The sequence below is a fragment of the Moellerella wisconsensis genome (assembly GCF_022592395.1).
In the GTDB taxonomy this organism is placed as follows: Bacteria; Pseudomonadota; Gammaproteobacteria; order Enterobacterales; family Enterobacteriaceae; genus Moellerella; species Moellerella wisconsensis.
The window spans coordinates 634,388-749,730 of the sequence record NZ_CP093242.1; the positions used below are offsets into that span (position 1 = coordinate 634,388).

A 115,343-nucleotide genomic window follows, 5' to 3' on the forward strand; every position below is an offset into this window, starting at 1 on the left:
ATTGCATCCATTAATGGTTGAGCACAATGTTGTCCATGGCGTAATGCGATATTTTGCTCCGCCAGTAAAATGGCTAAATCGCTAGGATGAATATCGGCAAAATTAAATGATAGCAGCGGAGAGTGTGAACAACGATAGCTAATAAAACCGGGCAGATGCTGCAATTGCTGTTCGGCATAATCGATTAATGAATTAGCATGTAATGCAGCATCTGGTCGATGAATAGTTTCAAGCCACGCTAAAGTAGCAGAGAAAGCCAGAACACCCGCAATATTTGGCGTACCAGCTTCAAAACAATGAGGTATTTCTGCTGCAACAAAATTAGAAAAATCAGTTTCAATTAGCATTTTACCGCCCCCATGCCAAGGTGACATTTGAGCGGCTAATTGTGGTTTAATATAACACACTCCTAATCCGGTCGGCCCATACAATTTATGTGCAGAAAAAGCATAAAAATCAATGTCTAGTGCTGTAACATCAATTGAATGGTGAGCTATCCCTTGGGCGCCATCAACCACCATTTTAGCCCCTACTTCTCGAGTTAGTTGACGAATCGCTACTAGATCTGGCTGATGGCCTGTTACATTCGACATTTGGCTCACTGCGACAACCCGAGTACGCTGATTTAATAGGGGCTTTAGGCTATCAAGGCTAATATGATAATTTTGATTAATTGGCCATTTGATTACTGTTGCGCCGGTTTGCTGCGCTAGCATCAGCCAAGGGATCAAATTTGAATGGTGTTCTTGCTCGCTGACAATAATTTCATCGCCGGGTTGTAGTTGTTCTCTAAAATAACTTTGGGCAATAAAATTGATTGACTCAGTCGTTCCTCGTGTCCAAATAATGCTTTTCGCATCAACTGAGTTTATTAATCGGGCAACCTGCTGGCGTGCTAATTCATAATTTTTAGTGGTCTGTAATGCCACTTTTGATTGACCACGATGAACCGAACTACTGGCGTGCCTATAATAGTGATCAGTCGCTTCTATCATGGCAAGAGGCTTCAATGCGGTCGCTGCACTGTCTAGAAAGACGGTTGGGCTGTTTAATGCCGGAAAATGGCTTCTAAAATTAATAGCAGAGAAAGTACTCATTGCGCCTCATTAATAACTAAGATGATTCTTTTTGACTAAATTAGTGGTTTTGTTTCAATTGTAACCTGTTTAGCAGGGAAAGATATTGTTACACTTAGACATATTTATTGGTACTATTAGTAAAATAGAAACAAAAAATTTAGTCATATTTGATCATTTTGCAATAAATTCATCCAATTTCCTATAGTTATAGAATAAGCGGTTTATAGAATATCAAATTGGATTATTTAGGCAGGGATGAATAGATCTCAATTCATAACATTTACCTGAAGATAAGATATTACGTTATTCTATTCATTTATCGTGGTTTTTTAGTTAATTGTTGTAAGTTATTTGAGTTTTATTTAGCTAAAAAAAAACACCGCCGAAGCGGTGTATTAAAAAATCACTATGGACAGACAGGGTAAATGTACAGGAAGTGAAAAAAAACAGTAGCATAGCTACAAAGTCTAGTATTACTAGACAACTTGCAAACACAACATCACAACCACAAAGCCAAAAGTTCCAAAGTAGCAAAACTTTGAAACTTTTCGTTCCGGCTTAGGAAGTGCGCATACTATAGGTATTTACTGGTATATCCTCAATGGACAAATTATAATGCTTCGGATAAAAAAAACTAATGTATCTAATTGGCCGGAATAGAAGCGATTATGTCTAAAAGATTACCTCCCCTTAATGCATTGAGAGTATTTGACGCTGCTGCCCGTCATTTAAGTTTTACTAAAGCGGCAGAGGAGCTGTTTGTTACTCAAGCAGCAGTGAGTCATCAAATGAAAAGTTTAGAGGATTTTTTAGGGCTTAAATTGTTTCGCCGCCGTAATCGCTCATTGTTACTGACGGAAGAAGGGCAAAGTTATTATCTTGATATTAAAGAAATTTTCTCTTCTATAAATGAAGCAACCCGAAAATTACTCGCCCGTAGCGCAAAAGGTGCATTGACAGTAAGTTTGTCGCCTAGCTTTGCTATCCAATGGTTAGTTCCTCGATTATCGGGATTTAACCAAGCTTATCCTGGAATCGATGTGCGCATTCAAGCGGTAGATCGCGAAGAAGATAAACTGTCTGATGATGTTGATGTTGCAATATTTTATGGTCGTGGGAATTGGCCAGGTTTAAGGACAGATCGCCTATATGCTGAGTTTTTAATGCCAGTATGTTCGCCATCATTATTAACTGGAGATCACCCGCTAAAACAGCCGGGAGATCTGGCATTTCATACATTATTGCACGACTCTTCGCGTAGGGATTGGCAAGCCTATACTCGTATGTTGGAGTTGCAGAATATTGTAAATGTACAGCAGGGGCCAATATTTAGTCATAGCGCAATGGTGATACAGGCGGCGGTTCATGGGCAAGGAATCGCGTTGACCAATAATGTGATGGCTAAAAATGAAATAGATTCGGGTCGATTGGTATGTCCTTTCAGTGAAGTACTCGTTAGTAAAAATGCTTTTTATCTTGTTTGTCAGGAAAATCAAGCGGAGCTGGGAAAAATTGCGGCATTTAGGCAATGGATCCTCGCTCAGGCTGCTAGCGAACAAGAAAAATTAGGCTTTATCACCGGCGATCAAGAAACTACACTACCTGGGCAGTAATTAAAGAGAGAAAACAGAAATAAAGGGTATTACTGTGAATAGTCGTTTGATGCTAATTTTTGCAGGGATCAGTGGTTTTTTTTGTGTGGCATTCGGTGCGATAGGTTCGCATTTATTGTCGCCAGTCATGAGCTCCCATCAAATGGAGTGGATTGATACAGGTTTGCGTTATCAGATGATGCATACTGCTGCGCTAATGGTTCTTGGCGCCATTTTAATCCGTAAAGTTGTACTTTGGTTTTACTGGTGCGGGATATTTTTTGCTATAGGTATTCTCCTTTTCAGTGGTAGCCTTTATTGTATGGCCTTATTGCAGGTAAAATACTTCGCGTATTTTACGCCGATTGGTGGCGTTTGCTTTTTGATCGGCTGGCTGTTAGTGGTTATCGGCGCTACGCGTCTAAGGAAATCGGCGTTACGCCATGAATAATAAAATTGCATTATATTGTCGCCAAGGCTTTGAAAAAGAATGTGCGTCAGAAATAACAGATAAAGCAAGCCAGAAAGAAATTTTTGGTTTTGCTCGAGTAAAAGAGAACAGCGGCTATGTCTTGTTTGAGTGCTATGAAGCTGGAAATGCGGATCGTCTTGCGAAAGAGATCCCATTTTCTGAGTTGATTTTTGCTCGTCAGATGATTGTAGTTGGCGATCTGTTAAAAGATTTACCATCAGATGATCGTATTACTCCGGTTGTTGCTGCGCTAAAAACACAGATAGAGCGTGCTGGTGAAGTTCGTGTTGAAGTTCCAGATACCAATGAAAGTAAAGAGTTATTGAATTTTTGTCGTAAGTTTACGGTTCCACTGCGTAATGCATTACGCCAAGAAAAAATATTATTAGCCAAAGAAAACCTGAAACGTCCGGTGATCCATGTATTTTTTATAGCTCCCGGTTGTTGTTATACAGGATATTCTTACAGCACTAATAACTCGACATTCTATATGGGGATACCGCGTCTGAAGTTTCCTTCTGATGCGCCAAGCCGTTCAACGCTAAAACTGGAAGAAGCCTTTCATGTTTTTATTCCTCACGATGAGTGGGAAGAACGTTTAGCCAGCGGGATGAAAGCAGTTGATTTAGGGGCTTGTCCTGGTGGATGGACCTATCAATTAGTTAAGCGCAGTATGATGGTGCATGCGGTAGATAATGGTCCAATGGCTCAGAGCTTAATGGATACTGGCCAAGTTAGGCATCACCGTCTTGATGGTTTCAAATTTCAGCCATTAGTAAATAACATTACTTGGTTAGTCTGTGATATGGTTGAAAAACCAGCAAAAGTAGCGGCGTTGATGACCGAATGGTTAGTTCAAGGTTGGTGCCGTGAAGCTATTTTCAATCTTAAATTACCGATGAAAAAACGCTATGAAGAAGTTTCCCATATCTTAAATAAGATGGAAATTCAGCTGAAAGAAAACGGCATTAATTCCCGTATTCAAGCCAAGCAATTGTATCATGATCGTGAAGAAGTGACTGTACATGTACAGCGTATTTGGGCCGCTGTCCCTAAACGTGATTGATTTATCAACTTATTGAATATCACTTATTGAGAATAAAAATCTGAATATAGTGAGTTTAAATATAAAAAAACGACCTTTGGGTCGTTTTTTTATATTACTATCAATCGATAGTGAGCAATTTTGCACTTTGTTAAGAACGATCTATTCGATAAAAATGATATTCGATAAGAACGATATAAAGATAAACCATGTTATGAACTAGTAGGTGGGTTATATCTTAGATCTTTTAAATTACCATTGAGTTGAAGATCGGTTCTTAGGGTTGATATTTTTCGGCAAATATCTGCGATAGCATATTGATTTTCTAGTTTTTTACGCCATTTATCTGTTACAGACTCTAGATTAGCAAACAGATTATCTAATGTTTCATATTGCTGGAGTAATGCTATTGCGCTTTTGGGACCTATACCTGCTACCCCGGGAATTTTACTGCTACTTACGCCAGTTAATCCCCAATAATCCGGCAATTGATGCGGAGCAACTCCAAATTCTTTGGTGACAAAAGGTAAGTCTAACCATCGTTTTTGAAAATAGTCTCTAATTTGAATTGCGGGTGACAATAATTGGCAATAGCCTTTATCTGTCGAGACAATGGTGACTGTATGACCGGCTGAGGTTACTTTGCAGGCCAGTGTGGCAGCCAGATCATCGGCTTCATCACCTTGAGAATGCCAGCAACAAATACCTTGTTGCTCAAATAACTGTTTAATCGCTATTAATTCGTGCTGTAAATCTTCGGGCATTGCTTGTCTACCCGCTTTGTAATCGGGTAATAATTGGTGGCGCCAACTATTATGCCGATCTTCCTCATCAAATACCGCCACAATATGGCTGGGAGAGGCGTGAGTGATTAATTGTTGAATTGCTGACATGCAGGTAGTCGCACAAGGTGAACCTTGTACGGCATGGATACGACGAATTAAATTTAATGCATCAATAATGAGTAAATGGATCATGGGTATCTTGCCATCCCTGGCGTACGGTTTAATTATTTTACGATTTCGTAGCAAGGCTCATAAGCCGTGCCGCCTGGGAGTTTCATTCGATGTTGATCAACAAATCCGCGCAGCAATATATCCATACGACGCATTATTTCAGCATCGCCATGAATTTTAAATGGCCCATGTTGTTCTATCGCTTTCATTCCAATTTCTTTTACGTTTCCTGCCACAATACCTGAGAAGGCTCTACGTAAATCAGAGGCTAATTTTTCTGGTGATTGGCCGGGATACAAATTCAAAGATGCCATATTTTCATGTGTTGGTTCAAAAGGAATTTGAAGCTGATGATTAATCTTCATTGACCAATTGAAGCTATAAGCATCACCGGTACTGCGGCGATTATCTTTAACTAGAGGCATATTTTTCTTCATTACTTTCGCCACTTCTTGTGGGTCATCAATAATGATTTGATAATGCTTGCGGGCTTCGTCACCCAGCGTATGCTGAATAAAGTCATCTAAAACTTCAAAGTATTCGGCACTCTCTTTTGGCCCAGTGAGGATCAGCGGAAGAACTTGGTGCTTATTTTCTGGATCCATCAAAATACCCAGTAAATACAATAATTCTTCTGCGGTTCCTACACCGCCGGGGAAGATAATTATCCCGTGAGCTAAACGTACAAAGCTTTCTAAGCGTTTTTCAATATCTGGCATAATAATCAATTCATTGACCAGAGGATTAGGTGGTTCAGCGGCAATGATTGAAGGCTCAGTTAAGCCAATGAAACGGCTATTATTATAGCGTTGTTGTGCATGCCCTACGGCCGCGCCTTTCATCGGAGCTTCCATTGCTCCTGGGCCACAACCAGTACAAATATTTAATTCACGAAGACCTAATTCATTACCGACTTTACGGCCGTAAAGATATTCCACTTCGTTAATTGAGTGGCCCCCCCAGCAGACAATCATGCTCGGATCTTCATCAATATGCAGTGCGCGGGCATTACGTAAAATAGAAAATAGCATATTGGTAATATGCGTACCATTGTCCATATTTAAATGATGAACCCGCTCTGCATGGGTGATTTGAGCATGAACAAATAAGATATCGCGCAGAACAGCAAATAGATTGGCTTGAAGGGATCGAATAATTTTACCATCAACAAAGGCATCTTCAGGGGGATTGATCAGTTCAAGTTTAACCCCTCGTTCACGGCGTAATACGTTGATGTCAAAATCAGTGTATTTTGACAGTAATTCCTTACTGTTGTCAGTTTGGCTACCCGAATTTAGAACCGCCAGAGAGCAATTGCGGAATAAATGGTATAAATGGCTGCTAGCAGTGCGCTTGAGCATGTCGACTTCAAGCTGAGACAGCAAATCCATAGATCCTAATGGGCTGATATGAGTAATCAAGTAGGGCTCCTTTATTCTGAACTGCGACGGTTACTTTTTATATTAAAGTAAAATATAAAATAAAATACAGGTACATTAACCGCCTGATATTGTTTATTGTCGAGCTAATCTAGCGAGTGAAGGCTGGAACGATTCATTACTGCGCCATGGATTAATATCTAATCCCCCTCGCCGAGTATATCGTGCATAGACTGTGAGCGATTCTGGGCGGCAAAATTCCATTAAATCATTGAATATACGCTCAACACATTGTTCGTGAAACTCATTATGGTGCCTAAATGAAATCAGATAACGTAACAGCTTTTCACGATCAATTTTGGCACCGCGATAATGAATTTGCACTGATCCCCAATCTGGCTGATTGGTGATGAGACAGTTCGATTTTAATAAGTGACTGACCAGTGTTTCTTCAATAATGGGCTGATGACCATTATTAATATCATTATCCGATATGCTGTGAATTAAGTAGTTACGATTGAATTGATAATCATCAATATTGATATCTTGATTATCAATACATTCCCCTATAAATGTTCCGATCGGCTGTTGAGTAAATTCATCCAGCCCATGCAGTGTAACGCTAACTGAACCTTGAGCACAGTGGGTTAAATCATTTTGCAAAGTGGTTCGTACTTTTTCCCATGAATCAAAATGAGTTTGATTAAAACTGTTTAAATATAATTTAAAACTTTTGGATTCAATTAAATTTTGGCTGGTAGCATCAACACTAACCTGACCGATGGCGACCTGTGGTACACCGCGTGAATTCAGCCATGAAAGTTCATATAGTGTCCAAATATCAGCCCCATGAAAGGGAAGATTATCGGGATAAATATTTAGCGGCTGGCGATTCAAACTACGAGGAACAGCTTGCAATAAGTTGGCTTCATATTGATCGTGATAAGCGGTTTTTTTTCCTAGCGTGAGATTGCTAAGCGCTGGGTTATCCTGATACTGTGACATCATAATCCTTTTATATGGGTTATACGGTCTAATTTTCTTAATCTATCAATAGAATGTATCGGCCAGAATCTAATTTTATAGCTCTGATGCATTGTGATGATAGCATTTTATAGTTAGTGACCATAGTTAGTCGCTGTAGTTAGTAGCCATAGTTAGTAGCCACAATGGGTGACTATAGTTTATGACTTCGGTGGTTGCTGATAATTTTACGTGAATTTATTTAAATAAGCCTCTAATTGATATGAAAACAACAATATCATCAGTACTAGAACAATTTACATCAACCTATATAAATAATTGGAAACAACAGACTGAATTCCCTCCAGCTTCCGCAGAATTATACGGTATTCCATCACCTTGTGTTATCCGTACCGGTGATGAAGTAGTGTATTGGGAGCCTCAACCTTTTCCTATTGCAAATGCCAACTTACAGAGTGTAGCTAATGCTTTAGAGATCACATTGCAAGAGGATATCCATCCGTTTTATACCTCCCAGCTGGCGGGCGATATGGCGGCTGAATTTGAGGGATTGTCGATTAATTTGCTTCAGGTATGGAGTGAAGAAGATTTTACGCGCTTACAACAAAATCTGATTGGCCATTTAGTTACTCAAAAGCGATTGAAGCTGCCACCTACGTTATTTATTGCCACCATGGAGTCTGATTTAGAAATGGTATCGTTATGTAATATGTCAGGTGAAGTTATTGTAGAAAAATTTGGCAGTAAAGAACGTCGAGTTATTGCACCTGATTTAGCGACATTTATCGTGGGATTGATCCCAGTTGTGACAAGCTAATCTTGCGATATCACTCTATAGATATGTGAGATATTACTTACAAATTAATTTATCTATACCTCAACTGGTTATTTGTTTTTTTTACAATGTATTAAATAGCATTTAATTTCAAAAGGTTGTTTTTATTTTAATCCAAACCTGATTTTATTGCGCTTTTAATGTTTTTCTAGGTAGGTTGTTTCGCTAGGTGATTTATAGCATTCTTGTGTGGCTGAAGACGAGAGCGTCCACAGTAAAAAAATTAATAAGGTAGGGTTAAGGATAACCAGAGCAAGTATAAGCTTGGGAAAACTATCTTAACGACAACGGATGTTAAACAGCAGGATGCTGTTATTGCAGGATGCAAATATCTATCTAGATATAATGAGATAAGCCAGTCAAGATTTCTTGGCTGGCTCTTTTTCGTGGATAAATTCAGTCTATTTTTCGCCTATTTTTATAATTATTCATCCTCGTATTGTCCACTCCCCTTTAATTGAGACACGTTAAATTAGAGTTTTCTAACTGTTGACGATAGGCCTCCGGTGGGAGGTGATTTAAACTTTCATGGGTTCGATTTTGGTTATAATCTTGCAGCCAAAACCACGCTAATTCTCGCACTTGGCTTAATGATTCAAATAAATACGCATTTAAAAACTCTCGACGGAACGAACCATTAAAACGTTCGATAAACCCATTTTGCTGCGGTTTTCCCAGTTGAATATGGCACAGTAAAATTTGGTTATCTTCACAATAATTCAATAAGTTAACTGAAATGAGTTCAGGGCCATTATCGACTCGGATCTGTTTCGGTAACCCTCTTTCGGCTTTTAAACGTTCAAGCACCCTGATGACGCGTTCAGCCGGTAATGACGTATCAACCTCAATCGCCAAGCATTCACGCGTTCCTTCATCAATAATGTTGAGAGTTCTGAAGCGCTTACCGCAATATAAACTGTCGTGCATAAAATCCAATGCCCATTGAATATTCGGGACTTTTTCTATCACTAATGGTCTTTTTTCACGCTTCGGAAGCACTTTTTTAACCCGTCGTTTCAGGTTCAATCCTAATCGACAATAAACGCGATAAACTCGTTTATGATTAAAAGGGTAGCCTTGAAATCTCAGTCGGAAATAGCATTTCCAGAATCCCGATTGTGGTGATTTCGCTAACACAGATTGTATGGCATCGATCACTACTTGGTCTTTTTTACGCCAATCTATTTGCTGATGGTAAAACGTGGCTCGTGACAACGATGTTAGCTTACAAGCCTTAATGACTGATAAGCCTGCCTCTTTTAATGATTGAGCACAGGATCTCTTTTCAGCCACTACCAAGCCTTTTTTGCGAAAAGCTCCTTCATCGCGTGGTTTTCAAGGCTAACTTCCGCAAAGAGCTTTTTCAGTTTCGCATTTTCATCTTCAAGCTCTTTTAATCGTTTAACATCATTCGCTTCCATGCCACCATACTTTGATTTCCAATTATAATAAGTGGCGTTGCTGATCCCATTTTGGCGGCAAATATCTTCCACTTTCATACCAGAATCAGCGAGTTTTAAAATATTAACGATTTGAGTTTCAGTAAAACGAGCTTTTTTCATCATGACCTCTGCAAATTTTAGGGCAGAAAATCTAATTATAGCTGTCTTATTTTAAGGGAAGTGGACAGTATTATAATTAATAATTCATAATTTGAGCACACACCACACACCACACACCACACACCACACACCACACACCACACACCACACACCACACACCATAGACATTATGGTGATTAAGTTGCGTTTGGGATCTATTGACTCCATATTGTATTATCTGCTTAAAGTAAGGCGGTGAATTAGAGAAAGATCTTCAAACTCTTATTACATCGTTAGAATTTTTGGATACAAAATCTTGTGTGCTATTCAAAATTTTGTATCAAATCGCATAAGAATAATGGTAAAGCATGAAGACACTGATTATAGAAAAATTGCAGCATCTTGAACAAGAAATGAGAGTTATTGAATTGTGGTCTGAAACACCACCCGCACCAGAAGCTTTTGAAAGTGAGCAGCCTTTTGCGCTTGATACTATGGAACCTGCAGAATGGTTACAGTGGATATTGATCCCTAGAATGTATGCGTTGATTGAGCAGAATGCAACATTACCCAGTTCATTTTCTATCGCGCCATATTTTGAAGAAGCGTATAAACATGAGGATGAAAGTCGTTGTTTGAACTTGCTTACGCATTTGCGTGAACTGGATGCATTCTTCACTAAGGCTAATTAATTAATGCTGGAAATTATATATCAAGACGAATATTTGGTGGCGGTTAATAAACCTGCAGGCTGGCTAGTTCATCGCAGTTGGTTAGATAGCCATGAAACTGTTTTCGTGATGCAAACTCTACGAGATCAAATTGGGCAGCATGTTTTTCCGGTTCATCGTCTTGACCGCCCTACATCTGGGGTGTTATTGATGGCGCTATCAAGCGATGTGGCACGTTTGCTCTCTGAGCAATTTGAGCTGCATCAGCTAGAAAAAACCTATCATGCGATTGTGAGAGGTTATGTCGAACAGGCAGAAAGATTAGATTATCCCTTATTAGAAGAGTTGGATAAAATTGCGGATAAACATGCAACGCGCGCGCCTGTTCTTCAAGAATGTGTTACGCATTATCGTCCGTTAGCTAAAGTGGAGTGCCCGGTGGCGATTGGGCGTTATCCTACGTCCCGTTTTAGTTTGATTGAGTTGAAACCAGAAACAGGGCGTAAACATCAATTGCGGCGTCATATGTCACATTTGCGGCATCCTATTATTGGTGATTCTAAGCATGGTGATTTACGCCAGAATCGCGGCGTTACTCAACATTTTTCGACTTCACGATTAATGTTGCATGCCAGTGAACTTAATTTAACGCATCCAATTACCCATGAGCCTCTGAAATTACAGGCTAAATGGGATCAACAGTGGATGACATTGATCCAGCAATTTGGTTGGCTAGGCATTGAAAAACAACTAGAAACCATAATTGATAATAGCCGAGGCTGATATGTCAAAAATAGGAGTATTTGTTGGTACGGTATATGGCAACTCGCTCGCTGTAGCGGAAGAAGCGCAAACTATCTTCGTGGCACAAGGGCATGAGGTAGTGATCTTTGATGAACCTCAATTAACCGATTGGCAAAATTATAATCAAGGCGATAATGTGGTGTTGATTATTACCTCGACAACGGGACAAGGCGATTTACCTGATTCTATCACACCACTGTTTTATGAAATTCAGGAACAACTAGGTTATCAACCTAATTTACGTTATGGAATTATCGGTTTAGGGGACAGTAGTTATGATAACTATTGCGCTGCGGGTAAGCGTTTTGCTGAGTTATTAAATGAGCAAAGCGCAAAACAGGTCGGTGAATTATTATTGATTGATGCGATTGAACAGCCGGTGCCAGAAGAGTTTGCACAGCCTTGGTTACAGGCATGGGGTAAATTAATTTAGTTGTTATCGACGACGATAATATTCTACACCGTAGAAAAGCCACGGTGTAGAGCCGGTTCTAATTTGTAACCGTGATAATTAGCGACGCGTCAGTTTCTCGAGATCTGCTTCAATTTCTGCAATTTTGTTTGAAACAACATGCTCTAAATGACGTAAATCGTCGAGAATTTTGTGTTTCAAATCGACTTCTATCTTTTCATGCATGCAAATTTTATCTAATTCTTCAATGGCATAACGAAGATTAGAGTTGATTTCATTTATTTCTTTATAATTATTAGATCCGTCAGTTGCGGCAATAGTTTTACGCTGGCGTGGATATTTGAATTTTACACTTTTAGCAAAAAACTCACCTTTATCCTTGCGGAAATAAATTTTCAAAATATCGTTATTGGCTTCCTGACGTAGGGTATAGCGATCGATATCTTGAGGGTTACTGATGCCTAAACTTTTCAGATTATCGTACATAAATTTCCACCTAATAAGGGAATATAAACGATGAACAGAGTGAGAGTTATAATAGCCGATTGCTAATATAACCGGTGTATTATTTTGTTTTTGACGTTCAAAACAAATAAAAGCAGAAGCGGCTCTACTCAGGTAACAATGAACACTCGATATTATGCGTGATTTAACCTAATTGACAAACGTCTGTTGCATAAAAAATGGCGGGGTGGCGATTATATTTTTAAAATCACAGGCAGCTCACTTTAATTAAGACTGAAAACCATCACCCAATAATTAACTAACTATTCTAGCGTATAAAGCGGTATAGAGTGAGCTGCCTGTAATTACTGTCCGTTTAAGCCTCGTATTTATAGCCTATTTGGGCATATCGATAAGCGATGGACTAATCGATAGAACGTAATAATTCATTGATGCCCACTTTAGCTCGGGTTTTTGCATCAACTTTTTTCACGATAACGGCGCAATATAAGCTGTAACTCCCATCTTTGGATGGTAAATTTCCGGAAACGACCACCGAGCCGGCAGGGACGCGGCCATAATGGATTTCGCCGGTTTCACGATCGTAAATTTTGGTACTTTGGCCAATATAGACGCCCATTGAAATAACTGCGCCTTCTTCAATAATTACCCCTTCGACGATTTCTGAGCGCGCGCCAATAAAGCAATTATCTTCGATAATGGTTGGATTAGCTTGTAATGGCTCCAATACGCCGCCAATACCGACACCACCTGATAAATGTACATTTTTACCGATCTGGGCACATGAACCTACGGTGGTCCAAGTATCCACCATTGTGCCTTCATCGACATAAGCCCCGATATTGACATAAGATGGCATTAACACGCTGTTTTTTGCAATGTATGCACCTTGGCGTACTGCCGCTGGTGGAACAACACGAATACTTTCGCGTTCAAAACGGGCTTGATCATAATCAGCAAATTTCATCGGCACTTTATCAAAATAGCGACTTTCAGCGCCTTCGATAACTTGATTGTTATTAATACGAAAAGATAATAAAACCGCTTTTTTCAGCCACTGATGAGTAATCCATTCACCATTAATTTTTTCTGCAACACGCAGTTTTCCGCTATCTAAGAGAGAGATAGCGTCATTAACTGCTTGGCGAAGTTCTGCACTTGCAGTTGCTGGAGTAATTTCAGCTCTGTGTTCGAAAGCTTGTTCAATAATATTTTGTAAGTGTTGCATTAAAGTTACTTCTCCTTTTAAGGATGCTTGGGGGTGAAATTAGCGAAATACGTTATATTTTATCCTTCGAGTTTAGGGTATCTGTCAACCTTTGTGATAATTCTTGTTGTAATTTTTTATTTAATGCTCTGTTTTCTTTATCAGCAAGCACAAAAAAATCCTCTACTTTTTCACCTATAGTGGTGATCCTTGCGCCATGCAGTGAGATTTCCATTTGGGCTAATACATGACCTATACGGGCTAATAATCCGGGTTGATCAAGGGCGAAAAGCTCCATATAGGTACGACGTTCATTAGTAGAACTTAGAAAGTTAACCCGAGTTGGTACCGTAAAATGTTTCAATTTAGAGGCTAATTTTTTACTTTGAGGCAATTGTATTTGCGGCTCATTGATTACCGCTAATAAAGAGTTTTTAACATGCGAATAGCGATCTGTGGATAATGGGCGTCCATCAGGCTCCAGAACAATAAAAGTATCCATGGCCATATTATCTTTATGGGTGAAAATTTGGGCGCTATGTATACTGAGATTACGTCTATCCAGTTCACCCGCTACTGCGGCAAACAGGAACGGTCGGTCAGGGCACCAGATGAAAATTTCGGTACCGCCATGTTTGGATTTAGTGCTTATCAGTACCATGGGAGCAGTTAAATCATGTTTTAGCAGATGTCTCGCATGCCAAGCTAATTGTGATGGCGTATGGCGTAAAAAATAATCTGCATGGCAGCGCGACCAAAATTTTTGTAATTTATGCTCATCTATATCTGTTTGGCGCAGTAATAAAAGTGCCTGATTACGGTGATGGCGGATACGCTCCCTTAAATCTGGCGTGTTATGCATACCTTGCTTAAGCTGATGTTCTGTCGATAAATAGAGTTCGCGGATTAGGCTTTGCTTCCAGCTATTCCATAAGGTGTTATTGGTGGCACAAATATCGGCAACGGTTAAACAGAGCAAGTAATTCAAGCGGTTAACGCTATTAACTTCTAAAGCAAATTGCTTAATTACATCGGGATCTTGGATATCTCGTCGCTGCGCGGTAACGGACATCAATAAATGCACTTTAACTAGCCACGAGGCTAGCTCAGCATCGCGTGGAGGAATACCGTGTTGTTGGGCAAATTCTAAAATGAATTCAGCGCCTAATTCTGAATGATCTCCATTACGTCCTTTGGCAATATCGTGAAATAGAGCAGCTAACCGCAGGATCTCGGGTTGAGGTAATTTAGGATACACATTGACACATAGCGGATGCGAGACTCGGTTTTGCTCATTATTAAAACTATCAATTTTTTGCAATACCCGGATCGTATGCTCATCAACGGTATAAGCATGAAATAAATCAAACTGCATTTGCCCGACAATATTGGCCCATAATGGAGTATAAGCGCTTAGAACACTGTGCAGGTGCATAGGCACAAATGCGCCTTTAATGGCTCGAGGATGGCGCAGTATTTTTATAAACAGATGGCGAGCTTCGGCAAGTTCACACAACGGCTGGGTTAGATTTCTACGTGCGAAGCGCAATTGACGCAGCGTGGTCGAATAAATGCCGTTAATATTGGGATGACGAGCCATGAGATAGAACATACGCATAATAGACGCGGGATGATTTATAAACAGGCTGTCATCAATTACGTCAATAAGGTCGCCGCGTAATTGAAATTGATTATCTAAAGGGCGGGGTTTTTCATCTGGATTTAAGGCGAGAATAGCATCATCAAACAGTTGCAATAACATTTGATTAAGCTCCCGGACACGACGCATAACGCGATAAAAATCTTTCATCATTCGTTCGACCGGCTGATTGCGCTCGCCACGATATCCTAACAACTGAGCCACACTAAATTGTCTATCAAACAGCAGACGGTTATCGTAACGTTTCACGACTAAATGCACTGCAAAGCGGATTTTCCACAGAAAATTCAGACACTCTTTAAGCTCTTGGTATTCTTCTTCAGTTAGGAAATTAAATTCCACCATTTCCCGTACAGTTGGGGCACCAAAGTGACGCCGTCCTACCCACAGTAGGGTATGAATATCTCTAAGCCCTCCAGGACTACTTTTGATATCCGGTTCAAGATTATAGCCGGTGCTATGATAACGTTGATGGCGCTCATTCTGCTCTTCTAACTTCGCCGCAAAAAATTGAGCAGATGGCCAAAATTCATCACTGAAAACATAGGATTGTAGCTGTGAAAATAAGGATGTATTACCACAAATTAAGCGTGATTCTATTAAGTTGGTGGCGATAGTTAGGTCAGAAAGCCCGGCATTTATACACTCTTCTAGCGAGCGAACGCTGTGGCCAACATCAAAATGTAAATCCCACAGGAGAGTGATAAATTGTCCAACTTGAGCTGATTGTACTTCGGCTAGCGGCTGTTGGCTTAAAATTAGCAGATCAATATCAGACAGTGGGTGAAGCTCTTTGCGCCCATAGCCACCTACAGCAATGAGAGACAGTTCCTCAATGCTATCCAGCTGAAATTCATGCCATAAACGTTGAAGTAATTGATCGAGAAAATTGCTACGAGCCAACAGTAATTCGCTGACGGCAATATCAGCAGAAAAAGCCTGTTCTAACCACTGTTGAAAATCAGCAACATGTTGTTTTAACTTGGCGAGCTGTAAATCGTCGGAGTGAAATAACTCTGGAGAAAGTGGTAAAGAAAGTGGTTTATTCATCCTTTTCCTGCTCAGTTTGGCGGCGTATTAATATATTTTAGCTTACTGAGAAAGAGATCAAATGAACAGTGAAAGATAATCCTCACAATACGAGGATTATCTTTATCTAATCGAAAAAATAAAATTTATTCGTTAATCAGTACGGCAGAAATATGAGGTAATTCTTCTGCACGTAGTGTCATGATTTCACAGCCATTATCAGTGACAACCAGAGTATGTTCGTACTGAGCAGACCAGCCGCGATCTTTGGTTTTTACCGTCCAACCATCTTTCATGGTGCGAATACGGTAATCGCCAGTATTGACCATTGGCTCGATAGTAAATGCCATGCCTTTTTGCAGAACCACACCATTATCATCCGCATCATAATGTAGAACTTGTGGTTCTTCGTGGAACCCTTCGCCGATACCGTGGCCGCAATATTCTCTAACTACCGATAAATCATGGCTTTCTACATATTGCTGAATAGCTTTACCCAAGGTACGCAGACGAATTCCTGGTTTTACCATACGTAAGGCTAGATACAGGCTTTCTTGAGTGATTTTACACAGGCGTTCACCTTGGATAGTTGATTTACCCACGATAAACATGGTTGAGGTATCGCCGTGGAAACCGTCTTTAATTACAGTAACATCAATATTAACCACATCACCGTCTTTCAGGATTTTGTCATCGCTCGGAATTCCATGGCAAATAACATCATTGACTGAAATACAGACTGATTTAGGGAAACCGTGGTAATTTAAGCAAGCTGGAATAGCTTGTTGTTTTTCAACAATATGTTGATGGCAAATACGATCTAGTTCGCCTGTGCTAACCCCAGGTTTAACATGGGGAGCGATGATTTCTAATACTTCGGCGGCCAAACGACCCGCAACACGCATTTTCTGAATATCTTCTTCAGTCTTAATGATAATAGCCATGAATTTTGCCTGTGAATGTCGTTAATCGAGAGATATACGACATTGATAAATTAGTAAAAAGAATAATACGACATTGATAAATTAGTAAATTGCAGCGTAATAAACTGCAAATTGCTACTGATAGTAAATATGGTATCAGTCATCGTATTTTCTGCCAACTGGCGTAAACCCGTTGTCGAATAAGCTTATTGCCTAAATAATACGTGAGCCAGTGATGAGCACTTGTTCAATTTGAGCTATTTTTGCTACGTTTTAGGCTTATATAAGCTTAAGTCGCGGCAATACAGAGAAATGTGAATCGCCAGTAGCATATTGAGATCCGAGGCTTAATTCTCTGTTGTCGCCGACTTATTAGCATTCTATATTGATTTATTTATAGCACAAATTGCAAAAATAGCCTGAGAACAAGACTTAGAAATTATTAACAGGCGAAATTAATACGAAAAATATGGTTTGAAAATATTTTTATTTATGTCTGTCGATTGATTATTTAACTGATTTTTAATTGAATTATTGAATTTTTAAGTCGAATTCAACACCATGAGAATTTAACAATAGTTGGCGTATCAGCGTGTTTTATGGTATAAAGCGCGCCGGCATTCCATATATTTCTTTCTCCTTTGAGAACACACAGGGTTAAAGAAAGGTGGAATGACATAAACTAAACTCAATTGTGTATAACACACACGGGTCGGCACGTACACCGGGGTGCTCTTATGCGATTTATCGCAGCTTTGGAGTCGGTAGTATGGGATCCGTGGAGGCATAACCCCAACTTACTAATATAGAGGTATTAAATGGCAACTGTTTCCATGCGCGATATGCTGCAAGCGGGCGTACACTTTGGTCACCAGACTCGTTACTGGAACCCTAAAATGAAACCTTTCATTTTCGGCGCGCGTAACAAAGTACATATCATCAACTTGGAAAAAACTGTTCCAATGTTCAACTCAGCTTTAGCTGAACTGAACAAAATCGCTTCTCGTAAAGGCAAAATTCTGTTTGTCGGTACTAAGCGTGCAGCAAGTGAAGCAATCCAAGAATATGCGAACAGCTGTGATCAGTATTTCGTCAACCATCGCTGGTTAGGCGGTATGCTGACTAACTGGAAAACAGTTCGTCAATCAATCAAACGTCTGAAAGATCTGGAAGCTCAGTCACAAGATGGTACTTTTGACAAACTGACCAAGAAAGAAGCGCTGATGCGTACTCGTGAACTTGGTAAGTTAGAAAACAGCCTGGGCGGTATCAAAGATATGGGCGGCTTACCTGACGCTCTGTTCGTTATCGATGCAGAACACGAACACATTGCTATCAAAGAAGCAAACAACTTGGGTATCCCAGTATTTGCTATCGTTGATACTAACTCTGATCCAGACGGTATCGACTTCATTATCCCAGGCAACGACGATGCAATTCGTGCAATTAAATTGTATCTGGGTGCTGTAGCTACTGCTGTTACTGAAGCCCGTTCTCAGGATCTGGCTGTTCAAGCAGAAGAAGGCTTAGTAGAAGCTGAATAATAAGGCCCGCTCTATTAAGAGCCCTTATTAACCAGGTATTGCTATATATTGGTTAGAAAGGGGCCTTATGGCCCCTTTTACCTATCTGAATCAGAACTATCAACGCGGATTTTCTCCCGCGAGATATATCGAGGAATAAATCACATGTCTGGAATTACCGCTGCATTGGTAAAAGAACTGCGTGAACGTACTGGCGCAGGTATGATGGAATGTAAAAAAGCGCTGGTTGAAGCTAATGGTGATATCGAATTAGCTATTGATAACATGCGTAAATCAGGTCAAGCAAAAGCGGCTAAAAAAGCCGGTCGTGTTGCTGCTGAAGGTGTTATCCTAGCTGAAGTTGCTGCGGATGCTAAATTTGGTGCGATCGTTGAACTGAACTGTGAAACTGATTTCGTCGCTAAAGATGCTGGTTTCCTGGCATTCGGTAAAGAAGTTCTGGCGTCTGTTGTTGCAGACAAAGCTTCTGATATCGAACCATTGAAAGCTAAATTTGAAGAAACTCGTACTACTCTGGTAGCTAAAATCGGCGAGAACATCAATGTTCGTCGTGCAGCTGTTCTGGAAGGCGAAAAAGTAGGTTGCTACCTGCACGGTGCTCGCATCGGTGTGTTAGTAGCTGCTGAAGGCGCTGATGAAGAACTGTTGAAACACATTGCTATGCACATCGCTGCAAGCAAACCAGAATATATTTCTCCAGACCAAGTGCCTGCTGACGTTGTTGCTCATGAGCACCAAATTCAGCTGGACATTGCAATGCAATCTGGCAAGCCACGTGAAATTGCAGAAAAAATGGTTACTGGCCGTATGAATAAATTCACCGGTGAGATTTCTCTGACCGGTCAACCATTCATCATGGAACCAAGCAAATCTGTTGGCGACCTGCTGAAAGAACACAATGCAAAAGTAACTGGCTTCATCCGTTTTGAAGTTGGCGAAGGTATTGAGAAAGTTGAAGCTGACTTCGCAGCAGAAGTTGCTGCAATGAGTAAGTAATCAGCTAATTTAAACAGAGCCGCCAACTTGGCGGCTCTGTTTTATCAAACAAATAATTTATACACTGAGAGAATTTTCTGAGTGTTGTTACCCCAATAAACTATCTGTGTAGGACAGTACACCATGGCAACCAATGCAAAACCCGTTTATCAGCGTATCCTGCTTAAACTCAGTGGCGAGGCCCTGCAAGGCGCAGAAGGTTTTGGTATCGATGCTAGCGTTTTAGATCGTATGGCTCAGGAAATCAAAGAACTCATAGAACTGGGCATACAAGTCGGTGTAGTTATTGGCGGTGGTAACCTGTTTCGTGGCGCGGGCTTGGCAAAAGCAGGAATGAACCGTGTGGTCGGTGACCATATGGGGATGCTAGCTACCGTGATGAATGGTCTGGCAATGCGTGATGCGTTACATCGTGCGTATGTTAATGCGCGATTGATGTCGGCTATCCCTTTAAATGGTGTATGTGATAATTATAGCTGGGCAGAAGCCATTAGCTTGTTACGCCATGGTCGCGTAGTTATTTTCGCGGCAGGAACAGGAAATCCCTTCTTCACCACTGATTCGGCAGCATGTTTACGCGGTATAGAGATTGAGGCTGATGTTGTATTAAAAGCAACTAAAGTTGATGGTGTCTACTCTGCTGATCCAGCGCAACATCCTGATGCCGTGCTTTACGATACATTAAACTATCAAGATGTTCTTGAGCGTGAGTTAAAAGTGATGGATTTAGCGGCCTTTACTTTGGCGCGTGACCACAGCTTACCTATTCGTGTGTTCAACATGAACAAACCGGGCGCACTGCGCCGCGTTGTAATGGGTGAAAATGAAGGGACGTTAATTTCTCACAATTAATACTCAGAGACATGGCATGATTTTGACGCTATCATCGGTGTCAGAATCAATATAATTTTAGAAGGTCACTGGTCACTTTCAGTGGCTTGTAAATAACCAGTTCCCAAGGGTTGATAACGTGATTAATGAAATCCAAAAAGATGCTAAAGACCGCATGGAAAAAAGCGTCGAAGCATTAAAAAATCAAATTAGCAAAATTCGCACAGGCCGTGCTTCTCCAAGTTTGCTGGATGGTATCATGGTTGAATACTATGGTTCTGCTACGCCTCTGCGTCAATTAGCCAACATTACTGTTGAAGATGTGCGTACTTTAGCGATTAGTGTCTTCGATCGCAGCATGACTCCAGCGATTGAAAAAGCCATCATGTCATCTGATTTAGGATTAAATCCTTCTTCTGCTGGCACCGTTTTACGTGTTCCATTACCAGCACTGACGGAAGAACGTCGTAAAGATCTGATCAAAGTTGTGCGTAATGAAGCTGAACAAGGACGTATTGCGGTACGTAATGTTCGTCGTGATGCTAATGATAAAATTAAAGCATTGCTGAAAGATAAAGAAATCAGCGAAGACGAAGAACGCCGTTCTCAGGATGATATCCAGAAGCTGACTGATGGTTTCATTAAAAAAATTGATGAAGCATTAGCACTGAAAGAAGCTGAGCTGATGGATTTCTAATCCAGCTCTGTTTATAAGCCATACTATATTATTTAGATTATTAACTAATTAGTATGGCTTAATTTATTCCATTTCTATGATTAAAGTCCCGTCCCATTATCTAAGCTGATATAATCTCAGTATTAAATAAATACAGAGCATCTGATCACTATGAAATCTCTTACAATTCTGGGTTCTACAGGATCAATCGGTAAAAGTACACTTTCTGTTGTTAGGCAGAACCCCGGAAAATTCAATATTCTTGCTTTAGTTGCTGGCGCCAATGTGACTGAAATGGCAAGCCAATGCTTAGAATTCCAACCTAAATATGTATCAATGACCGATGAAGCCGCGGCTAAATCTTTGCGTCTGCTATTATCACAGCAGGGCTGCAAAACCGAGGTGCTATCGGGAATAGCTGCAGCGAGCGAATTAGCTGGGCTAGATGAAGCTGATCAGGTTATGTCTGCGATTACTGGTGTAGCTGGGCTTACGCCAACTTTAGCCGCTATCCGCAAAGGGAAAAGAATTCTGTTGGCGAACAAAGAGTCACTGATAACCAGTGGACGTTTGTTTTTTGACGCTATTCGTCAATATAAAGCCAGTGTTTTTCCTATTGATAGTGAACATAATGCTATTTTTCAAAGTTTGCCGAGTGAAATTCAAAATAATTTAGGTTTTGCTGATTTAACCGCTCATGGTATTTCAAATATTATTTTGACCGGTTCTGGCGGACCTTTTCGTGAAACACCACTGTCTTATCTAGATAACGTAACACCAGATCAGGCTTGTAATCATCCTAATTGGTCGATGGGACGTAAAATATCTGTCGATTCTGCAACGATGATGAATAAAGGCTTAGAATATATCGAAGCCTGTTATTTTTTTAATGCCAGCAATGAGCAAATGGAAGTAGTATTACATCCACAATCCGTGATCCATTCAATGGTACGTTATAAAGATGGCAGTGTTATTGCACAGTTAGGAACGCCTGATATGTGCACTCCGATATCATACAGTATGGCATATCCTGAGCGTATTCACTCTGGTGCCGCACCATTAGATTTTACTGAGTTAACTTCTCTGACATTTGCTAAACCCGATTATCAACGTTATCCATGTTTAAAATTAGCTATTGAAGCATGCCATGCAGGTCAGGCTGCAACTACTGTATTGAATGCCGCCAATGAAGTTTCTGTTGCTGCATTTTTAGCTGAAAAAATTAAATTTACGGATATTGCTAAAATTAACCAAGATATATTACAAAAAATGGATTTATCTGAACCTGAGTCGATTGATGAGGTCTTAGAAATCGATAGAATCGCCAGAGAGAATACCGTTCAGTTGATGACAGAAACTTATCTATAAATTTATAGTAAGTTTGTTTATGCTTTCTTCGGTAAAATGATGCGCTTATTTAGTGCATGTACTATAAAAATAGTGATTATGATACCAGTATGAGAATTTAAAGACGTGTCTTATCAGTAATACAACAAATTCACGTTATTATAATGCCAAAATCTCATGCTGTTGACCTAAAGGATTGATTTTAGATGAATTCTAGTAGTGATAACCTAACAGGAATGGTTGTACCACAGCATGTCGCTATCATTATGGATGGCAATGGGCGCTGGGCTAAACAACGGGGTAAACTCAGGATCTCTGGCCACCGAGCAGGGGTTGAATCTGTTCGTAATGCAGTACGTTTTTCTGTTAAACATAAAGTTAAGTCACTGACACTTTATGCATTTAGTAGTGAAAATTGGAGACGCCCAGAAAAAGAAGTTAGTTCATTAATGGAGCTGTTTGTATTTGCTTTAGACAATGAAGTAAAAAGTCTTCATAAACACAATGTAAAATTAAACGTGATTGGTGATATTAGCCGCTTTAGTGAGCGTTTACAAAAACGTATAAAAAAATCCGAACAGCTTACGGCGAATAATACGGGTCTGCGATTAAATATTGCAGCAAATTATGGTGGACGCTGGGATATTATTAATAGCTTGTCTTTAATTGCTGAAAAAGTGAAAAATAATCAGCTCTCAATTGAGCAAATTACTGAAGAAACAGTTAATGCTCATATTTGTTTACATGACCAACCTGAAGTTGATTTAGTTATCCGAACTGGCGGCGAACACCGTATAAGCAATTTCTTACTGTGGCAATCTGCATATGCAGAATTTTTCTTTACAGATGTGCTGTGGCCAGATTTTGATGACCAAGTGTTTGAGCAAGCGATAGAGGTGTTTGGGAAGCGTGAACGACGCTTCGGTGGCGCTAAATCTGACGATGAATTCACTGAATAACAGGAGCCTATTTTGCTGAAATATCGCCTGATAACAGCCATTATTTTAATTCCGCTGGTTATTGCAGCATTATTTTTATTACCCCCAGCCATTTTTGGCTATGTTTTAATTGCTATTTCGGCCTTAGCGGCTTGGGAATGGGCACAATTTGCGGGCTGGATGACACAAGGTAAGCGTGTTGGATTAGCTATTATTTTTGCCGTTGGCTTACTCGCAATGCAATCGACCTTTCAAGACAGCACCGTTTTAATTGATGAACCATTAATTATTTACAGTTTATGGGCTGGATTAGTGTGGTGGATAGCGGCGATACTGCTGGTTATTAGTTATCCAGCCTCAGCAGTTTTATGGGGAAAATCAACGCTGATTCGTCTATTATTTGGCGTATTAACCATTGTTCCATTTTATGCCGGTATGATGGCGTTAAGAACCGTTGGTTACCATACCGATACCGCCTTCGGTGCATGGTGGCTACTGTATGTCATGCTCTTAGTTTGGGGCGCAGATTCTGGCGCCTATTTATTTGGCCGAACTCTTGGGCGTCACAAAATGGCTCCGAAGGTTTCTCCCGGTAAAACCTTAGAAGGATTAGTGGGAGGATTAATCACCGCGGGGATTATTTCTTGGTTATTTAGCCTTTATGCGCCTATCCCTATGATGCCTGAATATCTATTATTAACATCGGCAGTGGTGGTCGTGGTTTCGGTATTTGGTGATTTAACTGAGAGTATGTTTAAACGCCAATCTGGGATTAAAGATAGTAGCCATTTAATTCCTGGGCACGGCGGAATAATGGATCGTATTGATAGTTTAACCGCAGCAATTCCTGTATTTGCTGGCATGAACCTGTTAATTTTTAGTGGTTTTGGCTTGTAAGGAATATGATGGGATTTCTTTGGAGTTTAGCCGCATTTATCATCGCTCTTGGGGTGTTAATAACGGTACATGAGTTTGGGCATTTTTGGGTGGCCAGACGTTGTGGTATTTATGTTGAGCGTTTTTCGATTGGTTTTGGTAAGGCGCTATGGCGTAAAGTTGACCGTCATGGAACCGAGTTTGTTATCGCCGCTATTCCTTTAGGCGGCTATATCAAAATGCTGGATGAGCGAGTGGCTCCAGTTGCACCAGAGCTGCGTCATATGGCATTCAATAATAAAACGGTAGGGCAGCGTGCGGCAGTAATTAGTGCTGGCCCACTGGCGAATTTTATTTTAGCGATATTGGCTTATTGGGTTATTTTTATGTTAGGTATCCCATCTGTTAAGCCGATTATTGCCGATATAAAGCCAAATTCTATTGCGGCAGCAGCAAATTTACAGTCCGGAATGGAACTAAAATCAATTGATGGTATCGAAACGCCTGACTGGAATGCAATTCGTTTAGCATTAGTAAGTCGAATCGGTGATAAGCAACTCGTCGCTGATGTACTGCCTCAAGGCTATGCTGATCCGGTGACTAAAACCCTTGATTTGCAGCAGTGGGAGTTTGATCCAGAAACCCAAGATCCTATTTTATCTGTAGGAATTATGCCGGTTTCAGCCCAGATAGATCCCGTGGTTCATAAGGTCTATGAAGGTTCAGCGGCTGAACGTGCGGGTTTACAAACCGGGGATAGGATAGTTAAAGTTAACGGGCAAACTATCGATATTTGGTCTCCGTTTAACGCTTTTATCAGGAATAGTCCGAATATCCCGTTACAATTAACTGTCGATAGACAAGGTCAGATGATTTCTGTCACTCTGACTCCCGATGCGAAAAAAGCGCAGCGTGGACAGCAAATTGGATTTGCGGGAGTGGAACTTTCAGTGATACCGTTAGCGGATGACTATAAAATGGTACAGCAGTACGGACCATTTTCTGCATTCTATCAGGCTAGCGACAAAACTTGGCAGTTAATGAAGTTAACCGTCAATATGATTGGCAAGCTAATTGTTGGCGATGTAAAGCTAAATAATTTGAGTGGCCCAATATCTATCGCCAAAGGCGCGGGTGTTTCGGCTGAATCAGGCTTGGTATATTATTTGATGTTCATTGCGCTAATTAGCGTGAATTTGGGAATTATTAATCTGTTCCCATTGCCCGTATTAGATGGGGGGCACCTACTCTTTTTGATCATTGAAAAGGTCAAGGGTAGTCCGGTGTCTGAGCGAGTACAAGATTTCAGTTATCGTATTGGTGCTATGGCACTGATATTATTAATGGGACTTGCACTTTTCAATGATTTCTCTCGCTTCTAGAACTAGCAAGTGAGGGACCAGTTAGGAATACGCATAACAACGATGGCGATGAAAAAGTTGCTCATAGCGTCGCTGCTCTTTGGCAGCGCCACTGCATACAGTTCAGACGGATTCGTAGTTCAAGACATTCGATTCGAAGGTCTTCAACGCGTCGCCGTTGGTGCAGCATTATTAAATATGCCCGTTAGGGTGGGAGATTCGGTTGATAACGATGATATTGGTCGTTCGATCCGCTCACTTTTTTCGACCGGCAATTTTGAAGATGTTAGGGTCCTGCGTGATGGAAACACGCTGATAGTTCAGGTGAAAGAGCGGCCAACCATCGCAAGTATTACTTTTACAGGCAATAAGTCTGTTAAAGACGACATGCTTAAGCAGAATCTTGAAGCATCCAACGTCCGAGTTGGAGAGGCGCTAGACCGCACAACGCTCTCTAATATCGAAAAAGCTCTGGAAGATTTTTACTACAGTGTGGGTAAATATAACGCCACCGTGCAGGCTGTTGTTACTCCACTACCGCGAAATCGTGTTGATTTAAAACTGGTATTCTCAGAAGGCGTATCAGCTAAAATTCAGCAGATTAACGTTGTTGGTAACAAGGACTTCACGACAGCGGAGTTGGTGAATAAAATCCAACTGCGTGATGATGTTCCTTGGTGGAACGTTGCCGCGGATCAAAAATATCAGAAACAAAAACTCGCGGGAGACTTAGAAACTCTGCGCAGTTTTTATCTTGATCGAGGCTATGCGCGTTTTAATATTGATTCGACGCATGTAAGCCTGACGCCAGATAAAAAAGGCATCTATATCACAATTAACGTGACTGAAGGCGATCAATATAAGATTTCCGATGTCGAAGTTAATGGTGAAACAGCAGGCCATTTAGCTGAAATTAAAGATCTTATTACTATTACTCCGGGTGAACTCTATAATGGTGCACAAGTCACCAAAATGGAAAACCAGATAAAAGATCTGCTCGGTCGATATGGCTACGCTTATCCGCGCGTAATGACCCAGCCTGAAATTGATGATGAAGGTAAAACGGTTAAACTGCATGTCAATATTGATGCTGGCAATCGTTTCTATGTTCGTCAAATTCGTTTCCAAGGCAATGACACCAGTAAAGATTCGGTGCTACGTCGTGAAATGCGCCAGATGGAAGGTGCATGGCTAGGTAATGATCAGGTTGAATTAGGTAAAGAACGTCTGAATCGTACTGGTTTCTTTGAAACCGTTGATGTTGAAACTCAGCGTATTCCTGGTGTGCCTGATCAGGTCGATGTCATTTATAAAGTTAAAGAGCGTAATACCGGTTCAATGAACTTTGGTGTCGGCTTTGGTACTGAAAGTGGCGTGAGCTTCCAGGTTGGTGTACAGCAAGATAACTGGATGGGTACTGGTAACTCGGTCGGCATAAGCGCGAGTAAAAATGATTATTCAACTTATGCTGAATTGTCATTTACTGACCCTTACTTCACCGTCAATGGTGTGAGTCTCGGAGGTCGTGTTTTCTATAATGATTTCCGTGCTAAAGATGCTGATTTGTCTGGATATACTAACAAAACTTATGGTTTAGATAGTTTCTTAAGTTTCCCATTCAATGAAAATAACTCATTCCGCCTTGGTGCGGGTTATGTCCATAACTCGTTATCTGATATGCGTCCTCAAGCGGCAATGTGGGATTATTTGCAGTCAGTAGGACAAAATCCACCGATTAATGCGGATGGAACGAATAAAGAAAGTTATAAAGCGGATGATTTCACGTTGAATCTAGGTTGGACATATAACAACCTAAACCGTGGGTTCTTCCCGACTTCTGGTAATAAAACTAGCTTCTCCGGTAAAATTACCGCTCCGGGATCAGATAATGAGTATTATAAATTACGTTTTGATTCCGCGCAGTATTACCCAATCGACAGCGATGAAACTTGGGTAATATTAGGCCGTGCACAGGCAGGATATGGTGATGGATTTGGCGATAAACAGATGCCTTTCTATGAAAACTTCTATGCCGGTGGGGCGAGCTCTGTCCGTGGTTTCCGTTCAAATAATATCGGCCCGAAAGCGGTGTATTTAGAACGAAAAGATAAAAACAGTAAAGGTGAAGTGATTCCGAAATCAGGCAGCCCATCAGACGATGCGGTCGGTGGTAATGCCATGTATTCGGCGTCACTGGAATTAATTACTCCAACGCCATTCTTGGACGAAAAATATTCTAATACGGTGAGAACCTCAATCTTTGTTGATGCGGGTACAGTATGGGATACCAATTGGAACAGTATTGACGCTAATTGGCGTAAAGATATGCCTGATTACGGAAAAGCCACCAATGTGCGCGTTTCTTCAGGGGTTGCATTGCAATGGATGTCTCCACTCGGTCCTTTGGTCTTCTCATATGCGAAGCCAATTAAAGATTACGAAGGTGACAAATCCGAAGAGTTCCAGTTTAATATCGGTAGAACGTGGTAATTTATTAGAGTCTTCCAGAATATTGCCCTTATGCATCTTGATAATACATTTTGATAAGGGCAATAAAATTTCCAGCCATAAGTATGGGTTAAGGAGTTTAGTGTGAAAAAATTGTTATGTGCGGCAGGTATGAGTTTAGCTTTAGCGATGTCAGCTGGTGCGTATGCGGATAAAGTTGCTGTAGTTAATGTCGGTGAAATTTTCCAAAATATGCCTGCTAGCGACGCAGTTGCTAAACAGCTCGAAAGTGAATTTAAGAGCCGTGGAACCGAACTACAAAATATGGAAAAAGACCTGCAATCACGTGTTGAAAAATTACGTCGTGACGGTGCAACCATGAAACAAAGCGATCGCGAAAAGCAAGAGAAAGAGTTAATTGCTAAACGTGACCAATTTGCTGAAAAAGCACAAAAATTTGAAGAAGACAATCGTCGTCGTCATATGGAAGAGCGCAACAAAATACTTGCTCGTATTCAGGCCTCAATTAAAACTATCGCTGCGAAAGAAGGCTACGATGTTGTTATCGATGCAAATGCAGTTGCTTATGCTAAAGATAGCGTAGACATCACTAAACAGGTTCAGAAACAGGTTAAATAAATAGATGTCTTCAATTCGCTTAGCTGATCTAGCGCAGCAGTTGAATGCAGAGTTACACGGTGATGGCGATATCGTCATCACCGGTATCGCGCCAATGTATTCAGCAAATAACCAGCAGATTACTTTTTTATCTGACAGCCGCTATAGCTCAAAATTAGCCGAATGTCAGGCCGCTGCGGTGGTATTAAAAGCCAGTGATCTGTCAGCGTGTAAAGTCGCGGCTTTAGTCGTTGATAATCCTTATCTAGCCTATGCAAAAATGGCGCAGATTCTGGATACAACGCCAGCACCCGCAGAAAATATTCATGCTTCAGCCGTTATCGCTGAAGATGCTAAGCTGGGTAACAATGTTGCCATTGGAGCCAATGCTGTGATTGAAACCGGCGTTGAGCTTGGCGATAACGTAATTATTGGCGCCGGATGTTTTATTGGTAAAGAGACCAAAATAGGCGCGGGTAGTCGTTTATGGGCGAATGTAACTATTTACCATAAGATCGAAATAGGCGAACATTGTTTAATCCATTCGGGGACAATTATTGGTGCCGATGGCTTTGGTTATGCTAACGATCGTGGTAATTGGATAAAAATCCCTCAGTTAGGCACAGTTATTATTGGTGATCGCGTAGAAATCGGTGCCAGCACCACTATCGATCGCGGCGCTCTCGATAATACAATAATCGGTAATGGTGTCATTATTGATAACCAATGCCAAATAGCGCATAACGTTATTATTGGCGACAATACTGCCGTTGCTGGTGGTGTTATTATGGCCGGTAGCCTGAAAATCGGGCGTTATTGTATGATTGGTGGCGCAAGTGTGATTAATGGACATATGGAAATCTGTGATAAAGTTACGGTTACTGGCATGAGCATGGTGATGCGACCTATTACAGAACCTGGTGTATACTCTTCTGGTATTCCATTACAGACTAATAAAGATTGGCGTAAAACAGCGGCTTTAGTCATGAATATTAACGACATGAGTAAGCGCCTTAAAGCTGTTGAACGTACGTTAGACTGCAAAAATCAAAAAGATCAGTAATAATTAACTATTCAGGTTAAAATGACCTGTTGTGTTATCTATTTTCCGGCCTGCCAATCTAGCCCAAGTTTGGGTTAATAGCAGGCCGATTCATTAATAAATTATATTTATAGACAGGAAGAGTATTTCGATGAGTGATAATCATACTCTGAATATAGAAGAGATTTTAGAGCTGCTGCCACACCGTTACCCATTCCTTTTGGTTGATCGTGTATTGGATTTTGAAGAAGGCAAATCTCTGCGTGCAGTGAAAAATGTCTCTTTTAACGAACCTTTTTTCCAAGGCCATTTCCCTGGCAAGCCCATTTTCCCTGGCGTATTAATCCTTGAAGCAATGGCTCAGGCAACAGGTATTTTGGCGTTTAAAAGCGTGGGTAAATTAGAACCGGGTGAATTGTATTATTTTGCTGCAATTGACCATGCACGTTTTAAACGTCCTGTATTACCTGGGGACCAAATGATCTTGGAAGTTGAGTTTATCAAAGAACGTCGCGGCGTTGCTCGCTTTAAAGGCGTTGCCAAAGTAGATGGAGAAGTAGCTTGCGAAGCTGAGATGATGTGTGCCCGTCGTCGAGAGGTCTAATATGATTGATAAAACTGCCAGCATTCACCCTTCTTCTACTGTAGAAGAGGGGGCGATTATCGGAGCCAATGTTCGTATTGGCCCTTTTTGTTATATTGGTTCACAAGTTGAAATTGGTGAAGGGACTGAATTAAAATCCCACATTGTTATCAATGGGATCACTAAAATTGGTCGTGATAACCAAATTTTCCAATTTTCTACCATTGGTGAAATAAACCAAGATTTAAAATATCAAGGTGAACCAACGCGGGTTGAGATTGGTGATAGAAACCGCATTCGTGAAAGCGTCACTATTCATCGTGGCACAGAACAAGGCGGTGGATTAACAAAAATTGGCAACGATAACTTGCTGATGGTTAATGTCCATATTGCTCACGATTGTATTATTGGTAATCGCTGTATTATTGCTAATAACGGCACGCTCGGCGGTCATGTCACCTTAGGTGATTTCGCGATTATTGGCGGAATGACGGCGGTGCATCAATTTTGTCAAATTGGTGCACATGTTATGGTTGGCGGCTGTTCAGGCGTTGCACAGGATGTTCCTCCGTATGTTGTTGCGCAGGGTAACCACGCCACTCCATTTGGATTGAATATCGAGGGTTTGAAACGTCGCGGATTTGATAAAACTTCGCTGCATGCGATTCGTAATGCTTATAAAGTGTTATATCGTAGTGGTAAATCGTTGGAAGACGCGCGCGTAGAAATCGCTGAAATGGCGAAAACTAACCAACATGTTAACGTGTTTAGTGAGTTTCTTGAAAATTCAGCTGCCTCTAATCGCGGAATTATCCGTTAGTGCTTCATTGATATGGACAGTCAATGCTGTCAGGAACTAAATAAAGGAGATAACTATGGTCAATAGTGGCTCAGCAGTATCACGTCCACTTACCATAGGTATTGTTGCTGGGGAAACTTCTGGCGACATTCTTGGCGCAGGATTAATCCGCGCGTTAAAGCAAAGCGTGCCTGATGCTCGTTTTGTCGGCGTTGCGGGTCCATTGATGGAAGCCGAAGGCTGTGAAGCTTGGTACGAAATGGAAGAGCTTGCAGTGATGGGCGTGGTAGAAGTCGTAGGGCGACTGCCAAGGCTTCTGAGTATTCGAAAAGATCTTACTCGCCGATTTACTGATTTACAACCTGATGTATTTATTGGTATTGATGCCCCTGATTTTAATCTCACATTGGAAGGTCGTTTAAAAGCCAAAGGGATTAAAACCATTCACTATGTTAGCCCTTCTGTTTGGGCTTGGCGGCAAAAAAGAGTGTTCAAAATTGGTAAAGCTACCGATTTAGTGCTGGCATTTTTACCATTTGAAAAAGCATTTTATGACCGTTTTTCCGTACCTTGTCGGTTTATTGGCCATACGATGGCGGATGCTATTCCCTTACAGCCGGACAAACTGGCCGCTCGTCAGCGGTTAAATATTCCAGCAGATGCGATTTGCTTAGCTATGTTGCCCGGCAGTCGTCATTCCGAAGTGGAGATGCTCAGTGCCGATTTTTTAATAACCGCTCAACGTCTCTATCAGCAACTAGGTCAATTGCATATTATTGTTCCGCTAATTAATCATAAAAGACGTGAACAATTTGAAGCCATTAAACGTGAAGTTGCTCCTGATTTGCCGGTTTCTTTGCTGGATGGTCAGGCTAGAGACGCGATGATTGCCGCAGATGCAACATTATTAGCCTCTGGTACTGCGGCGCTCGAATGCATGCTAGCAAAATGCCCTATGGTTGTCGGCTACCGAATGAAACCCTTTACCTTTTGGCTAGCTAAAAAACTGATTAAAACGCCTTATGTCTCGTTGCCTAATTTATTAGCTGGGCGTGAGATAGTTAGCGAATTACTACAAGATGAGTGTCAACCTGAAAAACTAGCCCAAAAATTATTGCCCTTGTTGGCTGGTGGAGAACAGGTTGATGAGTTGAAACATACGTTTTTGCAATTGCATAAAAAAATTCGTTGTAACGCGGATCAACAAGCAGCAGATGCGGTATTAGAATTGGCAAAAAATTAATGGAATTTGTTTACCCTCAAGCAAATTTAATTGCTGGTGTCGATGAAGTAGGCCGCGGGCCTTTAGTTGGCGCGGTGGTTACTGCGGCGGTGATCCTTGACCCTAATAATCCGATTATCGGGCTTATGGACTCTAAAAAATTGAGTGAAAAGCGTCGAGAAAAGTTATTTATCGAGATACAAGAAAAAGCGTTAAGCTGGAGTATTGGCCGTGCTGAACCCGAAGAAATTGATAATATCAATATCTTGCAAGCGACAATGTTAGCGATGCAAAGAGCGGTGGCTGGTTTATCGATTCAACCGGATTTTGTGTTGATCGATGGTAATCGTTGCCCCGCATTATCTATGCCATCCCAATCAGTTATCAAAGGCGACAGCTTAGTGCAGGAAATAAGCGCTGCCTCAATTTTGGCAAAGGTTACTCGTGATAGAGAAATGGTTGCCTTAGATCAACAATATCCTGAGTATGGTTTTGCCAAGCATAAAGGCTATCCAACGGCACTTCATCTTGAAAAACTAGCGCAATATGGTGCTATTGCACTTCATCGTAAGAGTTTTGCTCCGGTCCGTCGTGCATTAAATATCAAAGAACGGATATAATCACCATGTCAGATCCTCGTTTTATACACCTTCGAGTTCATAGCGACTATTCAATGATTGATGGATTAGCCAAAATTAATCCATTAGTTAAAAAAGTCGCCTCCATGGGCATGCCAGCATTTGCGATTACTGATTTTACTAACTTATGTGGTTTAGTGAAATTTTATGGTTCAGCGCATAGCGCCGGTATAAAACCGATTATTGGAGCAGATTTCTTTGTAGAAAGTGAGATGCTCGGCGATGATATTGCCCATTTAACCGTGTTGGCTCGCAATAATGAAGGCTATCAAAACCTCACATTATTGATTTCCGAAGCCTATCAAAAGGGTTATGGCCCTATTGGACCCACAATCAAACGTGAGTGGTTAGCGAAGTATAAAGAGGGACTGATTCTACTCTCTGGTGGACGGATGGGTGATGTTGGTCAATTTTTACTGCGGGGTAATCAAGCTTTAGTTAATGAGTGTCTTGCATTTTATGAAATGCATTTTCCCGATAACTATTACCTCGAACTGATCCGCACAGGTCGCCCAGATGAAGAGAACTATTTACATGCGGCGGTAGAATTAGCTACTTTGCATGGTTTACCTGTTGTCGCGACCAATGATGTACGGTTTATTGCTAGTCATGATTTTGATGCCCATGAAATTCGGGTCGCTATTCATGATGGATTTACTTTATCCGATCCTAAACGTCCGAAAAAATACAGCCCTCAGCAATATTTACGCAGTGAAGCCGAAATGTGCGAACTGTTTGCCGATATTCCCGAAGCTCTGGAAAATAGCGTCGAAATTGCTAAGCGTTGTAACGTGACCATCCGCCTCGGCGAATATTTTTTGCCCCAATTTCCAACAGGGGAAATGAAAACTGAAGATTTTCTGGTCATGCGTTCAAAGCAAGGACTAGAAGAACGATTAGAGTTTTTGTATCCCGATGAGAAAGAGCGAGCAGAAAAACGACCGCCTTATGATGAACGTTTGGATATTGAATTAACCGTTATTAACCAAATGGGTTTCCCTGGTTACTTTCTGATTGTTATGGAATTTATTCAGTGGTCTAAAGATAACGGCGTACCGGTAGGGCCTGGCCGCGGTTCGGGTGCCGGTTCTTTAGTCGCTTATGCGCTAAAAATTACTGATCTTGATCCGTTAGAATTCGATCTGCTTTTTGAACGTTTTCTTAATCCTGAACGTGTTTCCATGCCTGACTTTGACGTTGATTTCTGTATGGAAAAACGCGATTTAGTGATTGATCACGTTGCTCAAATGTACGGTCGCGATGCGGTTTCGCAAATTATCACCTTCGGTACGATGGCAGCAAAAGCCGTCATTCGCGACGTGGGGCGTGTATTAGGCCACCCATACGGTTTTGTTGATCGTATCTCTAAATTAGTGCCGCCAGATCCCGGAATGACCTTAGAAAAGGCTTTCGAAGCTGAACCTCAATTGCCTGAAATTTACGAAGCAGATGAAGAGGTTAAGGCGCTAATTGATATGGCGCGTAAACTAGAGGGTGTCACACGAAATGCGGGTAAACATGCCGGTGGGGTCGTTATTGCGCCGACTAAAATTACCGATTTTGCACCGCTGTATTGCGATGCCGAAGGTAAAAACCCAGTTACTCAGTTTGATAAAAATGACGTCGAATATGCGGGATTAGTCAAATTTGACTTTCTCGGATTACGTACACTGACGATTATCAACTGGGCGCTAGAGATGATCAATGCGCGCCGAGCTAAACAAAACTTAGAACCTATTGATATTGCTGCTATTCCTCTGCAAGATAAAAAAAGTTTTGATATGCTGCAACGCTCTGAAACTACCGCGGTTTTTCAGTTAGAATCGCGTGGTATGAAGGACTTAATCAAGCGCCTTCGTCCTGATAGTTTTGAAGATATGATTGCGTTAGTGGCGCTTTTTCGTCCCGGTCCTTTGCAATCGGGGATGGTAGATAATTTTATCGACCGAAAACATGGACGTGAAGCTATTTCTTACCCTGATGTTGAATGGCAACATGAGTCCTTGCAGCCTGTTTTAGAACCTACGTATGGTATTATTCTTTACCAAGAACAGGTGATGCAGATTGCACAGGTACTGGCGGGTTATACACTGGGCGGTGCGGATATGCTGCGCCGTGCTATGGGTAAGAAAAAGCCAGAAGAAATGGCTAAACAGCGTTCTATATTCCAAGATGGTGCAATAAAAAACGGTATTGACGGCGAATTGGCAATGAAAATCTTTGACTTGGTGGAGAAATTTGCCGGTTATGGATTTAATAAATCACACTCCGCCGCTTATGCTTTAGTCTCTTATCAGACGCTGTGGCTTAAAGCGCATTATCCGGCTGAATTTATGGCCGCAGTGATGACCGCTGATATGGATAATACTGAGAAAGTGGTCGGTCTCGTCGATGAATGTTGGCGGATGGGGTTAAAAGTATTGCCTCCAGATATAAATAGCGGCCTATATCATTTTCATGTCAATGAGCACGGTGAAATCGTGTATGGTATCGGTGCTATCAAAGGGGTCGGAGAAGGTCCGATTGAAGCAATATTAGAAGCCCGCCAAAAAGGCGGACACTTCAAAGAAATTTTTGATCTCTGCGCTCGGGTCGATACAAAAAAATTAAGTCGCCGAGTGATGGAAAAGCTAGTTATGGCGGGCGCTTTTGATCATCTGGGTCCGCATCGTGCGGCACTTATGTCATCTTTAGAAGATGCGCTTAAAGCGGCGGATCAACATGCGAAAGCCGAGGCAATAGGGCAAGGGGATATGTTCGGGGTATTGGCCGATGCGCCTGAGCAAGTTGAACTTTCTTATGCCAGTGTGCCAAAATGGCCGGATCAGGTGGTACTGGATGGTGAGCGCGAAACGCTGGGCCTTTATTTAACGGGTCACCCGATAACAGGTTATTTGCGTGAAATTGAACGCTATACTAATGGCTTAAGGCTGAAAGATGTGAACCCTACCCCTCGTGGTCAAATGACAACTGTGGTAGGTTTAGTACTTTCAGCCAAAGTTATTACCACCAAGCGGGGCAATCGAATCGGTATTTGTACACTCGATGATCGTTCCGGTCGGCTGGATATTATGCTATTTTCAGATGCACTGGAAAAATACCAACATCTACTAGAGCAAGATCGTGTTTTGATTGCTACCGGACAGGTCAGCTTTGATGATTTTAACGGTGGCAATAAAATGACAGTGCGCGAACTCATGGATATCAGCGAAGCCCGTGAGAAATATGCGCGTGGACTCGCAATCTCACTGTCGGACCGGCAAATTGATGACCAATTATTGAACCGTCTTCGCAGCACTCTTGAACCACACCGTTCAGGAACTATTCCGGTTCATTTGTATTATCAGAGGGAAGACGCTAGAGCTAGATTAAAATTTGGCGTTGCTTGGCGTATTACGCCGACCGATACCCTTCTGACTGATCTGCGAACTCTGCTGGGTACTGAGCAGGTAGAATTAGAATTTGACTAAAATAGGAATATTATGAGTCTGGATTTTCTTGATTTTGAACAGCCGATTGCCGAGCTGGAAGCGAAAATTGATTCGCTGACTGCAGTCAGCCGTCAAGATAACAACTTAGAAGTCAATCTCGATGAAGAGGTTGCCCGTTTACGTGAAAAAAGCCTTGAGCTAACTCGTAAAATTTTCTCTGATCTTGGTGCTTGGCAGATTGCTAAACTGGCTCGCCATCCACGTCGCCCATATACTTTGGATTATATTCAACGTATTTTTACTGATTTCCAAGAGTTAGCAGGCGATCGTGCTTATGCTGACGATAAAGCCATTGTTGGTGGTCTAGCACGTCTTGATGGCCGACCTGTAATGATTATTGGTCATCAAAAAGGACGTGAAACGAAAGAGAAAATCCGTCGTAATTTTGGTATGCCAGCCCCTGAAGGCTATCGTAAAGCATTGCGTCTGATGGAAATGGCTGAACGCTTTAAATTACCAATTATTACTTTTATTGATACCCCAGGAGCATATCCAGGGGTGGGCGCGGAAGAGCGTGGTCAATCAGAAGCGATTGCTCGTAACTTACGTGAAATGTCTCGTCTTTCCGTTCCAGTTATTTGTACGGTTATTGGTGAGGGCGGCTCTGGTGGTGCATTAGCTATTGGGGTTGGTGATAAAGTTAATATGCTGCAATACAGCACCTATTCGGTTATTTCTCCAGAAGGTTGTGCTTCTATTCTGTGGAAAAGTGCGGATAAAGCGCCTCTGGCCGCAGAAGCAATGGGTATTATTGCCCCGCGTTTAAAAGAATTAAAACTGATTGATAATGTGGTGCCAGAACCTTTGGGCGGTGCTCATCGCAATTATGATGAGATAGCTGCATCATTAAAAGAGCGCCTTGTTGAAGATCTAAATGAATTAGATGAATTTGATACGGAAGCATTAAAAAATCGGCGTTATCAACGTTTGATGGAATATGGTTATTGCTGATCGCATTATTTGTCAGTTAATAGAAAAAAGGAGAATGGCATCGTCACTCTCCTTTTTTTGTGATTTAAATTTGTCTTGTAGGTGATCAATCAAATCCAATTAATAATAAGGTGCCGATGAAACAATACAGTTATTTAGCCTATGCGTTACTTTGTGTGATTATTTGGAGCTTTATTCCGATTGTTTCCCGTTTTGGGCAGACGACGATGGATAACTTTCAATTTTTATTTTGGTCAAATTTGTTTTCGGCGATAGCGGTATTGTCCGTATCATTATGCTCAGGTCGTGGCTGGCGAAGATTATTTATTTTATCGCGTAAAGAGACTCTCCAAGTTTGCGTACTTGGTATACTTGATTGTTTATTCTATTTATTACTTTATTATGGTTATTCTATTGAGAATGGCATAGCGGTGCTAGTGATCCAATATAGCTGGCCGCTAATTATTATTTTACTCTCGATAGTTTTATTAAAAGAACATTTGTATTTACGTCAGTGGCTGGGGGTTATTATTGGTTTCTGTGCGGTAATTATCACCTTTACTCAAGGCAATATTAGTCAACTGCAGATTGAAAATCCTCAAGCCTTATTATTAGTCTTTGGTGGTGCCTTTTGTTTTGCTCTTATGTCGGTATTATCTAAGCAATTTTCCCTTGATGCATATATTAGTACGTTGTGGTTATTTATTTTTTCAACCGCTGCATCGACGGTATTATTAATCTGTTTTAGCAATTTTTCGCTTCCTAGTAAATCCGCATTATGGCCAACATTAATTAATGGTATTTTAATTAATGGCGTATCATATATTCTGTGGTTTAAGGCGATGAGCACTGGTCAATCGGCAAAAATAGCTTCTATTGTATTTTTGTCTCCTGTGCTTTCGGTATTATGGCTGGTGGCTATATTTAATGATGCTTTAGTTATCGCGTATGTTATCGGCTTAGCTTTAGTAATTATTTCTGGAATTCTATGCCTTAAATCACCACAGAATGAAACTGATAATAAAATAGCTAAATGAATGAGAAAAATTTAATGAGTCAATTATCAATGCAAATAATAAATACCGTGGAAGAAAAAATAAAGCACCAGCGGCATATTCTGGTTGGCTTTAGTGGCGGCTTAGATTCAACGGTATTACTGCATTGTTTGTATCAGCTGAGAGAACAACGTTATCCTGATTTACAAATTAGAGCATTACACATTCATCATGGCTTAAATCCAAAGGCGGATTATTGGGTACAGCATTGTGAGCAAATTTGTTTAGAGTGGAAAATTCCTTTTATTTGCCGTCGAGTTGAAGTTGATGCGAGTAAAAAGGGTGTAGAAGCTGCGGCTCGAGAAGCACGTTATCAAGCTTATCGTGCTGTTATTTATCCAAATGAAGTGATGGTAACGGCGCAGCATCTGGATGATCAGGCTGAAACATTTATGTTGGCATTAAAACGTGGTAGTGGCCCGGCAGGGTTATCCGCAATGCCTGAATCTATGCCATTTATGACACATGTTGATGTTGAGAGCGGTGAAAAAATAAATAGCCTGTTATTGCGCCCATTATTAACCTTAAGTCGTTCCCAGTTAGATCATTATGCGCAACAGTTTACTTTGTGTTGGATTGAAGATGATAGTAATCAAGACGATCGCTATGACCGTAATTTTTTACGGTTACATGTCATGCCGATATTAAATCAACGCTGGCCACATTTTGCCAGTGCAGCCGCACGCAGTGCTGCATTATGCGCCGAGCAAGAATCCTTGTTAGATGAATTATTAACTAGCGCATTACAAGAGGCGTTAGATTACCAAGGGGGGCTCTCTATTGAGGTATTGCAAACATGTTCAGCCGAGAAGCGTAATGCACTGATCCGCCGGTGGTTTGGTTATCATAATTTAACGATGCCGGGGTATCATCAATTACAACGTATTTGGCAGGAGGTGGCATTAGCACGACAAGATGCTGAGCCTATTTTTCAGTTTGGCTCTTATGATATTCGGCGCTACCAAGGTTATTTATGGTTAGTTCGTAGGATGAAATCTTTAGTTAATCAACAGTTTACTTGGGATTACCCCGCGCCACATATTTTACCCAATTCGTTGGGCTGTCTGGTTGTAATGCACGGTGAAGGACAGATCCGTCCGCCTGCAACTGGCGAAGTCGTCAGTATTCGGTTCGGTTTGCAGCAAACAATTAATATTGTGGGTAGAGAGCATTCTCGTCACAGCAAGAAAATCTGGCAAGAGCTCGGAGTCGCGCCGTGGATGAGAGAGCGTACGCCATTAATTTATTATAATGAACAGCTAATTACTGCGGTAGGTTGTTTTGTTACCCGCCAAGGGTTAGTTGATGAAGGAAAGCAGGGAATCGCTATTCATTGGGATAGAAACGATTAACGCTTGGATTGGAACCCCTTATAAAGATCATTAATTATAAGGGGGAGAAGAGATATCTCTCGTTGAGACGAGCAGATGACTAGTGGGAGTGATCGATAACAATGGTACCGATCTCAGGGTGGCTGAATGTATTGATGTGATCAAGGCGTAATTCTTTTGCACCTTCAGGTGTACCCACGATCAAGTACTCTACTTTCTTGCGCGTGACGAGATCTTCTGCTTGTACTTCAATTTCACTGCCATCTTGCAATTGGATCTGCAATTTTAGTCGGCGCTGACAAGCTAATTCCAAGTACTCGTAATCATCACAATTGATTGGTTGATATTCAGTATCTGTAGACATAATCCCTCACCACTATGTATGTTAGTGGCGGTTTTTCCGCCGATGATTATTTTGTCACTAAACCCATTTGTCACGAAACTCATTACCCGCTAAGCTAAATCGGGTTCTCAACATCATAGCACAGTAATTTTAACAATAATAAGTGCCCCTCAGCTTTTAGCATTTCCATTGAGCACCATTTAATCATTTCTATTATTATAATCTATACTATACTCAGTAAAATCTGAAATCTGACTATACTCACCCTTTTTTATAGAATAAAGTGCTATGATGTTTTATAAAAGATTAACTGTATGAAAGCATTCAAAAATCTAAGGGGAAACCGATGAATAAAAAACTCTTAATGGTATTAGCTGCGGCCGGTGTCATCACGCTTGCGGGATGTCAAAATAGTACCACAGCGCCAGAAGTTCGTTATATCGATCGGGCGTTTACCGGGGTGCTTCCTTGTGCGGATTGTTCGGGCATAGAAACCACTATTTTATTTAATCAAGATGGTAGCTATGTGGAAGAGCTAACATATCTTGGTACCCGCGATGGTGATCAAACCATGTTTGAAACTGGTAGCTGGGCAAAAGATGGTGATAAGCTGCGTTTAACTAATACCCAAGGTGAGCGTTCATATTTTGCACCTTCAGCAGATGATAAATCCGTCACTATGCTAGACAGTGATGGTAACGCGGTTGAATCCCAATTTGATTACACTCTAAAGCAAGTGACTCCAAGTAAAAAAATAGGTGAGTATCACTATATGGCTGATGCCGCCACATTTATTGAATGTGGTACTAAGCGTAATTACGCGGCTAGCGGTATTGAATTAGAAAGAAATTATGGTGCTACAGGGGTTAACGGTGGTACACCAGTCTATGCTGAAATTGAAGGGTATTACACTATCCGTCCTTCAATGGAAGATGGTTTATTTAATCCCGCGTTAGTACAAACGGGTAGTATCTTGTTTAATAAAGAGAAATCTTGTCCAACTAAATAACGTGCATTTAAATAGATTGAATTAAAAAAGCCCGGCTTGATAATTAAGTCGGGCTTTTTAGTCGATAACTTGCTATTTAGCAACTCACTGATTATTGATTTAACTTGCCTTTCAGGAAGCTAACAACATTGTCTAATGCGACCAGTGATTTTTCTTCACTACGGCGAGCTTTAAACTCAACTTGCCCATTGTCCAAGTTTCTATCACCAATAACGATAGTATATGGCACGCCAATTAATTCCATATCAGCAAACATCACGCCTGGGCGCTCTTTACGATCGTCAAAAATAACTTCTAGACCACTAGCTTTGAGATCAGCATACAGTTTTTCAGCCACTTCTTTAACACGATAAGATTTATGCATATTCATTGGCAAAATTGCGATTTGGAAAGGTGCAATTGAATCTGGCCAAACAATACCGCGCGCATCATGACTTTGTTCAATTGCGGCAGCAACAATACGTGTTATCCCGATGCCGTAACAGCCCATAGTGACGATTTGATTATGGCCTTCTTCATTCTGAACTGATGCTTTCATCGCTTCAGAATATTTGGTGCCTAATTGGAATATATGGCCGACTTCGATACCCCGTTTAATTAACAGTGTACCTTTTCCGTCTGGGCTAGGGTCGCCGTTAACCACATTGCGTAAATCAAAGATCTCAGGGATCGGCAAATCTCTTTCCCAGTTAATACCGAAATAGTGTTTACCATCGATATTTGCACCGGCGCCAAAATCACTCATTACAGCAACACTGCGGTCAATCACGATAGGCAGAGGCAGATTGATCGGACCTAAAGAACCCGGGCCTGCATTGACAACCGCACGAATTTCTTCTTCAGAAGCAAAGACTAATGGGCTAGCAACCAGTGGATGTTTTTCAGCTTTAATCTCATTTAGCTCATGGTCACCACGAACTAATAATGCGACGAGAGTGTGTCCACTTTGTTCTGCGGCATGCACAATAAGAGTTTTAACAGTTTTTTCAATGGCTAAATCAAATTGCTCAACTAATTCAGCAATAGTTTTCGCATTAGGAGTATCAACCAGACTAAGCTCTTCTGATGGCGCGCTTCTTGGTGTCGTCGGAGCAATTGCTTCAGCAAATTCAATATTAGCAGCATAATCAGATTCAGTTGAAAAAACGATATCATCTTCGCCGCTATCTGCTAATACTTGGAATTCGTGCGATGCACTGCCACCAATAGACCCGGTATCAGCTTGTACCGCTCTGAAATCAAACCCAATACGGCTAAAAATTTTACTATAGGCTTGGTACATTGCATCATAGGTTTCTTGCAATGATTGCTGATTAACATGGAAAGAATAAGCATCTTTCATGATAAATTCACGTGAACGCATTACACCAAAACGCGGTCGGACTTCGTCACGGAATTTAGTCTGAATTTGGAAAACATTCAGCGGCAATTGTTTGTATGAGGTGATTTCATTACGGATCAAATCAGTAATGACCTCTTCGTGGGTTGGGCCGAGAACAAAAGGGCGTTCGCCACGATCAACAAAACGTAATAACTCGGGGCCATATTGCTCCCAGCGACCGCTTTCTTGCCATAAATCAGCAGGCTGAACTACGGGAAGAGAAACTTCGATCGCACCGGCATTTTCCATTTCTTCACGTACGATCTTTTCGACTTTACGTAAAACACGGACTCCAGTAGGTAACCAGTCATAAAGACCAGAAGCAAGTTTACGGATCATGCCTGCACGTAGCATTAGCTGGTGGCTAATAACTTCAGCATCAGCAGGCGTCTCTTTTAGAGTTGAGAGCAAATATTGGCTTGTACGCATTGTTAAGGTTCCATTAGAACAACAAATCACGGCAAACTGAAAAAATATCAGTCTGTCAAAATAACGTTATGCTGCTAAAGCAGCACGATAAAAAGCTAGTCTACCAGTGACTGAGGATTGCCAAAAGAGGAAAACCACTTTTTAGCGCAGGTCAACCGCGAAGACTTCAGTTATATTATTTACTATTCGCCAGCAAACATTAAAATCTAGCAGATGAACCGCATAATCACGGTTTTCGCAAGATTGCTTTTTGTAGGCTGGACGGGGATCTTGAGCCAAAACTTGAGCGATAAAGCGAGCAAGTTGCGGATATTTGGCTTGGTACTGGGTAAGTTGTGCCGATGCCTGTGATGTGAAAATCACTTCCATATCATTTGCGGGAGCCGACTGGGCAAAACCTGCTTTGGCCTCAGGGTGGGATTCCGCAAAGGGTAAGTAAGGTTTAATATCAATAACGGGTGTTCCATCGACTAAATCTAGGCTGCCCAGTTCGAGAGTAACGCTATTCTTTTCAATAGTCACGCCTTTGAGTTCGATCAATGACATACCGATAGGATTCGGCCTGAATGTCGAACGTGTTGCAAAAACACCGATTTTAGCGTTTCCACCTAAACGTGGAGGACGAACTAGCGGTTTCCATCCTCCCGATGCGGTTTGATGAAAAACAAAGATCACCCAAATATAGCTAAATTGTTCTAATCCACGCACGCTATCCGGATGACTAAACGGAGAGTGAAGCACTAAGCGTCCGCCCCCATCCTGAACCAGACCAGGTTGACGAGGGATGGCAAATTTTTCTTTATAAGGCGATTCAATATGACCAATCACCTCAAATTGATGAGTATTCATAACGTTAGTTTATAATCTGCAATGCACTACCTTCACAGATAGCCGCTTGATAACAGCCTGCGGCTGACATCGTTTGGCATTGATGCAGCAAAACAGCATCAGCCGCAATATAAGCCGCTTTATTTAGCATTTGAATTTGCGCCAATTTAATATTAGTTGGCGGGCTTTGTACTGTTTCACGGCAAGTTTGTCCAGAGACAACACCTAAATCTTTGAACGGTTTCCCTAATAGTTCATCTGGGCTAGAAAACAATTTAACCGTAGGAGATTTTGGTATCGCTACTCGAGTCTGTGGTTTGGTTAGTTTCATATCAGTGAAATCAGGTTGGCTATTTTTATGCATATATTGATTTATTCCGCAGCCAGATAAACTTAATGCTGTGAGAGCTAATAGTAGCGTTCTCATAAATAGTGTTTCCTCTAAATAGGGAAATGATTGTTGGTAGTTATTAGTGTATTTATATAAATATTCTAAATTGGAATAGAATTAATAAAAAATGCTAGGCAGGGGAAATAGCCCGCCTAGCATTCTAATATTATTTTAATCAATAAAAAAGATTACCAGCCTTTAACTGCACCACCATCAAATACTTGGTTTGCTACATTAGATACTTCATCTGATTGATAAGCTTGAATAAATTTCTTCACATTCTCGCTATCTTTATTATCTTCACGAGTAACAATAACATTCACATAAGGAGAGTCTTTGTCTTCAACAAATAAACCGTCTCTTTCAGGAGTTAATTTAGGTGTAGCGCTACTCGCCCAAGTAGTGTTGATAATTGCTAATGCAATTTTTTGATCATCTAAAGCACGAGGTAATTGCGGTGCTTCTAATTCTACAAATTTCAGATTTTTTGGATTTTCAGTAACATCTAAAACAGTAGGTAATAGACCAACACCCTCTTTTAAAGTAATTAATCCTTGTTTTTCTAGCAATAATAATGAACGACCCAGGTTTGTTGGGTCATTTGGAATAGCAACTTGTGCTCCATCCGTTAACTCATCAACAGATTTAATTTGTTTAGAATACGCCGCAATTGGATAAATAAAGGTATTTCCAACCGGGACTAATTTGTAATTACGATCTTTAATTTGTTGATCAAGATATGGTTTATGCTGGAATGCATTGGCATCAATGTCTCCTTTGCTTAGAGCTTCATTAGGTAATACGAAATCATTGAAGGCAACGAGTTCAACATTTAGACCATAATTCTCTTTCGCTACTTTTTGTGCCACTTCAGCAACTTCTAACTCTTTGCCCATAATAACACCAACTTTGATGCTGTTTGGATCTTGTTCCTTTTCGCCACAACCAGTAAGAGCCAATGTTCCTAATAGCGCGCCAACAACTGCAATAGATTTTAACTTAATAGACATATTTATTTACCCCTTTGGAGACTGACTTTATAAGCACCTATATTCGGCATTTGCTAAGTGGCAAGATAATAGATTATCAATATCGCGGTTATTTTAATGCCTCGAATATGTTGAGGCAGAATATTACTGCGTGTTACCACTGTTACTTATGCTAGCTATAAATGGCGCTGCTATTTATATTTAATGTTACTTGTGATTAAAAATACACCATTATTTACGTGATACTCGTTTCATTAAGAGTCCACCGGTGAACTGAATAATGAAGACTAAAATAATAAGTAATACAAGTACGGTGTTCATTACTGCAGGATTATAGGTGTAGTAACCATATTGCATTGCAATCTGACCTAGACCACCCGAACCAACGGCACCGCCCATAGCTGAATAACCGACTAACATAATCAGAGTAATCGTTGCTGCATTGATTAAACCTGACAATGATTCTGGTAACAGAATTTTGGTAATAATCTGCATTGGTGTAGCGCCCATGGAACGCGATGCTTCAATAAGACCGCTTGGTATCTCTAATAAGGTATTTTCAACCATACGGGCAATAAACGGTGCTGCACCAATAGTTAAAGGAACAATCGCGGCTTGCATACCAATTGATGTCCCCACTAACAATTTAGTGAATGGAATAATCCATACCAGTAAAATAATAAATGGAATAGAACGGAAAATATTAACTACCGCAGAAACAATCCGGTAAATACTGGTATTTTCCATCACTTGCCCAGGACGAGTGATATAAAGCAGAATACCGATCGGTAATCCCAACACAAATCCTAAAATACCCGAAACAAAGGTCATAATGATCGTGTCGATGGTTCCGCTAATTAATAGTGCAATCATTTTCTCAGACATAACCTAGGACCTCTACTTTGACATGATGCTCGGTTAAAAAATCAATGGTTGATTCAATACCATCATTTACGCCGTGTATTTCAGCTAACATTACGCCAAATTTCACACCGCCGGCATAATCAATCTGCGAGCTTAATATATTGATATCGATATCAAATTTACGTACTACCATTGAAATTAATGGTGCATCAACCGACTGACCGGTAAATTCGAGTTTTAATAATGGTGACAAATTCGGTCCAGAAACTGGCTGTAAACGTTCTTTGTAATCCTCAGGAATATCAACAACCAACGTTGATTTAATAAAATCCTGAGCAATAGGCGTTTTAGGGTGAGAAAATACGGCACTCACACTATCTTGCTCGATTAATTTACCGTCACTTATCACAGCGACTTGATCACAGATACGTTTTACAACGTCCATTTCGTGCGTAATAAGAAGGATCGTTAAGCCTAAACGCCGATTTATATCTTTTAATAACTCTAAAATTGAGCGTGTCGTTGCGGGGTCTAATGCACTTGTCGCTTCATCACATAATAAAACTTGTGGAGAATTAGCGAGGGCGCGAGCGATAGCGACACGCTGTTTTTGTCCACCGGATAAATTGGTGGGATAAGCATCTTTCTTATCTGATAAACCTACCAATTCCAATAATTCTAAAACACGTTTTTTAATATCTTCTTTGGGCATATTATCTAACTCAAGCGGTAATGCCACGTTACCAAATACGTTACGCGAAGATAATAAGTTAAAGTGCTGGAAAATCATCCCAATACTGCGGCGTGCACGAGTCAGTGCTTTCTCTGAAAGTGACGTTAAATTTTGACCGCCAACAATAACTTCACCAGAAGTCGGGCGTTCAAGCATATTAACACAGCGAATCAGAGTGCTTTTTCCCGCACCAGAGGTACCAATAACCCCATAAACTTGCCCGGCAGGTACATGTAGGCTGATATCAGTCAGCGCCTGTATGCTGCGGCTTCCTTGTTGGAAGACTTTATTAATGTTAGATAATTTTATCATTTATTTCTTCTAAATATAAAAGCTATGGGTTAGAAACAATCACTCTATAATTGTGGATGTTAAGGCGTCTAGACGTCCAAGTCAATAAAGATTGTTTCTTTTATTTGATTCTCATTTATTTTCATTTCATGAGATACTAGTTTGAATTTAATTTTTAGGAGTATTCAGGTGAACCAAGGTATCCCCGCTATTTTCTTAGACAGAGACGGCACTATTAATATAGATCACGGATTTGTTCATGAAATCGATAAGTTTGAATTTATCGATGGCGCTATAGAGGCAATGATTGAACTGAAAAAAATGGGCTACGCACTAGTGATTGTGACTAATCAATCAGGTATTGGAAGAGGCATCTATTCAGAAGATCAGTTCCTCCATCTATCAGAATGGATGGATTGGTCATTAGCAGACCGTGGTATCGATTTAGATGGCCTTTATTATTGTCCTCATCATCCTGAAGCAGAAATAGAAGAATACCGTATTGAATGTGATTGCCGTAAACCAAAAGCTGGTATGTTAATAGAAGCACAAGCGCATTTAGCTATAGATATGTCTTCTTCTATTATGGTCGGTGATAAATTAGCAGATATTCAAGCGGGTCAAGCAGCTAAAGTGGGGATGAATATATTAGTTCGCAGCGGACAAGCGGTTACCTCAGAGGCTGAAGCTCAAGCGGATATAGTGATTGATAGCATTGCGAAGCTACCTGAGATACTTAAAAACCTCAAAAAATAATCATTTTGAGCGTAAAAGCAGCGAACGGTAAATTATTTCAAAAAAACACTTGTGTAATTTTCTCAGCTCCCTATAATCCGCTCCGTTGTCACGACAAACCGGCCGAACGGTTGAGTTTGAAAGTTCCAAAGCGCGATAAGCGCCTTGAAAAACAGCGGGATGATTGAGGTGATGGTCGAAGTAGTTCGGAAAGAAAGTTGAAAATAAATGCTTGACTTCCTGAATGAAAAGAGTAATATACGCCACCTCGCAACAAGAACCTTAACGAGTTACCTTAAGCCTTGTTGCAACGCTCTTTAACAATTTATCAGACAATCTGTGTGGGCACTCACAAGACACTATCGAAATAAAAATATTTTTGATTTTAAGTCTTAAAGAGTGACTAACACGTTAATTCATATATGAATAAATGAAGTCAGTTTAATTCTTTGAGCATCAAACTTTAATTGAAGAGTTTGATCATGGCTCAGATTGAACGCTGGCGGCAGGCCTAACACATGCAAGTCGAGCGGTAACAGGAAGAAGCTTGCTTCTTTGCTGACGAGCGGCGGACGGGTGAGTAATGTATGGGGATCTGCCTGACAGAGGGGGATAACTACTGGAAACGGTAGCTAATACCGCATAATCTCTAAGGAGCAAAGCAGGGGACCTTCGGGCCTTGCGCTGTCGGATGAACCCATATGGGATTAGCTAGTAGGTGAGGTAATGGCTCACCTAGGCGACGATCTCTAGCTGGTCTGAGAGGATGATCAGCCACACTGGGACTGAGACACGGCCCAGACTCCTACGGGAGGCAGCAGTGGGGAATATTGCACAATGGGCGCAAGCCTGATGCAGCCATGCCGCGTGTATGAAGAAGGCCTTAGGGTTGTAAAGTACTTTCAGTCGGGAGGAAGGCGTTGATATTAATACTATCAGCGATTGACGTTACCGACAGAAGAAGCACCGGCTAACTCCGTGCCAGCAGCCGCGGTAATACGGGGGGTGCAAGCGTTAATCGGAATTACTGGGCGTAAAGCGCACGCAGGCGGTTGATTAAGTTAGATGTGAAATCCCCGGGCTTAACCTGGGAATGGCATCTAAAACTGGTCAGCTAGAGTCTTGTAGAGGGGGGTAGAATTCCATGTGTAGCGGTGAAATGCGTAGAGATGTGGAGGAATACCGGTGGCGAAGGCGGCCCCCTGGACAAAGACTGACGCTCAGGTGCGAAAGCGTGGGGAGCAAACAGGATTAGATACCCTGGTAGTCCACGCTGTAAACGATGTCGATTTGGAGGTTGTTCCCTTGAGGAGTGGCTTCCGGAGCTAACGCGTTAAATCGACCGCCTGGGGAGTACGGCCGCAAGGTTAAAACTCAAATGAATTGACGGGGGCCCGCACAAGCGGTGGAGCATGTGGTTTAATTCGATGCAACGCGAAGAACCTTACCTACTCTTGACATCCAGAGAATTTAGCAGAGATGCTTTAGTGCCTTCGGGAACTCTGAGACAGGTGCTGCATGGCTGTCGTCAGCTCGTGTTGTGAAATGTTGGGTTAAGTCCCGCAACGAGCGCAACCCTTATCCTTTGTTGCCAGCACGTAATGGTGGGAACTCAAGGGAGACTGCCGGTGATAAACCGGAGGAAGGTGGGGATGACGTCAAGTCATCATGGCCCTTACGAGTAGGGCTACACACGTGCTACAATGGCGCATACAAAGAGAAGCGAACTCGCGAGAGCCAGCGGAACTCATAAAGTGCGTCGTAGTCCGGATTGGAGTCTGCAACTCGACTCCATGAAGTCGGAATCGCTAGTAATCGTAGATCAGAATGCTACGGTGAATACGTTCCCGGGCCTTGTACACACCGCCCGTCACACCATGGGAGTGGGTTGCAAAAGAAGTAGGTAGCTTAACCTTCGGGGGGGCGCTTACCACTTTGTGATTCATGACTGGGGTGAAGTCGTAACAAGGTAACCGTAGGGGAACCTGCGGTTGGATCACCTCCTTACCTAAATTCGAAGTTGAATGTGAAGTGCTCACACAGATTGTCTGATAGAAAGTAGAGCAAATGGTATCAATAGGCTTGTAGCTCAGGTGGTTAGAGCGCACCCCTGATAAGGGTGAGGTCGGTGGTTCAAGTCCACTCAGGCCTACCAAAATCGAATAATGCGGTGTTGAGTTCGTTGGTTTACATTGTAAACACAATGAGGATTCGCTGACAGAGTTCGATTTAGCTTTTTATAACGATTAATAACCGTTATTAGATACTGTTATACTTGTTATGGGGCTATAGCTCAGCTGGGAGAGCGCCTGCCTTGCACGCAGGAGGTCAGCGGTTCGATCCCGCTTAGCTCCACCATAACAATTGCTCGTTAAATAATGATTAAGCTGACTTATTGAGTCGGCTTAACAATTATGCTCTTTAATAATCTGGAACAAGCTGAAAATTGAAAACAACGGTATTCTTTGTCGAAAGAATACCAGAGTCTCTCAAAATACTCCAATTTGTAGATGTTCTCTGCAATGTCGAGTTGACGAGCGAAATGAGTTCAAGGCAGCCCGCGCACAGCAAGCGCAGCGTACTTAAGGTACGTGAGCATTGCGCGCACGGACTAACAAAGAAATCATGATGCACAGTCACTCGTATTCAGAAACACCTTCGGGTTGTGAGGTTAAGCGAATAAGCGTACACGGTGGATGCCTAGGCAGTCAGAGGCGATGAAGGACGTGCTAATCTGCGAAAAGCGTCGGTGAGCTGATATGAAGCGTTATTAGCCGACGATGTCCGAATGGGGAAACCCGGTGCACTTTGGTGCATCATCATTTAGTGAATACATAGCTAAATGAAGCGAACCGAGGGAACTGAAACATCTCAGTACCTCGAGGAAAAGAAATCAACCGAGATTCCCCTAGTAGCGGCGAGCGAACGGGGAGCAGCCCAGAACCAACATCAACGCTAGCATTAAGAGAACAGTCTGGAAAGTCTGGCAGTAAAGGGTGATAGCCCCGTATCTGAAAATGTTAGTGTTGTGAGTTCGACGAGTAGGGCGGGACACGTGTTATCCTGTCTGAATATGGGGGGACCATCCTCCAAGGCTAAATACTCCTGACTGACCGATAGTGAACCAGTACCGTGAGGGAAAGGCGAAAAGAACCCCGGCGAGGGGAGTGAAATAGAACCTGAAACCGTGTACGTACAAGCAGTGGGAGCCTTGATTTATCAGGGTGACTGCGTACCTTTTGTATAATGGGTCAGCGACTTATATTCTGTAGCAAGGTTAACCGAATAGGGGAGCCGTAGGGAAACCGAGTCTTAACTGGGCGAATGAGTTGCAGGGTATAGACCCGAAACCCGGTGATCTAGCCATGGGCAGGTTGAAGGTTGGGTAACACTAACTGGAGGACCGAACCGACTAATGTTGAAAAATTAGCGGATGACTTGTGGCTGGGGGTGAAAGGCCAATCAAACCGGGAGATAGCTGGTTCTCCCCGAAAGCTATTTAGGTAGCGCCTCGTGAATTCATCTTCGGGGGTAGAGCACTGTTTCGACTAGGGGGTCATCCCGACTTACCAACTCGATGCAAACTACGAATACCGAAGAATGTTATCACGGGAGACACACGGCGGGTGCTAACGTTCGTCGTGAAGAGGGAAACAACCCAGACCGCCAGCTAAGGTCCCAAAGTCATAGTTAAGTGGGAAACGAAGTGGAAAGGCTCAGACAGCCAGGATGTTGGCTTAGAAGCAGCCATCATTTAAAGAAAGCGTAATAGCTCACTGGTCGAGTCGGTCTGCGCGGAAGATGTAACGGGGCTAAACTATGCACCGAAGCTGCGGCAGCGATATTTAAATATTGTTGGGTAGGGGAGCGTTCTGTAAGCCTGCGAAGGTGTGCTGTGAGGCATGCTGGAGGTATCAGAAGTGCGAATGCTGACATAAGTAACGATAATGCGGGTGAAAAACCCGCACGCCGGAAGACCAAGGGTTCCTGTCCAACGTTAATCGGGGCAGGGTGAGTCGACCCCTAAGGCGAGGCTGAAAAGCGTAGTCGATGGGCAACGGGTTAATATTCCCGTACTGGTGATAATTGCGATGGGGGGACGGAGAAGGCTAAGTTAGCTGGGCGACGGTTGTCCCGGTTTAAGGATGTAGGTGGGTGAATTAGGCAAATCCGGTTCACTATACACTGAGGTCTGATGACGAGTCACTACGGTGATGAAGTAACTGATGCCATGCTTCCAGGAAAAGCCTCTAAGCTCTAGATTATCATTAATCGTACCCCAAACCGACACAGGTGGTCAGGTAGAGAATACTAAGGCGCTTGAGAGAACTCGGGTGAAGGAACTAGGCAAAATGGTGCCGTAACTTCGGGAGAAGGCACGCTGGCGCTAGGTGAAGTGATTTACTCACGGAGCTGAAGCCAGTCGCAGATACCAGCTGGCTGCAACTGTTTATTAAAAACACAGCACTGTGCAAACACGAAAGTGGACGTATACGGTGTGACGCCTGCCCGGTGCTGGAAGGTTAATTGATGGGGTTAGCGTAAGCGAAGCTCTTGATCGAAGCCCCAGTAAACGGCGGCCGTAACTATAACGGTCCTAAGGTAGCGAAATTCCTTGTCGGGTAAGTTCCGACCTGCACGAATGGCGTAATGATGGCCAGGCTGTCTCCACCCGAGACTCAGTGAAATTGAACTCGCTGTGAAGATGCAGTGTACCCGCGGCAAGACGGAAAGACCCCGTGAACCTTTACTATAGCTTGACACTGAACATTGAGCCTTGATGTGTAGGATAGGTGGGAGGCTTTGAAGTGTGGACGCCAGTCTGCATGGAGCCAACCTTGAAATACCACCCTTTAATGTTTGATGTTCTAACGTAGACCCATTATCTGGGTTGCGGACAGTGTCTGGTGGGTAGTTTGACTGGGGCGGTCTCCTCCCAAAGAGTAACGGAGGAGCACGAAGGTTAGCTAATCACGGTCGGACATCGTGAGGTTAGTGCAATGGCATAAGCTAGCTTGACTGCGAGAGTGACGGCTCGAGCAGGTACGAAAGTAGGTCATAGTGATCCGGTGGTTCTGAATGGAAGGGCCATCGCTCAACGGATAAAAGGTACTCCGGGGATAACAGGCTGATACCGCCCAAGAGTTCATATCGACGGCGGTGTTTGGCACCTCGATGTCGGCTCATCACATCCTGGGGCTGAAGTAGGTCCCAAGGGTACGGCTGTTCGCCGTTTAAAGTGGTACGCGAGCTGGGTTTAGAACGTCGTGAGACAGTTCGGTCCCTATCTGCCGTGGGCGTTGGAAGATTGAAAGGGGCTGCTCCTAGTACGAGAGGACCGGAGTGGACGCACCACTGGTGTTCGGGTTGTCATGCCAATGGCATTGCCCGGTAGCTAAGTGCGGAAGAGATAACCGCTGAAAGCATCTAAGCGGGAAACTTGCCTTGAGATGAGTCTTCCCTGACTCCTTGAGAGTCCTGAAGGAACGTTTAAGACTAAGACGTTGATAGGCTGGGTGTGTAAGCGGTGCGAGCCGTTGAGCTAACCAGTACTAATGAACCGAGAGGCTTAACCTTACAACACCGAAGGTGTTTTAGAGAGACACTGAATGATTTAGTGATTTATTTTAGTGAATAACGAAATAATGAGATAAATCAGAAAAGAATATTGTTTAAAACGACAGCTTGTTCAAGATTAACGTTAATGTGATGAATGCCGAAAGGTGACATCATGTTGACAGACAGAATATGTCTGGCGGCGATAGCGCGGTGGTCCCACCTGACCCCATGCCGAACTCAGAAGTGAAACGCCGTAGCGCCGATGGTAGTGTGGGGTCTCCCCATGTGAGAGTAGGGAACTGCCAGACTTTAATTAAAGACTTATTGCAGTGATGCGATAAGCAGCCGAAAGGTAAGCATTTGTGGAGCGGTAGTTCAGTTGGTTAGAATACCTGCCTGTCACGCAGGGGGTCGCGGGTTCGAGTCCCGTCCGTTCCGCCACTTATTAAGCCCCAAGAGAATATTCTCTTGGGGCTTTTTTGTTATAAATATTATTTTAAATGATTATATTATCTAGTTATAAAAATATCTAATATGGATAGTAAATAGACCTCTTTCTTATTTATGTTTTTTATCAATTATTCGCACTCAAATTTTGTTAGGATATAGCCATGCTCATAGAGCAATATATAGGAAAAAAATAATGGCTAAGAAAACTTACTCAATGAGATATGTGGCAGGGGAGCCTGTACAACGGATCCAACCTATGTCTGAACATATGTTGGGTGAGTCACTGCCTGTTGGTTTGCCATTATTTGCTGGAGGCGAATATCTGAATGTACTTATTTGGAATATCTATAAACAGCAGCGGCCTAACTGGCAGAAAGTTCTTCATGAACTAGTGGCAGAAAAAAAATTAATTTTGTTACAGGAAGCACAAATGTCTCCTGAGTTAATTTCTTTCACTGCACGAGCTCAGTTAATTGCCGATCAAGTTCCAGCGTTACCTTTTTCGCCCCATCCTGCGGGTGTTATGACGTTAGCAACTTCACATCCTATTTATTGTTGTCCTCTTCGTGAAAAAGAGCCATTATTGAGATTAGCTAAATCTGCATTGATTACGGTTTATCCACTGCCTAATGGACAGCATTTAATGGTGGTTAATGTTCACGCTGTTAATTTTAGTTTTGGTGTTGATGTTTATACTCGGCAATTAAATAAGCTCGGTGTTCATATAGAAAAACATCGAGGACCAGTTATTTTAGGTGGAGATTTTAATGCATGGAGTCGCCAACGAATTAATGCACTAAAACGATTTATTCGAAGTGTAGGGTTAAAAGAAGTAACTTACTTAGATGATCAGAGAACTTTAGCTTTTGGTAGGCCACTTGATTATGTTTTTTATCGTGGTTTACAGGTTGAAAAATCTAATATAATAAAAACAAATGCTTCGGATCATAATCCAATAGAGATTAAATTTAGATTACCTAAAATTAATTAATATATATTAATTTAAAGGTATTATTTTTATAAAAATAATACCTTTACGATATTTAAAATAATAATAAAATAATTTGCAGTTTCACTATTTCATTCTATAGTTATCAATACTTATATACATTGCTATTTAATGAGGCTATATGGAACCTTTACATATTGTAATTATTGGCGGTGGTACCGGCGGGACAATACTAGCTAATATTTTAGCTAGAAAACTAAATAGTAAAATATCCAAGAAGAAAATATTAATAACATTAATTACTGATAATCCCACGCATTATTATAAACCCGCATTTATGTATGTTGCATTTAATTTGTTTTTCAAAGATGAATTGTCTCGTCCACAATGTTCTTTATTAAGACCAGAAATAAATTTAGTTATTGATAAGGCTTGTTCTTTCGATTTTAAAAATAAAAAAATATTATCTGAATCTAATAAAATTTATAATTATGATTATCTGGTTTTTGCTACAGGATGTGTTCCTCGTCCTGATAAAATTGAGGGTCTTCAGGATACGGGAGATCATTTTTATTCTTATCAAGCAGCAAGAAAACTAGCAGATAAAATATCTAAGATAGAAAAAGGACGAATCTTTATTACGGTATCTTTTCCTAAAACCCCAAATGTACCACACCAATGTGGTATTGCTCCTATAGAAACTACTTTAATGCTTGATGAATTTTTACGTAAGCGCAGAGTTAGAGATAAAATTGAAATAATTTATACTTATCCTACAACCTCACAATTATTACGTAATTGCTTGTTTATGCAACAACCTGTATGTGAGGTTATTCCTGAAATATTTAAATTAAAAAATATACAATTTCAGCGAGGTTTTACTTTAGATAAAGTTGATCCGGATAAAAAGATTGCTTTTTCCTCAGAAGGAAAACAGCAATCCTTCGATATATTAATTAGCACTCCTCCGATAACGGCTGTAGAAGCTGTTATTAATACAAATTTAAGTGAATATAAGAATGGTGAAGGCTGGCTTCCAACAGATCATGAAACATTGCAGGTTTATGGGCTTGATAATGTTTATGTTCTTGGTGATACGGTCGATCTACCGATTAGTAAAGCTGGAGGAAGCTGCCATAATCAGGCTGGCGTAGTTGCTGATAATATTTATGGCCAAATAGTTTATGGTTATCCAAGTGCAATTTATGATGGCAGAGTACAGGCTATTGCCCAAATGGGACTTAATGCAGGAATGCCATTACAGTATGATTATAAGCATGATGTTATACCAACACCTGCAACAAAACTGGGCGGGATGTTCCGTAATGGTTTTAATCGTGGATTATATTGGGCAACAGTTCGCGGTCTAATGTAAAAGGCTAATATAATGATAGATAAGATAGTCGATCAAAATATTGATACTCAATTATCAGAAGGTATTTCTCATTTTTTAGAAAAAATAACACCATTATTAAAATTAAATAGATTAGATAATATAGTAGATATTTTATCTCTATTATCTGATCTCGTGGATATTATTGATAATAGTACTATAGAAAAAATGTCAAATAGTTTTGAGGATATATTGGTTCCTGTATGGGAAGTAATTAGTGCCTTTAATATGTCTAAAATGGAATTTTCACATATAGACAAAAAATATAATCTAAGAACAGTTTTTTCTTTATTAAAAGATCCTGATACCTTAAAAGGTATTTCTATTATATTAAGAACACTACAAATAATGGCACAGAGAGCACAAGCAATTTCTGAATGATAAATTATATTAACTTGGAGTTATTATGTCAAAAAGCAATAGTCTTTCTTTTAATACTCGAATTATTCATCACAATTATTCACCAGATAGTCACCTTGGGTCATTGATTCCACCATTATATCAATCATCAACATTTACCTTTTCGACAGTTGAAAAAGCTGGCGAATGTTTTAATGGCAAAGAGCAGGGGTATGTTTATACTCGAATAAACAATCCTACATTATCTTTGCTAGAAAGCCGAGTAGCTAATTTAGAGAATGCTGAGGCTGGTATTGTATTTTCATCTGGCATGGGAGCAATAACATCCGTATGTTGGTCTTTATTAAATCCAGGAGATGAGCTGTTAGTTGATATGACAACTTATGGTTGTACTTATTCTTTCTTTCATCATGGATTAGAGCGATTTGGTGTAAAAATACGACATGTAGATTTTAATAATATTGAATTATTTTCATTAGCAATTAACCATAATACCAAAATGATATTCTGTGAATCGCCAGCTAATCCCAATATGAAGTTAGTCGATATTCAAGCTATAAGTCAGATAGCAAAACAATATAATACCTTAGTCGTGGTCGATAATACTTATTGTACACCTTATATTCAGAAGCCAATTAATTTTGGTGCAGATATTGTTATTCATTCTTTAACTAAGTATATGAGTGGTCATGGTGATGTTATAGCTGGTGCAGTGGCTACATCAAATGAGCTAGCTGAAAAAATACGTTTCAGTGGATTAAAGGATATGACAGGTGCATGTTTATCTCCAAATGATGCATTCTTAATATTAAGAGGAATGAAAACCCTGCCAATTCGTATGGATAGAATTGTTTTTAATGCTCAGAAGGTGGCTGATTATTTAAATCAACAGCCAAAAGTAACGCAGTTATTATATCCGGGCTTAGTCTCATTTCCTCAATATGAATTAGCTTCTCGGCAAATGGAACTTTCTGGCGGTATGATTGCATTTGAAATTGTTGGTGGATTAGAAGGTGGAAAACAATTATTGAATCGATTACAGTTATTCTCGCGTGCGGTGAGTTTAGGAGATTGTGAATCATTAGCCCAGCATCCGGCAAGTATGACCCATTCAACATATACTCCAGAAGAAAGATTACATCATGGGATAAGTGATGGATTAATTCGTTTATCGATAGGCTTAGAATCAGCTGATGATTTGATCGCTGATTTGGAGCAGGCATTTAATTTTTAAATTGTATTTTTCATAGTGATGGAGTGGCTAATAAAAAATGTATTAATAGGATGTTCTTATTTTAATTTGTTTTTTACTGATTTTTTATTTTTGTGTTATTCAATTTTAACTCATTTTTAACTGAAATAAAATTTATTATTTAAAATAAATCGCATTAAGAAACGTAGTATTAACTGAACTCAATGAATTAAATTAATTTGATTAATCTAATTGCGATTTTTTTAAATTAATTTAATTAAATTTGAATTTCCCCTTGTGTATTTAATTAATCGTCCTAATATTATTGTTAGTATGCTTTTTTATGAGGTTATTAATTATCAATGTGATTTATTTTTTTTCTAGGTATATTCTTGAATTTATTTATTCATAGAGTAAAAGTAATCTTATAAAGACTACTTTAATTAATATCTAAGCGAATAATCGATTAAGCTTGTTTCAATTTGGCATATTACAAGAGGTTTAACATGAATAAAAAATCAGTTGCTCCCGCTTATGATGGGTTAGATGATGTTTATGCATCAGTTGATTTATCATCTTCATTGCCAAAATCAAAATTCCCACTTAAAGAAAAAGATCCTCGCAATGTGTTTAGTGCCGTTCGTGATGAACTTATGTTGGATGGTAACTCGCGCCAAAATTTAGCCACATTCTGCCAAACGTGGGTCGATGATGAAATCCGTGAGTTAATGGATCTATCAATTGATAAGAATATGATTGATAAAGACGAATATCCACAAACCGCAGAAATAGAATCTCGCTGCGTTAAAATGCTAGCGGATTTATGGAATTCACCAACTCCAGATACAACCTTAGGCTGTTCAACTATAGGATCATCTGAAGCAGCGATGCTGGGTGGGCTAGCATTAAAATGGCAATGGAGAAAAAAACAAGCAGCAGCAGGGAAATCAACAGATAAGCCAAATTTAATCTGCGGACCGGTACAAATTTGCTGGCATAAGTTTGCACGTTATTTTGATGTGGAATTGAGAGAAATTCCGCTTGAAGGGGATCGGCTGATCATGAGCCCAGAAGAAGTCCTTAAGCGTGTGGATGAAAATACTATCGGTGTAGTCCCAACAATGGGGGTTACTTTCACTTGCCAATATGAGCCTGTAAAAGCAGTTCATGATGCCTTAGATAAGTTACAGAAAGAAACCGGTCTAGATATTCCTATCCATGTTGATGGGGCTAGTGGCGGATTTTTGGCACCATTCTGTGCGCCGGATATTGAATGGGATTTCCGTTTACCTCGAGTAAAATCAATTAATGCTTCAGGGCATAAATTTGGGTTGGCACCTCTTGGTGCAGGTTGGGTTGTATGGCGGGAAGCCTCTGATTTACCAGAAGAATTAATATTTAATGTCAATTATCTTGGCGGTAATATGCCAACGTTTGCATTAAACTTCTCTCGTCCCGGTGGACAAATCATTGCTCAATATTATAACTTTTTACGTTTAGGCCGTGAAGGTTATGCGAAGATCCATAATGCTTGTTATGCGACAGCACAATATCTTGCCGCTGAAATTGAAAAATTAGGGCCTTTCGAGATTATTTTTGATGGTGATAGCCAAAAAGGTATCCCTGCATTAGCGTGGAAATTAAAACAAGATGCTGCTATTGGGGGTTATACCTTGTATGACTTAGCCGATAAATTGCGTAGCCGTGGATGGCAGGTTCCTGCGTATTCAATGCCTGCTCATCGCGAAGATTTAGTCATTCAGCGTATTCTTGTTCGTCATGGAGTGAGCTATGACTTAGGCAGCCTGCTAATTGAAGATATTAAACGTTCACTGGCTTATTTTGAAAAACATCCGGTCAGTAATCCATTATCTGCCGAAGAAGCCGGTGGCTTCAATCACGGATAATAGTGATATTGGTAATTTTTTAGTGATATAAATTAAAGGGAGCTTGGCTATAAATTGGTGAAGTTCCCTTATTATCGGAATAATTATATTTAATTATTTATGTTCACTACTTAAATTATTATCGCTATTTTAAGATCATATTATTTTCATTTGTAGAACAGAGGATAATTATTATTCTCTGTTCTAACTGAATGGCGGTAGATGTGTATCGTTGAGTTTTTCAGGAGAATGGTTATGGCTAATATAAAAAGTAGCTCCGTTCCAAAACAATTATCTTTATTAGGATTTTTTGCAATAACCGCGTCGATGGTTATGGCAGTTTATGAATATCCAACTTTTGCAACTTCAGGTTTTAGCTTAGTTTTTTTCTTATTTCTAGGCGGATTATTATGGTTTATTCCAGTCGGTTTATGTGCGGCTGAAATGGCTACCGTGGAAGGTTGGGAAGAAGGCGGTGTTTTTACTTGGGTTTCAAATACACTGGGCGAAAAATGGGGTTTTGCCGCTATCTCATTTGGATATTTACAGATAGCCATTGGTTTTATTCCAATGCTTTATTTTGTCCTCGGCGCATTGTCTTATATTTTAAATTGGCCAGCATTAAATCAAGACCCAATAACTAAAACTATTGCGGGTTTAGTTATTTTATGGGTTTTGGCTATTACTCAATTTAGTGGCACCAAATATACGGCTCGAATTGCTAAGATTGGCTTCTTTGCAGGTATTTTATTACCCGCTATTATTTTAGTTATATTAGCGATTAATTATCTTTCTAGTGGTGCTCCACTTGCCATTGAAATGAACGCCTCAACTTTTTTCCCTGATTTTACTCAGATAGGCACTTTAGTGGTATTTGTTGCATTTATTCTGAGCTATATGGGGGTTGAAGCATCAGCTACTCACGTTAATGAGATGAAAAATCCTGGTCGTGATTATCCGTTGGCCATGTTGATGTTAATGATTGCCGCGATATGTTTGAGTTCTATTGGGGGGTTGTCAGTTGCATCGGTGATCCCTCATGCTGAAATTAATCTCTCTGCTGGGGTTGTTCAAACCTTTGAGGTATTAATCGCTCATTATGGCGCAGGGTTTGAATGGGCTGTGCGAATTATCGCGGCATTATTGTTGCTGGGCGTATTAGCTGAAATCGCTTCTTGGATTGTGGGGCCTTCTCGCGGAATGTATGTTACCGCGCAAAAAGGTATTTTGCCGCAACGTTTAGCTAAAGTGAATAAAAATGGTGTACCTGTTGCGCTGGTTATTTCTCAATTGATTATTACTACTGTTGCTCTGATTATCCTAACAAATACTGGCGGTGGGAATAACATGTCTTTCTTGATTGCCTTGTCTTTGACTGTGGTGATCTATTTATGCAGTTATTTCATGTTATTTCTCGGATATATTCATTTAGTGCGTAAACAGCCAGAGAAAAACCGCGCTTTTAATGTACCTGGCGGTAATGGGGTTAAGATTTTAATAGCGTCAATTGGATTTATTGTATCGGTATTAGCGTTTGTGGTTTCTTTCTTTCCACCAAGTTCATTACCTGGAAGCGAAGGTAACGAAACCTATGTGATCTCTTTGGTAATCAGTTTTCTTATTGTATTAGCCATCCCTTTTATTATTTACGGGCTACACAATAAAAAAGGTAAAACAACCAATGTGACTTTGGTACCCATTCAGTCACATAACGCGCCGAAAGGACATTTTTTTATTCATCCTCGTGCACGTTCAATGCATCATTTTATCGTTAATGATAAGTCTACAGGCGAAAAGAAATAGCGTTAAATTAAGCTAGATCCTGATGATAAAAAAGCCATTCACTGAAATCAGTTGAATGGCTTTTTTGTTAACTCAATATAATAATATCGGTCGATATTGATTTTTTTACTGGCTTATTTTTTACTGGTTTGTTTTTTAACGAAGATAAAATAAGTTAATGATAATATGATAACCCAGGCAATACCTACAATCAGAGCGACTCGGGTATTTTCAAAAAAGCCGAGCAGGGCAATGACAAAAATCATGAAGGCGATGGTCAGTAGTGGACCTACCGGCCAGAAAGGCACTGGGAATTTGAGCTTTTTCACTTCTTCTTGGCTCATTTTGCGGCGCATTGCAACTTGAGAAAGTAAGATCATTAACCAAACCCAGACGGTGGCAAAAGTCGCAATAGACGCGATAATAACAAAAATACGGTCAGGGATAAGGTAGTTAAGATAAACCCCGATTAACATCACGACTGACATTACCAGTACGGTAACCCATGGCACACCATTACGGCTTAGTTTGGTGAATGCTTTCGGTGCTTGTCCTTCATTAGCCATCCCGTACATCATTCTTCCGGCACCGAAAATATCGCTGTTAATCGCGGAAATAGCCGCGGTGATAACGACAATATTTAAGATATTTGCGGCTGAACTAATATTTAGGCTGGAAAAAATTTGCACAAACGGGCTGCCAGATAAGCCAATTTGATTCCATGGATAGATGCACATCAGAACAAAAAGGGTTAATCCATAGAATAATAAGATACGAATAGGTACAGCATTGATAGCTTTCGGGATGGTTTTTTCAGGATCTTTAGCTTCACTGGCAGTAATACCGATAACTTCAATTCCACCAAAAGCAAACATGACAATGGCGAGCGAGGCTATAACCCCTGTAACCCCATTAGGCATAAATCCACCGTATTCCCAGAGATTACTTATCCCTGTTGAATGCGCGGTTTCTTGGCCAAAACCATAAAACATCAAGAATGCGCCACCGACAATCATTGCGATAATAGCACTTACTTTGATGATAGATAGCCAGAATTCCATTTCGCCAAAAATTTTAACGTGGCATAAATTTAGAGCGCCAATAATTAAAACAACGCTTAATACCCAAATCCACGGTTCAACATGGGGGAACCAGAATCCCATATAGGCACCGAAGGCCGTAATATCGGCGAGACATACCACCAGCATTTCAAAAACATAATTCCAGCCGGTTAAGAAGCCGGCTAATGGCCCCATATAATGGCTAGCGTAATGGGCAAATGATCCCGGCACAGGATGATGGACTGCCATTTCTCCCAATGCGCGCATGACCATAAATACTGCGGCACCACCAATCATATAAGCTATCAGTACCGCAGGGCCGGCAGCCTGAATTGCCGATGCTGAACCATAAAATAATCCGGTACCAATCGCTGAACCTAACGCCATAAAGCGAATATGTCGGACACTCAACCCCTTTCTGAGCTGATTTTGATTACTACTTTGCATATCATTTCCCATCTCTGTCATGATGTACCGGATATTGTCCCGGTTTATTTAAGAACATAGGAACAGTCCTATGTACGCAAGATGCTTACATTATCATAAAGTTGAGGAATCACGGGATAGATATCTACAAATTCTATGTCATTCTTTAAAGCGGCAGATATCTCTATCAGCTAACGATATTATTATTAGTACTAATTAGTTGATTGAATACCCGTTATCTCATCTTTCTGTATTTGGTCTACTTTGAGTATATAATGCTGGCTGAACTTAATGCCGTAGAGAAGGTTATGCAATATCCAATTAATGAAATTTTTCAAACGTTACAAGGTGAAGGAGTTTTTACTGGCGTCCCCGCAATATTTGTCCGTTTACAAGGTTGCCCGGTGGGTTGCAGCTGGTGTGATACCAAACATACTTGGCAGCAAGAGCCACAGAAACAGCGCTCTTTGGGGGATATCTTAATCAAGCAGGTTGAAAACGATGAATGGGCTTTTGCTTCGGTCGATGAAATTATTCAACGTTTTGAGCAACAGAATTACACTGCCCGTCATATTGCCATTACCGGTGGTGAACCTTGTATTTATGATTTACGGATATTGACCCAAGGGCTTGAAGCTCGCGGATATCGCTGCCAAATAGAGACTAGTGGAACCTATCCTATTCAGTGTTCAGAGAATACTTGGGTTACAGTTTCGCCAAAAGTCGGTATGAAAGGTGGATTAAAGGTATTAAAAGAGGCGATTGACCGCGCTAATGAGATAAAGCATCCGGTAGCAAGAGAGAAAGATATTGAGGCTTTAGATAACTTACTGTTATTAAGAGATAATATCAGTGATTTGACCGTTTCATTACAACCGATTAGCCAGAAGTTATCCGCCACTAAATTATGTATTGAAACCTGTATTGCGCGTAATTGGCGTTTATCCGTTCAGACACATAAATATTTAAATATTGCTTAACGGCTGAGTTATTTATTATTGTTATTGTAGAAATTATTGTTGTTGTAGAAATTATTGTTGTTGTAGAAATTATGGTATCAACATCGATAAAGCGAGTGCATTAATTATTGGCGCTAATTATCGCAATGTAATTAGCGCTATTGCTTCATAAAGATTGAATTACGCGGCATCTCCACGATAGATACAACCCGCATTACAGGTTTCTTGTACCATGACGGCGCTAAGTAATGGCAACAAAGGTTTAGTTTTATGCCAAATCCACTGAGCTAATACTTCACTGGTTGGATTTTCTAATCCTTCTATCTCATTGAGATAATGATGATCTAGCTGTTGCCAAATCGGCTTAAAGATCCTTTTTACATCGCTAAAATCCACAAGCCATCCACTTTTGCTATCGACTTCCCCAGTTAATTCAAGGCGTACCATGAAAGAATGTCCATGTAGGCGCCCGCATTTGTGATCTTCAGGGACATGAGGAAGACGGTGAGCAGCCTCAAAATGAAAATCTTTAAATATTGTCGTACTCATTATCGTCTCCTTTGACATAGCTTAGCGGTGTATTCTACTTCAATTGCGGTTGTTTTCGCTATTTATTAATAAATTCTAATTAACCAGTTTTGCTGGTATCACTAATCAATCATTTTGTTTAGTTCGTTTAGTTATGAGTTATGGCTATCGTTTCTTATCCCTGTAGTTTGCGGTGTTATAACCTACTGTGCAGCTATCTAAATATCGACATCGTTTACTTATGTAAGCTCCGCGTTAAGTTTTGTTGGGGTATAAAGATGGAATACATCATTTTGAGGTTATCAGGACAATGACAACGAAACAGCCGCCTACAGCTATATTACCTTTATCTTCAGAGCAATTAAGTCGTTTACAAGCGACTGTGAATGATTTTTCTCCACATCAATTAGCGTGGCTGTCAGGTTATTTTTGGGGTAAGTCTGAGCAAAATAGCTTTGAGCAAAATAGCACCGTAGATAATACGACGATACCCGCGATCCCTGCCGCAGAAACGATCACGATAATTTCAGCCTCTCAAACAGGCAATGCCCGGCGATTAGCCGAGCAGCTTCGGGATAGGCTGGTGGCTGAAAAACTTAATGTGAAGTTGAAAAATGCCGGAGATTATAAGTTTAAGCAGATAGCTCAAGAAACAGCGGTTATTATTGTGGCATCGACACAAGGCGAAGGTGAACCCGCAGAAGAAGCCGTCGCATTGTATAAATATCTATATTCTAAAAAAGCACCTAATTTATCCCATACACATTTTGCAGTTTTCGGTTTAGGCGATAGCTCTTACGATAAATATTGCCAAGCGGGAAAAGACTTTGATCAGCGATTAAGTGAATTAGGCGCGCAACGCTTGGCGGAGCGGGTAGATGCAGATGTTGATTATCAAGAGGCTGCGAAGGCATGGATTGAGCAGATAACTCAGGTGCTTAAGCAGCGTATGCCGGTACAATCGACAGCCCAATTAGCCCAAGAACAATCCGGCAGTTTAGATGAAATAACGCGTTCACCTTACAGCAAAACCTCACCATTGAGTGCAACACTGTCAGTAAATCAAAAAATTACTGGGCGTAACTCAGACAAAGATGTTCGACATCTTGAAATTGATTTAGCTGATTCCGGGTTGCGTTATCAGCCGGGAGATGCTCTTGGCGTATGGTTTAGCAATGATCCCCAGTTAGTTGATGAATTAATTGGTTTATTATGGCTACAAGGTGATGAAATAGTCACTATTGCGCAGCAGCAATATAGCCTACGCGATGCATTAACTTATCATCTTGAATTAACCCAAAATACGCATTTAATTGTTGAAAAATATGCGCATTTATCTAATGACGAATTCCTATTATCCCTGCTAAGTGACAAGTCGGCGTTACAACAATATGCCGCCGATGTACCGATTGTCGATATGGTACGCCAGTTTGCGGCTCAGCCGGAGGCTCAGGCATGGGTTGATATATTACGTCCGCTGACTCCGCGTTTATATTCTATCGCTTCTTCACAGGCAGAAGTTGATAACGAAGTGCACCTGACGCTCGGCGTAGTGAGATATTCTATCGATGGGCGAGAGCGTACCGGTGGAGCCTCTGGTTTTCTCGCTGATCGCTTACAAGAAGACGATGAAATCAAGATTTTCATTGAGCATAACGAAAATTTTCGTTTACCAAGTTCGCCCGAAACTCCAGTCATTATGATTGGTCCTGGTACGGGGATCGCACCTTTCCGCGCTTTTTTACAGCAACGTGACAATGAAGGGGCGACAGGCAAAAATTGGTTATTGTTTGGGAATCCTCATTTTGTCGAAGACTTTTTGTATCAAGTAGAATGGCAGCGTTATGTCAAACAAGGATTATTGACTCGGATTGATTTAGCTTGGTCACGAGATCAAGCTGAAAAAGTTTATGTGCAGGATAAATTGCGTGAACAGGGCGAAGAAGTTTGGTGCTGGATACAACAAGGCGCTCATATTTATGTTTGTGGTGATGCTAATCGGATGGCAAAAGATGTCGAAGAAACGTTATTAGAAATCATTGCTACTTATGGTGCGATGGACAAAGAACAGGCAGATGAATATTTAAGTGAATTGCGCGTTGAGCGCCGTTATCAGAGGGATGTCTACTAATGAGCAAAAAACAACAGGGCCCTTTAATTGTCGAAGGCAAACTAGCTGATAGTGAGCGAATGAAACTGCAAAGTAATTTTTTGCGAGGAACGATCGCGCAAGATCTAAAGAATGGCCTAACCGGTGGATTTGAAGGCGACAATTTTTTACTGATCCGTTTCCATGGTATGTATCAGCAAGATGATCGTGATATTCGCGCCGAGCGAATGGAGCAGAAACTGGAGCCTCGCCATGCCATGATGCTGCGTTGTCGCTTGCCTGGTGGCGTTATTACGCCGAAACAGTGGTTAGATATCGATAAATTTGCCAGTGAACATACGTTATATGGCAGTATCCGTATCACTAATCGCCAAACGTTTCAGTTTCATGGAATTCTTAAAGGCGATGTTAAGCCTGCACATCAAATGTTGGCGCATGTTGGTTTGGATGCTCTAGCGACAGCGAATGATGTTAACCGCAATGTGCTATGTACCTCAAACCCGGTACAATCTGAATTGCATCAGCAAGCCTATGAATGGGCGAAGAAAATTTCAGAACATTTATTGCCTCGCACTCGGGCTTATGCCGAAATTTGGTTAGATAAAGAAAAAATTGATTCGACAGATGAAGAACCTATTTTAGGTACGACTTATTTACCGCGTAAATTTAAAACTACGGTGGTGATCCCTCCATTAAATGATGTTGATCTCCATGCTAACGATATGAATTTTGTGGCGATTGAGCAGCATGGGAAATTGATTGGTTTTAATGTATTAGTCGGTGGGGGCTTGGCGATGACCCATGGTGACACCAATACCTTCCCGCGTTTGGCCAGTGAGTTCGGTTATATTGCCTTAGAAGATACCTTAGCGATCGCCGAAGCAATTGTGACTACCCAGCGCGATTGGGGAAATCGTACTGAACGCAAAAATGCTAAGACTAAATACACCTTAGAGCGCGTCGGTATCGAGACATTCAAACAGGAAGTTGAGCGCCGTGCAGGGGTTAAATTTGAGGCGATCCGCCCCTATCAGTTTACTCACCGAGGTGATCAGATAGGCTGGCTCAAAGGCATTGATAATAAATGGCATTTAACCTTATTTGTTGAAAATGGTCGCTTAATTGATTATCCGCAGCGTGCCTTAAAAACCGGTGTCGCTAAAATAGCAGCGATCCATCAAGGTGATTTTCGTTTAACCGCTAATCAGAATCTGATTGTTGCGGGAATTGCAGAAGCAGAAAAACACGCTATAGAACAAATTGCTCGTCAACATGGGCTTATTAGTGATGAAGTATCATCACAGCGTGAAAATTCAATGGCTTGTGTATCCTTTCCGACATGCCCATTGGCAATGGCTGAAGCTGAGCGTTTTCTGCCGCAGTTTGTCAGCGAAGTAGATAATATCCTTGCAATGCAAGACCTAGGCGATGAACACATTGTTTTACGAGTCACTGGATGCCCTAATGGCTGCGGCCGAGCGATGTTGGCAGAAGTTGGGCTGGTGGGTAAAGCGCTTGATCGCTATAACCTTTATTTAGGTGGCAATCGAATAGGGAGTCGTATCCCACGATTGTATCGAGAAAATATTAGCTCCGCGGAAATTCTGACTATTTTAACGCCATTGATTGCTCGTTGGGGGAAAGAACGTACTGAAAATGAAGGTTTCGGTGATTTCTTGATTAGAGCTGATATTGTTAAACCGGTGATTAATTCTGCGGTTGATTTTTATCAGGTACAGGAGGCGGTATGAGTCGACTCGATTTAATACATATTACCGGCTTGCCAGCGTTAGAACAGCAGGCAGCTTTGTTTGAAACTAATCAGATGCTTGAAAATATGAATGCCCAACAGCGAGTTCATTGGGCGCTGGAACATCTTCCCAGTCAGCATGTTCTGACCTCAAGTTTTGGTATTCAAGCCGCGCTTATGTTGCACCTTGTAACGAGTGAATATCCTGATATTCCAGTAATTTTGACTGATACTGGATATTTATTTCCAGAAACCTATCAATTTATTGATTTATTAACCAAACGTCTAAAACTAAATTTGCAGGTATATCGAGCGAAACAAACACCAGCTTGGCAAGAGGCTCGCTACGGTAAATTATGGGAACAAGGTGTTGAGGGAATAGCGCATTATAATCAGATCAATAAAGTTGAACCGCTAGCGCAAGCGCTAGCTGAATTACAGGCACAAACGTGGCTTTCAGGTTTACGCCGAGAACAATCCACCAGTCGTTCATCGTTACCGGTTTTAGGTATAGGTAAAGGCATATTTAAAATATTGCCAGTAATTGATTGGAATAACCGAGATATATATCAATATTTTAAGCAGCATAATTTGCCTTATCATCCTTTATGGGAACAAGGATATTTATCTGTCGGTGATACCCATACAACTCGTCAATGGCAGCCTGGAATGAGCGAAGAAGAAACGCGTTTCTTTGGTTTAAAACGAGAATGTGGTTTACATGAAAATTAATTGATAGCAGGGAAGATATCCCTGCTTTTATATTCGATATTAATTACTTATTATTTGTTATATATTTAATATTAATAATTCACTATTGGTTATATGTTATAATTAATAAATGATTTTTAATTTATTTTTAATTTAATATTACTAATGATTTAATTAATGGCTTTTTATTATTTTTTTAGGTAGTCTTATTCATCTTTTTATTTATCGATAACAATTGAATAAGGATATTCAAAATGAAGATTAATAAAATCTCATTGATTATAATCACCACGACACTAGCGTTAGGATCTATTCATTCTGCTTTTGCTAATATAGGCTCAGGAATGTCGCCTAATCTAGATTCTACACCTTCAAAAACTGAATCATTAAATCATACACACTCTACGCCTAATGCAAAACCGATGAGTCCTACCGGGGGGGTAACGGGAGGGAAGGCCGAGCTTAATGGTTCCCATCAACCGCGTCCTCCAGCAGAGAGACAACCTAAGTTAGCTGGAGTATATGTTCCATTTATATATCAAACACAGCTTGATTTTATTGATTTTTTCTCGTTAGCAGATAGTGAGTCGAAGCCACAAATGCCTAAGTTTGAGCCCATACCTGGTTCAGATACACCGCATGAGTGTTCATTACCTTTCGCTGTGTGTAAATTAATTGAACCTTATTCCCCACCGGTTTTATTAACTGATGATAATAATCTACCGATATTAGATTCTGAAGGTGAACCACAATATACAGCAGGTTCTCAGGCTGTATGGGATTATGATTCAAAATATAGGGGGGTTTTAAAACCGAATGGTCAACCAGACGATGATTTATCGAGTGACTTTGAGCTAAGCACAGCGAAAGGACTCGCTGATTTATTAGTTAATCGCTTAAATAATGATGAAGTAGAAAAAAATCAAAGAAATATTGAATTTAATGACAAAGAGATCAGAAAAAATGGCTTTGTTGCACACATAAATAAGCATAATTTAGGTCTTATCGATAAAGCGGTTAAAACAAACAGCGGTAAAATAGAACAAAATGAAAAAAATGTAGCAAAACAAAAAGTTATATTGACCAAGCAAGACAAGAAAAATACTGAGGTAGAAAATAAATTACATACTCACTACAATGATATTTATAAAAATAAGTCAGATATAAGTCGAATCGAGTTACGCAATAAAGCGATGGAAAAAAGCATTTCAATGATCAATAAAAGTGTACGTGAAAAATTCCAAAAATTAGATGCTAAAATTGAACAAGGGCTTGCTGCACAATCTGCTCTTAATGGACTTTTTCAACCGTATAATATTGGTAAATTTAATATAACAGCGGCGCTTGGTGGCTATGATTCATCTACTGCGATGGCATTGGGCTCGGGATATCGATTTAATGAAAATTTTGCCGCTAAAGCAGCGGTTGCGGTTAATGCCGGTGACCCGAGTGGAGTAAGTTATAATATGGGTGTTAATCTTGAATGGTGAGTCAGGTTTATGACTTAAGCATTCTTTGCTGATTTAAAATAATCGATTTTAATCCGTAAATATTAAAAAATATCTCATCGAGCTACTTATTATAATAAGTGGCTCGATTAATTATTATTGAGTCAATAGATAATAATTAATTTAAATGGTTATCTGAAAATGACAGAGTATCTATTGATTTTTTCGGATTTTAGTTGCATAGATTGAATTATTTTAACGACAATCAAAATATTCTCAGAAAATTAACCTGATATATCAGGGGACAAAGGCTCGTTATTCCTTTCAGTTACAACTAATAGCTTTTTGAGCTTTCATAAGTATTCCACACACCCATATAGTCTTTTCTAATATTGAGAAGAAAATTGTTATAAATATTGGGTGATATCAATTATGGACTACCTACCATTATTCGTAGAACTGAAAAATCGACCAGTATTATTGGTCGGTGGCGGAGATATTGCTGCGCGTAAAGCCAGTTTATTGTTGCGTGCGGGTGCTGAGTTAACGGTGGTATCTCCAACACTGTGTTCAGAATTACAGCAGTGTTATAGCCAACAAAAACTAATATGGGTAGCCAAAGAATATTATCCACAATTATTAGATAACGTTTTTTTAGTCATTGCCGCAACTAATAGCGACAAACTGAATGAGCGCATTTTTCAAGATGCTAACCAACGTCAAAAATTGGTTAATGTAGTTGACGATCAACCGCGTTGTTCCTTTATCTTTCCTTCGATTATTGATCGCTCGCCTGTGGTTGTGGCTATTTCCTCAGCGGGAAAAGCCCCAGTTTTGGTGCGTTTATTGCGTGAGAAACTGGAAGCCTTATTACCCAGCAGCTTAGGGAAAATGGCTACAATTGCTGGGCGCTGGCGCAATAAAGTTAAACACAACTTACATACCATGACTGAACGGCGTCGATTTTGGGAAAAAAGCTTCAATGGTCGTTTTGCTTCCTTGGTCGCGAATGGAAAAATAATTGAGGCTGAAAGTCAGCTTGAATTACAGCTTAAACAACAAGATAGCGCCGGTGAATTGACTTTAGTTGGTGCAGGCCCTGGTGATCCGGGGTTATTAACGCTCAAGGGGTTGCAGGTATTACAAAATGCCGATGTGGTACTTTACGACTATTTAGTCAGTGACGAGATACTGGATTTAGTTCGTCGAGATGCGGACAAAATTTGTGTCGGTAAACGTGCTGGGCTGCATTCTGTTTCACAAGAACAAACTAACTTATTGATAGTACAACTCGCGCAGCAAGGCAAAAAAGTCGTGCGCTTAAAAGGTGGCGATCCGTTTATTTTTGGTCGAGGAGGCGAAGAATTACAAGTCGCCGCAGAAGCTAATATTCCGTTCCAAGTCGTCCCGGGGATCACCGCTGCCATCGGAGCAACTGCGTACGCCGGAATTCCATTAACACATCGTGAATATTCTCAAAGTGTCACCTTTATTACTGGGCATTGCCGAGAAAACGGAGCTGATCTTGATTGGCCAGCGTTGGCGAAAGGACATCAAACATTAGTAATTTATATGGGTACAGTGAAATCAGCATTTATTAGCCACCAATTGATTAAATATGGTCGTGATGCACAGACCCCTGTTGCGGTGATCGGCTGTGGAACTCGCCATAATCAGCAGGTTATCACTGGAACCTTGGGGGAATTAGAGTCGCTAGCTCAGCAAGCACCAACCCCGGCATTATTAGTTATCGGTGAAGTGACAGCGCTTCATCATCAAATTGGCTGGTTTGGTCAATCAGCTACGGCAGAAACATTACGTTCAGCGGTGCTGGAACTGGCTTAATAAGGATATGTTTTATGAACGAAAAAAGATTAACCCATCTTCAGCAATTAGAAGCTGAAAGTATTCATATTATTCGCGAAGTAGCGGCAGAATTTTCTAATCCTGTGATGTTGTATTCTATCGGTAAAGATTCCTCGGTGATGTTGCATTTGGCACGTAAAGCCTTTTATCCGGGAAAACTACCTTTTCCATTATTGCATGTGGATACTGGTTGGAAATTCAAAGAAATGTATCAGTTTCGGGATAAAACCGCCAAAAATTATGGTTTTGAATTATTGATCCATAAAAATCCACAAGGTGCAGAATTGGGTATCAATCCTTTTGTGCACGGCAGTGCTAAACATACCGACATCATGAAAACAGAAGGGCTAAAACAAGCGTTGGATAAATATGGTTTTGATGCCGCGTTTGGTGGTGCACGCCGCGATGAAGAAAAATCGCGAGCTAAGGAGCGAATTTACTCTTTTCGTGACAGGGCTCATCGATGGGATCCTAAAAATCAGCGTCCTGAGTTATGGCATAACTATAATAGTGAGGTTAATAAAGGCGAAAGTATCCGCGTATTCCCCCTATCTAACTGGACAGAGCAAGATATTTGGCAATATATCTATTTAGAAAATATCGATATTGTTCCTCTGTATTTTGCGAAACACAGGCCTGTAATTGAGCGTAACGGCACCCTATTGATGGTCGATGATGATCGTATCGAGTTAACGCCAGGCGAGGTAATTCAGCAGCGAAAAGTTCGATTTAGAACACTGGGCTGCTGGCCGCTGACGGGAGCGGTGCAATCTGAGGCTGAAACATTGCCTGAGATTATAGAAGAAATGCTGATATCCACGACTAGTGAGCGCCAAGGACGATTGATCGACAGCGATCAGAGTGCATCAATGGAATTGAAAAAACGCCAAGGTTACTTTTAAGGGGGAGAAAATGGCTGATTTAGCATACAACGATATTATTGCGGCTCAGATAAAACAGCAGGGCGGCGTCGAACAATATTTACAAGCTCAGCAGCAAAAAGGAATGTTACGTTTTCTCACTTGCGGTAATGTCGATGATGGCAAAAGTACCTTAATTGGGCGTTTATTGCATGATACCCGCCAGATCTACGAAGATCAGTTATCCGTATTACAGAGTGATAGCAAACGGATCGGTACGCAGGGTGAAAAACTCGATCTCGCATTATTGGTTGATGGTTTGGCGGCTGAACGAGAGCAAGGGATCACTATTGATGTCGCTTATCGTTATTTCTCAACAGAAAAACGTAAATTTATTATTGCCGACACCCCGGGACACGAACAATATACTCGCAATATGGCGACGGGAGCCTCGACCAGTCAGTTATCTATTTTATTGATTGATGCGCGTAAAGGGGTACAAGAACAGACCTGCCGCCACAGTTTTATTAGTACATTATTAGGAATTCGCCATCTTATTGTGTCTGTAAACAAAATGGATTTGGTGGATTATCAGCAAGCTACATTTGAGCAAATTAAACAGGACTATTTGCGTTTTTCAACTCAGTTACCCGACGATTTACAAATTTGGTTTGTGCCGATTTCTGCGCTGGATGGCGATAATATAGTTAAACCAAGTGACAATATGCCTTGGTATCAAGGTGATACGCTATTAGATATTCTTGAAATTGCCAATGTTCGAGAAAAAGCATCAACTCAGCCGTTACGCTTTCCTGTTCAGTATGTAAATCGTCCTAATATTGATTTCAGAGGATATAGCGGAACGTTATCGAGTGGAATTTTGCGTCGGGGACAACAGATTAAAGTATTACCCTCGGGAGTGACTTCTCAAATTGCTCGTATTGTCACTTTTGATGGTGATTTAGAATATGCAGTGCCCGGCGAAGCGATTACGGTCGTTTTGAATGATGAAATTGATATTAGCCGCGGTGATTTGATAGTTAGCGAGAGCGAATCATTACAAGCAACACACAATGCGCTGGTGGATATTGTGTGGATGTCGGAGCAGCCTCTGGCTCAAGGGCAGTCAATCGAAGTAAAAGTCGCCGGTAAAAAAAGTCGTGCTCGCGTAGAAAATATTCGCTATCAAGTTGATGTTAATAATCTTGTGCAAAAAGTAGCCACAGAGCTACCTTTAAATGCAATCGGCTCAGTTGAGCTCTCTTTTGATGAGCCATTATTGTTAGAAAACTATCAGTTAAATGCAGATACCGGTGGCATGATATTGATCGATAGACTAACCAATGTGACGGTGGGAGCCGGATTAGTCCGTGAAATTCAGTATGATGCGATACCATCTCAAGGGGAATTTAGTCCATTTGAACTTGAATTAAATCAGCTGGTTCGTCGTCATTTTCCTCATTGGGGAGCGCGTGATTTACTGGGAGGAAAATAGTCCATGGCGGAGCTAAAATCGCTGGGTTCTTTGTCACCTACCGAGCTAAATATTGTGTGGCATCAACATGCGATTGAACGTACACAGCGGGAGACAAAAAATGGCCATAAAGCGGCGGTACTATGGTTTACTGGGTTATCTGGCTCAGGAAAATCGACATTAGCTGATGCAGTAGAAAGGCAATTATTTGCGGCTAATATACAAACCTATCTATTAGATGGCGATAATGTTCGTCATGGATTATGCCATGATCTCGGATTTAATGAGTCTGATAGACAAGAGAATATGCGTCGAATTGGTGAGGTAGCTAAATTGATGGTCGATGCAGGGCTGGTCGTATCGACAGCATTTATTTCACCTTATCGCGCTGATCGGCAGCGGGTCCGCGAGTTATTTTCAGATGATCAATTTATTGAAATTTATGTTGATACTCCGCTTTATATCTGTGAACAGCGCGATCCAAAAGGTTTATATAGCAAAGCCAGAGCCGGTGAAATAGCCAATTTTACCGGTATTGATTCCCCTTATGAACCACCAATCTCGCCAGAGCTGCATATTAAGGGCGAACAACCATTAGCCCAATCGGTGGCGCAAATTATAGAGTATCTCAAACTGTTAAAAATAATGAATAGCTAATTAGTTAAATTTTCAAGGGATTAATTAAGACGTTAATTTAAGTAGTGTCTTAACCGCGAGTGATATTTTTACTGGCGGTTTTTTATTTGTTCCTCAGCGTTATTTATTTATACTTTAATTTATTTATTGTTATCTTTGGTTTATTCATCTAATTGTCAGCGGTTTATATTCCATGGGAGTAGCGTCACGCGCAGAGTTATGGGATGATTAGCGGATCATTTCAGGGGGCCGAGATGGGCAAACTAACGCTTTTATTAATTGCGGTACTGGCTTGGCTGCAGTATTCATTGTGGCTGGGGAAAAACGGTATCCATGATTATGTTCGAATTAAAGATGAAGTTGCGGCGCAAGAAACGGTAAATACCCGTCTAAAGCTGCGTAATGAGCAATTATTTGCTGAAATTGACGATTTAAATGATGGTCAAGAAGCCTTGGAAGAGCGGGCACGCACGGAATTAGGCATGATAAGACCGGGGGAATCTTTTTATCGTACGATTAAAGAAAACCGCGGGCAAAATTAATCGCAGTGGCCATTTTTGCTAGACACAATATATGTTAATGACGATATGTGTTAATGAAGCACGCTATTTTTCTAACTTATTTATTATGACTAAATTTAAAATCAATGAGTAATCAATTAACTGATTCTGATACACGTATTGTGGCGTTAATTCCTGCTGCGGGTATAGGGAGTCGAATGAAAACGGCTAGCCCAAAGCAATATTTAACTGTCGCGGGTCAAACCATTATTGAGCATACGCTGTCTGCATTGTTGCTGAATCCTAGAATTAGCCAAATTATTATTGCCCTTAGCCCAGAGGATGAACTGTTTTCTAAGCTGGCAGTAGCTAACAATCCACGGATAACTACGGTGATAGGAGGAAAGCAACGGGCAGATTCGGTATTAGCAGGGCTAGATGCTTTGGCGGCAGCTGAAAATGGCGAAAATGCCTGGGTATTAGTCCACGATGCAGCGCGCCCTTGTTTACATCAGGATGATTTGAATAACATTATTCAATTAGTTGATATTGATAATTGTTGTGGTGGCATTTTGGCCTCTCCGGTCAGAGATACCATGAAGCGTAGCATGCAAAATCGAAGCGTGATTGATCATACCGTTGATAGAAGTGCATTATGGCATGCATTAACACCGCAAGTTTTTCCGCTCTATTTATTACGAAAGTGCCTAAACAAGGCATTGAGTGAACACGCGATTATTACCGACGAAGCTTCAGCTTTGGAATATTGTGGTTATCAACCCACCTTAGTTACTGGCCGCGCAGACAATCTTAAAGTGACCCAGCCTGAAGATTTAGCGCTGGCAGAATTTTACCTTTCCCGAATGAATAAGGAATAAAATAATGAGAATCGGACACGGATTTGACGTACATAAATTTGGTGGAGAAGGTCCTATTATTATCGCTGGCGTTCGCATCCCTTATGAACAAGGATTATTAGCCCATTCCGATGGTGATGTTGCATTACACGCAGCGACCGATGCTATTCTTGGTGCTGCCGCTTTAGGCGATATTGGTAAATTATTTCCAGATACCGATCCGGCATTTAAAGGTGCAGATAGCCGCGAGTTATTAAAAGAAGCCTATCGTCGAGTATTGGAAAAAGGCTATCGCATCGGTAACTTAGATATTACCATTATTGCACAGGCCCCTAAAATGCTGCCTCATATTGCCCAAATGCGGATTAATATTGCTGAAGATCTGCAATGTCATATGGATGATATTAATGTGAAAGCCACTACGACTGAAAAATTAGGTTTTGTCGGGCGTAAAGAAGGGATTGCATGCGAAGCCGTTGTGCTATTAATAAAAGAAAATGGTAATGAAAAAAATGATTTTAGAGTGGCAGCATGGTAAACCGTTATCTTCTGGAACCTTGAGATCAACGGCCGAAGATTTTATTGTTAGAGAAGATTTAGGCTTTGAATTGGACGGAGAAGGCGAACATTTAATGGTTCGTGTTCGTAAAACGGGCTGCAATACGCAATTTGTAGCAGAACAACTGGCTAAATTTGCACGTATCTCCGCCCGTTCTGTTAGTTATGCAGGACTTAAAGACAGACATGCCGTGACTGAACAATGGTTTTGTCTGCATTTACCGGGTAAAGATGATCCTGACTTTAGCCAATGGACAGTAGACGGTTGTGAAGTTTTAGCCACTACGCGCCAAAAAAGAAAATTACGTATTGGTACATTGAAAGGAAACGACTTTGTATTGACGCTTCGTAATATTGATAATCAAGCAGATGTTGAATCACGTTTACAGTTGATAGCTGCCCAAGGATTTCCTAATTATTTTGGCGAGCAACGTTTTGGCCGTGAGGGTAATAATCTCACGCAGGCACTGCGTTGGGCGAATAATGAGATTAACGTTCGAGAGCGTAATAAGCGTAGTTTTTATCTTTCTGCTGCACGCAGCGCAATGTTCAATACTGTGGCAAGTGCGCGTTTGATGCAAAATACCGCTAACCAAGTGTTATTGGGCGATGCACTGCAATTAACCGGGCGGGGTAGCTGGTTTGTTGCTAAACAGGATGAATTCACTGCATTACAACCGCGTGTTGATAGCCATGAATTGAGCATTACAGCACCTTTGCCGGGCGATGGTGAATTAGGCACTGAAGATGATGCAAAAGCCTTTGAACAGCATTGTTTAGCCGATTACGCCCCATTTATGGCACTGATGCAGCGTGAAAAAGTCTCGAATACGCGCCGGGCTATTAGAGTGATCCCACAAAATATGGCGTGGCAGTGGCAAGATCAACAGACCTTGATTATCGAATTTACTTTGCCGGCGGGAAGTTTTGCGACAAGTTTAGTCAGAGAGTTAATTAATCAAGATAATGCCGACGGTAATAGTGATTTATCTGAATAGTATTATCGATAAATAATCAGAAAAGAGGCGATCAGATATTCTGCTCGCTTTTTTTTTGTATTTAATGCCTTTATGTTATCTATCGCTTGGGTTGCTGTAGGGTCATGATATTATTATGCGATTGTGATACATGCGCCGATTATCGTATGATAACTGCGGGCTGATGTTTTTCAGTGTCATTTTATTGGTCACAAAAAGTTTTTAGGACAACAGGCAGGACAGTATCCTTGCGCTTAAAAATAAACTCTAATTATATCAATGGGTAATGTCGATGCTAAATATTTTACTGAGTAATGATGATGGCGTTACCGCTCCGGGGATCCAAACATTAGCGGCCGCGTTACGCGAGTTTTATCATGTGCAAGTTATCGCCCCTGATCGTAATCGTAGTGGGGCTTCAAATGCGCTGACGCTAGATAAGCCATTGAGAGTTAATACACTAGATAATGGGGATTGGTCTGTTCAAGAAGGTACGCCGACCGATTGCGTTTATCTTGGAGTGAATAAATTATATCGTCCACGTCCTGATATTGTGGTGTCTGGTATTAATCGCGGGCCTAATTTGGGCGATGATGTAATTTATTCTGGGACGGTTGCCGCAGCGATGGAAGGGCGTCATTTAGGATTACCTTCGATTGCCGTATCATTAGATGGTGATACGCATTATGAAACGGCAGCGAAAGTAACGTGTGACATGTTAAAACGATTACAAAAAAGTCCATTACGTGCCGGTAATATACTTAATATTAATGTGCCTGATATTCCTTATGAACAGATTAAAGGCTATCGAGTGACTCGTTGTGGCAGTCGTCATGCGGCTTCTGAAGTCTATAGTTTAGAAGATCCGAAAGGTAATATGCTGTATTGGCTAGGCCCGGTCGGTGAAATTCGTGATGCCGGCCCGGGAACTGATTTTGAGGCGGTTGAGCAAGGATACGTTTCGATAACGCCATTACAAGTCGATTTAACAGCGTATAAAGCACATTCGTTGATTGAAGAATGGTTAGAAAACGTTGAGGTAAAGCAAGAATGATCAGTGGGGGCATGAGAGAATTATTAGCTCAGTTGCATCAACAAGGTATTAACGATGAACGGTTGCTAGAGGCAATATCTCAGGTCCCTCGTGAGCGTTTTGTCGATGAGGCGCTAGCACATAAGGCATACGATAATATGCCTTTGCCTATTGGTCATGGGCAAACGATATCTCAACCTTATATTGTCGCTAAAATGACGGCGTTATTAGCATTACAGCCAACCGATGATGTCCTCGAAATTGGCACGGGTTCTGGCTACCAAACCGCTATTTTGGCGCATTTAGCTCGCCATATTTATTCGGTTGAGCGGGTTAAAGTTTTACAATGGAATGCTAAACGACGTTTTAAGCAATTGGATTTGCACAATATTTCAACTCGTCATGGTGATGGCTGGCAAGGCTGGGCATCAAAAGGACCATTCGATGCGATTATTGTCACTGCTGCCCCAGCTGAGATGCCGATGACTTTATTACAACAATTAAAACCCGATGGTCGTTTAATATTACCGGTCGGCGGAGATTCTCAAATCTTAAAATTAATTGTCCGCAGAGGAAATGATTTTCATACTAATGTGATTGAGAAAGTAAGGTTTGTTCCTTTAATTCCTGGGGAATTAGCTTAATTATTTTGTTGATTTAAAGAATGAAAATTATAATCAAAATAAATTTTATTGATTGAGTCAAAATCTTAAATTGCTATATTTGAAGCAATACACTTTTCTATTCGCTAATATTTCTGCTTTAATAAGCGAAATATTTTAGTTGCTACTGTTTTTGCTGACATTTTTATAAACAGTTTTGTCCTGCCAGCGTTACCTTCATGGGAGAAGAAGCATGAAAATCATTAGCCCAATAAACAAAATTCGATGGGCGGTCATTTTTTCATTTTCAGGATTTTTAGTTGGTTGTTCAACCCCTTATCATCCTGCTGCACCTATTTCTAGCGTTAATGATAATCAGGCTAGTCAATCAAGTAATTCACGGATAACTTCTGCGGGTGGAAATAGCAGCGCGTTGCCTTCATCTCCTAGCAATATTTCGACGAATAGTCAGCGGCAGGTCAATTCTATCGCGTCTAGTGCACAGGATAGAATAGCTTATAATCGTAATTATGGGAGTATTCAAAAAGGTAGCTATAACGGGAATACCTATACGGTTAAACGTGGCGACACTCTATTTTATATTGCATGGATCTCCGGTAATGATTTCCGTGAGTTAGCACAACGTAATAATATCGATGAACCATACAGTTTAAATGTGGGTCAGGTAATTAATATTTCTGGTGGAAATGCAAATTCTGCTGGTCAGCTCGCAGTAAATACATCGAATAATGAAAAACAAGCGGTTGATTATCGTCCAGTTAGTGAGTATCCTGCTGTAAGTGGTAGTCAAAATTCAGGTAAAATGTTACCGAATAATAAGCCTACTACAAATGTAACTACTACCGCGACAGCGGTGACGACTGTACCAAGCACTTCAAGCACCTCGGTGGCTAAAAACAGTGGTAATGGTTCAGCAATCAGCTGGAGATGGCCTGCTGAAGGGAAAACGATTGAAGGTTTCTCTGATGCGGAAGGTGGAAACAAAGGTGTTGATATTGCAGGAACGCGAGGACAACCGGTATTTGCTACCGCGCCTGGAAAAGTTGTTTACGCAGGAAATGCACTGCGCGGATATGGAAATCTTATAATAATAAAACATAACGATGACTACCTCAGTGCTTACGCACACAATGATACATTGTTAGTGCGTGATCAACAGGATGTAAAAGCAGGGCAAAAGATTGCCTCTATGGGTAGCACCGGAACTAGCTCCGTTAGATTACATTTTGAAATTCGTTATAAGGGAAAATCAGTAAACCCGTTGCGTTATCTTCCGCAGCGATAAACTGGGCGGAATACATTGATATTCTGCCCTCATTATCTAGGGTAGGAGTCACTGATGAGCCAAAGTTCGCTGAAAGTTAACGAGTTATACCACTTTGCCGACGAAAGCCAGCTTGAAGAAGAGGTTTTTGACGAAAGTGCATTGAAGGAAGAAGAGCCCATCACTGAAGATGATGATGTGGAGCTGGCGAAGAATGTCAATCAACGTGTTCTTGATGCCACGCAACTCTATCTCAGTGAAATTGGGTTCTCTCCTTTATTAACTGCTGAAGAAGAAGTGTTTTTTGCCAGACGTGCTTTACGTGGGGATATAGCATCACGTCAACGAATGATTGAAAGCAACCTTCGCTTGGTAGTTAAAATCTCACGTCGTTATAGTAATCGAGGCCTGGCGCTGCTCGATCTTATTGAAGAAGGAAATCTCGGCCTTATTCGAGCTGTCGAAAAGTTTGATCCTGAAAAAGGCTTCCGTTTTTCAACTTATGCCACCTGGTGGATACGTCAAACCATAGAACGGGCGATAATGAATCAAACCCGGACTATTCGTCTGCCAATTCATATTGTCAAAGAACTGAACATTTATCTAAGAACAGCCCGCGAACTGGCCCAAAAACTGGATCACGAGCCGAGTGCAGAAGAGATTGCCGAACAACTGGATAAGCCCGTTGAAGATGTCAGTCGCATGCTGCGGTTAAATGAACGGATCTCTTCTGTTGATACTCCGATTGCTGGAGATTCAGAGAAGTCTTTACTCGAAATATTGACAGATGAAAATGAATCTACACCAGAAACCACGCTGCAAGACAATAATCTAAAAGAAAATATAGTTAAATGGTTGTTTGAATTAAACGCTAAACAGCGTGAAGTTCTAGCTCGCCGTTTTGGTCTTTTAGGCTATGAAGCAGAAACATTAGAAGAAGTAGGCAAAGAGATCGGCTTAACGCGGGAGCGTGTGCGTCAAATCCAAGTTGAAGGCCTGAAAAGATTAAAGGATATTTTACAAGGACAAGAATTAACCCTTGAGTCGCTGTTTAAAATATAACTATTGCCTAAGTTAAAGCGGAGAATGTTCTCCGCTTTTTTCGATCGATTTTATCTTAATATGTAGAGATTAATTCGCCGCTTCTTTTAACCGATAAATCCACTCTAGCGCTTGGCGTGGAGTCAGAGTATCCGGATTTATGTTATCTAACATTTCAATTACAGGTGATGGCGATTCTTCAGTTAAAAAGGTTAATTGAGGCGTATCGACATGACTTACTGATGAATTATTAGATAGGGTCTCTAATTCTTTCAGTTTCTGTTTTGCACGTTTAATCACATCTTTAGGCACGCCTGCCAGTGAAGCAACGGCTAAGCCATAGCTTTTACTTGCTGCACCTTCTTGTACGTTATGCATAAAAGCAATAGTTTCTTCGTGCTCTAGTGCATCTAAATGGATATTGACGGCACCTTCTAGTTTTTCTGGCAGATGGGTCAATTCAAAATAATGAGTGGCAAATAAGGTCATGGCTTTAATACGATTAACCAAATTTTCAGCACAAGCCCAAGCCAGAGATAACCCATCGTAAGTTGATGTTCCTCGGCCTATTTCATCCATTAAAACTAGACTTTGCTCAGTTGCATTATGCAGAATATTAGCGGTTTCTGTCATCTCAACCATAAAAGTTGAACGACCTGAGGCTAAATCATCAGAAGCACCAACTCGGGTGAATATTCTATCTACTGGACCAATAGTTGCTTTCTCGGCAGGTACAAAACTACCAATATAAGCCAATAAAGTAATTAACGCGGTTTGCCGCATATAAGTACTTTTACCTCCCATATTGGGACCAGTAATGATCAGCATACGTCTTTGTGGTGATAGCGATAACGGATTAGCAATAAAAGGTTCGGAAAGTACTTGCTCGACTACCGGATGGCGACCTGCAACTATCTGGATGCCTGCTTTTTCAGTCATTTGCGGACAGCAATATTGTAAGGTATCTGCGCGTTCAGCCAGATTATTTAATACATCAAGCTCAGCCAGTGCCTCGGCACTGGTTTGCAGCGCGGCTAAATGGGGCAGTAGCATATCAAATAACTGATCATACAGTGATTTCTCAATAGCTAAGGCTTTTCCCTTGGAGGTCAAAACCTTATCTTCATATTCTTTTAATTCAGGAATAATATAACGTTCTGCATTTTTTAAGGTTTGGCGGCGCACATAGTGGATAGGTACTAAATGGCTTTGTCCACGGCTGACTTGAATAAAATAGCCATGAACTCCATTGAAACCGACTTTTAAGCTTTCAATACCCAGTTTTTCTCGTTCGCGGATCTCTAATTTATCCAGATAATCACTAGCACCGTCTGCTAATGCCCGCCATTCATCTAATTCGGCATTATATCCCGTGGCGATAACACCGCCATCCCGCACTAAAACCGGGGGAGATTCAACAATTGATTGCTCCAGTAATAATTGTAATTCATCAAACAGCCCAATCCGTCGTTTAATATCTTGCAAATAAGGGGCATCTAGCTGCTCAATAATAGAATGAATATCCTGATAATGCTGAAAAGCATGACGCATACGAGCGAGATCACGAGGTCGCGCGGTACGTAAAGCCAAACGAGCTAATACGCGTTCTAAATCACCAATCTGCCGCAATAATGGCTGTAATGCATCACCCGAAGATTGCAATGCTTGGATTGCCTGCTGTCGGTTAGTCAGTATTTTAATGTTACGTAGTGGCGCATGTAACCAGCGTTTTAACATGCGGCTACCCATCGGAGTAACACAAAAATCAAGAATCGAGGCAAGGGTATTCTCACTACCGCCAGAGAGATTCTGTGTCAATTCTAAATTACGGCGGGTCGCAGCATCTAAAATGACAGAATCAGTTTGCTTCTCCATGATAATACTGCGGATATGAGGCAGCGATGTCCGCTGGGTATCTTTAACATATTGCAGTAAACAGCCAGCAGCACGTAAGGCCTTATGGGCATTATCTACCCCAAAGCCGATTAAATCTTTGGTTGAAAATTGCAGATTAAGCTGTTGTTTAGCCGTATCTAGTTCAAATTCCCAAATAGGACGACGACGCAGACCTTTGCTATTTTCGATTAAGTAGAGGCTTTCAAAATTCTCTGGATATAATAATTCTGCTGGGCGAGTACGCTGTAATTCCGCAGTCAGTGCTTCATCAGAAACAATTTCACTGACAATAAATCTACCTGACGTGAGGTCTAAAGTGGCGTATCCATAGCCTTGAGGCTCCTGCCAAATTGCAGCTAATAAATTATCTTGGCGTTCATTCAGCAAGGCTTCATCAGTAATCGTTCCCGGGGTTAAAATTCGGACAACTTTACGTTCGACAGGGCCTTTACTGGTAGCAGGATCGCCAATTTGCTCACAAATAGCAACCGACTCACCTAGTTGGACTAATTTTGCCAGATAGTTTTCTGCTGCATGGTGCGGAACACCGGCCATAGGAATTGGTTGTCCAGCTGACTGACCTCGTTTAGTGAGAGAAATATCCAGTAATTGAGAGGCTTTTTTAGCATCGTCAAAAAATAGCTCATAGAAATCACCCATCCGATAAAACAGCAGAATATCAGGGTGCTGAGCTTTCAATTTAAGATACTGCTGCATCATTGGTGTGTGGGAGTCGAGATTCTGGTTGTCTGTCATAGTGTTTGTTTTTACTTATTGAATTTATTTGATTTATTGAATTCTGTGACTGAGTGGATTTTATTTTATCATCTAGAAGAACACAGAATTCGATATCACATATTAAGGTTTAATGTAGGCTATTAAGGGCATTATCGCATAAGTTAGACATGATAAGCATCAACCTACACTTTTTACTAAAAATCGTTAATTATCTTATAGTCAGCGCTAAACAAGGTAATACCTATGAGCCAAAAAACACAAGCGAAGCCCTTATCAGCGAAAGCCATTGAGGCGATGAAGTCTCACTGTAATGTTAGGACTGATACAGGTTTACGAGTATCTTGTGGTGCGACGGGTATTAAGACATTTATTAATCGATATAGTAGCCCAGTTACATATAAACTTGTACCGATAAAAATCGGTAATTTTCCTCAAATATCGTTGAGTGAAGCGTGATCCGTTTTAATCAAACAGGACACTTTAATAATGGAATATAATCCAATTATTGAGGTGTTAAATGAAAAAACGAACAAACAGATTTTATACTACTGAGTTTAAGCAAGAAGCGGTCGCATTAGTCACCGAACAAGGTTATAGCGTCCCAAAAGCGGCAGCTTCATTAGGGATCACCGATAAATTACTTTATAACTGGAAAGCAAAATTCGACGCTGAACAATCCGGTAGCAGCTTGAATGCCGATGAGAGAGCTGAGCTATTAAGGCTTCGAAAAGAAAATAAAGAACTTAGGATGGAGAAAGAGATCCTAAAAAAGCCAGCGCCCTCCAGCTAAAGGAAACCAAGTAGCGTTTAAAACGATTAAGCAATTATCTTCACAGTTTCCCGTGCTGAAGCTCTGCAAGTTAATGAAAATAAGTCGTTCTGCCTACTATGCTTGGCTTAAACGCCCAGCAAAATTGATCACCGCAGAACAACTTAGCCTGTACCGCAGAGCCAAAGCTATCTTTGAACAGAGTCGAAATAGCTTAGGTTATAGAACGTTACGTAAACGGTTATGCAAAGAGGGCTTTAGCGTGAGTGCTTATGGCGTTCAAAAGCTAATGGCTCAGCTTGGCCTAGTCGTCACTCAGCGCGTTGCTTACAAAGTCACCACAAAACGCAAACACAGTGATGCCGTAGCCGATAATTTGCTCAATCAAAATTTTAATCCTCACGCACCTAACGAAGTGTGGGCGGGTGATGTGACCTATTTAAAAACAGGGGAAGGCTGGATGTATTTAGCCATCGTGATGGACTTATACTCACGCCGTATTGTGGGTTGGCACATCGATAAACGAATGACGGCAGATTTAGTCAGTAAAGCCTTGATGAAAGCGTATAACTTACGCCAGCCCGAAAAAGGCTTAGTCTTTCATAGTGATAGAGGCTCTCAATATACGAGTAAGCGATATCGCCGCTTGCTAACAAGCTATGGTATTAGGGCAAGCATGGGTGATGTTGGAGCCTGTTGGGATAACGCCGTTGTAGAACGATTTTTTGGCAGTTTAAAACACGATTGGGTACTGAAAATCCCACAGCCGACTCGGAAACAGATGAAAGAAGATGTTATCGCGTATATGCGCTATTACAACCTAGAAAGGCTTCATACTGCCAACGGTGATCTGCCCCCCATTGAGTATGAACAAAATTCTTTAAGAAAAGTGTCCTGATTTAGTTGCGCAGAACAGGTGTACAATTATGATGAATTGGAAAATACTATTATTAGAGTAGTCTCCGATCCCTAGAATGCCTCGTTTTGTACTTTGGCTATTTATAGTCATATATCGTAACCATCGGGTGTATAAATGAAAATCGAACTTGAAGAATTTCAGAAAGTTTTGACTATTTTTTAAAGAGTCATACAGCTCATATTACACTTAAAGATTTAAATCTTGATAAGACAATTCAGAAAAAGAAATAGAAATCTTTATTTTTCATATGCAACTTTTAGTTGAAAATGGATTAATTAGTAAGATTAATATGAAAACTCGAACCATGAAATCGGTCAGTTTATATTGGTTTAATAAATTTGGTCACCAACGCCATGAGCGTAGGTAAACTAACGATGGATAAATGGGGTCGGCAACTCAAGTTAGAACGCAAAGGTTTTTCACCAAAAGCCTCACCCATGACACTAGAATAAGTTGAAATTTGTAAATTGAAAAGGGTGTTGCATTGACAGGTTGAATCTACAACAGCGTTGCTGATGTCGGATTCTCTGAACTTTTTTAACTTTTCTAGCTGATCGAGACACTCAGCCGGCGCTTTTGTATTAAAAAAATGTGTGATGTGTTTAGGGTTCATTGCAGCAGTTATCAATATTGGGCTCATCGCTCAAAGACGCCTTCAGCGGGATAAACAAGGCCTCGAGTTCTTTTACGGGAAGCCCATGAAAGCAGTCAAGGCTCTGCTGGAACTCATACCATTGCAGATATTATCTCGAACATAAAACAGGTTACTTTTACAGATTATCGCGCAGCTAAGTTGATGAAATTACTGGGTTTGGTGAGTTGTCAAATACCGATATATCGGTATAAAAAAGCGGCAAAAGAACATGTGGAACTCCCGAATTATTTAGCACACCCAATTGCAGTGACTGAGCCCAATCAGGAGATGTGACCTATTTAGTAAAAAAACGTTGGTGATATCTTGCTGTTGTTATTGATTTATTCGCACGAAAACCGATTGGCTGGACAATGTCATTCTCACTAAATAGCCAACTAACAAGGAAATCGTTATCAATGGACTTTGGATTAAGAGATAAACCTAAAAACATCCTATTTAATTCTGACCAAGGAAGCTATTATACAATCCGCTAATATCGCCAGTTATTATGGCGTTATCAAATAAAACAAAGTTTATTCAGACGAGGGAATTGTTGGGACAATGCACCGATAGAGCGATTTTTAGAAGTTTAAAAACAGAATGGGTACCGATAGTGGATTAACGCCCTATGAATCATAACGATTATATTTGAAAAACTCTAAAACGGTGGCCAAATATTGTTGACCACTTCAATTCTTTAATTAAATGTCGCTTAACGGCTTAAGTTATTTACTCGATATATTCTCGATTAGCCGATTAGCTAATGTGGTAACGGCAATCATTGCATTAGGTGTCCATAGCCTTATATGTGCAGGCATTCCTACAAACCAAATATTTTCTTGTTGTTCAATTTTGGCTGCCATAGATGATAAAATTGAAATAGAATCATCCATATGCGTACATTGATTATCTATTTCAAGATTGCCCAGTGAATTGATAAAGAAGTAGGGTGCATAATAACCTGTTGCATTAACCACAGCTTCAAAATGATATTCACCGACTCCCCAATCAATTAACCATGAGTTATTATGTTTTTCTGTTGATATATTTTGTATTTCACCGGGTTGTACGATAAGTGAGCCCGCATTAATATAGTGTAAGAGTTTTTTCGCATTAGGTAAGGCGATAGCTGTAATATAACGTTCAAGTGTTTTTGCAAAGTCAGGATGGAAAGATCCTTTAAAATAAGCATCCTCAGTTAAATATAATTCATTCATAGAAACTATAAAGTTAGAGGCTAAATCTTGCCATTCACAAGAGGCTTTTTCTGCAATATCGATTTCTTCAGATAATCGATGATAAACATCATTTGCGGATGAAAATTGAGAATGGCAGGGCACTTTAGTATGCGTATGGAGAGTTTTTATAAAATATTTTAAATATTTATAATTTAAACATCGATTATTATATTTTGATGCTTGTTTATTCCATAATGAGCCTACTGACGCAATATCTTGTTTGTTAAATATATTCTTAGTCATACGAATAAACTGGGTTCTTACTGCAGGGATCTGCCCAGAAGGGGATATCATGGTGACATGATGGCCTTCACGACATAGAAGCAGTGCGGCATCAATTGCTGAAAGTTTACTACCAATAATTAATACCCGAGATTTAGGTGGAATTTTTTTAAGCATATCCGCTTCAGGATAAGGCGATTTTATAAATGTAGAGTGTTCTTGATGGGAATTTAATTTATCAGGAATACGCACATTACCAAAGCCAGTACAGAAAATAACATCTGTAATTAATGGGGATTTTTCTTGCTGATTATCTGAATATTCTAGTGAATAAAGTCCATTGCCTTCAATTTTTAACGAATTAACTAAATAAGGCAGGTGTACAATATCAATATTTGATTGGGATGCAATAGCACAATATTTATCAAAACGGTTGCTTAAATATCCACCCATCCATTTTCTGGGAACAAATGTAGCTGCTTCAACGTCGTATCCTTGCTCGAGTAAATAATCTAAAAAATCTAATGGTTCATCAATAATTACAGACATGGTATCTATGGATGTATTACAAATTAAATCATTATCTTGTGTAGAAAATACAATGCCCGGGCCGATAGGTTTTGGATCGACTATATAAATAGTTTCAGCGACGTGGTGTCGAACTGCCGCGATAAAAGATGCCACCCCTGCGGCGCCACCTCCAATAATAGCTAGTTGTTTTCGTTTAATATTCATTAAAATATCCCCTAAAGGAATAAAGTGAGTTATTTACGCGGCAATCGCTTCAATAATAGAAATATAGCTACCTGTATTGATGATTTGATTAATTTTCAATCCAGCAGCTTTAACTAATTGATGGAATTCTTGTTCTGTACGCTCATATCCACCTTCATAAATAGCCATACAAAGAATATCTAATTCTTTTCCCGTATGAGGAATATTATTTTGTGGGATTACTGTATCCATAATTAAAATTCGTCCACCGGGTAGCATAGATTCCCGACAATTACGTAATATCTTGGCAGCTTGTTCGTCCGGCCAGTCATGGGTAATATATTTCAGCATGTAAATATCAGCGGTAGGGCAGGATTCAAAAAAATTACCGGTGGTAATCTTCCAGCGTGTATCGTCTCCTAATTCTCTTAGTCGGTGACGAGAAGTAACGTATTCTCTATCAAATAAAACCCCCTGTATTTTAGGATTGGCTTGTAAAACCCCCAGCAGTAATCCACCAAATCCACCAGCAATATCAACAACGGTCGCCCCCTCGGGAAAATCGTAATTACGAACAAGGAAAATATTTTCTACTGCGGACATTGAAGACATACCGACATGAAAATCATTGTTTAGATCTTTTTTCTGTGCCCAATAATCAAAGAAAGCTTGTCCATAAAGATGTTTGAACGCTGGATTTCCTTTGATACTTTCAACCACCGAACCTAATGGTCGCCAACATGTTTCATCTGTGAGCATTAATACGGCACTTTTTAATGAATTCGGCTGATTTGCACATAAGTATTGTGCAGATGGTGTTAAGGCGAATTTTCCATTATCTTGTTCTTGAAATATATTTCTTGTAGCTAATAATCTTAAAATTCGATGTAATTTATTTGTTTCAGCTCCAACAAGTTTGGCTAATTCCTCTGCTGTTTTAGGGCTATCAATTAAATGATCTGCAACACCTAATAGGGTTGCAGCCCTTAAAGCAGCTTGATATGAATATCCTAAGATTTGTTCGAGTAAATGTAAGGCGGCTGTTTCATTCTCAGAAATAGCAGGTTGATGCTTAGCTAAGTTCATTTTATTTCCTTTGATTTAATTTCAAATTAATTTTGTTTAACTAAATAATTAAATGTTGATGTAACTATGATTAATAACGTAATATCCATATGCTCTTAATTTAAATAATAGCAAGGTGTTATTTATCATTTTTAGTTTAGTATCAGTAAATATTCATCAGAGTAACTAACATTACAAATGAAATCTTGAAGTATATTTAATGGTCTAATCATTATGTATACTTTTTAATTTGTCCAGTACTTATCATATAAATATATTTATTCAAGTAAAGTGAGCTTGTAAGTATCTATTTTTAATGTTTTTATTTTCGTGTTCTGTTTGTCTATATATTGAGTAATATAAAATGATAATTATTTTCATATGGTTAATAACTTTTGGTTTTTAAATGTTGTGGTTATTATTTCATGGTTTTATCATTTCATTTGAGTTTTTGAAGGTTTTTAAAATTTAAATTAAATTAATTGTAGGTGGTTATTTATACCGAATGGTATTAGCGGTCATTTTGTTTTTTCTACTAGGTTATTATTGTTTTTATTGATGATATATTATCAATAAAAACCAATAGTAGTATGTACTGTTAATATTGTTGGTGGTTATTTTAATATTTTATTATAAATATTAAAATAACGAATTAAATTTTTTAGATGATAAATTAACGAGAAAATCAATGAAAATAGTCGAGATATAATAATATAGCTATACATAAATGTATTATTAATTTCCATTAATGTTGGGTTTATATGTTTTACTGTTATTTAATTTCATGGTTATACATCTAAAGCAATACTATTTTCTATGACTGTTTAATTGGCATAGATCCGTCTTGTCAAAAATAATATTTCGGATTTTTTTAATATTGTTATATCGTTTTTCGCTATTCAAGCACAACCTAAGAACAAAAGTGAGACGCGCAAAAAGGCATCGGTAAACTGTATGGGATCGAGTGAGATATATGCTCGTTTACTACCGGTCGGAAAAATTGGATATTTTTGCAATCAGTGACTGGCGCTATTGCCAGCGCGAATTTATATAGTTTGGTGATGAGACCTGCCGAGCGAATGATATTAACCCTTACTATTATTTTTAATTTATTCAATGAGTTACCGAAAATACTGTCAAATAACTCGTTGAATGTTTTTCTTTTTTGGTACGTCGACCTGAATGAAGCCAAATAAGGCCTCACTGAATAATTGAGCGCTTACAGAGATATAGATTATGAGAGGATATAGCAACTAAATATTGGGCGTATATATCAGGTTATCTTAATAAAAGATTACTGGATTTAGCATCAACCAGAGTAAGACTTTGAAACATTAATACGCCAATGCAGATCAAGAATATGCCGGCTAATATTTTTACGATTAATAACCAGATTGGGCTAAATTTAGCACCTTGCCATTGTGATAATCTAATTGCTGTTTTTCGTAGATAAAAGACAAATATCGCTATAAAGCTAATCGTTAATGCGGTTCCTAGTGACATTACTAATGTAGCAACGATCCCCCATTCATAAGCATTAATAACATAAGCAAAAATTAACAGTAGTATGGCGCCAGAACAAGGGCGTATTCCCATACTAATGACAACCATTAATTGGGTTTTCCAATCACTGTTTAAGATATTTTCAGATACAGTATGTTGATGACTACAAGCGCAATTTTTACTGTGTTGATGAGATGATATTGACTTAATAGCATTAATTTTTAGTGAGGATTTAGGAGGGGATATTAATGTTTTGAACAGCGACTTACCAGCACTTGCACAAAATATAGCTCCTAATACAACCATGGTTCCATAACTTAATTTTTCGAGTATTAAACTACTTTGATGTACATAGCGAGTGGATAATTGAAATAGATAGAGAACAGCAGAGACGATAATAATCGCCATACTTGCCTGTAATAAAGAGGCGAGTAGGGTCAAAAGAACGCTTCTTTTTAATTTGGTTGGGTGTGTTGCTATATAGCTAGTAATAATGACTTTTCCATGCCCTGGCCCCATCGCATGCAATAAACCATAAACAAAACTAGCAGCAATTAATATTATCCCAGCTTGTTGAGGCTCAGTATCTACTTTTTGCAGTAATTCTGATAAGTGATAATTCAAACTACGTTGCCAAATAACCACTTGCTGTAACCAAACTATCCAGTGCGTATAAACCATATAGCCAATTACTAGCGATAATGTGATTATTGCTAGTAGCCAAGACGATTTTTTTATCCACTTAAATTTATCTGCTGAAATTATCGGCATTCTATTTTTACTCGTTGTGCGAATTGGAGGCCTAAATTCATTTCTTTCTCTGGGATATCTTGATTATCTAATGAAATGGCATATTCAATTGCCGATTGTGGAGGTTTCGAATTATTCAATTGTATTTCACAGACTGCCGCCATTTCGATAGGTAAGTGGATAGCGTCTTGTTTTGGGTAAGACATATCAATAAAGAATGTAGGGTCATAAGTGAGTAATTCGAATTGATTTTGTTGTAATTGGATAGGTTTAGCCAAAGAAACACTAAAATTAAACACTAATTGAGATCCTTTTCGCTGCAAAGAATACCTATTAGGTAAGGTTTTAAATTGGACTTTTTTCTTTTGATGATACAACTCACTGAAATAATTTTGTGATAATATATTCGCCATAATATCAGCAGCTTGCTTCTTCCACTGATTATCACTCGGTTTTACATTACTCAGTTCATACAAGATATCCGCAGAGGTTATTGGATCTATTTTCCATGAAAAGGAAAAACCAGTAAGTTGTTGGTCGTGAACTTCAAACTCAGTCTCTAGTGTAATAAAACTGTGTGGGTGAGCCAGGACGGATAACGAATAAAGCATTGATAAATAAATAATAAAAGTCTTGAGTAACTTCATAATAATCTTTTTGTAATTAAGTTAAGTAAAATACGATTATGAGCATGCATCAGGCTTAATTGTAATGTTATAACACAAGGATCATAGGAGTGAAAATGAAGTTTAACGAATAAATAGTTTTTGAATAGCCACTAGCTCAGTAGCTACTAATTAATTATTCTTGATACGCGACAGATGAAAGTTAATTATTGGAACTCTATCAGCACTTAACTCTGTAGAATATTTCAATAAATTCAAAGATATATATACGAGTATTTTTGTGCGGAATAGTTCCTCTCCTTCGTTTTCCTTTTTTTAGCATTTGAAAAAATTTTTATAATCGTGTTGTTATGATAGTTTCCTTTGCTGCTTATTATTATCTCCAACTTATCTTGTTTAAAAAATATTAATCGTAGCGTGAAATGGTCAACTAAAATTGCCCAATGTTTTAGAGTTTTTCCTGTATCGTTTTTTAGATTAGTCATGTGGTAACTCATCGTTATATTCGTGTGGCCTAACCTCACTATCATAGCTAGTGATATAGTTCTTTATTTTATGTGCAGCATCACTGAAAATAATATATCCGGTCACCGGGTTCCACTTATTTTTCAGGCTTTCTAAGCAGTGATCCATCGGATTATTATCCCTATAGTTTTCGCGTCAATTCATACTCTGTTTTATTTGATAATAGATAGAATAGTTTCAGAAAAAGCATAAATGATAATAATATAAAAAAGCAATACAAAGTAAGGTAATATATAAACTTAATGATTAATTTTAACTTTCTGTTAAAGATGCTAATTCTTCTGAATTTACCCCAAAAATAATAGGCGTTTTGCTTAAATATTAAAATATCTTCTCTATTACTAAATAATTACTTTTACTAGTCGCACAAATCAATACTCTTATGATATTTTTAGATGATGAATTATTATTGTATATTAAATTATTTCCATCGAAGTTTAATTGATAATAAATTAAGTCATTCTACTTTCAGCCTATTTAATATTAGGTATATTACTAAATTACTTCCATTTTAAAAATTAATAATAAGAGTTGGCTCTATATATTATCAATTCACTAAATGTGGAAAGTATAAAATTTTTCACCTGGCCTCCGATAATCTTATTTTTTATTTATATATAAACTGGCTTAAGTTCAGTTCTAGAAAACTTATAACATAACCTTTATATTGTTTTTAGTAAGTTTTGAGTAACTGTTGAATAAGTCAGTGATAGATTTTCCAGCACTTTTTTATATTATATTTGGGGAAATACTGTTTAATTCCCATCATATTATATACATAATAATCTTCGTTATTTGATTTGTTATCAATCAAATAAGCTATTATTTCCATTTTTTCACTAGCCACAAACCACTTTGCTTCATTAAATAACCAAATAATACTCCTATTAATAAAGATGGGATTATTATTTGCCAATAACCTTGACCTGCAAAAGTAGAACAAGCACCAATAAAAGTACCTGGAATATAAGCTAACCATGATTTATACGCTTGGAAACACATTATAAAAGCAACTATTGTAGTAACTAAATAGCCAACGTAATTAGGTAGATCATGGATAAATTCGTCACTATGGATAATAACTAAACCCCAGATAACACCACTGAAAACAGTAAGTACAGTAATTAGTAAGCCTTTAATACCCTCTTTAGGATAAGCAAAGTAAGCGGTACAACCCAAAAAACCGGCCCAACTAATCAAACCAAACAAATCAGCAACCCATGCCCAAATACCAGAAAGAATTGCCGTGGTTAATGAAAGAGAAAAAAGTAGTTTCACAGTAGTCACTTGATAGATGGTTAAACTAATAGCCTTTAGAAAGCTGAGCATTGTATAGAGTCATTTAAATAGATGCAATTCACTAGAATGTAAACAAGTTATATAACATGCAAAGATGCCTAATATATTAGGGACTGTTGATCCTGTTCTGCTTTAATCAAACAAGACACTTTAATAATGGAATATAATCCGATTATCGAGGTGTTAATGACAAAAGGGCAAACAGAAATAATACCACAGAATTTAAACAACAAGCAGTCGCATTGGTCACCAAGCAGGGTTATAGCGAGCCAAAAGCCGCTGCTGCTTTAGTGATCACCGATAAATAACTTTATCACTGGAAAGCAAAATTCGATGCTGAGCAATCCGGTATTAGTTTAAATACGCATGAACGAGCCGAGCTATTAAGGCTCTGAAAAGAAAATAAAGAGCTTAGGATGGAGAAATAAATCCTAAAAAAAGTCAGTGCCCTCCTGCTAAAGGAAACCAAGTAGCGTTTAAAACCATTAAGCAATTATCTTTACAGTATCCGGTACTAAAGCTTTGCAATCATATAAAAATCAACTGTTTTACTTATTATACTTGGCTTAAACACTCTGCAAAATTGATTACTGCGGAACAACTTAATCTGTATCGCAGAGCCAAAGCTACCTTTGAACAAAGTCGAAATAGCTTAGATTATCGAACTTTACGTAAACAGTTATGCAAAGAGGGCTTTACCCATCAGCAAGATTTCCTCAATGCCACGGTTAAGCAACTCTGCCAGTTCGATCGCGTGTTAATGAACTCGCCTTACTTGAATAATCGCTGGAAACTTCATTTATATCACGCTCGCTAATTCGTGATGTCTGATGGAGGTATTGTGGCTATTCTGCAACAGAAGAAAGTGTGCAGTCACTCATAGGGCATGATTGCAGTGCCCACCAATACGGTCAGTAGGAGGGTACATTTGAAGGAACTGGAGTTTAGGTTAAACTATTTACCATTGATTTTTATTAATTATTAAATCTAAATTAAAAGGGATGCTTGTTTGTTAGGGTAAAATAAGCCGAATCGTTAAGGAATGAAAGTGCGCAATTTTAAATGTGTAACCCTGGCCGTCTTGCTTTCATCTGGCTGCTCAACTAAAGAAAGCGATTTGTGTTTATTTGGTATGGACTCTTATTTTGAGTCACATAGGGACTATTCTAATCCTATCTATCAGGATGAAAGAGGTAAAGAATTGTCTTGGCAGGCTAGAAATGAACTCGTAAAACAAGCAGACAAATATGCGAAGGATTCTATCGATGAGGATTATGTTCTTGCCGAACGCTTATGTCCTAAACTTAATACCACTGATGCTATTTTTGAAACTATACATGTTGACGTTGATGTTAGAGGTAAGGAAAGTAACTTTTTTACCGTACCGTTCGATTATACAGGTTCTCAAGCGGCAGCTGTTCAGTTATATAACAACTCAAAGAAATCATATACTTCTAGAATGTCTGGTGATCTAGGAGGCGAAGGAATAGCTAAAATGACGGTTCAGGGCCCATGCTTCAATAATATATGCACAGAAAAAGACCTTGTAGAGTTTTGTAAAACTAAACAACGCACAGCGCTCTCAGATGAAAAAGCAATCGAACAATTAAAGACTTATTACATTCGTGATCGTGGGATAAATATTACTTACCCCAAAAAAAACAAAAAAATATATTCATGCAAAAGGCCTAATTGGCTTCGTTGGTAACTAAAATAATGATTTTGTTGTTCCGACCAGAGCGGGGTATCCATTTAACTATGCTATTACAATAAAAAGGTTTCATTATTGATTAATTGTTGTTTTTCTTTCCCCGGGCTTTGCGAGTGTTAAAACGTGCCACAGGAGTTGAATTTTAAGCTGAAATTTAATTCATGATGTGAGATTTATAAAATAAAATCATATTTGTTAAAAAGTGCGATGCGCCTAATTGTTATTTATGTAAAATAATGTCATGTTTTGTGTTAACACTTAACTTGAACAGAACAATAAATACATGTAATGCGATTAAAAACTACACACACCTATTTGCATCACTTTATTTCGGTTATGGCATTATCGCCTTTACTGGCAAGTGCCTCCATGCTTCGACCCGAGAATACGGATACGCTGTTTCAGCAACAAAGACAGCAGCAACAAGCACAACAACAGCAATTTGATGCTAAAGTCCCGAATGTCACGTTGTCAGATCCAGTCACAAAAAGCCGATTGCAATTTCCCGATGAAAGACCGTGTTTTACCATAGACCGTGTTTCTATAACAGGGCAGGAAAGTTTGCCACATTGGGTGCCGATTCAGCGTTTAGCTAATCAAGCCGTCGGTCATTGTGTCGGTGTAAAAGGTATTAATCATTTAGTGACTGATATGCAAAATCGGCTGATCAGCCATGGCTGGATAACGACTCGCGTATTAGTACCAGAACAAGATTTATCATTGGGTATTCTTAAGTTATTGATATTGCCTGGAAAAGTACAAAAAGTTGTTTTCACTGATGATCCCTCGACCTACAGTACGTTATACAGTGCGATGCCTGCGCGTGCGGGAAATTTATTGGATTTACGAGATATTGAGCAAGGATTGGAAAACTTACAGCGTTTGCCGACCGTAAAAGCCTCAATGGAAATGGTCCCCGGAGATGCCCCCGGTGAAACTCAGATTGTGATTAAGCGTCAGCAATCACGTTATTGGCATGCAGGGGCATGGGTTGATAATTCAGGCTCAAAAAGCACGGGAAAAAATCAAGCGGGCGTGATGCTGGCATTGGATAACCCGACTTCCCTCAGCGATCTTTTCTATATTACGGCGACGCGAGACTTAAGTTTTTCCAGCGATAAAGATACGGCTAACTACAGCGCCCATTACTCGGTACCCTTTGGGTATTGGCAGTTTGCCACGACCGCGAGCGATTATGAATATACCCAAACTATCGCGGGCGCGAACAGCGATATCGAATATCGCGGTAAAAGTAAAAGCCTGAATCTGCAACTGAGCAACGTTTTATACCGTGATGCGACCGCCAAAACGACCGCGACCTATGATGTGAATTTGCGCGAAACCCGTAACTTTGTGCAAAACACCGAAATTGAAAACCAAAAACGGCGCACCACCGCATGGAAGCTCGGTCTTAATCATCGTCAATATATTGGGCAATCGACCGTAAATGTGGGGGCGAGTTATCAGCACGGGACGCGTTGGTTTGGGGCGATGCCTGCCTACGAAGAGTTTCGCAGTAAAGCGTCCCAAGATTATGCGACCGCACTGGCGATTATCATGCAATTTTCCGCTTCTGCAAGTATTCCATTTACCTTGGCAGACCAATCGTTGCGGTTTGAGTCCCAATACTCCCGTCAAATCAGTGACCGACCACTGACACCGCAAGATCAGTTCAGTATCGGTAACCGTTGGACGGTGCGCGGCTTTGATGGTGAACGTACTCTTAGTGCGGATGAAGGTTGGACGCTACGTAATACCTTATCATGGACATTGCCTGTCTCCGCGCAAGAACTGTATGTGGGTGTCGATTACGGCAAAATTAGCGGGCGTGGGACTGACATTAATTTAGGGACACATCTTGCAGGTGGCGCTATCGGCTTACGTGGGGCAATTACCGCTGCCAATTTGAGCTATGACCTATCACTCGGAACCCCCTTCTCTAAACCTAATGGCTTTAAAACCGATCCGGCAACATTTGCATTCTCTGTTAACTGGAATTATTAAGGTATCTCAGGATGAATAAGTTATTTTATCGCTTAATTTTTAATGCCGCTCGCCAAATGGTGATGGTGGTTGCAGATATCACACGTAGCCATCAAGCGGGCCCTGCTTGCCTGACTGAAAATCGCACAGAGAAAACAACCAATAGCCGAATTCGTTGGTCAATCAAACCCATAATTACTTCACTTTGGCTCACGCTGGGCATGGTGAGTTTTAGTGCTTCGGCATCGACTATTATTGCCGATGGTAACGCGCCGGGAAATCAGCAGCCAACCATTGTGAATACCCAAAATGGTTTGCCGCAAGTCAATATTCAAGCGCCAAATCGGGATGGGGTTTCACGTAACCAATATAGCCAATTCGATGTCGATCATAAAGGCGCTATCCTCAATAACAGTAGCACCAATGTTAACACACAACTCGGCGGGATAATTCAAGGTAATGACTGGTTAGCCAAAGGTGAGGCTAAAATTATATTAAATGAAGTGAACAGTCGTGACCCAAGCCAACTCAATGGTTTTATTGAAGTTGCCGGGAAAAAAGCGGATGTGATTATCGCCAATCCGGCGGGCATTACCTGTAATGGTTGTGGTTTTATTAACGCCGACAAAGCGTTACTCTCAGCGGGTAAGACGCTGATAGAGAATGGCAAAATAAAAGGGTTTGACGTTGATAAAGGCCATATTGAGATCTTGGGTCAAGGCTATAACGGTAACGGAACTAACTATACGGCATTGATTGCTCGCTCAGTGAATATTAATGCCAAACTGCACGCCAAAGATTTGGCGATTACGACGGGTAAAAATACCGTTGCGGTGGATGGTCAAACCGTGCTCAAAACGGAGTATTCCACCACTGAGGATAAACCCGAGTTTGCTTTAGACGTTGCTGCACTGGGGGGCATGTATGCCAATACCATCAAAATGCGCGGGACAGAAAACGGGGTGGGTGTCCGTAATGCGGGGCATATTGGTGCCGAAGCCGGTGACATTACCTTATCCGCTGACGGTAAAATTGGAAATACTGGCGTAATAACAGCAAGTCAAAATATCATCCTTAACAGTCAGCAAGCGCTCAATAATAGCGGCACAGTACTGGCACAAAACGATATTCAGCTCAATGCGAAACAGGCAATAACCAACACCGATAAAGGTCAAATCGTCGCAGGGCGTCATGCAGCACTAGGTGCAGAGAAAATCAACAGTGACAGAACCGCCTTATTAGCCGCTGGGGTCGACAGTAAAGGCAAACTAACTTCCGCAGGTTCGTTAACCGTTAAAGGCGATAAAGACGTTGTATTGCAAGGCGATATTATTGCCAAAGATACTTTAACGGCAACAGGCAGCGCTGTAGATTTATCTCATTCCAATACCCAAGCCAAGAATATTTCGCTGACCTCAACGGCAACCGATATTCGCACCCAAGAGGCGCATTTACTGGCAACCAACAATGCGGTATTGACCGCCAAGCATGGCATTGATAATCAAAAAGGGGAGATTGTCGCCAATCAACTAAGTCTGTCCGCGCCCGAGTTTATTGATAATCAGCACGGGAAACTGGTTCAAAAAGGAAATTCAAAAAATACCTTGAATACTCAGGTATTAAATAACCAACAAGGAGAAATCAACCTTGCGGGTGACACCTCGATTATTGCTAATCAGTTGAATAACCAGTCTGGGCAGCTATTAAGCCGTGATGGCAAAGTCGATATTCAAAGTCAACACCTGAATAACCAACAAGGCACGATTTTAGCGTCAGGCAAGCAAGGCCTTACCATCCAGTCCGATAAGCTGGATGGGCAAAAAGGGGAAATTTTTACCCATGGCGGATTGAACTTAACTGCAAAATCGGTGAATTTGGATAATGCAACCACCCAAGCAGAGCACATCACGTTACAGGCCAATGCGTTATCTCATCGTCAGGGCAACATGTTGCAGACGGGCGATAAAACGATGAAGCTCAATGTGGCTAGTGGATTGGATAACAACCAAGGAAGTATTGCATCCAAAGGTGATTTGAATTTACAGGCAAGGACGGTTGACAACACGGACGGTAAATTACTCACCAGCACGAACCATCGTTTAGATCTCACCGCAGCAACAGAATTCAACAACACGCGTGGTGTCGTCCAAATCGATAAGTATTTGATGATCAACGCAGATAAACTGATCAATCAGCAAGGTAAAATCAGCAGTTTATCCGGTGCCGCTTTATTAACAGCAAATCGTTTAAACGGTGAAAAAGGCACTATTTTTGCGCAAGATACATTGCGATTAGAAAGCGCTGATATCAATTTAAACCAAGGCTTCACACAAGCAAACCAAGTTTCTATTTTTGCCAACAACGTTACCCATCAGGATGCAACGTTACTGCAAACAGGGGAAGGCAAAACGGAACTACATATTCAAAATCAATTTGATAATCAGCGAGGGGAAATCTCCAGTAATGGTCAAATTGATATTGTGGCAAACGGCTTGAATAACCAAGACGGCAAAATTATTGCTGCAAAATTGGGACAATTGACCGTCAGTGTTCAGCAATTGTTGAATAATGCCCGAGGGACATTATTGGGTAACCAAGGTATTCAGCTGGCAGCGGAACGCTTAATCAATCAATCCGGCAAAATACTTGCTAGCTTTGGCGATAACCAATTGGTGCTTAAACAATTGGATGGCGAAAAAGGCGAAATTCTCTCGACAGGCAAACTAGCTTTGACGGGGGATGAACTTAATCTTAATGACGCGCTGACGCAGGCAGATAACATCCAAATTGAAGGGCGAAATCTATCCCATCAACGTGGACAAATGCTACAAACGGGCAGTGAAAAAGGGCAAATCAAGCTGGCTCAAACTCTTGATAACCAGTCAGGAAATATTAGCAGCCAAGGCACGTTAAATCTGGATATCAATAAACTGGCTAACTCGCAAGGCGTTGTGGTTGCCGCAAAAGTGGGTGCATTGATTTTAAATGCTAAAGACGGTGTGGATAACACACAAGGAACCCTTTTTGCCGAGCAAGGCTTAACTCTCAATGCCCCGTTGCTCACTAACGTTGATGGTAAAGTCATTAGCAAACAAGGCAATATACTGATTGCCACTGAAAATCTGCAAGGTCAGCGCGGCGAAATCGTTGCGGATGACGAGTTAGAACTCCATGGGCAAGAGGTTGACCTGACTGAGGCGAATACCCAAGCGAAACATATCCAACTGACGGCGAATAACCTGAACCATCAGCAAGCAACTATGACTCAACTGGGTGAGCAAAAAGGGTCGATCATTGTATCACAACATCTGAATAACGAAGCGGGTGATATCAGCGGTAATGGTTCTTGGCTGATCAACGCGAATACCCTTGAAAACCAGCAAGGTAAAATATTCAGTGCGAAAATGGGCGAATTAGACTTACAAATTCAGCAAGCACTGAATAACGCGGGTGGAACGTTAACTGGTCGTCAAGGTGTATTCATTAAAACGCAATCACTGATTAACCGCGCCGGTAAAGTGATTGCTAGCCTGGGAAATGTCACCTTAAATAGTCAATCACTTGAAGGTGATGACGGTGAAATATTGGCAGCTAATACCTTAAATATTCAAGGTGGAAGCCTTTCACTCAATCAAGCTACGACGCAAGCCGATCAGATCCTCATGACGGCAAATAGCCTTGATCACCAAGGCGGTAAATTATTACAAACGGGTGATAAAGCGGGAGAAATCACGCTTCAAGGGAAGCTGAATAATCAAGTGGGTGAAATAGGCAGTAATGGCTCATTCTCATTGAAAGCCAATAGTCTCGACAATCGTGACGGACAAGTTATCACCGCCAAAAATGGTCATCTTAAGGTTGATTTAACTCATGAATTATTAAACCAAAGCGGCGCACTCATTGGAGAGAATGGGCTGAATATAGCGGCCAGTGATATCCAAAATCAGCAAGGCAAATTGGTTGCTCGCCATGGCGATATCACGCTGGATGTTACCCATACAATCAATAACCAAGCCGGATTAATTGCGGCAGCGCAATTATTGCAGATGCGTAACCAAGCGCTGCAAAATCAACAGGGCTATCTCCAAGCGAATACGATTAATATTAATACGCACAATCAGCTATTTGATAATACACAAGGTTCTTTGTTGGCGAAGCAACAGTTGACCTTAAACAGCGGTAAAATTGACAACCATCAAGGGTCAATTCAGTCGGGTAGCGATATGCGAATTGATACCCACGGTGAGCAACTCAATAATACCCAAAGTGGCGAAGATAAAGGGATCTATGCACAAGGTGGATTAACGTTAAATACAGGCGAACTGAATAACCAACAGGGTCGCATTGTGGCGAAAAATCAGTTGGATTTAAATAGCCAAGGCTTAAATAACCAACAAGGCTTGATTGGTAGCCAGTCGGTGATTGAAATGCAAACCCAGCAGTTGGATAACCGCGAAGGTATGATTAAAGGTCAATCAATCATTTTGAATACCCAAGGTCAGCGCTTAACCAATATCGCCAAAACCGATGAGCAAGGCATTTTTGCCAGTCAAACGTTAGCCTTAAAAGTCGGTGAGCTTATTAACCGGCAGGGACACCTTCAAGCCAACCAAATCACGTTAGATACTCAGCAGAACCGTATTGATAACAACCAAGGTGAAATCATAGCGGCGAAAATACTGAGCGTAAACAGTGGTGAACTTGATAACCAGCAAGGGCGCGTGCAGGCAGGTGAACAGCTTTCGCTGAATACCCATGGTGAACTTTTCAATAATAATGATACGCAGCAAAGTGGCGGGGTGTTAAGTGGCGGAAACCTGACGCTCAACAGCGGTAAACTTACTAACCAACAAGGTCAAATTCAGGGGGCGGGGGCAAGTGTCTTAACCACTCAAGTCTTGAATAATCAGCAGGGGCAGATTTACTCAGGTACGCTATTGGACATCAATACTCAAAAAAATAATGTATTGAACCAAGCTGGCACATTGGCAAGTAAAGGGATACTGACGTTAAAAGCTAATGATATCAATAATCAACAAGGCTTTTTGCAAGGTAAGCAAGGTTTAAACCTCAATGCAAATCATATTGATAACCAAAAAGGCACATTGCTGAGTCAATCCTCGACACAGATTACCGGAGCGTCTTTTAGTAACCGCGAAGGGACTTTACAGTCGCAAGGAAATACCGACCTAACAATTGCGCAAGATATCGATAATCAGCAAGGGCAGATATTGTCGGGTGAAAATCTGCATATTGGCAGCCAACAGCTGAATAATACGCAAGGGACGCTTCAAGGCCTTAATCATGTTGAATTGACAGTGAAACAGCAAGTCGAGAACCAACAAGGTTGGATTAAAGCCAATGAAAACCTTGATATTTCTGCGGGGTCTATTGATAACAAAAACACAGCCCAAGCCGGTAAAGGCCTTGAGGGGCTAAATGTGAGCCTCAGAACTACACGTTTAGATAACCAAAGCGGAGCGGTTCGTGCAGGGCGAGCAATTGAAGCCAATGTGGCGCAAAGCTTGAATAATACTCAAGGGATGCTATCTGCGGGGACAAAACTCACTGTAACCGATAATGCGCAAGGTAAAGCCCTAGATTTATTAAACCAACAAGGCGTGATAGTCAGTAATGGCTCCGCCACTATTGTTGCAAACCAATTAACGGGTGAAGGCAAGGTTATCGCACAAAAAGCGTTATCGCTGACTCTCAACCAACACGTTGAAAATACTGGACGCATTCAGGCGGGCGAAAACTTAACCGCTAATTTTGCACAAGGGTTTACCAATAAAGGACTCATTTCTAGCCTTGGCGAGCTGGCTTTAACCACGACGACCATTATTAACCAACTTTCTGGTGAAATCACAGGGCAAAATACGCGAATTAAAGCCAGTGGTCAGGTATTGAATACAGGGCTTATAGACGGCCTATTAACTTATATTGTTGCTAATTCTTTAGATAACTTAGGTACAGGACGTATTTATGGTGATTTCCTTGCCATTGCAGTGAATTCGTTAGTCAATGATAAACAAGGAGACAAAGCTGCCGTTATCGCAGGGCGTAAAGCTGTCAACATTGGCGTTTCTGAACTTTTAAACCGTGATCATGCTTTAATTTACAGTGATGGCGATTTAGTTATCGGTAACCAATTAAACGACCAGTTACAAGCTACGGGCCATGCCAAAAGCGTGAAAAACCACAGTGCCAATATTGAAGCGGCCGGTAGCCTCACATTAAAAACGAATTTACTTGAAAATAAAGATATCCATTTACAGCTGACAGATGATGCCGTCGAAGTGAGCCGTGAGCACTTTGACTGGTACGATTTTGGTAATGGCAAACGCTATAAAATTCAGCCCCGTAATGGAAACCAGACTCGCTATGCTATTAATGACGATGGCACACTCAACAAAGAAGTCGGTATTCACTATGAAAAATCTAATCGCTGGCGGATGTTTGAGTACGGTAATTGGACTAAAAATTTCTATGAGTATGATTACGACCGTATCATTTATGAAACGCAAGTCATAAAACGTGATGCTGCACTGATTACCAGTGGTAAGCATTTAACCCTCGATGGTCAACAACTTAATAATGAAAATTCTCGCGTGGTTGCAGGACAAAACTTAATCCTGACAGGCTATGATCTGAATAACGAAGAAGCACAAGGTGTTCGCCGTATTTTTGAAGATGGAAATACGGTTTATCGCTACAAAGGCGGTGGCACATGGAAAACGCGTACTAGCACGTCAAAATACCAAGGGGTTAATAGCGAAGAAGATGTAGCATTACATTTATTAGAAGTTACCGAGAATGCGGGTGGCATCAATAAAACTCAGCTTGATGCAGCGAAAGTGAACCAACTCGATGGGCAAGCCGAAGGTGTTTCGAATGCTAACTTGCAAGAAAATCAAGGGACAACTGTTACTGAGCAGGCGTTAAAAAACGGTAAGAATACACCATTAGACTTGTTGCCCGGTCAGCAACTGGAAGTGACACAATTACCTGCAATTTCAGGCCAAGTTGATGTCAAAGATGATAAACAGGTTGATTCATCACTGCAAATTGATGATGCCAATATCGGTAAAGGTACGGACATCCAAGGGCAAGCAGATGCAGGTAAAGGGGAAACTATCACCGCAGAAACGGCACCTGAAGCTAAAGATAATCTCGATACGGTGATCAGAACTGTTGGACCCAATACCCAACTGCCTGATAACAGCCTGTTTAACCTCATACCAGGCAGTGATAGCCAATTCCTGATTGAAACCGATCCCCGGTTCACCAATTACAAAAAATGGCTATCCAGTATCGATATTGTCACCAACGATCAACTGCACAAGCGCTTAGGCGATGGCTACTATGAACAGCGTTTAGTCCGTGACCAATTGATTGAAACCACAGGACAGCGCTTATTAGGTAACTACAATAGTGATGAAGAACAATACCGTGCGCTGCTGACCAATGGCGTCGCATTTGGTGAACAATTTAACCTGGCTCCAGGTATTGCCTTATCACCGGAACAAATGGTGAACTTGACCACCGATATCGTGTGGATGGTCAATAAAGAAATTACGCTGCCAGATGGCCGCGTTGAAATGGTCAGTGTTCCACAGGTGTATGTCCGAGCCCGTCAGGGGGATCTAAAGGGTAACGGTGCGCTACTGGCAGGCCGCAATGTGTCTGCTGATATGGCGGAAAATATTCTCAATAGCGGCGAAATTAGTAGCCGTGAATTGACCGATTTGCGTGCTGAAAATATCGAAAATAGCGGGCGCATGCAGGGCAAAGACATTCAACTTGATGCTCTAAAAGATATTAAAAATATCGGCGGGGAAATCCGTGGGTTAGATAACGTTTCGCTATCAGCGGGTCGGGATATTCTCAGTGAAACCGTCCAACGTGGCGAAGGCAACGCCCAATGGCTTGATCGCCCAGCCAGTATTTACGTCACCGGTGATAATGGACAGCTTACGTTAAAAGCGGTGCAAGATATCAACCTCATTGCAACCGATGTGGGTAATATAGGTGTAGAGGGTAAAACATCTATTCTCGCAGGGCGTGATATTAGTTTAGAAACCCACGATGTTAGCTCGGCCTTTGATTACACGCATAATTCAAGCAATTACTATCGTGGCGCTAACAGCGCAGAAGTCGGTACACAAATCCACACCCAAGGGGAGTTAACGTTATCGGCTGGGCAAGATGTCTCTGCCCGTGCAGCGAATGTCACCAGCGGTGGCGAGCTGGAGATAAATGTGGGTCGTGACATCAATATCACCTCGGGTATTGAAACCAATGACTATGCAAAACACACTAAACATACGGATAAAGGTTTCTTATCGAGTACCACTAAAGAAACCCATGATGAGGTGAACGAGCGCACTGCTATCAGTAGTACCTTTAGCGGTGATAGCGTGAAAGTGACCGCCGGGAATGACGTTAATCTCGAAGGGAGCAATTTGCTTGGAACCAACGATGTTAGCGTTAATGCGGGAAATCAATTAAATACCACCACCTCTGACGAAGCCTCCCATGAAACGCATATGTCGAAAACCACCAAATCAGGGTTAATGAGCAGTGGCGGTTTAGGTTTTACCCTGGGTTCAACCTCACAAAAAGTCACTACCGATACGGACAGTAACCAGAAAAAAGGCAGCGTGATCGGTAGCACGGCAGGAGATGTGAACTTAACCGCCGGGGAGACAGCAAACATTCATGGCAGCGATGTAATTGCGGCGAAAGATATCCATGTGACCGGCAGTGATGTGAATATCACTGCGGCTGAAAACAGCCGTACCGATATCACTACGGTGGAAACCAAATCCAGCGGATTGACGGTATCGTTAGGTGGAGCCGCAGGGAGTCTGTTAGATGGAATGGTGCAAACCGCCAAATCGGCGAAACAAGAAGATGATGGACAATTAGCCGCCCTTAAAGGGATGAAGGCAGGTTTGCAAGGGGCTCAGGCTCAGCAAGCGAGTGAGTTGGCTGGTCTGAAAGAAGGTGGTAGTGCGGCAGATGCTTTTGGCATCAATATGTCTTACGGCAGCAGTTCTTCTAAATCCACCACCAAAACACAGCAAAATACTGCATCAGGCAGTAGCCTAAGCGCCGGCGATAATATTAATCTTACTGCGACAGGCAAAAAAGAAAATAGCCAAGGTAACCTGACGGTACAAGGTAGCCAAGTGGGTGCTGGTAAAGATATTAACTTAACCGCCAAAAACGATATCAATTTGACCAGTGCGACCAACACGCAAACGGTAGATGGCAAAAACGAGAGCCAAGGCAGCTCAATCGGTGCGGGTATTAGCACGGGCGGTTGGAATGTGAATGCCAGCGTGAATAAAGGCAGTGGTTTTGAGAAAGGTAACAGTCAATTCTATACCGATACTGAAGTCAATGCGGGTAAACAACTGATCCTCAACAGCGGCAAAGACACCACACTGACGGGTGCCCAAGTGAGCGGTGAAACCGTGAAAGCCAATGTCGGTGGCGATTTAACTTTATCAAGCCAACAAGCCACCGAAAAATATGACTCAAAGCAACAGGGCGGCAGTTTAAGTGGCAGTATAGGAACGGGCTTGAATACCACGGCTTCGGTGAATGCCAATAAAACCGAGATGCACAGCGATTATCAATCGGTGGATAAACAAACGGGTATCAATGCAGGCAAAGGTGGCTTTGATATCACCGTTGGCAAGCACACGCAACTCGATGGTGCAGTGATTAGCAGTAGCGCAGAGGCGGATAAAAATAAACTGGATACGGGTACGCTGGGCTTTGGGGATCTCAAAAACAAAGCTGATTACAAGGTCGACAGTCAAAGTGGCGGCTTTAGCACCGGGGGCGCGCCATTTGCAGACCAGCTTGCGGGTAATGCCGCCGGTTCATTGCTGACCAACGCGAATAACATAGGCAAAGACAGCAACACCACCCACTCAGCGGTGTCGGAAGGTGAGATTGTTATTCGCGATAAGGCTAATCAAAAACAAGATATTACTGACTTAAGCCGAAATACGGACAATGCCCATGAAAAGCTGAATACGATTTTTGACAAAGAAAAAGAGCAAAAACGGATTGAGAAAACGCAGTTAATCGGTGAATTAGGCAAGCAGATTACCGATATTGCGGTGACGGATGAAAGGATAAAAGCCACGAAGAAGGTGAATGCGGAAAATAAAACGCCAACAGATAAAGAAAGAGAGGCAGCACAAAAAGCGCTAGCAAAACAAGGGAAAGAGACAAATGATTTAAGCGTGATAGACGGCTATATCAAAGAGCAGGCGATTCAAGCTGAAATCAATAAATCGGGTTGGGGAGTGGGCGGTGATAATCGTCGGATAGTGGAGTCAGGCACGGCGTTAATCCAAGGGTTGGTGAATGGCGATGTAAGCAAAGCGGTGGCCAATGCGAGTGCGCCGTATATCGCGAATGAAATCGCCAAGCAAATAACGAAAGAAAATCAGGAAGGCCGCCTCGCTGCACACGGTATTGCCAATGTTGCATTAGCGCTGGCAAAAGGTGAAAATGCAGGGGCTCAATCGCTGGGAGCCATGACGGCCGAAGCGGTGGGAATGCTGTCCGAGAAACTGTATAGCAAAGATGTAAGCCAACTGACCGAAGATGAAAAAGCCACGGTGAGTGCATTTGCGAGTCTGGCGGCAGGTATTGCAGGCGGGCTAGTCGGAGGTGATACATCCAGTGCCGCCAATGCAGCAGAGGCAGGGAAGGCGACGGTTGAGAATAACCACTTAAGTAAAGATGAATGGAAAATTCTAGATAAAGCGCTTGATGATCAAGAGGCAGGTAAAAACCTTAAGTCAGCTTCTTTAGATATTATTTATTTAATGGATAAAGATAAATATACAAATAGCTTGATTGATAGAAATAGCAAAGGATTGTTGAATGGCAAAGAACAAGCGGTTTTAACTGAATACCTAAATGCGATTGGTGTGCAATTACAGCTAAGAGGTGTCAGTGAAGCGGATGCGCTTAAGCAAATAAATGTAATTCTAAATGATACAAGCCGAGCAGAACCTGTTCTAGATGAGCAATATAATAAAGCGTTAAACCAGTTAAGCACTCAAGCTAGACATGAATGGCAAGCGATGATTGGCACAGATGCCTTATTAGCAGGTCCGGGACGAATAAGCCAATTAATGCGATTAGCGTTGATTTCAGGCGGTTCCTATCAAACAGGAACTGGCCTTGCACAAATTGCAGATGGTAAAATTACTGATGGCTTAATCAATGTTGGTCTTGGCAGTGCGGCTGTATCGGGTGGTTATTTAGGGAATAAGGTTACAGGTAAGCCGAACGGCGGAATTATTTCGCCTGAGTCAAATATTTGGCAGACAGGAACAATTGGCAATTCAATTACTAAATCGGAAGGTTCCTTAACAGGGCATGTCACAAAAGTCACTCCACAAATGACAAAGGAAAATATTCGGTCTCTTAATCGTGAAAATGAGAGTGCACAAATATTATCTAAGTCTGGCTTCCATGTAGAACAAAACCCAATCGTTTCAGGAAATAAAGATCCTGACTATCGTATTAATGGTGAAATTTTTGATAACTATGCACCTAAGTCGAGTAGTGTTCGTAATATATGGTCTGAGGTAAAAGGAAAAATCGAAAAGGGACAAACTAATAATGTAGTTATTAATATATCAGATACTAAAGTTTCAGTTCCTGAATTGCAGCAACAGCTTACTAAGTGGCCAATAATGGGATTAGATAAAGTTATTATTATTGATAAAACTGGAAATGCTGTTCGAGTTAAGTGAGGAAAATATGTCTATAGATTTAAGATGTTATACAACATTATCGGTTGCTGAATTACAGAAAAAACTGGATGTATTTGTAGCTAAGCACCCAGAGATATTTCCTGAGCATTATATTTTATATAGAGCAAAAGAATTAGGTCCGTTTGATAAAGAAATTTCAAATGAATTTGGTTTAGATCCCGAATCTTATTTTTATATTAGTGTATCGAATAAGCTACTTGAAATATGCACTAATGAGATCGCTAGTTTAGTAAAAAGTGAATTAGGTAAAAATAACGTAATAGTCCTTCTCAATGGTGAAGATTTAATCTAGAACAAGATCCCAGCTCTGCACTGGGATCTCCCTTAGCCGTCTCACTCCCCCCTCTGCCAACCGGATGATCAACAGTCCGGCTTGGCGAGTGAGGTGTAGTGCGTACCCGACTTAAATTACATATATTTCAGTTGCTTACCGCTGATGATCAGTTATGGGCTGAGGTTGGGTTGAACTCTATTCTGTAAATAACTCATTGAATATCGTTTGGTTTTAACCACTTCACCTTTAGCCGTCGGCACGAAGATCTGCGTCTAATCTTTTTATTTATTTCTCTTGTTATATAAAAGATATCTTAACAAACCACCGATAAATACGACTCAAAGCAACAGGGCGGGAGTTTAAGCGGCAGTATAGGAACGGGCTTGAATACCACGGCTTCGGTGAATGCCAATAAAACCGAGATGCACAGCGATTATCAATCGGTGGATAAACAAACTGACATCAACACAGGCAAAGGTGGCTTTGATATCACCGTTGGCAAGCACACGCAACTCGATGGTGCAGTGATTAGCAGTAGCGCAGAGGCAGATAAAAATAAACTGGATACGGGCACGCTGGGCTTTGGGGATATCAAAAACAAAGCTGATTACAAGGTCGACAGTCAAAGTGGCGGCTTTAGCACCGGGGGCGCGCCATTTGCAGACCAGCTTGCGGGTAATGCCGCCGGTTCATTGCTAACCAATGTGAATAACACAGGCAAAGACAGCAACACCACCCACTCAGCGGTGTCGGAAGGTGAGATTGTTATTCGCGATAAGGCTAATCAAAAACAAGATGTTACTGACTTAAGCCGAAATACGGACAATGCCCATGAAAAGCTGAATACCATTTTTGACAAAGAAAAAGAGCAAAAACGGATAGAGAAAAGGCAGTTAATCGGTGAATTAGGCAAGCAGATTACCGATATTGCGGTGACGGATGAAAGGATAAAAGCGACTAAGAAAGAAAAGGAAAACTTTGATAAAACGCCAGTTACAGATGATGAGCGCAAGAAAGCCATTGATTCTATCAAAGACCCGAACTTAAAAGGGGATGAAACGGCCATTCGAGATGCGACCGTATTGAAAAATCGGTTCAAGCGTCAGAGTGGGGCGTTGGTGGCGATAAGCGCCGTATCGTCGAATCAGGCACGGCGTTAATCCAAGGGTTGGTGAATGGCGATGTAAGCAAAGCGGTGGCCAATGCGAGTGCGCCATATATCGCGAATGAAATCGCCAAGCAAATACCGAAAGAAAATCAGGAAGGCCGCCTCGCTGCCCACGGTATTGCCAATGTTGCATTAGCGCTGGCAAAAGGTGAAAATGCAGGGGCTCAATCGCTGGGTGCGATGACGGCCGAAGCGGTGGGAATGCTGTCCGAGAAACTGTATAGCAAACCTGCAAGTCAACTGAGCGTATACTAGAGACTCTTTTCAAAAGTCACTAAAAGAAAAGGGTATTGAAGGAAGTATGAGCCGTGCAGGAAATTTTTTAGATAATGGCGTCACAGAACGATTTTTTAGAAGTTTAAAATCTGAGCGAGTCAGTTATCGGCGTTATGGCACTCGATACCAAGCCATAAGTGACATTATTGATTATATCGAACCATTCTATAATCAAAAAAGAAAAAATTTAAGATTGGGAAATATATCGCCAGTGCAATATGAGCATAAATTACAAAAAACTGCCTAAAATAATCTCCAATTTTAGTTGACCCTTATAACTTATGGGTGTGCCATTCAATGGCAATCGCTTTAAATGTATTTTCTACGGTGATCTTTTTCGCAAGTTTCTCTAACTTTTTTTGTTCAGCCGGATCGTTACCTTCAGCTAATAGCTTTCTGGCTTCATTACGTTTAACTCGTGCATCAGCAAGAGAAATATCAGGGTATACACCAATCGATAATTTCTTCTCTTTTACCTGCGAAGCAATATTTCATTCGCCAGTAACGAGCGCTATTAGGTTTAATGAGAAGGTAAAGACCACGCTCATCAGGGAGCTTATTTAGGTTTGGCGCTGTGTATTTGCCGGGTGCTGAGCGCAATCATTTGCATTGAATATAATGGATGCCAAGAGTTATCTAACAGATACTTGATTTAAAGGAGTTTAAATTTGGGGGAAAGCAGATTTAGAAGATTGTTATAACGCAAAAAGCCTCGCATTTCTGCGAGGCTTCAAAATTTGTGGTGCCCGGACTCGGAATCGAACCAAGGACACGGGGATTTTCAATCCCCTGCTCTACCGACTGAGCTATCCGGGCAACGAGATGTATTAAACCCGATATTCAGTAGAGCGTCAATAAAAATTATTTAAAATAGTGATTGTATGCGCGTTTTTTCAACGAGTTAGCTAATAATTAATCAAGCTGTTTAGCTTGTAAGCGTAAAAGCTAAATATAAAATAAGAAATCCCCACCCATGATATATTCCCTTATTCGGGAGCATTGGTGGGGATAATCTAGAGCCGCCAGATTAATTAACGATAGCTTTTCTGCGCTTTATTAACCTTAATTAGATAATTACGTGATTCTGCGGCAGGATGCTTAGTTTTCAACGTTTCAAAAACATCTCCAGGCTCCAAGCCATTGATTAACTGCGCGGCACGTTTTTTATCGCTATGGAATACCCTGAGTACGCTGCCCGCACCTCCGTTATAAGCGGTTATTACCGCATAACGTCTTGATGTTGGGTTAGTTATCTCACCTAAATAGCTATTTTGTAAAATAGCTAAATAAGCAGTACCAGTATCAATATTTTTTTCTGGATCAAAAAGGTAACTGCGGCTAGGGACGCCAGATTTTCCTTGAGAGCGGAAAACATCTTTACCGGCGGTATTAGGCATAATTTGCATTAAGCCCATCGCGTCGGAGCGACTTACAGCATAAGGGTTAAAACTCGATTCAATTTGCATAATGGCTAAAATTAGCGACTGATCAATACCATATTTTGCAGATGCCTTACGGACATACGGCAAATATTTATGTGCGCGTTTGTCTAAATGATTCGGAACTAATTGTAGAGTAACTGACCATACGACATTTAGCCCAGATTGACGGCGTTGTATTTTTTTATCTATCAGATAATCTGCAAATTTAGTTGCTCGCCATTCCCAACGAATAGGCTCACCGGTATTATCGACAACCTGACCAAAAAGAAATGGCTCTTTGCTGTGGGGAATATTGTTAATATCTGAATAGAGATCAATAGAACCAGGATCGTCACCCATTAATAATGTGGTAACTATGGCTTTTTTCAAATGAGCCGCAGGTTCAATTGATGAAATAGTTTCAATGGTGATGGTACCCGCATCAAAGTTGATATGGCTACGTGTTTGATATTGATCCGTATATTTAACGTAATCTTTAGGTCCTGCAATGAGGACTTCTTTAATCCCCCAAATATTTTCAATATTATGGGCAAATTGCCCCATTAAAATATCAAATCCATTAGTGTCTTTTACATAATTAGGTTCAAACGCAATTTCTTTCTTGCTGGAACAAGATATCAGCAAAGGGATACATAACGTCAGCGCTAATAATTTTTTCATAGGACTCACAACATCTAACAGGGTGTCTGTCAGGTATTAAGTACCTGACAGATCCACAAATTATTCTTCTGGTGGCGTGTAACCGTCAATTTTAATATCGTGACCTTGGAACAGGAACTTTTCCATTTCTTGTTCGAGTAGTTTTCTGTCGTCAATATTCATGGTGTTAAGTTTTTTTTCATTGATTAGCATGGTTTGTTTGCTCATCCATTGGCTCCATGCCTCTTTAGATATTTCATTAAATATCTTTTTACCTAATTCGCCTGGATATAACTGAAAGTCTTGGCCTTCAGCCTCACGTTGTAAAAATGTACAAAAAATTATTCTGCTCATATTTATGTCCTCAATAGGCAGGCAGTTAACGCAATTGTTTTAATAAATTTTCTACTGGGGCAGCTAGACCGATTGTCGCGCCACGTTGTAAGTTATACCAAAGTCCTTTATCTTCATCCATCATCGATGAAAACCCCTGAATATTAACCTTTACAGGTATAATATCTAGGTGAAAATGGCTAAACGTATGACGAAAAGCAATTAGTTGCTCCGGTACTTGATGCTCTATTCCTGAATCTGCTAGCCATTGATGTAAGCTTTCTTGGCTTTCGAATTGAGGGAAGGCAAATAAGCCGCCCCAAATTCCTGTCGGTGGGCGCTGTTCGAGCCATACGCTATCACCTTGCTGTAAAATCAAAAACCAGCGAGTTTTTTCTGGAATACTTTTTTTCGGTTTTTTACCCGGATAATCCTGCCAATTGCTCCTTCCATGGGCTAGACAACCATATTGTAATGGGCACAGTTCGCATTTCGGTTTACTGCGGGTGCATACCATCGCCCCTAAATCCATCATTGCTTGATTGAAATATTGTACTCCTTCGGCGGGTGTTACTGCGCAGCTAATCTGCCAAAGTTTATTTTCAACCTCTGTTTTACCCGGCCAGCCCTCAATGGCATAACAACGGGCTAAAACTCGTTTTACATTGCCATCCAAAATAGCAAAGTGTTGATTTTGTGAGAGTGATAAGATAGCTCCTGCAGTAGAACGGCCGACTCCAGGAAGATTTAAGACCTCATCGAAATGTGTCGGAAATA

Annotated in this window: 89 protein-coding genes, 4 tRNA genes, 3 rRNA genes and 3 pseudogenes (2 of these 99 running past the window's edge); 69 read left to right on the plus strand and 30 right to left on the minus strand. The window is 40.7% G+C overall.

Annotated features, from left to right (window positions below):
• Positions 1-1,097: the 5' portion of a cysteine desulfurase CsdA gene (gene csdA, locus MNY66_RS02665; RefSeq protein ID WP_241501379.1), read on the minus strand. The gene continues 109 nt to the left of window position 1, outside the view; 1,097 of the gene's 1,206 nt are visible here — the first part of the coding sequence; its start codon is at positions 1,095-1,097; its stop codon lies off the left edge, out of view.
• 650 nt (positions 1,098-1,747) lie between these two features.
• Here csdA and MNY66_RS02670 point away from each other — a divergent pair.
• The 3 genes from MNY66_RS02670 to rlmM are packed head-to-tail and all read left to right on the plus strand — an operon-like array spanning position 1,748 to position 4,209.
• On the plus strand, positions 1,748-2,692 hold the full coding sequence (locus MNY66_RS02670; RefSeq protein WP_047255131.1) for a transcriptional regulator GcvA: 945 nt from the start codon (positions 1,748-1,750) through the stop codon (positions 2,690-2,692).
• A 49-nt stretch (positions 2,693-2,741) separates the two neighbouring features.
• Positions 2,742-3,122, plus strand: a complete 381-nt coding sequence (locus MNY66_RS02675) for a DUF423 domain-containing protein (protein WP_197075991.1) — start codon at positions 2,742-2,744, stop codon at positions 3,120-3,122.
• Positions 3,115-4,209 carry a 23S rRNA (cytidine(2498)-2'-O)-methyltransferase RlmM gene (rlmM, locus tag MNY66_RS02680; protein ID WP_047255129.1) on the plus strand — a complete coding sequence of 365 codons (1,095 nt, stop codon included), beginning with the start codon at positions 3,115-3,117 and terminating at the stop codon, positions 4,207-4,209. Before MNY66_RS02675 ends, rlmM begins: the two co-directional genes overlap by 8 nt.
• Before the next feature lie 191 nt (positions 4,210-4,400).
• Here the strand turns inward: rlmM and xni are convergent, their stop codons facing one another.
• From xni to queF, 3 genes are all read right to left on the minus strand, one after another.
• Positions 4,401-5,165, minus strand: coding sequence for a flap endonuclease Xni (gene xni, locus MNY66_RS02685; protein WP_241501381.1), 765 nt, complete (start codon positions 5,163-5,165; stop codon positions 4,401-4,403).
• Positions 5,166-5,197: 32 nt separating this feature from the next.
• Positions 5,198-6,565, minus strand: coding sequence for a nucleotide 5'-monophosphate nucleosidase PpnN (gene ppnN / locus MNY66_RS02690; RefSeq protein ID WP_047255127.1), 1,368 nt, complete (start codon positions 6,563-6,565; stop codon positions 5,198-5,200).
• 93 nt (positions 6,566-6,658) lie between these two features.
• Positions 6,659-7,528: an NADPH-dependent 7-cyano-7-deazaguanine reductase QueF gene (gene queF / locus MNY66_RS02695; RefSeq protein ID WP_241501382.1), complete on the minus strand. Its 870-nt coding sequence runs from the start codon at positions 7,526-7,528 to the stop codon at positions 6,659-6,661.
• 241 nt (positions 7,529-7,769) lie between these two features.
• Between queF and syd the strand changes: the two genes are divergently transcribed.
• Positions 7,770-8,324 (plus strand): SecY-interacting protein, encoded by a 555-nt coding sequence (gene syd / locus MNY66_RS02700; protein ID WP_241501383.1) that lies wholly within the window; start codon positions 7,770-7,772, stop codon positions 8,322-8,324.
• Positions 8,325-8,795: 471 nt separating this feature from the next.
• On the opposite strand, the gene MNY66_RS02705 is transcribed toward syd, so the two are convergent.
• A protein-coding gene (locus MNY66_RS02705; protein ID WP_420915494.1) for an IS3 family transposase occupies positions 8,796-9,904 on the minus strand; the annotation gives its coding sequence in 2 pieces (ribosomal slippage) (positions 8,796-9,652 and positions 9,652-9,904; 1,110 coding nt in all).
• Positions 9,905-10,251: 347 nt separating this feature from the next.
• Here MNY66_RS02705 and MNY66_RS02710 point away from each other — a divergent pair.
• Genes MNY66_RS02710 through MNY66_RS02720 form a run of 3 tightly spaced genes read left to right on the plus strand, consistent with a single transcriptional unit; the run spans position 10,252 to position 11,791 of the window.
• Entirely contained in the window at positions 10,252-10,575 is a 324-nt protein-coding gene (locus MNY66_RS02710) for a YqcC family protein (RefSeq protein ID WP_047255124.1), read from the plus strand.
• A gap of 3 nt (positions 10,576-10,578) precedes the next feature.
• A complete protein-coding gene (gene truC / locus MNY66_RS02715; RefSeq protein ID WP_047255123.1) occupies positions 10,579-11,337 on the plus strand; it encodes a tRNA pseudouridine(65) synthase TruC in 759 nt (252 codons plus the stop codon).
• Position 11,338: 1 nt separating this feature from the next.
• Positions 11,339-11,791, plus strand: a complete 453-nt coding sequence (locus MNY66_RS02720) for a flavodoxin (protein WP_241501384.1) — start codon at positions 11,339-11,341, stop codon at positions 11,789-11,791.
• A gap of 78 nt (positions 11,792-11,869) precedes the next feature.
• Here MNY66_RS02720 and MNY66_RS02725 read toward each other — a convergent pair whose 3' ends face one another.
• From MNY66_RS02725 to map, 4 genes are all read right to left on the minus strand, one after another.
• Positions 11,870-12,256 (minus strand): DUF3461 family protein, encoded by a 387-nt coding sequence (locus MNY66_RS02725; RefSeq protein ID WP_047255121.1) that lies wholly within the window; start codon positions 12,254-12,256, stop codon positions 11,870-11,872.
• A 382-nt stretch (positions 12,257-12,638) separates the two neighbouring features.
• On the minus strand, positions 12,639-13,463 hold the full coding sequence (gene dapD / locus MNY66_RS02730) for a 2,3,4,5-tetrahydropyridine-2,6-dicarboxylate N-succinyltransferase (protein WP_047255120.1): 825 nt from the start codon (positions 13,461-13,463) through the stop codon (positions 12,639-12,641).
• Positions 13,464-13,515: 52 nt separating this feature from the next.
• The gene (glnD, locus tag MNY66_RS02735) at positions 13,516-16,152 is read right to left on the minus strand and encodes a bifunctional uridylyltransferase/uridylyl-removing protein GlnD (protein WP_241501386.1); all 2,637 of its coding nucleotides are present in this window, start codon (positions 16,150-16,152) and stop codon (positions 13,516-13,518) included.
• A gap of 125 nt (positions 16,153-16,277) precedes the next feature.
• Entirely contained in the window at positions 16,278-17,075 is a 798-nt protein-coding gene (gene map, locus MNY66_RS02740; protein WP_047255118.1) for a type I methionyl aminopeptidase, read from the minus strand.
• A gap of 797 nt (positions 17,076-17,872) precedes the next feature.
• On the opposite strand from map, the gene rpsB reads away from it, so the two are divergent.
• From rpsB to tilS, 19 genes are all read left to right on the plus strand, one after another.
• Positions 17,873-18,598, plus strand: a complete 726-nt coding sequence (gene rpsB, locus MNY66_RS02745) for a 30S ribosomal protein S2 (protein ID WP_047255117.1) — start codon at positions 17,873-17,875, stop codon at positions 18,596-18,598.
• 144 nt (positions 18,599-18,742) lie between these two features.
• The gene (tsf, locus tag MNY66_RS02750; RefSeq protein ID WP_047255116.1) at positions 18,743-19,594 is read left to right on the plus strand and encodes a translation elongation factor Ts; all 852 of its coding nucleotides are present in this window, start codon (positions 18,743-18,745) and stop codon (positions 19,592-19,594) included.
• 123 nt (positions 19,595-19,717) lie between these two features.
• Positions 19,718-20,446, plus strand: a complete 729-nt coding sequence (gene pyrH, locus MNY66_RS02755) for a UMP kinase (protein WP_047255115.1) — start codon at positions 19,718-19,720, stop codon at positions 20,444-20,446.
• Positions 20,447-20,564: 118 nt separating this feature from the next.
• Entirely contained in the window at positions 20,565-21,122 is a 558-nt protein-coding gene (gene frr, locus MNY66_RS02760; RefSeq protein WP_047255114.1) for a ribosome recycling factor, read from the plus strand.
• 150 nt (positions 21,123-21,272) lie between these two features.
• The gene (gene ispC, locus MNY66_RS02765; RefSeq protein WP_047255113.1) at positions 21,273-22,469 is read left to right on the plus strand and encodes a 1-deoxy-D-xylulose-5-phosphate reductoisomerase; all 1,197 of its coding nucleotides are present in this window, start codon (positions 21,273-21,275) and stop codon (positions 22,467-22,469) included.
• 185 nt (positions 22,470-22,654) lie between these two features.
• Positions 22,655-23,407, plus strand: a complete 753-nt coding sequence (gene uppS, locus MNY66_RS02770; protein WP_047255112.1) for a polyprenyl diphosphate synthase — start codon at positions 22,655-22,657, stop codon at positions 23,405-23,407.
• Between the two features lie 12 nt (positions 23,408-23,419).
• Positions 23,420-24,283, plus strand: a complete 864-nt coding sequence (gene cdsA / locus MNY66_RS02775; RefSeq protein WP_241501389.1) for a phosphatidate cytidylyltransferase — start codon at positions 23,420-23,422, stop codon at positions 24,281-24,283.
• Positions 24,284-24,288: 5 nt separating this feature from the next.
• A complete protein-coding gene (gene rseP / locus MNY66_RS02780) occupies positions 24,289-25,644 on the plus strand; it encodes a sigma E protease regulator RseP (protein ID WP_047255110.1) in 1,356 nt (451 codons plus the stop codon).
• Positions 25,645-25,686: 42 nt separating this feature from the next.
• Positions 25,687-28,113, plus strand: a complete 2,427-nt coding sequence (gene bamA, locus MNY66_RS02785; protein ID WP_241501391.1) for an outer membrane protein assembly factor BamA — start codon at positions 25,687-25,689, stop codon at positions 28,111-28,113.
• Positions 28,114-28,215: 102 nt separating this feature from the next.
• Positions 28,216-28,710 (plus strand): molecular chaperone Skp, encoded by a 495-nt coding sequence (gene skp, locus MNY66_RS02790; RefSeq protein ID WP_047255108.1) that lies wholly within the window; start codon positions 28,216-28,218, stop codon positions 28,708-28,710.
• A 4-nt stretch (positions 28,711-28,714) separates the two neighbouring features.
• Positions 28,715-29,752, plus strand: a complete 1,038-nt coding sequence (gene lpxD / locus MNY66_RS02795; RefSeq protein WP_047255107.1) for a UDP-3-O-(3-hydroxymyristoyl)glucosamine N-acyltransferase — start codon at positions 28,715-28,717, stop codon at positions 29,750-29,752.
• A 130-nt stretch (positions 29,753-29,882) separates the two neighbouring features.
• On the plus strand, positions 29,883-30,335 hold the full coding sequence (fabZ, locus tag MNY66_RS02800) for a 3-hydroxyacyl-ACP dehydratase FabZ (protein WP_047255106.1): 453 nt from the start codon (positions 29,883-29,885) through the stop codon (positions 30,333-30,335).
• Between the two features lies 1 nt (position 30,336).
• Positions 30,337-31,134: an acyl-ACP--UDP-N-acetylglucosamine O-acyltransferase gene (gene lpxA / locus MNY66_RS02805; RefSeq protein WP_241501392.1), complete on the plus strand. Its 798-nt coding sequence runs from the start codon at positions 30,337-30,339 to the stop codon at positions 31,132-31,134.
• A gap of 55 nt (positions 31,135-31,189) precedes the next feature.
• Positions 31,190-32,356: a lipid-A-disaccharide synthase gene (gene lpxB / locus MNY66_RS02810; RefSeq protein ID WP_047255104.1), complete on the plus strand. Its 1,167-nt coding sequence runs from the start codon at positions 31,190-31,192 to the stop codon at positions 32,354-32,356.
• On the plus strand, positions 32,356-32,955 hold the full coding sequence (rnhB, locus tag MNY66_RS02815; protein ID WP_047255103.1) for a ribonuclease HII: 600 nt from the start codon (positions 32,356-32,358) through the stop codon (positions 32,953-32,955). The genes lpxB and rnhB overlap by 1 nt, the downstream gene beginning before the upstream one ends.
• Positions 32,956-32,960: 5 nt before the next feature.
• Positions 32,961-36,443: a DNA polymerase III subunit alpha gene (dnaE, locus tag MNY66_RS02820; RefSeq protein ID WP_047255102.1), complete on the plus strand. Its 3,483-nt coding sequence runs from the start codon at positions 32,961-32,963 to the stop codon at positions 36,441-36,443.
• Between the two features lie 12 nt (positions 36,444-36,455).
• Positions 36,456-37,415, plus strand: coding sequence for an acetyl-CoA carboxylase carboxyl transferase subunit alpha (accA, locus tag MNY66_RS02825; protein ID WP_047255101.1), 960 nt, complete (start codon positions 36,456-36,458; stop codon positions 37,413-37,415).
• 116 nt (positions 37,416-37,531) lie between these two features.
• Positions 37,532-38,431: a DMT family transporter gene (locus tag MNY66_RS02830; protein WP_047255100.1), complete on the plus strand. Its 900-nt coding sequence runs from the start codon at positions 37,532-37,534 to the stop codon at positions 38,429-38,431.
• 14 nt (positions 38,432-38,445) lie between these two features.
• On the plus strand, positions 38,446-39,801 hold the full coding sequence (tilS, locus tag MNY66_RS02835) for a tRNA lysidine(34) synthetase TilS (protein WP_047255258.1): 1,356 nt from the start codon (positions 38,446-38,448) through the stop codon (positions 39,799-39,801).
• A 79-nt stretch (positions 39,802-39,880) separates the two neighbouring features.
• Here tilS and rof read toward each other — a convergent pair whose 3' ends face one another.
• Positions 39,881-40,144, minus strand: coding sequence for a Rho-binding antiterminator (rof, locus tag MNY66_RS02840; RefSeq protein ID WP_047255099.1), 264 nt, complete (start codon positions 40,142-40,144; stop codon positions 39,881-39,883).
• 325 nt (positions 40,145-40,469) lie between these two features.
• Here rof and nlpE point away from each other — a divergent pair, with 325 nt between their 5' ends.
• Positions 40,470-41,132, plus strand: a complete 663-nt coding sequence (nlpE, locus tag MNY66_RS02845; RefSeq protein ID WP_047255098.1) for an envelope stress response activation lipoprotein NlpE — start codon at positions 40,470-40,472, stop codon at positions 41,130-41,132.
• Between the two features lie 91 nt (positions 41,133-41,223).
• Here nlpE and proS read toward each other — a convergent pair whose 3' ends face one another.
• The 6 genes from proS to metN all read right to left on the minus strand — a co-directional run bounded on the left by proS (position 41,224) and on the right by metN (position 47,059).
• A complete protein-coding gene (gene proS / locus MNY66_RS02850) occupies positions 41,224-42,942 on the minus strand; it encodes a proline--tRNA ligase (RefSeq protein ID WP_047255097.1) in 1,719 nt (572 codons plus the stop codon).
• 141 nt (positions 42,943-43,083) lie between these two features.
• The gene (gene tsaA, locus MNY66_RS02855) at positions 43,084-43,791 is read right to left on the minus strand and encodes a tRNA (N6-threonylcarbamoyladenosine(37)-N6)-methyltransferase TrmO (protein ID WP_047255096.1); all 708 of its coding nucleotides are present in this window, start codon (positions 43,789-43,791) and stop codon (positions 43,084-43,086) included.
• A gap of 4 nt (positions 43,792-43,795) precedes the next feature.
• On the minus strand, positions 43,796-44,197 hold the full coding sequence (gene rcsF / locus MNY66_RS02860; RefSeq protein WP_241501393.1) for an Rcs stress response system protein RcsF: 402 nt from the start codon (positions 44,195-44,197) through the stop codon (positions 43,796-43,798).
• A gap of 152 nt (positions 44,198-44,349) precedes the next feature.
• A complete protein-coding gene (locus MNY66_RS02865) occupies positions 44,350-45,171 on the minus strand; it encodes a MetQ/NlpA family lipoprotein (RefSeq protein ID WP_241501394.1) in 822 nt (273 codons plus the stop codon).
• 210 nt (positions 45,172-45,381) lie between these two features.
• Complete coding sequence (metI, locus tag MNY66_RS02870) at positions 45,382-46,035, minus strand: methionine ABC transporter permease MetI (protein ID WP_047255093.1); 654 nt, start codon at positions 46,033-46,035, stop codon at positions 45,382-45,384.
• Positions 46,028-47,059, minus strand: a complete 1,032-nt coding sequence (gene metN, locus MNY66_RS02875) for a methionine ABC transporter ATP-binding protein MetN (protein WP_241501395.1) — start codon at positions 47,057-47,059, stop codon at positions 46,028-46,030. The genes metI and metN overlap by 8 nt, the downstream gene beginning before the upstream one ends.
• A 168-nt stretch (positions 47,060-47,227) precedes the next feature.
• On the opposite strand from metN, the gene gmhB reads away from it, so the two are divergent.
• From gmhB to gadC, 13 genes are all read left to right on the plus strand, one after another.
• Positions 47,228-47,794, plus strand: a complete 567-nt coding sequence (gmhB, locus tag MNY66_RS02880) for a D-glycero-beta-D-manno-heptose 1,7-bisphosphate 7-phosphatase (RefSeq protein ID WP_047255091.1) — start codon at positions 47,228-47,230, stop codon at positions 47,792-47,794.
• 443 nt (positions 47,795-48,237) lie between these two features.
• Positions 48,238-49,780, plus strand: a 16S ribosomal RNA gene (locus tag MNY66_RS02885).
• 71 nt (positions 49,781-49,851) lie between these two features.
• Positions 49,852-49,928 (plus strand) — tRNA-Ile (locus tag MNY66_RS02890).
• Between the two features lie 127 nt (positions 49,929-50,055).
• Positions 50,056-50,131: transfer RNA gene (locus MNY66_RS02895), tRNA-Ala, on the plus strand.
• Between the two features lie 311 nt (positions 50,132-50,442).
• Positions 50,443-53,350: ribosomal RNA gene (locus tag MNY66_RS02900) — 23S ribosomal RNA — on the plus strand.
• A gap of 174 nt (positions 53,351-53,524) precedes the next feature.
• Positions 53,525-53,640: ribosomal RNA gene (gene rrf / locus MNY66_RS02905) — 5S ribosomal RNA — on the plus strand.
• Together the 16S, 23S and 5S rRNA genes with 3 tRNA genes alongside form the textbook arrangement of a ribosomal RNA operon.
• 56 nt (positions 53,641-53,696) lie before the next feature.
• Positions 53,697-53,773, plus strand: a tRNA-Asp gene (locus MNY66_RS02910).
• A 202-nt stretch (positions 53,774-53,975) separates the two neighbouring features.
• Positions 53,976-54,773 carry an endonuclease/exonuclease/phosphatase family protein gene (locus MNY66_RS02915; RefSeq protein WP_241501397.1) on the plus strand — a complete coding sequence of 266 codons (798 nt, stop codon included), beginning with the start codon at positions 53,976-53,978 and terminating at the stop codon, positions 54,771-54,773.
• 139 nt (positions 54,774-54,912) lie between these two features.
• On the plus strand, positions 54,913-56,106 hold the full coding sequence (locus MNY66_RS02920; protein ID WP_241501398.1) for an NAD(P)/FAD-dependent oxidoreductase: 1,194 nt from the start codon (positions 54,913-54,915) through the stop codon (positions 56,104-56,106).
• Between the two features lie 12 nt (positions 56,107-56,118).
• A complete protein-coding gene (locus MNY66_RS02925; protein WP_156171072.1) occupies positions 56,119-56,505 on the plus strand; it encodes a helical membrane plugin domain-containing protein in 387 nt (128 codons plus the stop codon).
• 25 nt (positions 56,506-56,530) lie between these two features.
• A complete protein-coding gene (locus MNY66_RS02930) occupies positions 56,531-57,718 on the plus strand; it encodes an aminotransferase class I/II-fold pyridoxal phosphate-dependent enzyme (protein WP_241501399.1) in 1,188 nt (395 codons plus the stop codon).
• 464 nt (positions 57,719-58,182) lie between these two features.
• Positions 58,183-59,583 (plus strand): glutamate decarboxylase, encoded by a 1,401-nt coding sequence (gene gad, locus MNY66_RS02935; protein ID WP_047257202.1) that lies wholly within the window; start codon positions 58,183-58,185, stop codon positions 59,581-59,583.
• 234 nt (positions 59,584-59,817) lie between these two features.
• A complete protein-coding gene (gene gadC / locus MNY66_RS02940; RefSeq protein ID WP_047257203.1) occupies positions 59,818-61,365 on the plus strand; it encodes a glutamate/gamma-aminobutyrate antiporter in 1,548 nt (515 codons plus the stop codon).
• Between the two features lie 113 nt (positions 61,366-61,478).
• Here the strand turns inward: gadC and MNY66_RS02945 are convergent, their stop codons facing one another.
• On the minus strand, positions 61,479-62,852 hold the full coding sequence (locus MNY66_RS02945) for an amino acid permease (RefSeq protein WP_053906873.1): 1,374 nt from the start codon (positions 62,850-62,852) through the stop codon (positions 61,479-61,481).
• Positions 62,853-63,139: 287 nt separating this feature from the next.
• On the opposite strand from MNY66_RS02945, the gene queE reads away from it, so the two are divergent.
• The gene (gene queE / locus MNY66_RS02950; RefSeq protein WP_047257210.1) at positions 63,140-63,811 is read left to right on the plus strand and encodes a 7-carboxy-7-deazaguanine synthase QueE; all 672 of its coding nucleotides are present in this window, start codon (positions 63,140-63,142) and stop codon (positions 63,809-63,811) included.
• 159 nt (positions 63,812-63,970) lie between these two features.
• Here the strand turns inward: queE and queD are convergent, their stop codons facing one another.
• Positions 63,971-64,342, minus strand: coding sequence for a 6-carboxytetrahydropterin synthase QueD (gene queD, locus MNY66_RS02955; protein ID WP_241501856.1), 372 nt, complete (start codon positions 64,340-64,342; stop codon positions 63,971-63,973).
• 286 nt (positions 64,343-64,628) lie between these two features.
• Between queD and cysJ the strand changes: the two genes are divergently transcribed.
• The 16 genes from cysJ (at position 64,629) to rpoS (ending at position 82,047) form a co-directional block, all read left to right on the plus strand.
• Positions 64,629-66,449, plus strand: a complete 1,821-nt coding sequence (cysJ, locus tag MNY66_RS02960) for an NADPH-dependent assimilatory sulfite reductase flavoprotein subunit (protein WP_241501400.1) — start codon at positions 64,629-64,631, stop codon at positions 66,447-66,449.
• On the plus strand, positions 66,449-68,179 hold the full coding sequence (gene cysI / locus MNY66_RS02965) for an assimilatory sulfite reductase (NADPH) hemoprotein subunit (protein WP_241501401.1): 1,731 nt from the start codon (positions 66,449-66,451) through the stop codon (positions 68,177-68,179). Before cysJ ends, cysI begins: the two co-directional genes overlap by 1 nt.
• Entirely contained in the window at positions 68,176-68,910 is a 735-nt protein-coding gene (locus MNY66_RS02970) for a phosphoadenylyl-sulfate reductase (RefSeq protein WP_241501402.1), read from the plus strand. The genes cysI and MNY66_RS02970 overlap by 4 nt, the downstream gene beginning before the upstream one ends.
• 578 nt (positions 68,911-69,488) lie before the next feature.
• The gene (locus MNY66_RS02975) at positions 69,489-70,379 is read left to right on the plus strand and encodes a YadA C-terminal domain-containing protein (protein ID WP_241501403.1); all 891 of its coding nucleotides are present in this window, start codon (positions 69,489-69,491) and stop codon (positions 70,377-70,379) included.
• A 390-nt stretch (positions 70,380-70,769) separates the two neighbouring features.
• Positions 70,770-72,182 (plus strand): siroheme synthase CysG, encoded by a 1,413-nt coding sequence (cysG, locus tag MNY66_RS02980; protein ID WP_047254946.1) that lies wholly within the window; start codon positions 70,770-70,772, stop codon positions 72,180-72,182.
• Positions 72,183-72,196: 14 nt separating this feature from the next.
• Positions 72,197-73,105 carry a sulfate adenylyltransferase subunit CysD gene (gene cysD, locus MNY66_RS02985; RefSeq protein ID WP_047254945.1) on the plus strand — a complete coding sequence of 303 codons (909 nt, stop codon included), beginning with the start codon at positions 72,197-72,199 and terminating at the stop codon, positions 73,103-73,105.
• A gap of 10 nt (positions 73,106-73,115) precedes the next feature.
• The gene (cysN, locus tag MNY66_RS02990) at positions 73,116-74,558 is read left to right on the plus strand and encodes a sulfate adenylyltransferase subunit CysN (RefSeq protein WP_241501404.1); all 1,443 of its coding nucleotides are present in this window, start codon (positions 73,116-73,118) and stop codon (positions 74,556-74,558) included.
• A gap of 3 nt (positions 74,559-74,561) precedes the next feature.
• Positions 74,562-75,194, plus strand: coding sequence for an adenylyl-sulfate kinase (gene cysC, locus MNY66_RS02995; protein ID WP_241501405.1), 633 nt, complete (start codon positions 74,562-74,564; stop codon positions 75,192-75,194).
• A 233-nt stretch (positions 75,195-75,427) separates the two neighbouring features.
• The gene (ftsB, locus tag MNY66_RS03000) at positions 75,428-75,715 is read left to right on the plus strand and encodes a cell division protein FtsB (protein WP_047254942.1); all 288 of its coding nucleotides are present in this window, start codon (positions 75,428-75,430) and stop codon (positions 75,713-75,715) included.
• Positions 75,716-75,819: 104 nt separating this feature from the next.
• The gene (gene ispD / locus MNY66_RS03005) at positions 75,820-76,551 is read left to right on the plus strand and encodes a 2-C-methyl-D-erythritol 4-phosphate cytidylyltransferase (RefSeq protein WP_047254941.1); all 732 of its coding nucleotides are present in this window, start codon (positions 75,820-75,822) and stop codon (positions 76,549-76,551) included.
• Positions 76,552-76,555: 4 nt separating this feature from the next.
• Positions 76,556-77,068: a 2-C-methyl-D-erythritol 2,4-cyclodiphosphate synthase gene (ispF, locus tag MNY66_RS03010; protein ID WP_047254940.1), complete on the plus strand. Its 513-nt coding sequence runs from the start codon at positions 76,556-76,558 to the stop codon at positions 77,066-77,068.
• Positions 77,034-78,086 (plus strand): tRNA pseudouridine(13) synthase TruD, encoded by a 1,053-nt coding sequence (gene truD, locus MNY66_RS03015; protein ID WP_241501406.1) that lies wholly within the window; start codon positions 77,034-77,036, stop codon positions 78,084-78,086. Before ispF ends, truD begins: the two co-directional genes overlap by 35 nt.
• 271 nt (positions 78,087-78,357) lie before the next feature.
• Positions 78,358-79,119 (plus strand): 5'/3'-nucleotidase SurE, encoded by a 762-nt coding sequence (gene surE / locus MNY66_RS03020; RefSeq protein ID WP_047254938.1) that lies wholly within the window; start codon positions 78,358-78,360, stop codon positions 79,117-79,119.
• A complete protein-coding gene (locus tag MNY66_RS03025) occupies positions 79,116-79,742 on the plus strand; it encodes a protein-L-isoaspartate(D-aspartate) O-methyltransferase (protein ID WP_241501407.1) in 627 nt (208 codons plus the stop codon). The genes surE and MNY66_RS03025 overlap by 4 nt, the downstream gene beginning before the upstream one ends.
• 211 nt (positions 79,743-79,953) lie before the next feature.
• Positions 79,954-81,006: a murein hydrolase activator NlpD gene (gene nlpD, locus MNY66_RS03030; protein WP_047254936.1), complete on the plus strand. Its 1,053-nt coding sequence runs from the start codon at positions 79,954-79,956 to the stop codon at positions 81,004-81,006.
• Between the two features lie 54 nt (positions 81,007-81,060).
• Entirely contained in the window at positions 81,061-82,047 is a 987-nt protein-coding gene (rpoS, locus tag MNY66_RS03035) for an RNA polymerase sigma factor RpoS (protein ID WP_241501408.1), read from the plus strand.
• Between the two features lie 69 nt (positions 82,048-82,116).
• Here the strand turns inward: rpoS and mutS are convergent, their stop codons facing one another.
• Entirely contained in the window at positions 82,117-84,678 is a 2,562-nt protein-coding gene (gene mutS / locus MNY66_RS03040) for a DNA mismatch repair protein MutS (protein WP_241501409.1), read from the minus strand.
• 225 nt (positions 84,679-84,903) lie between these two features.
• Between mutS and MNY66_RS03045 the strand changes: the two genes are divergently transcribed.
• The gene (locus tag MNY66_RS03045) at positions 84,904-85,116 is read left to right on the plus strand and encodes an integrase arm-type DNA-binding domain-containing protein (RefSeq protein WP_241501410.1); all 213 of its coding nucleotides are present in this window, start codon (positions 84,904-84,906) and stop codon (positions 85,114-85,116) included.
• 61 nt (positions 85,117-85,177) lie between these two features.
• Positions 85,178-86,327 (plus strand): IS3 family transposase gene (locus MNY66_RS03050; protein ID WP_241501411.1). Its coding sequence is split into 2 segments (ribosomal slippage): positions 85,178-85,434 and positions 85,433-86,327, totalling 1,152 coding nucleotides; the frame shifts between segments, so codons are not numbered across the junction.
• Positions 86,328-86,667: 340 nt separating this feature from the next.
• Here MNY66_RS03050 and MNY66_RS17995 read toward each other — a convergent pair.
• The gene (locus MNY66_RS17995) at positions 86,668-86,988 is read right to left on the minus strand and encodes a hypothetical protein (protein ID WP_420029724.1); all 321 of its coding nucleotides are present in this window, start codon (positions 86,986-86,988) and stop codon (positions 86,668-86,670) included.
• 353 nt (positions 86,989-87,341) lie between these two features.
• Between MNY66_RS17995 and MNY66_RS18000 the strand changes: the two are divergent.
• A pseudogene (locus MNY66_RS18000) lies at positions 87,342-87,598 on the plus strand (DDE-type integrase/transposase/recombinase); the annotation flags it as partial.
• Positions 87,599-87,707: 109 nt separating this feature from the next.
• Here MNY66_RS18000 and MNY66_RS03060 read toward each other — a convergent pair.
• Positions 87,708-89,177 (minus strand): FAD/NAD(P)-binding protein, encoded by a 1,470-nt coding sequence (locus MNY66_RS03060; protein ID WP_241501412.1) that lies wholly within the window; start codon positions 89,175-89,177, stop codon positions 87,708-87,710.
• A 33-nt stretch (positions 89,178-89,210) separates the two neighbouring features.
• Positions 89,211-90,242 (minus strand): methyltransferase, encoded by a 1,032-nt coding sequence (locus MNY66_RS03065; RefSeq protein WP_241501413.1) that lies wholly within the window; start codon positions 90,240-90,242, stop codon positions 89,211-89,213.
• A 947-nt stretch (positions 90,243-91,189) separates the two neighbouring features.
• Between MNY66_RS03065 and MNY66_RS03070 the strand changes: the two are divergent.
• A pseudogene (locus MNY66_RS03070) lies at positions 91,190-91,417 on the plus strand (transposase domain-containing protein); the annotation flags it as partial.
• 82 nt (positions 91,418-91,499) lie between these two features.
• On the opposite strand, the gene MNY66_RS03075 reads toward MNY66_RS03070, so the two are convergent.
• The 3 genes from MNY66_RS03075 to MNY66_RS03085 form a co-directional block, all read right to left on the minus strand.
• Positions 91,500-92,495, minus strand: coding sequence for a nickel/cobalt transporter (locus tag MNY66_RS03075; protein ID WP_241501414.1), 996 nt, complete (start codon positions 92,493-92,495; stop codon positions 91,500-91,502).
• Positions 92,486-93,121, minus strand: coding sequence for a DUF1007 family protein (locus MNY66_RS03080; protein WP_241501415.1), 636 nt, complete (start codon positions 93,119-93,121; stop codon positions 92,486-92,488). Before MNY66_RS03080 ends, MNY66_RS03075 begins: the two co-directional genes overlap by 10 nt.
• Positions 93,122-94,447: 1,326 nt before the next feature.
• Entirely contained in the window at positions 94,448-94,903 is a 456-nt protein-coding gene (locus tag MNY66_RS03085; RefSeq protein WP_241501416.1) for a DUF1097 domain-containing protein, read from the minus strand.
• A 604-nt stretch (positions 94,904-95,507) separates the two neighbouring features.
• Here MNY66_RS03085 and MNY66_RS03090 point away from each other — a divergent pair.
• The 8 genes from MNY66_RS03090 (at position 95,508) to MNY66_RS18005 (ending at position 112,399) form a co-directional block, all read left to right on the plus strand.
• Positions 95,508-95,741 carry a hypothetical protein gene (locus tag MNY66_RS03090; protein WP_241501417.1) on the plus strand — a complete coding sequence of 78 codons (234 nt, stop codon included), beginning with the start codon at positions 95,508-95,510 and terminating at the stop codon, positions 95,739-95,741.
• Between the two features lie 231 nt (positions 95,742-95,972).
• Positions 95,973-96,632, plus strand: a complete 660-nt coding sequence (locus MNY66_RS03095; RefSeq protein ID WP_241501418.1) for a hypothetical protein — start codon at positions 95,973-95,975, stop codon at positions 96,630-96,632.
• Positions 96,633-96,923: 291 nt separating this feature from the next.
• Entirely contained in the window at positions 96,924-98,639 is a 1,716-nt protein-coding gene (locus tag MNY66_RS03100; RefSeq protein ID WP_241501419.1) for a ShlB/FhaC/HecB family hemolysin secretion/activation protein, read from the plus strand.
• Between the two features lie 11 nt (positions 98,640-98,650).
• Positions 98,651-110,413, plus strand: a complete 11,763-nt coding sequence (locus MNY66_RS03105) for a two-partner secretion domain-containing protein (protein ID WP_241501420.1) — start codon at positions 98,651-98,653, stop codon at positions 110,411-110,413.
• Positions 110,414-110,420: 7 nt separating this feature from the next.
• A complete protein-coding gene (locus tag MNY66_RS03110) occupies positions 110,421-110,726 on the plus strand; it encodes a hypothetical protein (RefSeq protein ID WP_241501421.1) in 306 nt (101 codons plus the stop codon).
• A 365-nt stretch (positions 110,727-111,091) separates the two neighbouring features.
• Positions 111,092-111,868 (plus strand): hypothetical protein, encoded by a 777-nt coding sequence (locus MNY66_RS03115; RefSeq protein WP_241501422.1) that lies wholly within the window; start codon positions 111,092-111,094, stop codon positions 111,866-111,868.
• Positions 111,869-111,903: 35 nt separating this feature from the next.
• A complete protein-coding gene (locus MNY66_RS03120; protein ID WP_241501423.1) occupies positions 111,904-112,131 on the plus strand; it encodes a hypothetical protein in 228 nt (75 codons plus the stop codon).
• A 46-nt stretch (positions 112,132-112,177) separates the two neighbouring features.
• Positions 112,178-112,399 (plus strand): IS3 family transposase, encoded by a 222-nt coding sequence (locus tag MNY66_RS18005; RefSeq protein WP_420029796.1) that lies wholly within the window; start codon positions 112,178-112,180, stop codon positions 112,397-112,399.
• A 31-nt stretch (positions 112,400-112,430) separates the two neighbouring features.
• Here MNY66_RS18005 and MNY66_RS03125 read toward each other — a convergent pair.
• The 5 genes and pseudogenes from MNY66_RS03125 to mutY all read right to left on the minus strand — a co-directional run.
• Positions 112,431-112,753, minus strand: a pseudogene (locus tag MNY66_RS03125) (Arm DNA-binding domain-containing protein); the annotation flags it as partial.
• A 139-nt stretch (positions 112,754-112,892) separates the two neighbouring features.
• Positions 112,893-112,968 (minus strand) — tRNA-Phe (locus MNY66_RS03130).
• A gap of 215 nt (positions 112,969-113,183) precedes the next feature.
• On the minus strand, positions 113,184-114,254 hold the full coding sequence (gene mltC, locus MNY66_RS03135; protein WP_047255393.1) for a membrane-bound lytic murein transglycosylase MltC: 1,071 nt from the start codon (positions 114,252-114,254) through the stop codon (positions 113,184-113,186).
• Between the two features lie 60 nt (positions 114,255-114,314).
• Positions 114,315-114,587 carry an oxidative damage protection protein gene (locus MNY66_RS03140; protein ID WP_047255392.1) on the minus strand — a complete coding sequence of 91 codons (273 nt, stop codon included), beginning with the start codon at positions 114,585-114,587 and terminating at the stop codon, positions 114,315-114,317.
• Between the two features lie 25 nt (positions 114,588-114,612).
• On the minus strand, positions 114,613-115,343 hold the 3' portion of the coding sequence (mutY, locus tag MNY66_RS03145) for an A/G-specific adenine glycosylase (protein WP_047255391.1). It continues 307 nt past the right edge of the window; 731 of the gene's 1,038 nt are visible here — the last part of the coding sequence; its start codon lies beyond the right edge, outside the window; the stop codon is at positions 114,613-114,615.

What these genes read in the sequence shown, in the direction of transcription:
- MNY66_RS02670 (WP_047255131.1), top strand. Translation starts at nt 1,748, where the DNA reads ATGTCTAAAAGATTACCTCCCCTTAATGCATTGAGAGTATTTGACGCT.
- MNY66_RS02675 (WP_197075991.1), top strand. Translation starts at nt 2,742, where the DNA reads ATGCTAATTTTTGCAGGGATCAGTGGTTTTTTTTGTGTGGCATTCGGT.
- rlmM (WP_047255129.1), top strand. Translation starts at nt 3,115, where the DNA reads ATGAATAATAAAATTGCATTATATTGTCGCCAAGGCTTTGAAAAAGAA.
- xni (WP_241501381.1), bottom strand. Translation starts at nt 5,165, where the DNA reads ATGATCCATTTACTCATTATTGATGCATTAAATTTAATTCGTCGTATC.
- queF (WP_241501382.1), bottom strand. Translation starts at nt 7,528, where the DNA reads ATGTCACAGTATCAGGATAACCCAGCGCTTAGCAATCTCACGCTAGGA.
- syd (WP_241501383.1), top strand. Translation starts at nt 7,770, where the DNA reads ATGAAAACAACAATATCATCAGTACTAGAACAATTTACATCAACCTAT.
- MNY66_RS02710 (WP_047255124.1), top strand. Translation starts at nt 10,252, where the DNA reads ATGAAGACACTGATTATAGAAAAATTGCAGCATCTTGAACAAGAAATG.
- truC (WP_047255123.1), top strand. Translation starts at nt 10,579, where the DNA reads ATGCTGGAAATTATATATCAAGACGAATATTTGGTGGCGGTTAATAAA.
- MNY66_RS02720 (WP_241501384.1), top strand. Translation starts at nt 11,339, where the DNA reads ATGTCAAAAATAGGAGTATTTGTTGGTACGGTATATGGCAACTCGCTC.
- MNY66_RS02725 (WP_047255121.1), bottom strand. Translation starts at nt 12,256, where the DNA reads ATGTACGATAATCTGAAAAGTTTAGGCATCAGTAACCCTCAAGATATC.
- dapD (WP_047255120.1), bottom strand. Translation starts at nt 13,463, where the DNA reads ATGCAACACTTACAAAATATTATTGAACAAGCTTTCGAACACAGAGCT.
- glnD (WP_241501386.1), bottom strand. Translation starts at nt 16,152, where the DNA reads ATGAATAAACCACTTTCTTTACCACTTTCTCCAGAGTTATTTCACTCC.
- map (WP_047255118.1), bottom strand. Translation starts at nt 17,075, where the DNA reads ATGGCTATTATCATTAAGACTGAAGAAGATATTCAGAAAATGCGTGTT.
- rpsB (WP_047255117.1), top strand. Translation starts at nt 17,873, where the DNA reads ATGGCAACTGTTTCCATGCGCGATATGCTGCAAGCGGGCGTACACTTT.
- tsf (WP_047255116.1), top strand. Translation starts at nt 18,743, where the DNA reads ATGTCTGGAATTACCGCTGCATTGGTAAAAGAACTGCGTGAACGTACT.
- pyrH (WP_047255115.1), top strand. Translation starts at nt 19,718, where the DNA reads ATGGCAACCAATGCAAAACCCGTTTATCAGCGTATCCTGCTTAAACTC.
- ispC (WP_047255113.1), top strand. Translation starts at nt 21,273, where the DNA reads ATGAAATCTCTTACAATTCTGGGTTCTACAGGATCAATCGGTAAAAGT.
- uppS (WP_047255112.1), top strand. Translation starts at nt 22,655, where the DNA reads ATGAATTCTAGTAGTGATAACCTAACAGGAATGGTTGTACCACAGCAT.
- rseP (WP_047255110.1), top strand. Translation starts at nt 24,289, where the DNA reads ATGATGGGATTTCTTTGGAGTTTAGCCGCATTTATCATCGCTCTTGGG.
- bamA (WP_241501391.1), top strand. Translation starts at nt 25,687, where the DNA reads ATGGCGATGAAAAAGTTGCTCATAGCGTCGCTGCTCTTTGGCAGCGCC.
- lpxD (WP_047255107.1), top strand. Translation starts at nt 28,715, where the DNA reads ATGTCTTCAATTCGCTTAGCTGATCTAGCGCAGCAGTTGAATGCAGAG.
- fabZ (WP_047255106.1), top strand. Translation starts at nt 29,883, where the DNA reads ATGAGTGATAATCATACTCTGAATATAGAAGAGATTTTAGAGCTGCTG.
- lpxA (WP_241501392.1), top strand. Translation starts at nt 30,337, where the DNA reads ATGATTGATAAAACTGCCAGCATTCACCCTTCTTCTACTGTAGAAGAG.
- lpxB (WP_047255104.1), top strand. Translation starts at nt 31,190, where the DNA reads ATGGTCAATAGTGGCTCAGCAGTATCACGTCCACTTACCATAGGTATT.
- rnhB (WP_047255103.1), top strand. Translation starts at nt 32,356, where the DNA reads ATGGAATTTGTTTACCCTCAAGCAAATTTAATTGCTGGTGTCGATGAA.
- dnaE (WP_047255102.1), top strand. Translation starts at nt 32,961, where the DNA reads ATGTCAGATCCTCGTTTTATACACCTTCGAGTTCATAGCGACTATTCA.
- accA (WP_047255101.1), top strand. Translation starts at nt 36,456, where the DNA reads ATGAGTCTGGATTTTCTTGATTTTGAACAGCCGATTGCCGAGCTGGAA.
- MNY66_RS02830 (WP_047255100.1), top strand. Translation starts at nt 37,532, where the DNA reads ATGAAACAATACAGTTATTTAGCCTATGCGTTACTTTGTGTGATTATT.
- tilS (WP_047255258.1), top strand. Translation starts at nt 38,446, where the DNA reads ATGAGTCAATTATCAATGCAAATAATAAATACCGTGGAAGAAAAAATA.
- rof (WP_047255099.1), bottom strand. Translation starts at nt 40,144, where the DNA reads ATGTCTACAGATACTGAATATCAACCAATCAATTGTGATGATTACGAG.
- nlpE (WP_047255098.1), top strand. Translation starts at nt 40,470, where the DNA reads ATGAATAAAAAACTCTTAATGGTATTAGCTGCGGCCGGTGTCATCACG.
- proS (WP_047255097.1), bottom strand. Translation starts at nt 42,942, where the DNA reads ATGCGTACAAGCCAATATTTGCTCTCAACTCTAAAAGAGACGCCTGCT.
- tsaA (WP_047255096.1), bottom strand. Translation starts at nt 43,791, where the DNA reads ATGAATACTCATCAATTTGAGGTGATTGGTCATATTGAATCGCCTTAT.
- rcsF (WP_241501393.1), bottom strand. Translation starts at nt 44,197, where the DNA reads ATGAGAACGCTACTATTAGCTCTCACAGCATTAAGTTTATCTGGCTGC.
- MNY66_RS02865 (WP_241501394.1), bottom strand. Translation starts at nt 45,171, where the DNA reads ATGTCTATTAAGTTAAAATCTATTGCAGTTGTTGGCGCGCTATTAGGA.
- metI (WP_047255093.1), bottom strand. Translation starts at nt 46,035, where the DNA reads ATGTCTGAGAAAATGATTGCACTATTAATTAGCGGAACCATCGACACG.
- metN (WP_241501395.1), bottom strand. Translation starts at nt 47,059, where the DNA reads ATGATAAAATTATCTAACATTAATAAAGTCTTCCAACAAGGAAGCCGC.
- MNY66_RS02915 (WP_241501397.1), top strand. Translation starts at nt 53,976, where the DNA reads ATGGCTAAGAAAACTTACTCAATGAGATATGTGGCAGGGGAGCCTGTA.
- MNY66_RS02920 (WP_241501398.1), top strand. Translation starts at nt 54,913, where the DNA reads ATGGAACCTTTACATATTGTAATTATTGGCGGTGGTACCGGCGGGACA.
- MNY66_RS02925 (WP_156171072.1), top strand. Translation starts at nt 56,119, where the DNA reads ATGATAGATAAGATAGTCGATCAAAATATTGATACTCAATTATCAGAA.
- MNY66_RS02930 (WP_241501399.1), top strand. Translation starts at nt 56,531, where the DNA reads ATGTCAAAAAGCAATAGTCTTTCTTTTAATACTCGAATTATTCATCAC.
- gad (WP_047257202.1), top strand. Translation starts at nt 58,183, where the DNA reads ATGAATAAAAAATCAGTTGCTCCCGCTTATGATGGGTTAGATGATGTT.
- gadC (WP_047257203.1), top strand. Translation starts at nt 59,818, where the DNA reads ATGGCTAATATAAAAAGTAGCTCCGTTCCAAAACAATTATCTTTATTA.
- MNY66_RS02945 (WP_053906873.1), bottom strand. Translation starts at nt 62,852, where the DNA reads ATGCAAAGTAGTAATCAAAATCAGCTCAGAAAGGGGTTGAGTGTCCGA.
- queE (WP_047257210.1), top strand. Translation starts at nt 63,140, where the DNA reads ATGCAATATCCAATTAATGAAATTTTTCAAACGTTACAAGGTGAAGGA.
- cysJ (WP_241501400.1), top strand. Translation starts at nt 64,629, where the DNA reads ATGACAACGAAACAGCCGCCTACAGCTATATTACCTTTATCTTCAGAG.
- cysI (WP_241501401.1), top strand. Translation starts at nt 66,449, where the DNA reads ATGAGCAAAAAACAACAGGGCCCTTTAATTGTCGAAGGCAAACTAGCT.
- MNY66_RS02970 (WP_241501402.1), top strand. Translation starts at nt 68,176, where the DNA reads ATGAGTCGACTCGATTTAATACATATTACCGGCTTGCCAGCGTTAGAA.
- MNY66_RS02975 (WP_241501403.1), top strand. Translation starts at nt 69,489, where the DNA reads ATGCCTAAGTTTGAGCCCATACCTGGTTCAGATACACCGCATGAGTGT.
- cysG (WP_047254946.1), top strand. Translation starts at nt 70,770, where the DNA reads ATGGACTACCTACCATTATTCGTAGAACTGAAAAATCGACCAGTATTA.
- cysD (WP_047254945.1), top strand. Translation starts at nt 72,197, where the DNA reads ATGAACGAAAAAAGATTAACCCATCTTCAGCAATTAGAAGCTGAAAGT.
- cysN (WP_241501404.1), top strand. Translation starts at nt 73,116, where the DNA reads ATGGCTGATTTAGCATACAACGATATTATTGCGGCTCAGATAAAACAG.
- cysC (WP_241501405.1), top strand. Translation starts at nt 74,562, where the DNA reads ATGGCGGAGCTAAAATCGCTGGGTTCTTTGTCACCTACCGAGCTAAAT.
- ftsB (WP_047254942.1), top strand. Translation starts at nt 75,428, where the DNA reads ATGGGCAAACTAACGCTTTTATTAATTGCGGTACTGGCTTGGCTGCAG.
- ispD (WP_047254941.1), top strand. Translation starts at nt 75,820, where the DNA reads ATGAGTAATCAATTAACTGATTCTGATACACGTATTGTGGCGTTAATT.
- ispF (WP_047254940.1), top strand. Translation starts at nt 76,556, where the DNA reads ATGAGAATCGGACACGGATTTGACGTACATAAATTTGGTGGAGAAGGT.
- truD (WP_241501406.1), top strand. Translation starts at nt 77,034, where the DNA reads ATGAAAAAAATGATTTTAGAGTGGCAGCATGGTAAACCGTTATCTTCT.
- surE (WP_047254938.1), top strand. Translation starts at nt 78,358, where the DNA reads ATGCTAAATATTTTACTGAGTAATGATGATGGCGTTACCGCTCCGGGG.
- MNY66_RS03025 (WP_241501407.1), top strand. Translation starts at nt 79,116, where the DNA reads ATGATCAGTGGGGGCATGAGAGAATTATTAGCTCAGTTGCATCAACAA.
- nlpD (WP_047254936.1), top strand. Translation starts at nt 79,954, where the DNA reads ATGAAAATCATTAGCCCAATAAACAAAATTCGATGGGCGGTCATTTTT.
- rpoS (WP_241501408.1), top strand. Translation starts at nt 81,061, where the DNA reads ATGAGCCAAAGTTCGCTGAAAGTTAACGAGTTATACCACTTTGCCGAC.
- mutS (WP_241501409.1), bottom strand. Translation starts at nt 84,678, where the DNA reads ATGACAGACAACCAGAATCTCGACTCCCACACACCAATGATGCAGCAG.
- MNY66_RS03045 (WP_241501410.1), top strand. Translation starts at nt 84,904, where the DNA reads ATGAGCCAAAAAACACAAGCGAAGCCCTTATCAGCGAAAGCCATTGAG.
- MNY66_RS17995 (WP_420029724.1), bottom strand. Translation starts at nt 86,988, where the DNA reads ATGAGCCCAATATTGATAACTGCTGCAATGAACCCTAAACACATCACA.
- MNY66_RS03060 (WP_241501412.1), bottom strand. Translation starts at nt 89,177, where the DNA reads ATGAATATTAAACGAAAACAACTAGCTATTATTGGAGGTGGCGCCGCA.
- MNY66_RS03065 (WP_241501413.1), bottom strand. Translation starts at nt 90,242, where the DNA reads ATGAACTTAGCTAAGCATCAACCTGCTATTTCTGAGAATGAAACAGCC.
- MNY66_RS03075 (WP_241501414.1), bottom strand. Translation starts at nt 92,495, where the DNA reads ATGCCGATAATTTCAGCAGATAAATTTAAGTGGATAAAAAAATCGTCT.
- MNY66_RS03080 (WP_241501415.1), bottom strand. Translation starts at nt 93,121, where the DNA reads ATGAAGTTACTCAAGACTTTTATTATTTATTTATCAATGCTTTATTCG.
- MNY66_RS03100 (WP_241501419.1), top strand. Translation starts at nt 96,924, where the DNA reads ATGCGATTAAAAACTACACACACCTATTTGCATCACTTTATTTCGGTT.
- MNY66_RS03105 (WP_241501420.1), top strand. Translation starts at nt 98,651, where the DNA reads ATGAATAAGTTATTTTATCGCTTAATTTTTAATGCCGCTCGCCAAATG.
- MNY66_RS03110 (WP_241501421.1), top strand. Translation starts at nt 110,421, where the DNA reads ATGTCTATAGATTTAAGATGTTATACAACATTATCGGTTGCTGAATTA.
- MNY66_RS18005 (WP_420029796.1), top strand. Translation starts at nt 112,178, where the DNA reads ATGAGCCGTGCAGGAAATTTTTTAGATAATGGCGTCACAGAACGATTT.
- mltC (WP_047255393.1), bottom strand. Translation starts at nt 114,254, where the DNA reads ATGAAAAAATTATTAGCGCTGACGTTATGTATCCCTTTGCTGATATCT.
- MNY66_RS03140 (WP_047255392.1), bottom strand. Translation starts at nt 114,587, where the DNA reads ATGAGCAGAATAATTTTTTGTACATTTTTACAACGTGAGGCTGAAGGC.